We start from the raw sequence: 111,097 nt of genomic DNA on the forward strand, positions 1-111,097 counted from the left end.
TAAAAAAATCCCGGCAAATTGCCCCAGGAATCCACACGGGGGTGCGGACCCTGAAACCATTCACCAATAAAATAAATAAATTGGTATCAACAAATTTGGCACACTATTGAGTTCTCAAACAACAGACAGCTCCCGGTTCGGCATCCGTGCGATCAAACGATCTGTCGGTGTTTCTTCCGGGGTGATGTGTAATAATTTAATACATGTTCTTCGCGGTGTCAAATCGGCTTTTCGCTGATTTTCATTTGCGATAAACACATAATTTCTTTCAACGAATCAACGTTGTTAGAAGAATGTTTGTCATTCGCGGCCGGAAGCTTTTCGCTTGCCTTGGCCGCGGCGACTTAGAAAACAATACACAGGTTTCCCGGGCACGGCAAATCGTAGGTTCCTGCACCCAACAGCCATGGAATCCCCCGTAATCAAGAGGATTTTGAACGATTCCGCACCCAAATAACGAAAAACCGGGACGAGGTCGTTGCCGTGATCCACAGCACTCCCCTCGCCCCGGTTTATTGCCTTCAAAAAAACCCGGTAATACGTCGCCTAATTACGCGACTTCAACAACGGCCAGGTTCTTCTTGCCGCGGCGAACCAAGAGGTAGCGGCCGTGCAAGAGATCGTCCCGGCTAACCACCGAATCGATGTCCGAGTACTTCACGTTGTTGATGTATGCACCGCCCTCGCTGACCGTTCGACGTGCGGCCGACTTGGATTCCGAAAGTCCCGATGCCATCAAGACGGAGATGATGTCCAGTTCTTCACCGTCGACGGTGGTGCTGTTCAGCTCCTGGGTCGCCGCACGCAACGTGGCCTCGTCCATGTCGCGCAACTCGCCCTGTCCGAAGAGAGCAGCCGAAGCGGCAATGACCTTGTCGGTGGCTTCGACGCCGTGAACCAATGAGGTTATGAGGTAAGCCAGCTCCTTCTGTCCCTTGCGTGCGAACGGACGGTCGGTGACTTCCTGCTCCAGGGCCTCGATCTCCGCACGTGTCAGGAACGTGAAGATCTTCAAACGCGCAGCAACATCGGCGTCGGCGGTGTTGAGCCAGAACTGGTAGAAGGTGTACGGGCTGCACATCTCCGCATCCAGCCAGATGGCGTTGCCTTCGGACTTGCCGAACTTGGTGCCGTCGGAATTGGTGATCAACGGCGTGCCGTAGGCGTAGGCGCTCTTGCCTTCAACCTTCCGGATCAGGTCCGTACCGCTGGTGAGGTTGCCCCACTGGTCCGAGCCGCCGGTCTGCAGGGAGCAGCCGTAGAGCTGGTGCAGCTTGAGGTAGTCGTAGCCCTGCAGGACCTGGTAGCTGAACTCCGTGTAGCTGATTCCCTCGTCGGAGTTCAGACGCGCGGCAACTGTTTCCTTCTTGATCATGGTGCCCACGCGGAAGTACTTGCCGACCTCGCGCAGGAAGTCGATGGCGCTCAGCTGCGCGGTCCAATCCAGGTTGTTGACCATGCGCGCGGCGTTGTCGCCCTCGAAGGACAGGAAGCGGGCGACCTGCGCCTGCAGCTTGCCGACCCACTCGGCCACGGTTTCCTTGGTGTTCAACACCCGCTCGGCGGTCTGGCGCGGATCACCGATCAAGCCGGTGGAGCCGCCGACCAGGCCCAGGGGCTTGTGGCCGGCCAGCTGCAGGCGGCGCATGTTCAGCAGCTGGACCAGATTGCCCAGGTGCAGCGACGGTGCGGTGGGGTCGAAACCGCAGTAATAGGTAATGGACTCCTCGGAGAGTACCTTTTCCAGCTCGGCCTCATCGGTGGACACGTGGACCAGGCCACGCCACTTCAGCTCCTGCCAGATGTTGGCAAACGACGGATCATTACTTTGTCCCACCAGTGCGGGATTCTGCTCAATTTCAGACACCCTACTAAATTAGCAGTCTCCGCGCCGGATTACGCGTCCGTGTCTATGCCCGCCGGGATCGCGCCCTCGGCCAGGATCCGCAGCCGCTGGGTGGTTCGGGTCATGGCAACGTACAGGTCGCCGACGCTTCCTTCCACTTCGTCGATCAGTTCCTGCGGTTCGATCACGAGCACCACATCGAATTCCAGGCCCTTGGCCTCGCGTGCGCCAAGCACCACGATGTCCTGGCTCAGTCCGCCGGAGCCGGTCCCCACGCGGCGGCCGAACTGCCCAACCACCGCGGCGCGCACCTGCGCCAGGCGCGGTTCGGGCACGATGACTGCCAACAGGCCGCCATCGGCGATGGCCACCTCGCCGGGCAGCACCTCGTGCAGCTTGGCCAGCAGCTGGCCGGGTGCCAGCCGGTCGACCAGAGGCGGCCACTGGCCCTCGCGCACGGCCTTGGGCGTGGAGATCTTCAGCCCCGCGGCGTGTGCGACCCGGGTTGCGGCTTCGGCGATCTGCATGGGGGTGCGGTAGTTGACCGTCAGTTCCTCGAGCATGAAGCGCTCGGCCACGAACGGCTTCATGGCCTGCGCCCAGCTGTTGGCGCCGGAGGCCGAGGAAGTCTGGGCGATGTCCCCGACCACGGTGAAGGACTTCAGCGGGCAGCGGCGCATCAGCAGGCGCCACTGCATCGGGGAAAGCTCCTGGGCCTCGTCGACCACCACGTGCCCGTAAGCCCAGTTCCGGTCGGCCACCGCGCGCTCGGCTGCGGTTTGGCGTGCCTCGGTCTCCTGGTTCATGGCGGCCAGGTCCTCGGCATCCACCAGACCGTCGATGCCGGCGTTGAAGAGCATCTCGTTGACGTTGCGCAGGGTCGCCTCGGCGTTTTCCACGTCGCGCTTCAGTTGTGCCTCGACCCCGGCGTCTTTGTTGCCCACGGCCTTGAAATCGCCCAGCAGGTCCGCGGCCTCGTCCAGCAGCGGCACGTCGGACTCGGTCCACGGCGCCCCGGGCTCCCGGTGCAGTGCCGCCAGTTCCCCGGCGTTCAGCTGCGGCGCGGCCGCCGCGAGCAGGTGCTCCTTGGCGAAGAGTTCCTCAAGCAGCGACTGCGGGGTCAACGGCATCCAGCAGAGGTTCAGCGCGATGCGGACATCGCGCGATTCGCGCACTTCCTGGACCAGGTAGCTGCGGTCCACGGCGTTGCCGGTGCCCGAGGAGTCCTCGAGGACCTGCTGCAGCTGGTCGGCCAGCTCGCGCACCAGGGTCTTGGTGAAGATCTCGCGGGCCTCGTTGTGCGGCTTGCGGGAGGCACGTGCCTTCTCGCGCGCATGGCGCACCGCACCGCGGGTGAGCACCAGCCGGGTGCCCTCGACCACGACGCGGCGATCCTCGGCCAGCAGCCGCTGGCGGTTTGACACGGCCCTGGCCACGACCTTGGCCATGAAGGCCTTGCCCTTGATGCGGGCGGCTTCGCGGCTGTGCTCGGGCACGGCGTGGATCCCGGGATACAGCTCCCCCACCGAGGACATGACCACGCCGGTCTCGCCCAGGGAGGGCAGGACGCGTTCGATGTAGCGCATGAAGGAGTTCGAGGGTCCGACCAGCAGCACGCCGGCGCTCTTGAGCCGTTCGCGGTGTTCGTAGAGCAGGAAGGCGGCGCGGTGCAGCGCCACGGCGGTCTTGCCGGTGCCCGGTCCGCCCTGGACCACCAGGACACCGGCCAGCGGGGAGCGGATGATCCGGTCCTGCTCGGCCTGGATGGTGCCCACGATGTCGCCCATGCGCCCGGTGCGCTTCTGGGTCAGGGCGGCCATCAGCGCGCCCTCGCCCTGCAGGCTGCCGGTTTCACTGAAGAGATCGGTGTCCAAGACCTCGTCGTCGATGCCCAGCACGGTGCGCCCGCGCAGCATCAGGTGCCGGCGGCGGCGCACGCCCTGGCGGTGCAGGGCGGTGGCCTGGTAGAAGGCCGCGGCCTCGGGGGCACGCCAGTCGACCATCAGCCGGGTGAGGTCCTCGTCGGTCATCCCGATGCGCCCGATGTAGCGCGGGGATCCTGCTTCCTCCCCGGCCCGGTTGGCGTCGTCGTCCAGGTCCAGCCGGCCGAAGACCAGGCGGTCCTCCACGGCGTTGAGCTGGGCCAGGCGGTCCTCGTAGAGTGCGGCGAAGGAGTCACGTTCGGACACGTTCTGGATGGAGCCCTGCGGGCCGGTGCGGCGGGTGCGGGTCAGCTGCTCGACCTTCTCGGCGCGCAGCTCGTCAAGGCGGCTGTAGAGCATCGAAACGTAGTTGCGTTCGGCTTCGAGCTCCGGTTGAACGGTCGTGGACTCTGGCATTCAGCACTCCGATGAGGTAACGAAATCGTGGACAGACCAGTTTACGCTCTGCGGCGCCGGCCAATTGACCGGGCCGGGCGGGGCCGGCTAGACGAGCTGGAGGGAATGGACCTTCAGGCCGGCGAGCTTCTCGCGCCCGCCCAGGCTTTCCAACTCCAGGACCACTCCGACACCGGCGACCTTGGCGCCGACCTTTTCCAGCAACCTGGCCGCTGATCCGACGGTGCCGCCGGTGGCCAGCACGTCGTCGAGGATCAGCACCCGGGTGCCCGGGGCGACGTCGTCGCGGTGCAGTTCCAGGGTGCCGGTGCCGTATTCGAGCGTGTATTCATCCCTGTGCACCGGCCTGGGCAGCTTGCCCGCCTTGCGGATGGTGATCATTCCGGTGCCGGTGGCGTAGGCGGCGGCCGCGGCCATCACGAATCCGCGGGCCTCGAGCCCGGCAATGACGTCGAATTGGCCGGCGAAAGGCGCGATGACCTCATCGACGATCCGGCGCAGCCCGGCGGGGTCGGCAAACACCGGGGTCAGGTCCTTGAACGAGATACCCGCCGCGGGGTAGTCGGGGACGATGGCGCTCAGGCGGTCAAGGAGGTCGCTAATGCTTTCAGGCTCTGGAATCACCCATCAAGTCTAGTCCCTGCGGGCCCGGGTCTTTGGCCCTGCCGCCCGGCGGTAGGGCGAGACACTCGGTTCGCCCGGCAGCCAGAAGCGCCACGGGTACTCCTCGGTGCCCCCGGCCCCGGCAACCCCGGTGCGCGGGCCTGCCAGGAACGGGAGCGGGGAGCCTGACACGTTCTCCAGTCCCAGCTCCGGTCCCGGGGGCCCGGCCACGCCGTTGCGGAAGCTGGATGTGTTGTTGTCCAGGGTCAGGCCCAGGCCCTGGGCCAGTCGCGCCGGGCCGCTGAGCAGCCTGGAGTCGGATCCCTTGGGGTGCCCGCGCCGGGCCAGGACCGTTTCGAGGCCCGAGACGACCGCGGCGGCACGCAGCAGCACCGCAGAGGCGGTGCCTTCCGCCCCGCAGACCACGTTGGCGCAATGGTGCATCCCGTAGGTGAAGTAGACATAGGCGGTGCCCGGCGGGCCGAAGAGCCCGGCGTTGCGGGCGGTCCGTCCGCGGTAGGCGTGGGATCCGGGGTCCCCGGACCCGTCGTAGGCCTCGACCTCCGTCAGCCGCACCACCACGAGCTGCCCGCCGATGTAGCTCGAGACGCGTGCGCCGAGCAGGTGCGGGGCCAATTGCAGCGATGGCAGTGCCAGCAGCTCGTCCCTCGTGCCCGTCCCCACAGCGTTTTCCTCCCTGGAACTCCCGGTTGGTTGCTTCCTGGTTACTGGTTCTTGGCCTTCGGCTTCACGACCCAGGGGCCGAGCTCGGGAAGGTCGGTGCCGTCCGCGTCGGCGGTGGCCTGCACGGGTCCCAGCGGCGTGCGGCCGGCCAGCCATGCGGCCAGGTCGAAGGCCGTGCCACTGAGCACCGTGGCGTCGTCGCCGTTGCCCAGGGTGATGCGCTGGGCACCATGTGGCTGGAGGATGTAGCGACGGGATTCGGGCACCCGGGCCTCGAGCGCTTCGAAGAGGTGCGCGCAGAATTCCGGCTCCCAGTCGGCGACCGAATTCGACAGGGCCAAATCCGAGGTGTGGATGACCAGCTCGCGCCAGATCGCGTGGAAGAGGTCCTCCACGGTGCCGTTGCGGAACCCGGTGGCCAGGTGCCACTCCCCCGCGCTGATCCCGCGGATGCTGGTTTCCAGCCCGTCGAGGGACTCGGTGGTGCGGGCCACCAGAGCGTCGGGGCGCATCAACGCCGTCATCTCGATGGCGTCGTGGCGCGCATCCATTCCCCCGTCATACATCTCGAAGGGTTCCTCGGTGCCGGCGGTGTCCAGCTGGCGTGCCGCGGCGCGGGAAAAGCCGTCGATGTGGGCCACGACGTGGGCGCGGTCCCAGCCGGGCAGCGCGCTGGGTCCGGACGCGGCGGCATCGTCCACGGTGGCGATGATCTGGCGGGCTGTGGACAAGGCGGCGAGGATCCGGGTTGTCAGGTCCTGTTGCGTGAGCTCGGTCATACCCCCAGCCTATCTCGCAGGTGCCTGCGGAAACCACGCTGGCGGGGCCCACCCTCCGGTGGGCCCCGCCAGGGGATCGCGGATCGGGGTGCGTCAGCCGGCGTAGGCGCGCACCGAAACAAGTGCGTCCTTCAACGCCGCCAGTTGCGAGGCGACGGCCGAGGGCGCGGTGCCGCCCTGGGCGCTGCGCGAGGCCAGCGACCCTTCGGTGGACAGCACGCTGCGGACCTCGGGGGTCAGGTGCCCGGAGATCGAAGCGTATTCGGCATCGGACAGGTCCCAGAGCTCGACGCCCTTGGACTCGGCCAGCTTCACCGCGGCACCGGAAAGCTCATGGGCGTCGCGGAACGGAACCCCCTGGCGGACCAGCCACTCGGCGATGTCGGTGGCCAGGGCGAAGCCCAGCGGTGCCAGTTCGGCCATGCGCGGCGTGTTGAATTTCAGGGTCGCGATCATGCCGGAGACCGCCGGGAGCAGCAGCTCGAGGGTGTCGGTGGCGTCAAAGACCGGTTCCTTGTCTTCCTGCAGGTCGCGGTTGTAGGCCAGCGGCAGCGCCTTGAGCGTGGCCAGCAGGCCGGTCAGGTTGCCGATCAGGCGCCCGGCCTTGCCGCGGGCCAGCTCGGCGACGTCCGGGTTCTTTTTCTGCGGCATGATCGAGGAGCCGGTGGAGAAGGCGTCGTCGAGGGTGACGAAGGAGAATTCCTTGGTGGCCCAGAGGATGACCTCCTCCGAGATGCGCGAGAGGTTCACCCCGATCATGGCGGCGACCCAGGCGTATTCGGCGAACACGTCGCGTGCGGCGGTGCCGTCGATGGAGTTCCACGCCGCGGAGTCGAAGCCGAGCTCGGCGGCCACGGCGTTCGGGTCAAGGCCCAGCGAGGACCCGGCCAGGGCGCCGGAGCCGTAGGGGGAAACGGCGGCACGGGTGTCCCAGTCCGCCAGGCGCTGGACGTCGCGCAGCATCGCCCAGGCGTGGGCCAGCAGGTGGTGGGAGAGCAGGATCGGCTGTGCGTGCTGCAGGTGGGTGCGCCCGGGCATCGCGGCGTTGGGGTGTGCCTCGGCCTGTTCGATGAGTGCGTCGATGGTGGCCAGCACGCCGCGGGCGATGATGCGGGCGTGGTCGCGCAGGAACATGCGGCCCAGGGTCGCGATCTGGTCGTTGCGCGAGCGGCCGGCGCGCAGCTTGCCGCCCAGCGCGGTCCCGGCACGTTCGATCAGTCCGCGCTCGAGGGAACCGTGGACGTCCTCGTCGGAGTCGGAAGCGACGTAGGCACCCGAGACCACATCGGCCTCGAGGGTGTCCAGCGCCGCGATCATGCCGGCGAGTTCGGCGTCGTCAAGCAGCCCGGCGGTGTGCAGCACGCGGGCGTGGGCGCGGGAGCCCGCGATGTCGTAGCGGGCCAGGCGCCAGTCGAAGTGCGTGGACTTGCTCAGTGCCGCCAGCGCGTCGGCCGGGCCGCCGGCAAAGCGTCCGCCCCAGAGTGCACCTTCGTTTGTTGCCGATCCCATGTTCATCCTTCCGTGCGCCTTGTGTCGGCGCCGGGTCGCGAGGTGTCCAAATCCATTGCCCATCCTAATGCAGGGCCGTGCGCCGGCCCCGGATGAAACACCACTGATCTAATACTTATTCATAAGTCTACATAAGTATTCACAACCCGTTCTCACGGACCAATCCACCCCATGCCAGCCGGTACGATTTGGATATGACTGATTCGAGCGCCCCCGACTCCTTGAACGACGAAGAGATCGCGTTCCTGCACTCCATATTCGACCTGGCCCGCGAAGGCAGCACCGCGAAGCTGATGATCCTGCTTGACCAGGGAATTCCCGCCGACCTGACTGACCCCAAGGGCGACACGCTGATGATCCTGGCCGCCTACAACGGCCACAACGACATCGTTTCAGGCCTGCTCGAGCGCGGCGCGGACATCAACCGGCTCAACGACAAGGGCCAGGGCGCGCTGACCTGTGCGGTGTTCCGCAAGAACGAACCGCTCGCCCGGCTGTTGCTGTCCAAGGGCGCCGATCCGCGCCTCGGGGCGCAGAACGCGATCGCCGTTGCCAAGATGTTCGACCTGCCCGAGTTCGAGGCAGTGATCACGGAGTACCTGTAGGCCTCCTCCGCCGCCGCGGCCCGCACCGCGGGCACTATACGGCCACGGGTTGCAGCTGGACAGTGGGCCTGCGCGCATCGGCATGCAACCGTGACCGGCCCGCCGCCGCCCCCGGCCCAACCCCTGTCACACAAGCCCCCCAGGGCCCGGCTTTCGGCACCCTTTTCGGCTTTGCGCTAGTCACACCTGAGAATCCCCTGTGTGACCCTCCCCAAGGGCAGGGCTGACGCGTATCGTGGTGCTTATCAGGTGTATTGGATCACTGACAGGAGCGAACAAATGCATATCGACATCGTGCGAGGGGACATCACCGAACAAAAGGTCGATGCGATCGTCAATGCTGCAAATCCCTCCCTGCTTGGTGGCGGTGGCGTTGACGATGCCATTCGCGCGGCGGCGGGCCCGGCCCTGCTGGCCGAATGCCGGAAGCTCAGGGCCACGACCCACCCGGACGGGCTGGCCTCCGGGCTCGCCCTGGCCACTGGCGCCGGCAATCTTCCCGCGCGTTGGGTCATCCACACCCCGGGGCCCAACCGCCATGTGGGGCAGACGAACCCCAAGACGCTGGACAAGTGCTTCACCAATTCCCTATACGTCGCCTCGCGACTGGGAGCCACCAGCATTGCATTTCCGGCCATCGGCGCCGGGGCCTACGGCTGGGCCCCGGAAGACGTCGCCTCGATCGCCGCCCACGCCATCCGCGCGTGGTTTGAGCTGTACGTGCACTCGACATCGATCCACCGGGTCGTGCTGGTTGCGTACAACGACGAGGTCGAAGCCGCCTTCCGCAAGGCCTTTGACACACCGCGCACCGAGAGCCAGCTCGTCCACGGGCTGTAGGGCTCCACGGCGCACCGACCGGGAGTGCATGGCTCCTTGAGGGGCTGCCCGCGCGTCGCGCGGGCAGCCCCCAGGCATTTCGTGGGCGTCGGGTCCATTCACCATTCGCGGGCCGGCGCATTCCGATGCCTGGTCCTACCGGGAATCGGTGCTGCTCGCGTCCGTTCCCCCGGCCCCGGTCCCCAAGGCATTGATGTAGCCGGTCGCCGGCCCCAGCCCGTCCACGACCAGCTCGAAGACAATCTCCCGTCCTTCCCTGCGCCTGCGGGCCAGGCCGGCCTCCACGAGGATCCTCAGGTGCTTGGCCACGGCCTGCCTGCTGATCCCCAGCGGCGCACTCAATCGGGACGCACTGGCCGCCTTCTCTCCTAGTCGCGCAAGCACCTGCCGCCGGGTCTCATCCGACAACGCCGCAAAGATCAGCTGAGTCGAGTCGGTGCCCGGCAGCCCATTCATTTACCGCTCAAATAACGTTGCGCCGCGAGCATCTCGGCATTCCAGCCCCGGGTGTTGGCGCTGATGACACGGGCATGTTCGTCCTGGTCGAAGGCGCCGAATCCACTCTCCATGACCCGGAGCCTCACCGCACCGGAGTTGGTGCTTTCCACCCAGAACTCAACGAGCGTGTTGGGGACCGGATCGTCCCATTCGTCCCCGCCCAGCGAACGGAAGGCCGCGTAGCGCGGAGCCTCGAGGGTGACCGTCTCGAATTCGAATTGGCCGTAGATGGCGTCATTGACGGTGGAGAATGCGCCGTTGGTCTCGATGCGGTGGGGCGTGATCGCCCCGCCGTTGATGAACCAGCCAGGTTCGCTGACCAGCGCCCAGACGGATTCCGCGGTGGCGGTGATGTCGATGGTTGCCTCGATGGCATCCTGTCGTTCGGTGTCCATGTGTTTCCCCTCAAGATGCAAAGCCCTTGTGCAACAAAATGGTTGCACAAGGGCCTACGTTGCACAAGGGCCTACGGACCGGTGGCAGCCCTGGATTCGACGGCCTGCCATCCATTGGAAGGATCCGGGCCGACGGCACCTGAAGCCAGGATGCCGGTGGACCCGATGATGATGCCGACCAGGATCACCAGCAGCACCAGGGCAAGCAGGATCGACCCGAGCACCGCTGCTCTCTTGCGTGGTTCCATGCTTGCCTCCTGGAGCCCGGAAGCCGGCGTGCCGGCTACTGCGGGTCGGCCAGTGCCAGGAACCGGGCGGCAACCTCTGCGCCGCCGTCGACCTCGCGGGTCACCAGCATGACGGTGTCGTCCCCGGCAATGCAGCCCAGGACCTGCGGCATCGTGGAGTGGTCGATGGACAGGGCCAGGAAATTTGCGGCCCCCGGCGGGGTGCGCAGCACCACGATGTTCCCCGAGGCCTCGGCGGTGATCAGCAGTTCAGCGCATTGCTTGGCGAGCTTGGCGTCATGGATTTCCTGGCTGACCCCTGCCTGCGGGCTGCGGTCACCACCCTCCTGGCGCACCGCATAGACCAGCCCGCCGTCGACCCCGCGCACACGCACCGCGCCAAGTTCCACCAGGTCCCGGGACAGCGTGGCCTGGGTGACGGCCATTCCGTCCTCGGCCAGCAGGGCCACGAGCTCGGCCTGCGAACGGACGGTTTGGGTGGACAGGATCGAGCTCACCCGCGCCTGGCGGGCAATCTTCGTTGTTGGCTGGAACGATGCGGGGGTGCTCATCGGCCGGTGTCCACTCCGGCGACGTCTGCCAGGCCCGACTTGGCCAGCAGCCAGGCCATGATGGCCTTCTGCGCGTGGACGCGGTTCTCGGCCTCGTCAAAGACGACCGACTGCGGGCCGTCAATGACGTCGGCGGAGATCTCGTAGCCGCGGTAGGCCGGCAGGCAGTGCAGCACCACGGCGTCCGGATCCGCGTGGGCCATGGCCGCAGCATCCACGGCATAGTCGCGGAACAGCTCCATGCGCTGGGCCTTCTCGTCTTCCTGTCCCATGGAGACCCAGGTGTCGGTGGCCACCACGTCGGCGCCGGCCAGGGCGGCGGCGGCATCGGTGGTCACCAGCACCGACCCTCCGGTTTCGGCGGCGCGGGCCTCGGCCGCGGCGACGATCTCCGCGGCCGGCAGGTAACCCTCGGGTCCGGCAATGCGCACGTGCATGCCCGCCGTGACCCCGGCCAGCAGGTAGGAGTTGGCCATGTTGTTGGCCGAGTCCCCCAGGTAGGCCATGGACAGCCCGGCCAGCGCGCCCTTGTGCTCTCGCACGGTGAGCAGGTCGGCCAGCAGCTGGCACGGGTGGTAGTCGTCGGACAGGGCGTTGATGACCGGGACGTGTGAGTTCTGCGCCATTTCCTCCAGGCCGGCCTGGGCGTAGGTGCGCCACACGATGGTGGAGACCATGCGCTCGAGGACCTTGGCCGAATCGGAGATCGATTCCTTGTGGCCCAGCTGCGATTCGGCGGAGTTGATGATCAGCGGGGAACCGCCGAGCTCGGCGATGCCGGCGGCGAAGGAGACGCGGGTGCGGGTGGAGGTCTTGTCGAAAAAGACCGCCACGGTCTGCGGGCCGGCGTACGGCTTGTATCCGTACTTGTCTTTCTTCATGGCCACGGCAAGGTCAAGGACCTCCCCCTGCTCGGCCTGGGTCAGGTCCAGGTCGGTCAGGAAATGGCGAACGGTGTTGGTCATGGTCGCGGGTCCTATTCCTTGGTGGCGGCAACGGCGGCGGCGTAAAGCGCCGGCAGTGCCGCAACGAATGTGTCGAGTTGCTCGGTGGTGATGATCAGCGGGGGTGCCAGGCGCAGCGTGTTGGGGCCCGGGGCGTTGATGATGAATCCGGCATCCAGTGCCGCGGTCACCACGGCCGGTGCGACCGCCGTTTCCAGGTCCAGCCCGATGAGCAGGCCGCGGCCGCGGACGGCGGTGACGAAGTCCAGCGCGGCAAGCTTGGAGCGCAGCTGGGCCCCCACGGACTTCACCTGGGCCAGGAGGTCCTGGGTTTCGATGACGTGCAGGGTCGCCAGCGCCGCGGCGGTGGCCACGGGGTTGCCCCCGAAGGTGGTCCCGTGCTGCCCGGGGGCCAGCAGGCCGGTGGCCTGCGTGCCGAAGACGATCATGGCCCCGATGGGGAAGCCGCCGCCCAGGCCCTTGGCCAGGGTCATGGCGTCGGGCGTGACCCCGGCGGAGGCGAACCATTCCCCGGTGCGGCCGATGCCCGTCTGGACCTCGTCGAAGACCAGCAGTGCGCCGGCCTCCGCGGTGATCGTCCGTGCCGCCTGCAGGTAGCCGGGGGCGAATTCGATGACGCCGGCCTCGCCCTGGATGGGCTCGATGAACACCGCTGCGGTGGTCTCATCCACCGCCGCGCGCAGCGCCTCGATATCTCCGGCCGGGATCCATTCCACGCCCCCGGGCAGCGGTTCGAACGGTTCGCGGTAGGCCTGCTTCCAGGTCAGTGCGAGTGCTCCCATGGTGCGGCCGTGGAAGGCTTGCTCCAGGGCAATGATCTTGGAGCGGGGCGCCTGCCGGGTGCCGGCGTTGCGGCGGGCGAGCTTGAACGCCGCCTCGTTGGCCTCGGTTCCGGAGTTGGTGAAAAAGACCTTGGAACCGGCCGGTGCCTGGCTGATTTCCAGCAGTTTTTCGGCCAGGGCGATCTGCGTGGGGCTGGTGAAGAAGTTGGAGATGTGTCCCAGCGTTGCCAGCTGGGAGGAGATCACCGAGGTGACCAGCGGGTGGGCGTGGCCCAGGGCGTTCACGGCGATCCCGGAGAGCAGGTCGAGGTATTCCTTGCCGTCCGCGTCCCACACGTGGCAGCCGGCCCCGCGCACCAGCACCCGCTGCGGGGTGCCGAAGACACCGAGCAGCGAGTGGTTGTAGCGGGCCAGCAATTCGCTGCCGGCCAGGGCGTTCAGGTCGCCGGTTTCCTGTTCAATGATCTCGTTCATGCCTTGTCCTTGGGAATGACTTGGGTTCCGACGCCGGCGGAGGTGAAGACCTCCAGCAGCATGGAGTGCGGTTGGCGGCCATCGACGATGTGGGCCTGGCCCACGCCCCCGTCCACGGCCTTGAGGCAGGCTGCCATCTTGGGGATCATGCCCGATTCCAGCGAGGGCATCAGGGCGCGCAGCGTCTCGGTGTCCAGCGAGGAGATCAGCGATGACTTGTCGGGCCAGGCGGCGTAGAGCCCCTCGACGTCGGTGAGGATCACCAGCTTGGAGGCGCCCAGTGCGCTTGCCAGCGCCGCGGCGGCGGTGTCGGCGTTGACGTTGAGCACCTGCCCGGTGGGGTTGTCCTTGTCGTCGACCTCCGGGGCCACGGTGGAGACGACCGGGATCTTGCCGGCGGCCAGCAGGTCCAGGATCTGGTCGGGCTTGACACCGGTCACTTCGCCGACGAGTCCGAGGTCCACGTGCTGGCCGGCGATGTAGGTCCCGGTCCGCACGGCGCGCAGCAGGGCGCCGTCCTCGCCGGAGAGCCCCACCGCGTAGGGGCCGTGCGAGTTGATCAATCCGATCAGTTCGCGCTGCACCTGCCCGGTGAGCACCATGCGCACCACGTCCATGGCTTCGGGGGTGGTGACGCGCAGCCCGCCCTTGAACTCGGATTCGATGCCCAGGCGGCTGAGCATGGAATTGATCTGCGGGCCTCCCCCGTGCACGACCACGGGGTTGATGCCCACATGGCGCAGGAAGACGATGTCCTCGGCGAAGGCGCGGCGCAATTCCTCGTTGACCATGGCGTTGCCGCCGTACTTGATCACCATGGTGGTGCCGGCGAAACGCTGGATCCAGGGAAGCGCCTCGATCAGGGCCTCGGCCTTGCGTTGGGCCACGTCCATGGCCGTGGGTGTTTTCTCAGACATGCTCTTGGGTGATCCTCACTGGAACGTTTGGGTCGAAGGGGCGAAAAGCGCCATCTAGCTGCTGTAGGCGGAGTTCTCGTGGACGTAGTCGTGGGTCAGGTCGTTGGTCCACAGGCTGGCCTCGGCCGTCCCGGCGTTCAGGTCGATTTCCACGAGCACCTGGCGGCCGCTGAGGTCCACCAGGTTCCTGTCGTCGCCCACCCCGCCGTTGCGGCAGACCTGCACGCCGTTGATGGACACGTTCAGCTCGTCGGGCTCGAAGGCCGCCTGGGTGGTCCCGACCGCGGAGAGCACCCGTCCCCAATTGGGGTCCTGGCCGAAGATCGCGGTCTTGAACAGGTTGGAGCGCGCCACGGTGCGCGAGACCTCCACGGCCTCGTCCTCGGTGGCCGCGTTGAAGGTGCGGATGGTGATCTCGTGGGCCGCGCCCTCGGCGTCGGAGATCAGCGTCTTGGCCAGCTCCACGCAGGTTGCCCCAAGTCCGGCGGAGAACTCCGCGAGGTCGGGGACGGTGCCGGAAGCGCCGGAAGACATCAGGATGACGGTGTCGTTGGTGGACATGCAGCCGTCTGAATCGGCGCGGTCGAAGCTCACCCGGGTGGCCTCGCGCAGCGCGGCGTCCAGCTGGGAGGGATCCAGCACGGCGTCGGTGGTGATGACCACGAGCATGGTGGCCAGCCCGGGGGCGAGCATGCCAGCGCCCTTGGCCATGGCACCGATCGAGTAGCCTGTGCCGGTGAATCCGGCCTGCTTGGACACGGTGTCGGTGGTCATGATGGCGGTGGCTGCGACGGAGCCGCCGTCGAACTCGTTGCCGGTGCCCAGTGCGGCGGCCGCGGCGTCGACGCCGGGCAGGATCTTGTCCATCGGCAGCTGCTCGCCGATCAGCCCGGTGGAGCACACCAGCACGTCACCGCTGGAAACGCCCAACACCGTGGCGACATGCTCGGCGGTGGCGTGGGTGTTGGCGAAGCCCTCGGGGCCGGTGCAGGCGTTGGCGCCGCCGGAGTTCAGCACCACGGCGTCGGCGCGTCCGTCGGTGATGACCTGGCGGGACCAGTGCACCGGGGCGGCTGCCACGCGGTTGGAGGTGAACACGGCCGCGGCGTCGAAGCGCGGGCCGTTGTTGCGCACCAGGGCCAGGTCCGGGTTTCCCGAGGCCTTGAGCCCGGCGGTGATGCCCGAGGCATCGAAGCCTGCCGGGGTGGTGATTCCCATCGGTGCGGTGCTCACGGTGCTACTCCTTCAAATGCCAGGCCGGCGGTTTCGTTCAGGCCCAGGGCGATGTTCATGGATTGGACGGCGCCGCCGGCGGTGCCCTTGGTCAGGTTGTCGATGACGGTGGAGACGATCACGCGGCCCGCGTGCGGGTCGAAGGCCAACTGGATCTGGGCGTGGTTCGAGCCCATGACCGAGGAGGTCGCGGGCCATTGGCCCTCGGGCAGCACGTGCACGAACGGTTCGTCGGCGTAGGCTGCCACCCAGGCGGCGCGCAGCGTTGCCTCGTCCACGCCGGGCTTGACCTTCGCGGTGGCGGTGGTGAGGATGCCGCGGGGCATCGGGGCCAGGGTCGGGGTGAAGGAGACCGTCACCGGGACCCCTGCCGCATTGGACAGGCCCTGTTCCATTTCCGGGGTGTGGCGGTGGGACCCGCCCACGCCGTAGGGGTTCATCGATCCCATGACCTCGGCGCCGATGAGGTTGACCTTGGCGCTCTTGCCGGCGCCGGAGGTTCCGGAGGCGGAGACCACCACGACGTCGTCGGGCTCGAGCAGGTCCGCGGCGAAGCCCGGCACGAGGGCCAGTTGGACCGAGGTCGGGTAGCAGCCTGGCACCGCGATGCGCTTGGCGCCCACGAGCTTGGCGCGGGCCCCGGGCAGCTCGGGCAGTCCGTAGGGCCAGGTTCCGGCGTGTGCCGAACCGTAGAACTTTTCCCAGGCCTCGGGCGATTCGAGGCGGTGGTCCGCTCCGGCGTCGATGACCAGGGTCTCGGCCGGGAGCTGGGAGGCGATTTCGGCGCTGTGCCCGTGCGGCAGGGCCAGGAACACGACGTCGTGTCCGCTCAGTTGCTCGACGGTGGTTTCCACCAGGATGCGGTCGGCCAGGGAATGCAGGTGCGGGGCGAGTTCGCCCAGTCGCTGCCCGGCATTCGAGTGGGCGGTAATGGCCCCGATGGTTACGTCCGGGTGATTGGACAGCAAGCGCAAGACCTCGCCGCCGGCATACCCACTGGCTCCGGATACAGCTACTGAAATCGTCATGAACCAACCCTACTACGCATTTATGCATGATTGCTAATAAATATTCACAATGGGGTGTCCCATCACGCAACATCCCCGCCACCTGGCCTGGAGGTTACGAGGTCGAACGCTAGGGTTGTGTCAAAACCAAGAGCTGACCAAGGAGTTGCGCACGTGAGTCCCCATGCAATTATCGCCCGCCAGGCCGGCGGGCCCGAAGTATTCGACTATGTTTCCTCGGAAACCCCCTCTCCGCATGCCGGGCAGCTGCTGGTAAAGGTCGCCGCCGTGGGCGTGAACTTCATCGAAACCTACCAGCGCTCGGGGGTCTACAAGGTCAAGTACCCCTTCATCCCGGGCAGCGAATACGCGGGCATTGTCGAGGCCGTCGGGGACGGCGTCACCGGCTTCGCCGTCGGCGACCGGGTGGCCACCACCGAGGGGTCCAAGGCGTACGCCAACTACACCCTGCTGGATGCCGAGAAGGCGTTGCCGGTTCCCGCAAACGTCGCGCTGGATGTCGCCGGCGCGCTTCCCCTGCAGGGCATCACCGCCCACTACCTCGTGAATTCCAGCTACGACGTGCAGCCCGGGGACACCGTGCTGACCTATGCCGGGGCCGGCGGGGTGGGCCTGCTGCTGATCCAGCTGCTCAAACTGCGCGGGGCCACCGTCATCACCACCACCTCGACCCCGGAAAAGGCGGCATTGGCGCGCGGCGCAGGTGCCGACCATGTCTTGGGCTACGACGAGGTCCCTTCACGCGTCCGCGAAATCACCGGGGGTCGCGGCGTGGATGTCGTGTACGACGGCATCGGCAAGGACACCTTCGACGGGTCCCTCGAGTCCCTGAAAATACGCGGCACCCTGGTGCTCTTTGGCGGGGCGTCGGGCCAGGTCCCGCCCTTTGACCTGCAACGCCTGAATGCACACGGCTCACTCACCGTGACCCGACCCAAGATCGGCGACTTCCTGCTCGACGCCGAGGAGCGCCGCTGGCGCTCGGGAGAGATCTTCGGCCTGGTCGCCGACGGCAAGCTCAATGTCAGGATCGGCGCCCGCTTCCCGCTGGCCGAGGCCGGTGCCGCGCACACGGCCCTCGAATCCCGCGCCACCACCGGCAAGGTCATCCTGGTTCCGTAACCGCAAACCAGCACTTGCCGCACGCCGTCGGGCCACGTACGGCGTACGGCGTACGGCGCTAAGGAAACCACATCGGCAGACTTTCCCATGGGCAAACTGCCACTCCAAGTCGGATGCCAAGGACCTGAAGAAAGAGGCAGTCGTCCGGGACCTGCTGCGCCCCGTTACCCATGAAGGACCTGTCCCAAGGTCGGCCGATGGTAGCGGAGTTGACCGGGCGGGGAGCTATTGGCGCGGTGGTCGAACGGAATCGACTGAGACATTCGGCGCCTAAGCGCCCGGGGCGACCTGCCGCCCTGGGACCCGGATGCGAAAGCGGCTAACGCAAGGCACGAAGATACCTCCGGCGAACGATGCCCTGCACGATCAGGAGCAAGGGGAACAGTGCCCGCCAAGGCTGCTGCGGTGCAGCACGAGTGAGGGATCGCACCGTGAGGCGCACTTCGTCTCCGTGCCGGCTGACCATGAACGCTTCCTCGCCACTGACCGGGTGCCCGGGCAGGGTGCGGTAGGAGAATCCGACCCGATCAGGCTCATCCACGACGGCCACCACCTCCACCGGCTCAATGATGCCAACGCCGAATAGGCGCGCCGTGACTTCCACGCGGTCGCCCGCTCTCACCGTAGCGGAGGAGCCCACAGTGAAGCCGCTGGCCGTCTTGACTCCCCAGCGCAACACCTCCGCAATGGACCGTTCCCACACCTGGTCCCCGGTCCCAATGACCGACGAGGCTTCCGAGCGACGGTACTTCCCATCACTCGGTGGCCAAAGCCCAAGATCCGGATTCGTCATGCGCCATCCTCTTCGTGGTGCCCGCGGGCACCGACCGGATGCCCCTGGAACATTCTTACTACAGTCCGCTGCCGTGCGGAATCGGCGTCGCCTGCAGAGCCGTCCCCCGCCACCCTGCGGTGCGCATCCCGTGCCGACCATTCATCCGCATCTCCCGCCCGCGGTCCATGAACGCAAGAAATCAAGGCCATGCATTCAAGAAAAACGCTTCAACCGAATATTTTGTGTTAACCTCTTGACTGCAATCGATATGTGACGCAAGCTTCATTGCATGACCGACGCCCCACGCGCCAAACCCGGACGAGCAAACCCTGGTTCCCAATCAGCCCTGCGCAAGCTCAACGAGCAGCGCATCCTGGACACCCTGGCCTCCCACGGAACACTGACCCAGGCAGGCTTGGCGCGCGTCACCGGGCTGTCCACCGCAACGGTCTCAAACATCGTCAAGACCCTGGCCGCGCAGAACCGCGTGGAAACAGCCACCGTCACCAGCTCGGGCCGCCGGGCCCTGGGCGTGAGCCTCCTGGACGTGGCGGACGTGGCCGCCGGCATCGACTTCGGGCGCAGCCACGTACGCGTGGTCCTGGCCCGGCCCGGATTCCGCCTGCTCGACGAATCCTCCGCCGCGCTGCCCATCGGGCACCGGGTTGAGGACAGCATCGCCATTGCCGCCCGGATGCTCACCGAGGCCTGCGAGCGCACCGGCACCAACCCCCGGCAGCTGCTGGGTGCCGGGATCGGGGTTCCCGGGCCCATCGACCACCGGACCAATCGGGTGATCCATGGAGCCATACTGCCCGACTGGGTGGGCATCGACATCGCAGGACAGCTGCGCGGCGCACTGGGGATCCCCGTCATCATTGACAACGACTCGAACCTTGGGGCGCTGGCCCAGGTCACCTGGGGCGAGCACCAGGCCTGCGCCAACCTGTGCTTCCTGAAGATCGGCAGCGGGATCGGCTCGGGCCTGATCCTGAACGGGTCGCTGTACTACGGGCATCTGGGGATCACCGGCGAGATCGGGCATTCGACCATTTTCGACCAGGGCCTGATCTGCCGCTGCGGCAACCGGGGCTGCCTGGAAACCGTGGCCTCGACCTACACCATGACCGAAATGCTCGGCCACGCCGAGGGCCGGACAATCACGGTGGACGACATCATCAAGCGCGCCCTGGCCGGCGACTCGGCCACGCTGCGGGTCATCGACGACGCGGGGGTCGCCGTCGGGCACGCGCTGGCGAACGTTGCGAACCTGATCAATCCCGAGGCCATGGTCATCGGCGGACCGCTGGCGCCCCTGGGCGAGCTGCTCCTGGACCCCATCCGCCGTGGCCTGAACCGCCACGCAATTCCGGTGGTCGGCGAAAACACGTCCCTGCACATGTCCATGCTCGGCGACCGCGCCGAGGCACTCGGCGCGGTCGCGCTGGTGCTTCGCCAGGGCGCGACAGGGCATTCCCCAGACCCGCGGAAGGCAACAAGTCGGTGAAGATTGCGTTCAGTAGTTGACGCCAAGGTGTGATGCGGGTAACCATTAGGTAGCACTGAGACACTTTTAGACAATTTCACACATTTTCAAACAACTCTTGGAGGCAGACATGCGCCGTAGTCTTACATTGATTGCAGCGGCCGCGACATTGGGACTCACTCTCGCTGGGTGTGGCGGCTCCGGACAGGCCCCCGCCGACTCGGCGGCACCGGCCAGCGAGGCCACCGGCGAGGTCGGCGTGTTCACCTGGTGGGCCGACGGCTCCGAAAAGGCCGGGCTTGACGCCCTGGTTGACGTCTTCAAGGCCGATTACCCCGGCCTGACCTTCGACAACCTCGCGGTTGCCGGCGGCGCCGGATCCCAGGCCAAGAGCGTGCTTGCCGCACAGCTCAAGGCCGGAACCCCGCCGGATTCTTTCCAGGCACACGCCGGTGCCGAGTTGCAGGACTACATCGACGCCGACCAGCTCGAGGACCTCACCGGCTTCTACGCCGAGAACAAGCTCACCGACCAGTTCCCCAAGGACCTGGTCGACAGGCTCACCGTTGACGGCAAGATCTACTCGGTCCCTTCCAACATCCACCGCTCCAACGTGGTGTGGGCCAACGTCGAGGTGTTGAAGAAGGCAGGGGTCGACCCGAACAAGCCGGCAGACAGCCTCGAGGGCTGGTTCGCCGACATGGACAAGATCAAGGCCAGCGGCAAGACCCCGCTGGCGGTTGCCGGCACCTGGACCCAGACCCAGCTGTTCGAAAACGTCCTGCTCTCTTCCCTGGGCGTCGACGGCTACAACGGGCTGTGGGACGGGCAGACCGATTGGAAGGGCGCGGACGTCACCAAGGCCATCGAGGCCTACAAGAAGACGCTGAGCTACACCAACTCCGACCGCGACTCCCTCAGCGACTGGGCCCCGGCCACGCAGCTGGTCGAGGACGGGGCTGCCGCCTACAACCTCATGGGCGACTGGGCCGAGGCCAAGTTCGCTCAGGACGGCAAGAAGGCCGGCTCCGACTACTCCTACTTCCCGATGCCGGGAACCGCGGGGGTCTTCAACTTCCTCGCAGACTCCTTCACTCTGCCGGTGGGCGCGCCCAACCCGGCCGGTGCCAAGGCCTGGCTGAGCACCATCGGCTCGGCCGAGGGCCAGACGGCATTCAACAAGGTCAAGGGATCGATCCCGGCGAACACCACCGCCAAGACCGATGACTTCTCCGACTACCAGAAGAGCGCCATCAAGGACTTCTCCCAGGACAAGATCGTTTCTTCCCTTGCCCACGGCGCTGCGGTTCCGGTGGCCTGGCTCAACGAGCTGAGCACCGCGGTCAGCAAGTTCGGCGGCGACGGCAACGTCGCGGCCCTTCAGGACGCGGCGGCAGCCACTGCCGAGAAGTTCGCCAAGTAACAACACCACCATGGATGTGGGGGCGGTCGCAGCCGATCCGGCAGCAACCGCCCCCGTCTCCATGCGGCGCCCATTTCCCCAGGGAGGAAACCATGCTTAGGCGCGTAAAACATTGGGGACCGGGACTCTTGCTCCTGGCACCCACCATCATCCTGGTTGGCGTGTTCGTCTACTGGCTGATCATCGAAAACTTCCGGGTCAGCCTGACCAACCAGCACACGGCCAAGCCCAGCAACAAGTACGTCGGCTTCGAGAACTACACCAACCTGCTGGCCGACCCAAACTTCCAGCACTCCTTGTGGAACCTGCTGATCCTGACCATCGTCTTCCTGGGCGGAACGCTGATCTTCGGCTTCCTCTGGGCCTGGATGCTGGACAAGCCCGCCAAGGGCGAGGGCTTCTTCCGCGCCGTGTACCTCTTCCCCATGTCGGTCTCCTTCATCGCCTCCGGCGTGGTGTGGCGCTGGCTGCTCTCTTCCCTGCAGACCGACCAGCCCGGCGGCGAGCGCACCACCGGCCTGAACCGGCTGCTCGACTCCGTGGGACTGGGCTTCATGCAGAACGACTGGTGGTCCAACCCCACCTGGGGCATCGCCGCCATCGCGGTCCCGGCGATCTGGCAGCTTTCCGGCTACGTCATGGCCCTGTTCCTGGCCGGATTCCGCGGCATCCCCGAGGAACTGCGCGAGGCCGCGCGCATTGACGGCTGCAGCGAGTGGAAGCTGTACCGCCACGTGATCTTCCCGCAGCTGAACCCCGTGATGCTCTCGGCAGTGATCATCATCGGCCACATGTCGCTGAAGCTCTTCGACCTCATCCGCGCCATCGTCCCGGATGCCAACACCTACGACGTCCAGGTCCCGGCGACCATGATGTGGGTCAAATACATCGGCAGCGACTACGCCGACGCCGCGGCCATCGGCATGATCCTGTTGGTGCTGGTCGCCCTCGTGGTGGTCCCCTACCTCATGTACACCTCGCGAGCGGAGAAGCGCTAATGGCCACCTCGATCCTTGACCGCACCGCGGCCCCGGCCGCCAAGACGGCCCTGGGCGCCCCGAACCCGGGCCGCCGCCGGATCAACCGCACCCTGAAGTACGCGCTGCTGATGCTCTTCGTGGTGATCGTGCTGATCCCCGCCTACGTCCTGTTCATCACCAGCTTCAAGGGCAGCGCCGACGCCGACCCCTCGCGGGCCTGGTTCCTGCCGACCACCTGGGAAACCGGCGGCTGGGCCAAGGCCTGGACCACGCTGGCCCCGGCCCTGGGGCGCACCTTCGCCCTGGTGGTCCCCGCGGCCATCATTTCCGCCACGCTGGGCTCGATCAACGGCTATGTGCTGTCCAAGTGGCGGTTCCCCGGCGCCAACGTGGTGTTCACGCTGATCCTCTTTGGCATGTTCATCCCCTACCAGGCGGTCATGATCCCGCTGACCCAGCTGATGAGCAACCTCGGGGTGCCCCAGGGCGTTCCGTCGCTGATGCTGTTGCACATCGTCTACGGGCTGCCGATCTGTACGCTGATCTTCCGCAACTACTACGAGTCGGTGCCCTCCGAACTCATCGAGGCCGCCCGCATGGACGGAGCCGGGATCCTGCGCACCTACGCCTCGGTGATCTTCCCGATCTCCGCCCCGGGCTTCGTGGTCGTGCTCATCTGGCAGTTTACCTCCGCCTGGAACGACTACCTGTTCGCCGCGTTCTTCTCCTCGGGACGCAACGGGCCGGTGACCATCGCGCTGAGCTTCCTGGCAGGCGGCCAGCTCACCGACTACGGGGCCTCCATGGCCGGCGCACTGATCGCCTCGGTGCCCACGCTTCTCGTCTACATCCTGCTGGGCAAGTACTTCGTCGGCGGGCTGATGAGCGGTTCGGTCAAGGGCTGAGACCCGCCGCCATTCGATATCCTGCGTGGGTGCGTTCGCCGTTGGGGCGGGCGCACCCACGTTTTTTGTGTCCGGCGCAATGCTCAGGGCACCCAGACGATGCCGGCCACCAGGGTGCCGGGAAGCGTGCGTCCCAGGGAATCGGGGGTTCCCGGCAACGGCTCGAGCACGCGCGTGCCCGCGGCCCGCAGCAACGGATGCCGGTGCTCCCCGGCAACCACCGGGATTCCGCCCTCACCCGCCAGGCCCTCCCCGGCGGCCTTGGCCACCGCTTCCTTCAGCGCCCACCACCGGGCCCGCAGTTGCTGCCGTGCCGGGCCCGGCAGCGCCCGAAGCCGGGTGCGTTCCCCCGGTGCGTAGGCGTAGTCCTCGAGCAGGTTCCCGTCCCCCGGGCCGAACGCGGCATCGGCCGAATCGGCCAGGTCCACGCCCAGCCGCCCGCGCCCGGGGGCCAGGCCCAGCAGCAGCCAACCCGCGGTGCGGGCGTAGGACAGCGCGTAGCGGTCCCCGCGGTGCGGCAGGCACAGCCGCGGGGCCCCATGCGCGGTGGAGGCGCATTGCGGACACCACTGGGCGAGCTGGAGATCGCCCGGAAGGACATCCCGGCCCTGCACCCCGGCGAGGCCCAGGAGTTCGGCCGCCAGCACCCTGGCCAGGATCCGCCCGGCCACGAAGTCCTCGCGCGGGCGCCCGGCGGCGTAGCCCCGGGCGCGGGCGAGTTCTTCCGGGAGCAGCTTGACCCCGGGGTGCGCCGCGGCGGCGGACAACGGGGCAATGGCCCACCACGGGGCACCGGGGCCAATGCCCGCTCCGGGCGCTGCTTGCACATCCATGCATGTCCCCTTCTTGTGCTGGCCCGGTGGCCGGTTCCGGCTGCCTCGAGTATGGCGCATCGGGCAGCGGATTCCGGAATCACGTCCGCCTTCGCGGCACATGATCCGCGGCACATTTCGCCCACAACCCCATGTCGTTCACCCTCTGTACGCCTGGCGTTAACCTTCCCTGCATACGGTTGCCGCGTACGTGCCGGCCGGGCGGTGGCGGGCGCCCCGGCGGCGCCGCGGGTCCCGGCAGGGCCCCCGCGTCTTGGGTCTCCCCGCACGGGGAAGTCCGGGCACCACTTTTCAAGAAAGCCGCAGTGGATACGACACCCAGCACTTCAGACCCGGCAACCACCGCCACCGTCTTGTCTCCGCAATACCCCGGCAGCGGGCTGGCCCCGGCGCCCCGCACCCTCATGGACATCCTAGCGGCCAGTGCGTCCGCCCACCCCGAGGCCCCCGCACTGGATGACGGCGAGCGCTCGCTGACCTACGCGGATCTGCTGGCGGCCATCGACGAGATGGCCCAGCGCCTGCGGGCCGCCGGACTCGGTGCCGGAGACCGCATCGGAATTCGCATCCCCTCCGGCACCCGCGAGCTCTACATCGGCATCCTGGCCACGATGGAGATCGGCGCCGCCTACGTCCCCGTCGATGCCGATGATCCCGAGGAACGTGCCCGGCTGGTCTTTTCCGAGGCCGGGGTTGCAGCTGTCATCGGCGAAAAGGGGACGATCACCTCCCTGCGCGCAGCGCCCAACCCGGAGCCCGCCCGCGACGCCGGGCCGGGCGATGACGCCTGGATCATCTTCACTTCCGGATCCACCGGAACACCCAAGGGCGTGGCCATCACCCAGCGCTCGGCGGCCGCCTTCGTCGACGCCGAGGCCCGGATCTTCCTGGCGGGTGATCCGCTGGGCGCCGAGGACCGCGTGCTGGCCGGGCTGTCGGTGGCCTTCGACGCCTCCTGCGAGGAAATGTGGCTGGCCTGGCGCCATGGCGCCTGCCTGGTGCCCGCACCGCGCGCGCTGGTGCGTTCGGGCATGGACCTGGGACCCTGGCTGGTGACCCGAGGGGTCACCGTCGTCTCCACCGTCCCCACCCTCGCCGCACTCTGGCCCGCGGAGGCCCTGGAAAATGTGCGGCTGCTGATCTTCGGCGGCGAGGCCTGCCCGCCCGAGCTCGCCGCCCGGCTGGCCGTTCCGGGACGAGAGGTCTGGAACACCTACGGCCCGACCGAGGCGACCGTCGTGGCCTGTGCCGCGCAAATGGACGGCACCGACCCGGTCCGCATCGGCCTGCCGCTTCAGGGCTGGGACCTTGCGGTCGTCGACGCTTCGGGCTTGCCCGTGGCCCCGGGCCAGAGCGGGGAACTGATCATCGGAGGCGTCGGGCTGGGCCGCTACCTGGACCCGGCCAAGGACAAGGAGAAATACGCGCCCTTCGAGACCCTGGGCTGGGAGCGCGCCTACCGCTCCGGGGACCTCGTGCAGGCCGACCCGGCCGGGCTCATTTTCCTGGGCCGCATGGACGAACAGGTCAAGCTCGGCGGCCGGCGCATCGAACTCGGCGAAATCGACGCGGCGCTGCAATCCCTGCCCGGGGTTTCCGGGGCCGCGGCCGCGGTAAAGACCACGGCGGCCGGCAACCAGATCCTCGTCGGCTACCTGGCCGCCGCCCCGGGCTACGACACCGCTGCCGCGCGCGGCCGGCTTTCCGATGTGCTTCCGGCGCCGCTGATCCCGCTGCTGGCCGTGGTGCAGATCCTGCCCACCAAGACCAGCGGCAAGGTCGACCGCCACGCGCTGCCCTGGCCGTTGCCCGGCGCCACCGGAACGGGCCCCGCCGGGGTGCTGCCGGAGCTGGACGGCGATGCGGCCTGGGTCCTCGAGCAGTGGACCCGGGTACTGGGAACCGAGGTCGGCTCCCTGGAGGCCGACTTCTTCGCCTCCGGCGGCGGCTCGCTTTCCGCCGCACAGCTGGTCTCCGCCCTGCGCGTGCGCTACCGCACCGTCACGGTGGCCGAGATCTACTCCCATCCGCGCATCGGGTCGCTGCTCGAGGCCCTTGGTGCCCGAAGCGGCGAGGCACCCGAGACCCGCACCGTTCAACGCACCACCAGGCGCGCCCAGGTCTTCCAGACGCTGATGGGCATCCCCACCTTCATCCTGGTGGGCATGCGCTGGCTCGTGTACCTGGCCGCCGGCAACAACGTGCTCGCGGCCCTGGGCGTGTTTTCCGACGCTCCGCGGCTGTCCTGGTGGGCCGTGGCCGCGCTCTGGCTCGTCTTCGTCTCCTCCCCCGGGTGCATGGCGCTGTCCGTCGTGGCGGCCCGCACGCTGCTGCGCGGCCTGAAGCCCGGGAACTACCCGCGTTCGGGCAAGGTGCACCTGCGGCTGTGGATGGCCCAGCAGATCGCCGACCTCGCCGATCCCGTCTCGCTGGGCAGCGCCCACTGGATCCAGTTCTACGCCCGCGCCCTGGGCGCGAAGATCGGCAGCGATGTGCAGCTGCACTCGATCCCGCCGGTCACCGGCCTGCTCGCCGTGGGCCGCGGCGCCAGCATCGAACCCGAGGTCGACCTCACCGGCTACTGGATCGATGGTGACCGACTGATCGTGGGCGCCGTCGAGATCGGCGCCGAGGCCAGCATCGGGGCACGCAGCACGCTGATGCCCGGCTCCGTGGTCGCCGACGGCGTGGAGCTTGCCGCCGGCTCCGCCCTGGCCGGAACCACCCGCGCTTTCTCCGCCTACTCCGGCTCGCCGGCCGAACGCAGCGGCAAGGCCAAGCCGGCCTGGCCGCAGGCCCCGCTCCGCACCCGCAAGGTGCGCAACTCCCTGCTCGCCGCCGCGTCCTCGGCCCTGGGCGCCATCCCCCTGCTCTCCATCCTCGGCGCCGTGTTCGTCTCCGCGCTGCTGCTGCGCGGCCAGGCCTCGCTGCACGACGCCCCGCTCCGGCTCACGCTGGTGGTTCCCGCGGCCGCACTGGTGTGGTTCGGACTGAACATGCTGCTGGTGCTTGTCGCCACCCGCCTGCTGGGCCTTGGCCTGCGCGAGGGCTGGCACCGGGTCGACAGCCGCATCGGCTGGCAGGTCTGGGCCACCGAGCGCCTGCTGGACATGGCCCGCGACCTGCTCTTCCCGCTTTACGCCTCGCTCTTCACCCCGGTGTGGCTGCGCCTGCTCGGCGCCAAGGTCGGACGCAACGTCGAGGCCTCCACGGTGCTGCTGATCCCCAAGATGACCACCATCGGCAGCGGCTCCTTCCTGGCCGACGACACCATGGTCGCCACCTACGAGCTCGGCGGCGGCTGGCTGAAGGTCGGACGCACCAAGATCGGCAAGCGCGCCTTCCTGGGCAACTCCGGCATCGCCGGTGCCGGGCGCCGCGTGCCGCGCAACGGCCTGGTCGCCGTGCTCTCGGCCACCCCCGCCAAGGCCAAGTCCGGGACCTCCTGGCTGGGCAGCCCGCCGGTGCGCCTGCGCCGCACCGCGGTGGCCTCCGACGACTCGCTCACCTACGCCCCGCCGACGCGGTTGAAGGTCGCCCGCGCGCTGTGGGAACTGTGCCGCTTCGTGCCGGTCGTCGTGACCGTGGGCGTCGCGGCCCTGGTGCTGGTGCTGCTTGACCTGCTGGCCGCGCACTACGGCTACCAGGTTGCCGCGTTGCTCAGCGGCGCGGTGATGCTGGCGGCAGGCGCCGTCGCGGCCACCTCCGCCGTCGTTGCCAAGTGGCTGTTGGTCGGCCCCATCCGCCCGGGCGAACACGCCCTGTGGAGCTCGTTCATCTGGCGCAACGAGGTCGTTGACACGTTCATCGAGATGGTCTGCGCCCCGTGGTTCGCCCACTCCGCCGCCGGGTCCCCGGCCCTGGTCTGGTGGCTTCGCGCCCTGGGCGCGAAGATCGGCCACGGCGTCTGGTGCGAAAGCTACTGGCTGCCCGAGGCCGACCTGGTCACCCTCGGGGATTCGGCGACGGTCAACCGCGGCACCGTGGTCCAGACCCACCTCTTCCACGACCGGGTCATGGCCATTGATACGGTGGAACTCTCCGCGGGATCCACGATGGGCCCGCACGGGGTCATCCTGCCCGCCGCCTCCCTGGCCGCGGGCGCCACGGTGGGCCCGGGCTCGCTGGTGATGCGCGGGGAAACCGTTCCCCCGTCGAGCTACTGGATGGGCAACCCCGTCCAACCCTGGAGCCAGCCGCACGCATGAGCCACACCCCACCACACGACACGGGCGCCACGGCCCCCTTCATCCCGGATACCTATGTGCCGCGCTCCGGAAGCGCCGACTACCGCGTCACGCACTACGACCTGGACCTGGACTGCAGGCTCGGGGGCAACCGGCTCGACGGACGGGCCACCATCACCGCCGTGGCCCTCACCGAGCTGCTGCGCATCGGCCTGGACCTCTCCGGGCTGCGCGCCTCGCGCTGCCAGGTCAACGGCTCCAAGATCGCCAGGTCCACGCAGAAGGCCGGAAGGCTGGAACTGCACCTGCACTCCCCGGTGCCGGCCGGGGAGGAATTCACCGTGGAGATCCGCTACGGCGGGGTCCCGAACGTGCGCCGGGGAACCTGGGGCGAGGTCGGCTGGGAGGAGCTCCAGGACGGGGTGCTTGTGGCCGGCCAACCCAACGGGGCCCCCACCTGGTTCCCCTGCAACGACCACCCCAGCCAAAAGGCGACCTACCGCATCCGCGTCAACACCGATGCCGGTTACCGCCCGGTGAGCAACGGGAAGCTGGTGGACCGCCAACGGCGCTCCAGCCGCGAACGCTGGACCTATGAGGTCAACGAGCCGATGGCCACCTACCTGGCGACGCTGCAGATCGGCCGCTATGATTTGTGTTCCCTGGCCGGGACCTCCGCCGCGGCAGCCGGGCGGCACGCCGGCGCCCCGGCGCCGGTGCCCCAACTGGTGGCCGCCAACTCCGCGGCACTGCACCGGGTCGCGGCCGCACTGGCCGACCAGCCGCGGATGATGGAAACCTTCATCGAGGCCTTCGGCCCCTACCCGTTTGCGGACTACACCGTCGTGGTCACCGAGGACGAGCTGGAAATCCCGCTGGAGGCGCACGGGATTTCCATCCTGGGCGACAACCACCTGGCCCCGGGCTGGGAGCAGCAGCGGCTGATCGCCCACGAGCTCTCCCACCAGTGGTTCGGCAACTCGTTGACCGTCGGGTCGTGGAAAGACATCTGGTTGCACGAGGGCTTCGCCTGCTACGCCGAATGGATCTGGTCCGAAGCCGCCGGCGGCCCCGGCGCCGACGCGCGTGCCAGGGATGCCTGGGATTTGCTCGCTTCCCTGGAGCAGGACATCGCCGTCGGGGACCCCGGACCGGCGGACATGTTCGACGACCGGGTCTACAAGCGCGGCGCCCTGACGCTGCACGCCCTGCGGCTGGCCGCCGGAGACCGCGCCTTCTTCGCGATGCTGCGGGCCTGGACCGGGTCCCGGCGCCACGGGACCGTCACCTACGCCCTGTTCCGCGACCACGTCGACGCGCATCTGCCCCTCTTCCCCTCGGCCGAGGCGTTCCTGGAACCCTGGCTCTTCGGGAAGACGCTGCCAGCACTGCCCGCTCCCGCTGCGCCCTGACACCGGGGGCCAATGGACCTGGTCACATTCCCCTTTCCGGCCCCCCGATGTTCATCTTCCGTTCACCGGACCCGCATACGGTCAAGACATGCAATTGCTTGATTTGGCCGCCCACGGCTATTCCATCCGAGACGATGACGATGACGACCCGGTGCTGTTGACCGCAGCCGGGGAAGTCGTGGACACCTGGCGCGAGGGTTACCCGTATTCCTCGCGCATGGACCGCTCCCGGTACGACCTGGAGAAGCGGCTGCTGCAGATCGAGCTGCTCAAGCTCCAGGTCTGGGTCAAGGCCACCGGGAGGCGCCTCGTGGTGCTCTTCGAGGGACGCGACGCCGCCGGCAAGGGCGGGACCATCAAGCGCTTCACCGAGCACCTGAACCCCCGCGGCGCCCGTGTCGTGGCGCTGGAGAAGCCCAGCAAGCGCGAATCCACCCAGTGGTTCTTCCAGCGCTACATCGCGCATCTTCCGGCTGCCGGCGAGATGGTCCTCTTCGACCGTTCCTGGTACAACCGCTCGGGAGTGGAGCGGGTCATGCGTTTCTGCACCCGCGAGGAGTTCGACCGCTTCATGCACCAGACCCCGGCCTTCGAGAAGCAGCTCGTCGACGACGGGATCACGCTGGTGAAGTTCTGGTTCTCGGTCACCCGCAGCGAGCAACTCACCCGCTTCACGATCCGGCAGATCGACCCGGTGCGGCAGTGGAAGCTCTCCCCCACCGACCTGGCGTCGCTGGACAAGTGGGATTCCTACACCGAGGCCAAGGAGGAGACCTTCCGGTCCACCGACACCGACTGGGCGCCGTGGACCGTGGTGAAGTCCAATGACAAGAAGCGTGCCCGGCTCGGGGCGATGCGCCACGTGCTGAGCTTGTTCGACTACGACGGCAAGGACCACGAACTGGTCGGGACGCCGGATCCGCTCATCGTCGGTCCGGCCGCCGCGGTCATCGCCGCCGGGGAGGAATTCTAGGGGCGGGTCGGCAGACCCTCCCGTGACGCCTCAAGAAGACCCGGATGGGCCGCTGCCGGCCCGGGTCTTTTCGATGTGGGCGCCCCGCGGTGCCGGCCACAATACAGGCGGGACCCGCCCCTGCGGCCGCGGCCTCCGGTTCATCGGCGTTCCGGGGGCAGCACCTCGGACTCGGGCAGCAGCTCAAACTCCGCCCGTGCCGATTCGACGCCGTTGACCTGCAGGCTGATTGCGTGCATGCCCGGGTGGTAGCGCCTGGTGGTGATCGCCCGGAAGGAATGTTCGCGTCCGACCTTGAATTCTTCGTCCGGCTCGAGGGTGCGTGTGGCAAGCTTGAAGGTCTTGCCGGTCTGCCCGCCGTTGGCCTTGCGGTGGTAGACCGTGTAGTCGATCGCCACGCGGGCTGGTTCGTCGCCGCGGTTGTGCAGCACCGCACTGAATCCGATGCCGTGGCCGAACCCGATGCTTGCACTGCCGAGCACCGGGCCCGCGACGTCGACCGTCACCGGACCGAAACCCAGCAGTTCCAGTGCCTGCACATCCCCCTTCTTGACCAGCGTCCGCAGGGCGTGGCGCACCAGGCGGGCCGTGTTCACATCCGGCTCGGCCAGCCAGCGCCGGGCGGTGTCCACCACCAGGGCCGGGGCATCGCGGCTGAGGTCGTTGAGGTGGTTTGCCACGGAGCGGCGCACATACTCCGCGTCGTCGCGATACAGCGCTTCGAGCACGGGGATCGTTGCCCCCGGCCGTGCGGTGATCTCCGGGACCCGCATTGACCAGGGAAGATAGGGGCGGGTCCCCTCCGAGGCGAGTCGTCGCACATCCACGTCGTCCGAGGCTGTCCAGCCCAGGACGAGCTCGAGGGCACGGTCCAGGTCGTGGCGCAGCAGGGTGCGGATGGCGAATTCGGCGCTGAGCCGTCCGGTGAGCTCGGCCAGCAGTGCCATCGCGTCGTCGAAGGCCCCATGCGTGCCCTCCGCGACGGCCTTGACGGCGATGGCCGAGGTGACCGGCCAGATCAGCCAGCCGCGGAAGGCCGCATCTTCGCCCGCCGCGCGGATCGTGCCGGCCAGGGAGGCGTAGTCCACCGGCAGGTCGTTGAGCAGTGCATCGCGCAGCATATCGGCCCGCTCACGCAAACCCAGTGTTTCGATCAGCGGCGCGGCACGGTGCAGCGCGGGCAGGCCCAAGTCCGGTACTACGGTGCCCAGCGACCCGATGAGGTCCTGGACCGTCGACTCGTTGATCAATTGGTCGGCAAATGGCATGCGTTGGCCTTCCGGTGTGTTGTTCGATGGTCTCCCGCGGCCCGGGACGAGAACCGATGTCGCTGATCCGTCGGCCGATGCCGGCGTTTCCCCTGCCCGGTCGGTGGATCCCGGCAGCGGAGGATTCCGGGTGCTTCGGGGCAACTCGGTCAGGTCTTGCCCGTTGTTGGAATCCGGAGCACCCGGTGCCTCTCCATCATGGACCATCCTGGCTCGCCGTGGAAAGGCCATCGGCAGCTCTGGGCGTTGGACGCAAGGGCAGATCGAGGGACGCATCTCCGGTTGCTTCGGTAGGTTCGGGGATGGAAAAGACATCAGGATTTGTATGATGTTCCCATGGCTGCTCCCCAGATCTACGTCAATTTTCCCGGCACCGCGCGTGAAGCCCTCGGTTTCTACGCGGAAGTCTTCGGCGGAAAACTCTCCTTGTACACCTACAAGGAGTTTGGCCGCACCGACGGTCCCCCGGATGCCATTGCCCATGGACAGCTCGAAGGAATCGTTGCCGTGGCCGGATCGGATACGCCCAAGGGCGGCAAAAGCGTCCGGTTCGAAGGCATCATGCTTTCGCTGCTGGGAACCGCCGCCCCGTCCACCCTCCACGAATGGTTCGACAAGCTCGCGGTGAACGGCACCGTGCTGGATCCGCTTTCCCCCAAACCCTGGGGAGCCTCCGATGGCCAGGTCGTGGATCGCCATGGCCTGCACTGGCTCATCGGCTACGAACCGGAGTCCTAAGTCCCCCCATTGCCGCCATCGCCGCTCGAGCGGATCCGCACATCGATACCCCCGCTGCTCGAGATCGTGGTGCCGAGTGCCGCACATCCGGTCCGCGGAATCGCAACGTAGCGCCCGCCGCCCCGACGGGTGCACACTTGTCCCAGATGGCAAGTCCGCAGGGGGCGCCGGGTAAGGAGATCCGCGGCATGGACAGTGAAACGTTGCGCGACAGACAACGGCCGCTCAAGCAGCTTTACCGGGAGCGGCCCGGAGCCGGAACCATCAGGCTCAGCGCCAGCGGTGTCGTCGGCGGCGAAGGGGTTTCGTGCTCCGTGCAGACCGGCCAGGCGCTTGTTGCCGCCGGCCTGCATCCGGCCACCGGCGGCGACGGAACGATGGCGTGCTCGGGCGACCTGCTGCTCCAAGCCCTGGTGGCATGTGCCGGGGTCACCCTGGCCGCGGTCGCAACCAACCGCGGGCTTGCGGTGGCCGGGATCATCCGGGCCGAGGGAGAACTGGATGTGCGCGGCACCCTGGGCGTGGATCCCAAGGCCCCGGTGGGCTTCCGGTCCATCCGGCTGGCCTTCGCGCTGGACACCGACGCGGACCCGGTGACGGTTGCAGGGCTGATCGCCACCACGGAAAAGTACTGTGTGGTGCTCCAGACGCTGCGCTCCGCGCTGCACGTCGAGACCGTCCTCGAGCAGAAGGCAGCCGGCTCCTAGTGTTGCTCCCCCGCTGCGGTGCCGAGCACCAAGGACACGACCGCCCGGGAGGTGTCGGCGCCCGGCAGCTGGGCCGGCTCAATCTCGATGATCGCCATCGCATGCCGTGCGTAGCCGTGGAGCCGCCCGGGCCCCATGGGCATCCCGGCGGCCTCGGCGGCGGCGAGCCAGCCCATGCCGCGGTCCGGCTGGTCCTGTCCCTGACGATCCCCGCCTTCGCCGATCCAGCTCGAGGTCCCGGGCTGGGTCGGCTGGATCGCCCGCTCTGGCGTCCCGGTGGCAGCGATCCAGATGCCCGCGGGGTTCTTCCCCCCGGTGCTCGGTAAAACCTCGAGAAGCCCAACCGGATTTCCGTGCTGATCGACCTCGGTGTCGCCTATCCCACCCCCGGCTTGCTGGCCGCTGGGATCGGGGCCATCACCACCGGTGCCGGCAGCGCCTGAGGAAACGCCAAAGGCCGGCTGCTCCCCCGTTTCCCGGGGGTGCGGCCGGCCGTCATGGCTCTGGTGGAACCTAGCGCTGCACGGCACCGAACCGCTCGGCCGCCAGGGCCACCGCGGCGGCACGCGCTTCCGAGGCCTCGTCGGCCGTCAGCGTGCGGTCGTTGGCGCGGAAGCGCAGGCCGAAGGCCAGCGACTTCTTGCCGTCCTCGATGCCGGTCCCGGAGTACACGTCGAACAGCGCAATGTCCTCGAGCAGCTCCCCGGCGCCTTCGCGCAGGGTTTCAAGCACGTCCGAGGCCACAACGGCCGAGTCAACGACCAGCGCGACGTCCTGGGTGGAAATCGGGAAGGTGGAGATTTCCTTGGCCACGATCACGTCGGCGGCGGCCTCGAAGAGCTCGTCCGCGTTGATTTCCATGGCCACGGTGCGCTCTGGCAAATCCAGCTCGGCCAGCAGCTTCGGGTGCAGCTCGCCGGCGTAGCCGATGTGCGTGCCGTTGCGCAGCGCCAGGGCTGCGGTGCGGCCCGGGTGGAACGCCTGGTGCGCACCCTGCGAGACCACGATCTCCACGCCCAGCACGTCGCCGACGAGCTTGGCCACGTCCAGTGCGTCGGCCCAGTCGTAGGCACGCGGGACGTGTGCGGCGGCCACCGGCGAATCGTGCCCGGTCAGAACCGCGGCAAGGTGCGTCGGCTGGTGCGGCAGCCCGTTGTACAGTGCGTCCAGTTCCGCATCCGAGGGCCTGGCCCCCAGTGGAGGAATGGTTGCGGTGCCCAGGGTCTCGCCCGGCAGGAACACCTGTCCGGTCTCGTAGAGGGCCAGGTCGCGGAAGCCGCGGCCGTGGTTGCGCCGTGCGATGCCCAGCAGGCCCGGCAGGATCGAGGTGCGCATGAAGCCGAATTCGCTGGACATCGGGTTGTTCAGCTTCACCGCCGGAACCTCGCCGGCTTCCGCGGCACCGAAGGTGTTGTTCTGCGCCTTGGTGACGAACGGGTAGGACAACACCTCGGTCAGCCCGGCGTCGGCCAGGGACTGCACCACGCGACGGCGCTGGGACTGCACGCGGGAGTAGCCGCGGCCCGGAGGGGCCGTGGGCAGCGTGGCCGGGATCAGGTCGTAGCCGACCAGGCGGGCGATTTCCTCGACCAGGTCCTGCTTGGTGGCCAGGTCCGGACGCCAGGACGGCGCGGTGACGCGGTAGCCGCCCTCGGTCTCCTCGAGCTGCGCCCCGATCTCGCCCAGGGCCCAGGTGACCTGGTCCTTGGTGTAGTCGATGCCGATCAGCGCCGAGGCGAACCCGGCCGGCAGCTCGATCACGACGGGTTCCGGGGCGGTGCCCTCGTCGGTGACCAGGGTGGTGGCGGTGCCGCCGGCCAGCTGGACCAGCAGGTCCACGGCGCGCTGGGCCGCCACGTCGGCGATCTTCCAGTCCACGCCGCGTTCGAAACGCTTCGAGGCCTCGGAGGGCAGCTTGTGGCGGCGGCGCGAACGGGCGATGGTGATCGGTTCGAAGTGCGCGGCCTCGATGAGCACGGTGGAGGTCGCGGCGGACACCTCGGTGGACGCCCCGCCCATGACCCCGGCAATGCCGATGGCACCGGACTCGTCGGTGATCAGCAGGTCTTCGACGTGCAGCTTGCGTTCCTTGGCGTCCAGCGTCACCAGGGTTTCCCCGGCGTTGGCGCGGCGCACCGTGATGGCCCCGGTCAGCTTGTCGGCGTCGTAGAAGTGCAGCGGCTGGCCGAGTTCGAGCATCACGTAGTTGGAGATGTCCACGACCAGGGAGATCGAGCGCATGCCGGCCAGGGACAGGCGGCTGGCCATCCACGGCGGGGTCGGCAGTGCCGGGTTCACGTTGGTGACGGTTCGGGTGACAAACCTGTCGCAGCCGTCCTTGCCGTAGATGCCCGCGGCGTCCTTGAGCCTGACCGGGTGGCCGGGGCCGGTGGCCGCGTCCACGGTGACCAGCGAGGCCGGATCCGTGAAGGGGGTGTTGGTGGCGTGGGCGAATTCGCGGGCAACGCCGCGGATCGAGAACGCGTAGGAGCGGTCCGGGGTGACGTTGATTTCCGCGGCCTGGTCGTAGAGTCCCAGCAGTTCCATCGCGTCGGCGCCCAGTTCGGGGTCAAGACCGATGCGGGAGAGAACCAAGATGCCGTCGTGGTCATCGCCAATGCCAAGTTCGCGCACGGAGGCGATCATGCCGGCAGAGAGGTGGCCGTAGGTCTTCCGGGCGCTGATGGCGAAGTTTCCGGGCAGCACGGCGCCGGGAAGCGTGACGACGACCTTGTCACCCTCCACAAAGTTGTGCGCGCCGCAGATGATGCCCTGCACGCCCGAGGGATCGATGCCCTCATTGGTCAGGGTCTGGGCGGCGCCCTCGGGCACGACGCGGACCTGGCACCAGTTGATGGTCTTGCCGTTGGTCTGCTCCTCCTTGACGATGGAGAGCACCTGACCCACGACGATCGGGCCGGAGATCTCGTCGGTGGGACGGTGCACGTCCTCTTCCTCGAGGCCCACCTTGACCAGTTCGGCCATGACGTCTTCGGCCGAGGCATCGGCCGGTACCTGCGCGTATTCGCGCAGCCATGAAAGGGGAATACGCATGTCTTAGATCTCCATCCCGAAGTGCTCGCTGAAGCGGATATCGCCCTCGATCATGTCGTGCATGTCGGGGACCTCGTTGCGGAACATCAGGGTCCGCTCCACGCCCATGCCGAAGGCGAACCCGGAGTATTCCTCCGGGTCGATGCCCGCGGCACGCAGCACGTTGGGGTTGACCATGCCGCAGCCGCCCCACTCGATCCATTGCGCCCCGCCCTTGGCACCCGGGTGCCAGATGTCCAGCTCGGCGGAAGGCTCGGTGAACGGGAAGAAGTTCGGGCGCAGGCGGATGGAGGCGTCCTCGCCGAACATCTGCCGGGCGAAGTGCTCCAGGGTTCCGCGCAAATCGGCCATGGTCAGGTTCTTGTCGATGGCCAGCCCCTCGAACTGGTGGAAGACCGGGGTGTGGGTGGCGTCAAGCTCGTCGGTGCGGTAGACCCGTCCCGGGCACAGCACGTAGATCGGCACCTCGCGCTCGAGCATCGAGCGGACCTGCACCGGTGAGGTGTGGGTGCGCAGCAGCAGGTGCGATTCGACGGGGTCGATGAAGAAGGTGTCCTGCATTTCGCGGGCCGGGTGGTCCGGGGCGAAGTTCAGGGCGTCGAAGTTGAACCACTCCGACTCGACCTCGGGGCCCTCGGCGATTTCCCAGCCCATGCCCACGAAGATGTCCGAGACGCGGTCCTGCAGCGTGGACAGCGGGTGGCGTGCCCCGGCGCGGCGGCGGCGCGGGGCCGCGGTGACGTCGACGGTTTCCTCCACCAGGATGCGGGCGGCGTCCTCGGCCTCCAGCACCACGGTGCGCTCGGCCAGGGCCTTGTTGACCCGGCCTCGGGAGGCCCCCATGAGCTTGCCGGCTGCGGCCTTTTCGGATTTGTCGAGGCGGCCGATTTCGCGGTTGGCCAGCGACAGCGGAGCCTTCTCCCCGGTGTGGGCCAGGCGTGCGGCCTTGAGCCCATCCAGGTTGCTTGCCGCGGCAAAGGCGGCCAGCGCCGCCTGCACCACAAGATTGATGCCGGCCTCGTCGGTGGGGTGCGGGACGTCCGGGCTGTGGGCGTCGTTGACGTCCTTTTCCGGATTCGTGGGTTCAGACATGGGGTTCTACGGCCCTTTTCACTGTTGATTGTGTATCTGGTTCTTTCCCCCCATTCTAGGTGCTCGGCCCGGCCACCCTTGAATCACGGCGCGCACCGTCTTTGGGCTGCCCGCATGTGGACAGCCACCAGTGCTTAGGCAATAGTTGAACCCATGTCGCGAGTTCTTCGAACCTTTGCCCTGCCTGCCGCTGCCCTGTTGATGATCGGCTCGCTGGGCGCCTGCTCCGCCCCTCCGTCGCCGAACGCCACCGCCGAGTCGCTGGCCGCCTCCCTGCAGTCCCTGGACCTGGGCGCCGTCCCGCTGGCCGGGACCGACGCGGCCACGGCCACCGCGGAGCTGGACGGGGCCTTGAAGCCGCTGGGGTCCATCGACCACAAGGTCACCCTGGAGTCGGTCACCGAGGACGAGGGCTCGGCCGACCCGAAGACCGCCACCGCCACCTTCAACACGGTGTGGGACGTCGATTCCTCCGACACCGACTGGACCTACCAGAGCACCGCCACCTTGGAACTCGACGCGGAGACCAAGACCTGGCTGGTGCGCTACGACCCGTCCATCGCCGTGCCCGGGCTCGAGGCCGGCCAATACGTGGCCAGGGCTTCCACCCCGGCGGCACGCGGGGAGATCCTGGGCAACAAGGACCAGACCCTGGTGACCGACCGCCCGGTGCTGCGCATCGGGATCAACAAGGAATCCATCGACGAGGCGCAGTGGGAGGGCTCGGCGAAGAAGCTCGCGAAGCTGCTGGAACTCGACGCCGATCCCTATGCCAAGCGCGTGGCCGCCGCCGGGCCGCGGGCCTTCGTCGTGGCCATCACGTTGCGTGACGATGCGGACCGCACCGTCACCGATGCGCAGCTCGACGCCATCCCCGGGGTCCTGGCGCAACCCGATTCGCTGCCGCTGGCACCGAGCCGGAACTTTGCCCGGGCCATTCTGGGCTCGGTGGGCGAAGCCACGGCGGACATCGTGGCCGATTCCAAGGGCTCCATCGGCGCCGGGGAACAGGTCGGGCTCTCCGGATTGCAGAAGGCCTACCAGGACACGCTGGCCGGAACCAAGGGCTACAGCATCCACATCTACGACAAGGACAAGCGCGAGGTCTCCACCCTGGTGTCCCGCGAGGCGGTGGACGGCAAGGACCTGAAAACCACGCTCGACCGCGACCTGCAGAAATCGGCCGAGTCGCTGCTTGCAGATTCGGCCTCCGACAGCGCCCTGGTCGCGGTGCGGCCCTCCGACGGGGCCATCCTGGCAGCGGCTTCCGGTCCCGCGTCCAACGCCCAGAACACCGCGTTGCTGGGCAAGTACGCTCCCGGTTCCACGTTCAAGGTCATCACCGCGCTGGCCATGCTGCGCTCCGGGGACACCCCCAAGACCACCGTCCAGTGCCCCGCCACCATGACCGTGGACGGCAAGGCATTCAAGAACTATGACGGCTACCCCTCCAGCGCGCTGGGCGGCATCCCGCTGTCCGAAGCGCTGGCGCAATCCTGCAACACCGTTTTCCTGCAAGGCGCCTCGAAGGTCAAGTCTCCGGCGCTGGCCGACGCCGCTGCCTCCCTGGGACTGGACCTGAGCCCCTCGACCGGCGCCGCGTCCTTCCTGGGCTCGGTGCCGGATGACTCGACCGGAACGGAGCTGGCGGCCAACGGCATCGGCCAGGGCATCGTCGAGGCCTCGGCGCTGGGCATGGCCACGGTTGCCGCCTCGGTCCAGAACGCTGCCACCGTCTCACCCCGCCTGGTCACCAGCCCCGCGCCCGAGGCCGCACCCAAGCCCAAGAATCCGTTGACGGCGGCCGAGGCCGAGGAGCTGGCCGGCATGATGGCCCAGGTCGTGGACCACGGAACCCTGAAGGACCTCAAGCTCGGATCCAAGACCATCGGCAAGAGCGGCACCGCGGAATACGATGCCGAGCGCAATGCCCACGCCTGGGCCATCGCGGCCCGGGGGGACCTGGCGGTAGCGGTCTTCGTGGGCGACGGCAGCGGAGGCGCGCAAACGGCCGGCCCGATCCTTGCCAGTTTCCTTTCGGCGATCCAATAGACCGGCTGCACCCCCCCTAAAGGCCCTTAAACACCAAAGGGACCAACAATCCTTGGGTTTCCTCCGGATTGTTGGTCCCTTTGGTGTTCGACGGCCGGTTCGGTTGGTTCGGCCGCGTGCGTGATTAGGCGTTCTCCTGCGCGGTTTCCTCGGTGCGGCGCATCGTTGCCACGGCAACGACGGCACCCAGCAAGGCCAGGACGCCAAAGCCCAGCGACAGGTACAGCGGGGTGTTGTCCTTCGCCTTGGCCACCGCGGTCAGCGCGCCGGCGGAGTTGCGCATGTCGAAGCTGACGGTATTGCCGTCGATCTGCGCGCCGCTGCTGGCACTGACGATCTCGCCCGGGAAGGTCACTGTCATCGTGGATTCGGTCAGCGTCGAGGTGTCGCCGCCTGCCAGACCCTCGGCGGAGAAGTAGTACTGGCCGCCGCGGAATTCGATGTCGACCTTCGGGCCGAGCTGGCCGGAAAGATCGCCCATCTCGGTCAGGGACTTGTCATTGATCGTGAAGAGGTAGCCCTTGAAGCCGTCCTGGTCGTACGGGGTCTTCGTGGCTTCCTCGGGGAAGTTCTTGAAGATCTCTTCCTCGGTGGTCCCCATCTGGCCCAAGACCTCGCCGACGCTGGCGTCGCCGACAACCTTCTTGTCGAAGGCCATCACCATGTTCAGCGATGCCTTCTCCGGGCTCGAAACCACCAGATCCACATCCATCTTCATGCAACCGGTCAGGCTCAACACCAGTGCCACCATCACACCAATGACGGATACGATCTTCTTCATCAAATCTCCTCAGCATTCGGGGCATTGTTCGGCAATGATGCTCCCGGTTCAACAAACAACTCTAGTGGCTGGGGTGCTTGGGCCAAGAATTGCCCGGTGGCTTCGGGACCCGGGCCCGAGGTCGGTGACTACACTTGGGCAGCATGAACACCTGGGTGCGCACACGCGAGGTGGCCAACTGGCTGAACCTCAGCACGATCAGTGGACTGGCGCTGGCGTGGGCCACCCGCTGCCCCGTCGCACGCGGTGAACGCGGAATCCTTCATGCCAGGAACTACACACCCGCATTGCCACGGGCCGGGGCCTTCACGGTGGGCAACGTCGTCTTCTTCCGCACCCCGCCCCGCGGCCCGGAGCCCGACCCCCGGTTGCTGGCACATGAGGAAGCACACAGCACCCAATACGCCCTGTGCCTGGGCCTGCCGTTCCTTCCGCTGTACTTCGCGGCGGCCGGATACTCGTGGTTGCGCACCTCGGATCCGGCCTCGAGGAACTTCTTTGAACGCGCCGCCGGCCTGCAGGCCGGCGGCTACCACGAGGTCCCGGTACGCAGGCTGGCACCTGTGCTCGCCGCGCAGCTGCGCAAGGTCCTTCGAACGGGCCCGCAATCACCCCCGGCCGCATCCACAGGAGGAACCGCTGCATGAGTACCGCACCCTCGATCACCGTCACGGGAACCGCATCCGCCCCGGCCGTGCCCGACATCATGGCCATCTCCCTATCCGTCACCTCGCACCATCCACAGGCGGCCGAGGCCTTCGCGCTGGCCTCGGTTTCCGCAGGCGCGGTCATCGCAGCGGTGGGATCCGCGGACCCGGCGGCGGAGCTGTCGACCACGGGGATCACGCTTTCGGCGCGCACCACCTGGCGCAACGAGGAAGCCGTGCTTCTGGGCTACGATGCCGAAACCACCATCGAGGCCACGAATCTGGCGGTGGAAGAGGTGGCCAAGGTGCTTTCCGCCGCTGTCGGGGCCGGAGGGGACGCGCTGCGGATCCATTCCCTGCGTGCGGAGGTCTCCGACCCAACAGCTGCCCTGGAAACGGCCCGTGAGTTGGCCTTCGCCGATGCCCGTGCCAAGGCCGAACACCTGTCGCTGCTTGCCGGTGCTCGGCTCGGGGCCGCGCTGAAGGTGCGCGAATCGACCCACGAGCCGGCACTGCCGCTGCAGCGCGCCAAGGCCGTCGCCATGGCAGCGTCCTCGATGCCGGTGGTGGCCGGCCGGCGGGATCTTTCGGTGTCACTCGAGGTGACCTGGGAATTGCTCTCCGCCGGGCAGCCGGGGAGCGGGGTTTAGTACTCGGTTCCGGCGCTGAGCAGCGGTTCGGCCGCGTTGCCCAGTGCCAATTGGACCACGGCGGCCACCGCCTTGGCCATGTCTTCGAGGCCGGGGTGGGTGGCGTCCATCCATGGAACATGGATGAATCCGGCGTGGATGCCCGGCACCCCGGTGGTGTGGTGCATCAGCGCATAGAACACCTGGTTGCAGACAAAGCTTCCGGCCGAATACGAGATGCCCACCTCGATGGCGCCCCGTCCGGGGGCCGGCTCCCGCAATGCCTGAAGCGCGGCCTTCAGCGGAAGCGTGGCGAAGTAGGCAGCCGGGGCTCCGCTGATGACCGGCCGGTCGATGGGCTGGTCCCCGGCGTTGTCCGCGATCCGGGCGTCGATGTGGTTGATGGCGACCTTTTCCAGGCCCATGGTGGTTCGCCCGGCGGCCAGCCCCAGGCTGATTACGACGTTCGGCCTGTGCGACTCGAGCAGGCCACCGAGGACGGCCGGCGCGGTGGCAAAGGCGCAGGGAAGTTCCGCGGCGTGCGCCTGGAGTCCCTGCCCGCCCAGGATGCGCGCGGCCTGCCGGGCAATGGTGAAGGACGGGTTGAAGTCCTCTCCCCCGAACGGCTCGAAGCCGGTCAGCAGAATCACCGGGTTGCTCCGGCCAGCGTGTCGGCGAGCACCGCGTGCACGATCGGCAGGTCCGCCGGGATCCAATCAAGGGCCGCCAGAGCGGCCTCGTCCAGGTCGACCCAGGCCAGCTGGTCGTGGTCCTCGAGGGTGTCCGGGGTTCCGTCGGAGATCTCGGCGAACCACACGCGCATCGCCGCGGTCTCGTTCAGCACCCAGCCCTCGGAAACCGGCCCGAACACCTCGCTGCCCAGCACCACCTGGACGCCAAGCTCCTCGACCAATTCGCGCCGGACCCCCGCTTCACAGCTCTCCCCCGGTTCAAGCTTTCCGCCGGGAAATTCCCACAACCCGGCCAACATCGGCGGGGAGGTGCGCCGGGCGGCAAGCAGCTTGCTCGGGGCACTGAGCGAATCCAGGATCGCGGCTGCGACTATTTGCTTGTAGGCCATGGAATCTAGCCCTGCTCCGGAATCGTCTCGGGAACCGTCTCGGGAACCGCGTCGGTGGAAACCAGGATGTCAGGTTCGATGTAGATCACGCACTTGTGCTCCACCGCGGCGCGGATCCGTGTTTCGGCCGAATCGATCGCGGTGGCAATCTGTGCCCCGGTGGCGTTCGAGGGCACGGAGATCTTGGCCGCAACCAGGATTTCCTCGGGCCCCAGGTGCAGGGTCTTGAGGTGGATCAGGCGCGCGCCCTCGGCGGTGATGGCCGCCGCGATCAGGTTCACGTGCTCGGCGGTTGCCGATTCGCCCAGCAGCAGGGACTTGGTCTCCACCGCCAGCACGATGGCGATGGCCACCAGGAGCAGGCCGATGCAGGCGGTGCCTGCGGCATCAAAGATGCCGTTTCCGGTCAGCAGGGTGAGGCTGACTCCGCACAGCGCCAGGACCAGGCCGATGAGCGCCCCGAGGTCCTCGAGCAGGATCACCGGCAGTTCAGGCGCCTTGGCGGTACGCACGAACTTGGCCCAGGACTGCTTGCCGCGCACCAGGTTTGATTCCCTGATCGCGGTGCGGAAGGAGAAGCCCTCGGCAATGATCGCGCCGACCAGCACCGCCAGGGGCACCCACCACCATTTTCCTTCGATGCCGTGCGGGTCCTTGAACTTCTGCCACGCCTCATACAGGGCGAACAGGCCGCCGACGCTGAAGAGCACGATGGAGACGATGAAGGAGTAGACGTAGCGTTCCCGGCCGTAGCCGAAGGGGTGCTCCTTGTCCGCTTCCTTCCGGGCCTTCCTCCCGCCAACGAGCAAGAGGACCTGGTTGCCCGAGTCGGCCACCGAGTGGATGGCTTCGGCAAGCATTGAGGACGAGGCCGTTACGGCCCAGGCCACAAACTTGAACAGCGCAATGGTCAGGTTGGCCGCCAGCGCGGCGACCACCGCTTTCGTTCCGCCCGATGCTGCCATGGCGTCCCTACTCTCTATGGTTCTTGTGTTCCAGGTTCCCGCACGATGTTCCGTCCGGCAGCTCCTGCCACGGCAGGCAGGAGGTCTTGACATGGTGTTTCGGCATTCCTGCCCCATCCTATGCCACGGGCTTTGGCCGTGGCGGGGCGGGTTCAGCCGCGGCGCTGCGCGCGCGCGGAGGCGTACAGGCACATGGTGGCGGCCGTTCCAACGTTCAGCGATTCGGCGATCCCGTACAGCGGCACCGCCACGCGGTGGTCCGTTCCGGCCAGTTCGGTCTCGTCCAGTCCCTGGCCCTCGTTGCCGAAGATCCATACGGTGGGTTCCTCCAGCACCGGCTGGCCCTCCGGGGCCGGTTCGGTGCTGCCGGCCCGACGTGCGGCGCTGGCGTCCTGGAGGGCGTCCAGGTCCGCTGCCCCGTAGCCGTCGGCGGCGAGGATGGTGGAGCCCTGGCCCTTGAAGGCGGCCATGGTTGCACCGAAATCGGCGTTGGTGATGATGGGCAGGTGGAAGATGGAACCGACGGTGGAGCGCACGGCCTTGGGGTTGTAGATGTCCACGCTGCCACTGGTGAGCACCACGGCATCGGCGCCGGCGGCGTCAGCGGCGCGGATAATGGTTCCCGCGTTGCCCGGGTCCTGCACGCGGGTCAGCACCGCCACCAGGCGCGGCTTGGTGTCGGCCACGTCCTGCAGGCTGGTTTCGGGGATGACGCACACGGCCACGATGCCCTGCGGGGTCACGGTGTCGGCCATCGCCGCCAGGACTTCCTGGTTGACCAAGCGGGTGTGCACCCGCTCGGCCTTGTTCGACATGACCTCGAGTTCGGGGTGCTTGTCCAGGCAGTCCTCGGTTGCGTAGACAGCACGGACCACTTCGGCCCGGCCATGTTCGGCGTTCTCAAGATGCAGGCGCAGGGCCTCGCGGACGGCCTGCGGTCCCTCGGCCAGGAACTCGCCGCTGCGGGCACGCCCGGTACGGGTGGCCAGTCGGGCCACTTCGCGAACCTTTTCGGCACGGACGTTGGTCATGGTCAATTCATTGTCTCCGGCAAGATTCATGAGAACGACTTTACCGGGGATACGCCAAAGGGACGGAATCGCTAACGATTCCGTCCCTTTGGACATGAGCTTAGAAGCTCAAGGACTAGGCGTCCTTGATCTGCTGGCGGGATTCGCCACCTGCGGGCTCAAAGCCGGCAGCCTTGGCGGATTCGATGGTCTCGAACCAGACTTCGGCAACGGTCTGGTCGTACCAGGTCGAGCCCGGTACGTGGTACTTGTTCGACTGGGCGTTGCCCTTGATGACGAAGCCGGCCGGAGCCTCTGCAGCGTCGGCAGCCGGAGCGGCAGTCTTCTTGGCAGCGGCCTTCTTGGCAACCGGAGCAGCAACGACTGCGGCGGCGGCCTTCGGGGCGTTGACATCAGCCGGGAGTGCGTTCTTGGCAACGGCAACCAGGGTGGCGAATGCGTTGGCATCCGACACGGCCAGCTCGGCCAGCATGCGGCGGTCGACCTCGACCTCAGCGGCCTTCAGGCCCTGGATCAGGCGGTTGTAGGTCAGGCCGTTTGCGCGGGATGCAGCGTTGATGCGCTGGATCCACAGGCGACGGAAGTCACCCTTGCGCTTGCGGCGGTGGCCGAAGCTGTAGACGAACGAGTGGAGCAGCTGCTCCTTGGCCTTGCGGTACAAGCGCGAGCGCTGACCGCGGTAGCCCTTGGCGCGAGCCAAAATGACGCGACGCTTCTTATGGGCGTTGACTGCCCGCTTCACACGTGCCACGTGTGTACTCCTTTGTTTCTGTCCCGCCGAGCCGCAAGAAGGCGAACTGGCGAAAAATCTTTATGTGGTCGGAAACCCAGGATCGGGTTTCCAAGACGGATTGGTGTTAGATACCGAGCATCCGCTTGATGGTCTTGACATCCGCCTTGGCGACCAACTGGTCAGAAGCCAGGCGACGGGTGATGCGCGACGACTTGTGCTCCAGGTAGTGACGGCGGTTGGCCTGCTGGCGCATGATCTTGCCGCTACCGGTGAGCTTGAAGCGCTTCTTGGCGCCACTGTGGGTCTTGAACTTCGGCATATCCGCCGTTCTCCTTACTTGCTCCCGGGGTCCTGTCGGGCCGGGGTTCTTGCGGACTCCCGCGTTTGGGGGAATCCGTGGTTCTGGTGTTGCTCTTGCGAGCGTGCCCCGCTCGGGAAGACCTTACTTGGTCGTCCCGGGCTTGGCGGCGCGGGTTGCGGGCTTGGGACCCGGCTTGCCCGCAGGCTTTGGAGCCATGGCCATTGGCTTGGGAACGGCCATCGGCTTCGGTGCTGCAACCGGCTTGGCTGCAACGACCGGCTTGGCGGCCGGCGCCGGAGCGCTTGCCGGCTTGCTGGCTGCCGGACGAACCGGAGCCTTGGAGACTGCCGGACGGCTGGACGCTTCGCGCACCGGGGCTGCCTTGGCAGGGGCCTTGGCCACTGCCGGGGCCGCCTTGACCGGGGCGACCTTGGGTGCAAGCTTGGCGGCGGCCTCTTCGGCTGCTGCTTCCGCACGTACCTTGGCAAGCTTTTCCATGATGTCCGACTCGATGACATCGGCAACCGAACCGCCGATGTCGCCCTGGGGCTCCGAGGTGTCCATCTTTGCCTTGGGGTTCGCTGCCTTGGCCTTGTCCGCGTCGCGCTGTTCCAGGCGACGGGCTTCGGCCTTGGCCTCGGCCTTGTTCTTCAGCGGTCCAACAACCATGACCATGTTGCGGCCATCGATGCGGGGGCTGGATTCAATCAGACCGACCTCGGCAACTGCCTCGGCGAACTTGTTGAGCAGGCGAATGCCCATTTCCGGACGCTGCTGTTCGCGGCCACGGAACTGGATCATGGCCTTGACCTTGTCACCGGCACCGAGGAAGCGCAACGCGTGGCCGACCTTGGTTTCGTAGTCGTGCTTGTCGATCTTCAGACGGAAACGGATTTCCTTCAGCACGGTGTTCGTCTGGTTCTTGCGTGTTTCACGCGCCTTGACAGCGGCCTCGTACTTGTACTTTCCGAAGTCCATCAGCTTGCACACGGGAGGCTTGGCAGTGGGTGCCACCTCCACGAGATCAAGGTCGGACTCGACGGCAAGACGAAGAGCATCCTCAATACGGACAATGCCAACCTGTTCACCGGCAGGGCCGACAAGCCGCACCTCTGGGACGCGGATTCGATCATTAATGCGTGGATCGCTGATGTGTTGCTCCTGAGTAGTTCGTAGTTTCAGGCCACCGCAGCAAAAAGAAAGGCCCTCGGCTGCAGGTGCAGGCGAAGGCCCCAAATTCGATCGATGAAGAATCATCCAGCCAACGAACCCCGCGGGGTCATCGGCACCGAACTTACCCGGCCGCCTGATTCGGCTGCTGCGGGTGGGAGTGGCCTCCACTTGCATACTGAACCCAGGTGCTTTCGGTCGCATCCACCGAAGTGGACGACGCATCCAAATGCACGGATTCAGTCGGTCTATGGAAAGCTTAGCAGTATGAGCACTCCTGAAACCAATCCGGACTCCAACAACGCCACCAACGAGATTCGCGACATTGCCGAGGTGGCAGCCGTTGAAATCATCACCACCGCCGCCGTCCACCTCATGAGCGCCGCCGCGGTCAAATGCGGCCTGGCCGAGGGCCACGACGCCGAAGAGCTCAAGGACCTCGACGAGGCCCGCAAGCTCATCACCGCACTGGCCGGCCTGGTCACCTCCGCAGCCCCGGAAATCGGCTCCCAGCACGCCGGACCGTTGCGCGACGGCCTGCGTTCGCTGCAGCTGGCCTTCCGCGAGGCCTCCTCGTTCCCGGACGAGCCGGGCAAGGGCCCGGGTGAGAAGCTCACCGGCCCGGTGAACTAACACCCTCGAAACCCAGGTAACACTTCGACCCATGGACCGCTCGCGTCCGAGAGATTGGCCACACCGGAGTTTCGAGGTATTTCGATCCTCCCGGCCGGGCTCGGCCGCAAGGCAAAAAAGTCCCCCACCGTTCAGAATCTGAACTGCGGGGGACTTTTTTGTTGTCCTGCTTCGGTCCTAGCTTTCCGGCACCAGCACCCTTGCCCGGCCTCGGGCGCGCCGACGCCGGATCTGCTGGGCAACCAGGGCAACGGCGCAGATGACCGCCCCGATGACACCGACCATGATGAATCCGGCGTTGGCCCCGAAGCCGTCCACCGTCGCCCCGGTGATCGGGGAACCCAGCGCGGTGCCACCGGTCAGCGCCGATCCGTACCATCCCATGGCCTCGCCGCGGCGCTTTTCCGCCACCAGATCGGTCAGCCATTCCGAGGCCGCCGAGAGCACCGGGGCGCAGAGCATCCCGGGCGGGATCGACAGCAGGGCCAGGGACCAGGTGTCGGTGGCAAACGCCATCGGAACGGTCAGCACGGCCATGGCCAGCAGCAGCACGATCGGGGAGATGCGCCGGTTCAGGCTGCCGTAGAACAAGCCGCCCACCAGCGAGGCTCCACACCAGAACAGGAACACGATGCCCAGCTGGCCCTCGCTGCCGTTCTCGTCCAGCAGCGAGAGGATGCCGACCTCGGTGCCCGAAAGCACCAGCCCGGCCCCGGAGGCGGCGATGAACACCGCGACGACCGAGGCGCTGACCCAGCCGAACTTGTGCCGGAAGCTGCGCCCGCGCGCCACGACCCGGGCCTTGGTCGACTTCGCGCCGGCCACGATCAGCTCGGCCTCCACGTCGGCCAGGCCGCCGGGGCCCGCAGCGATCAGCGAGGCTTCGGCCCCGAGGCGCTCCTCATGCGGGTTGGCCTTGTGCGCGACGGCGCCGGGCTGGCCGGAGCGCGTGGGCGGGTTCAACAGCATCAGTGCCAGCCCGGAGACCGAGGAGGCGATGCCGATGCCGATCATCCCGACGGTGGTGTCCAGCGAGGTCGCCACGATGCCAGCGCCCGCGGGGCCGACGATGAAGACCAGTTCGGTGGCCATGGCGTCCAGCGCGAAGGCCGAACGCCGGGTGTCCCCGGTGGTCATCACGCCCAGCGCCGTGCGCACCACGGAGAAGACCGGCAGCGAGAAAAGCCCGCCGATGAACACCAGCGGCAGCACCCAGGTGAAGGAGACCTGCGGGACGATGCTCCAGACCACGACCTCGGCGATGACCGAGGGGATCAGGGCCCGGCGCAGCCCGTACATGTCAACGATGTGCCCGCGCCAGGGTGCGCCCAGCGCGATGCCGATGGTCATCAGGGCAACCACCAGTCCGGCCGATCCCCATTCCTGGTCCAGTTCATTGACCAGGTGCAGCAGCAGGAGCATGCCGACCGCGGCGTGCGGCAACCGTGCGACCATGCCGATGAGCAGCAGGGCGCCGACCCCGGGTTGCTTCAGCAGTTGGCCGTAGCGACCGAATTTCATGCGCCGGTGCCGGGTGCCGCCCGCAGGGCGACCTCGAGCGAGTCGACGTTCTCGGCGAAGTGCCGGTCGGCGGCCAGCCGCGTGTGCACGCGGGTGACGCAGTCGCGGGCGGCGGCCTCGTCGGTGCCGGGGCGGAAGAAGAATTCGAGGCGCAGTTCGGGGCCCGATCCCCCGCCGGGCACGGCGGTGCCCGCGGCGGTGCGCGTTCCCACGCCCTGGCCCGGTGCCATGTGGATCGCTGCCAGGGCATCTTCCGAGGCCACCTGCTCCTCGATGGCCACTGCCAGCTCCTCGTTGAGGTAGCTGGGCGTCCACGCGCGTTGTTGGGCCAGCGCCCACATGCCGGGGCGGCGCAGCACGAAGGTGAAGTCGGTTCCGGGATCGAGCACCAGCATCTGGGCTTCCTCGCTGACAGCGGAGAGCGCGGCGCGCGGTGCGAAGACCGCCACGGGGCGGGCCTCGGCGTGCCAGGCCTGGAGGTTGTCGACGCTGCTGAAAACGGGCAGGGCGGTGCGGCCGTCCGGGGCGGTGAGCGTGACCAGTGCCATGTCCGCTTCCTTGTCCTCGGTGAAGCCGTGTTCCCCCAGGCCTCCCTCGGCCAGCTGGGCCACCACGGCAATGTAGACGCGGGCCTCGGCCAGGGCTGCGTGGATCTGCTGCTCGCTGCCGGTTCCCGCGACCAGGGCGGCCAGGGCGGCCTCGAGCTTCGGGTCGATCAGGCCGTTGTCGTTGTCGAAGTTGTGCAGCGGGTTTCCCTCGCCGGACAGGTCCCGGCCTTCCCAGCTTTGGCCCGCCGAGTCGACGGCGCCGCCGGCGCGCTGCAGGGCCGCGGCAATGTGGCCGGGCAGGTGTCGTTCGGCACCCTGGCCGGCGTGGGAAGAAGGAGAATTCGCGCTCATACGCCCATGCTATCCCGCGCCCGTGCCGGGGCCTGATCGGCTGTTTACCCTGCCCACAGGTCCGCGGCCCACGTGCCACGGCGAATCCCTGCCGGTGGATGGTCTGCACCGTGTGGCGAACCTCGCGCGCAGCGACTGCGGCGCGACGCCGAGGAGCCTGGCTGGCCAAGGTCCCAGAGCATCCTGTAGTACCCGATGCGTTCGGCATCCGATTCGATCCCGTAGCCGGCATAGACGTGGCCTTCGTACCCGGGACCGTGGTTCCAGGCGGTGCTCCAGGCCGCAACGGCAAGGTCCGCCCAGCGATCGGCCACGCCCGGCCAGCCCAGATCCACGTGCGCGGCGAAGTTCCCGTGTTCATCCAGCAGCGTGTTCGGCGCACAGGCGTCGCCGTGGCACACCACCAGGTCCGGGGGTGTGGAGGAGCGGACAGCAGTTCCCGGGCCGCGGGAACACCCAGGTGCGCGTAGTCCCCTGCTCCGGTTTTCGGGTCCCGCCCCCGCCCCGACGCGTTTCTCGAAGGCCTGCAGGCGGTCGCCCACCGACCATTCGAAGGGGCAGCCTTGGAGCGGCAAGGCGTCGTGCAGCTTCCGGAGTCGCGCACCCAGGGCGCAGGCGGCCTGCCCGGGGCGTTTCATCCAGGTCTCGGACACCGCGGATTCACCCGGCAGGGCGGCGGTGGGCAGCCAGCTTCCCGATTCGTCGTTGCCGACCTCGATCACCGGCTGCACGCGGGCATGCCCGGACGCCCAGCGAAGCCGCAGGGCTTCTGCGGCGAAATCGGTGTCCTCGGTGTCGGTCGGGGCGCACTTGAGGTACCGGTCGGTGGCGGTGCCGGCCCCCATCCGGTAGGTCGTTCCCCCGCTTGGTTGACCCAGACCGCCTCGATGTCTTGGCCCCCGGCCATCCGGGAGACGGAGGCGGGAACGGTGCCGGTCCCTGCGGGGATGAAGGTAAGGGGAGATCGAATGCCCATCCTCCCGGCATGCCCGATCCCCGCCCGGCGTCGCGAGCCGAATCCGCCGAAACACCGGCGGGACAGGAAAAGGGTGAAGTCCGCTGGACTTCACCCTTTCCTTGTCAATGCCGTACGCCGGCCCATGTGGCCGGCACCGGGGACCTAGCGGCGGCCTGCCACGTCCAGGGCCTCGGCCATGGTGAACTTGCCCGCGTACAGGGCCTTGCCCACGATGGCGCCTTCGACGCCGGCCGGGACCAGCTCGCGCAGCACGCGCAGGTCCTCGAGGCTGGAGATGCCGCCGGAGGCGATGACCGGCTTGGAGGTGCGCGTGCACATCTCGGCGAGCAGTTCCACGTTCGGTCCGCGCAGCGTTCCGTCCTTGGTCACGTCGGTGACGACATAGCGGGCGCAGCCGGCGTCCTCCAGGCGGGCGAGCACGTCCCAGATGTCGCCGCCTTCCTTGGTCCAGCCGCGGCCCGAAAGCACGGTGCCGCGCACGTCCAGGCCGACGGCGATCTTGTCGCCGTGGCGGGCGATGGCGCGGGCGGTCCATTCCGGGTTTTCCAGGGCCGCGGTGCCCAGGTTCACGCGGGTGGCCCCGAATTCGAGGGCGCGCTCGAGGGATTCGTCGTCGCGGATGCCGCCGGAGAGCTCGACCTTGATGGTCAGCTCCCTGGCGATGCGGCCCAGCAGTTCGGTGTTGGCGCCACGGTCGAAGGCAGCATCCAGGTCAACCAGGTGCACCCATTCGGCGCCGGCTTCCTGCCAGGCCAAGGCGTTTTCGAGCGGGTCGCCGTAGCTGGTCTCGGAGCCGGCCTCACCCTGGACCAGGCGCACGGCCTGGCCGTTCACCACGTCGACGGCAGGCAGCAGCTCAAGGATGTTGTTTTGGTTCTCGGACATGATCGATCCTTAGGTTCGGTGTCGGCCGACGCCGGGGCAGGGGTGCGGTGCCGGCAGGCGGGCCGTTGGTTAAAGCAGGGTGAGGCGGTAGGCGGCGAAGAGCGAAACCCCGGCCAGCGCCCAGACGGCGATGATCCAGGAGAGGTGCGCACGTTGCTGGCGCAGGGAGAGCGCGCCGCCGGCTAGGATCCCGGCGACGCCCATGAGTACAACTGACCAGATGAGCATGGACTACAGGCTCTCCAACCAGTTGCGCAGCAACCTTGCCCCGGCTTCCCCGGACTTCTCCGGGTGGAATTGCAGGGCGCACAGCGGCCCGTTTTCGATGCCGGCGATGAAGGGGACCCCGTGTTCGGCCCAGGTGACCTGCGGCGGGGTCATCTTGGGCTGGGCGACCTCGAAGTTCCATTCCTGCACCGCGTAGGAGTGCACGAAGTAGAAGCGTTCGTTTTCAATCCCGGCGAACAGCTTGCTGCCGGCCGGAGGGGTGACGGTGTTCCATCCCATGTGCGGGATGACCGGGGCCTTGAGCAGCTCCACGGTGCCGGGCCATTCGCCCAATCCGGGGGTGCGGATACCGTGCTCCACACCCTCGTCGAAGAAGACCTGGTGTCCGACACAGACACCGAGCACCGGCCGTCCGCCGGCGATGCGGCGTCCGATCCAGCGGATCGCACCGACGTCCTTGAGCGCCTGCATGACCGCGGCAAACGCGCCGACGCCTGGAACGAAAAGCCCGTCGCATTCGAGGATGTCCTCGGGCTTGGCCGAGAGCTTGACCTGCGCGCCGGCAGCCTCAAGTGCCCGGACGGCGGAACGGACATTGCCCGATCCGTAGTCCAGGACCGTGACGGTCTTGGCCGCCATCTACAGCGCACCCTTGGTGGACGGGATGGCGTCGCCGATGCGGGGGTCGATTTCCACGGCTTCGCGCAACGCGCGGGCCAGTGCCTTGAACTGGGCCTCGACGATGTGGTGCGGGTCGCGGCCCGAGAGCACCTCGATGTGGGCGCAGATCTGCGCGTGGAAGGTCAGCGACTCGAACACGTGGCGGGTCATCGAACCGGTGAAGTGCCCGCCGATCAGGTGGTACTCCTGGCCGGCCGGCTCGCCACCGTGGACCAGGTAGGGGCGCCCGGAGATGTCGACCACGGCGCGGGCCAGGGCCTCGTCCAGCGGCGCGTAGGCGGTGCCGAAACGGCGGATGCCTGCCTTGTTGCCCAGCGCAGTGCGCAGCACCTCGCCGATGGTGATCGCGGTGTCCTCGACGGTGTGGTGCACATCGATGTCGATGTCGCCGGTGGCACGCACGGTGAGGTCGATGAGCGAATGCTTCGACAGTGCCGTCAGCATGTGGTCGTAGAACGGTACGCCGGTGCTGATTTCGGAGCGGCCGGTGCCGTCCAGATCTAGTTCGACAAAGACGGAGGACTCGCTGGTGATGCGTTCGAGGCGAGCGCGACGACCCGTGAGTTTTTCGGCAGACATGCACATTCCTTTAGATCAGGCGGTGAGACGAGGATGTGGGGCGGCGGAACACCGATGCACTATCGGAAGAAGGGCCACGGCCCGTCCTCCGGCACCATTGCCACCTACCCAAGTTTAGCTTGAGAGCGTGTGAGGACCCTGATCGAGCAGTTCCTCGAGGCGGACAAGGAACGCGGTGGTTTCGTCCTCGGTGCCCGCGGTGACCCGCAGGTGGCCGGGAATCCCCACGTCACGGATGATCACCCCGGCCTCGAGCAGCCCGTTCCAGATGGCCTTGGTGTCCTTGACTCCCCCGAAGAAGACGAAGTTGGAATCGCTGGAGGCAGGGTGCAGCCCCATCCGGGTGAGCTCGTTGACGATGCGGTCGCGCTGGACCTTGATGGCCTCGACGTTGGCCAGCAGGATGTCCGCGTGCTTGAGTGCGGCATTCGCCGTTGCCTGGGTGACTGCCGAGAGGTGGTACGGCAGCCGCACCAGGCGGATCGCGTCGGCGACCTCCGGAGCTGCGGCCAGGTAGCCGAGACGGGCGCCGGCCAGGGCGAACGCCTTGGACATGGTCCGCGAAACGATCAGGCGTTCGCGGCCCGGCAGCAGGGAAAGAGCCGAAAGCGTCCCGGTGTGGGCGAATTCCGCGTACGCCTCGTCGACGATCACGATGGCGTTGCTGGCTTTGCCCGCCTCGTAGACGGCCTCGACGACATCCAGGCCAAGCGCGGTGCCGGTCGGGTTGTTCGGCGAGCACAGGATGACAATGTTCGGCGCGGCCTCGCGGACCTGTGCCGCGGCGTCGATGGCCGAAAGCCCGTAGTCCGCCGAGCGGACGCCGGCCAGGTAGGTGGTGTCGGTCCCGGAGGCCAGCAGCGGGTACATCGAGTAGGTGGGAGGGAAACCCATCACCGTGCGCCCGGGCCCGCCGAAGGCCTGCATGATCTGCTGGAGGACCTCGTTGGATCCGTTGGCAGCCCAGACGTTGTCGGCTTCCAGTCCGTGGCCCAGGTAGGCGGCGAGACGTTCGCGCAATTCGGTGAACTCGCGGTCCGGGTAGCGGTTCAGTCCCACGGCTGCTGCGGAGACTTCTTCGACGATGGCCCGGTGCACTTCCGCGGGAAGCGGATGGGTGTTTTCGTTGACGTTCAACTGAATGGGTACGTCGATTTGGGGTGCGCCGTAAGGTTCAAGACCTTGAAGATTCTCTCGCAGGGGCAGATTTGCCAGGCGATTTAGCCGTTCATTCACGGTGCAAGTCTACGGCGGCGGTGTGGCGACCTTGGAATCTTCACCGGTACCACGGGTAATAAACGGTTAGCAATGATTGGGCGCGGCAGCGATCGGCGCGCCCCAGCGGTGCTGGCCCTAGCTTCCGGTGGGGACGAAGATTTCCGCCCCGGGGTGCAGCACGGAGCTGTTGAGGTTGTTCATGTCGCCGATCCGCCGAACGGCTTCGCGGGGCTCGAGTTGCGGGGCGAACTCGCGGGCAATCCCCCACAAGGTGTCGCCCTCGATGACGGTGACGCTGACGGCCTCGACGCCCAGCGGGGTGTCGTCCGAGGCGTTGGCCGGGGACTGGAACAGGCCAAGGAGCATGAGCACCGCCGCGCTGACCAGGAAGATGGGCAGTGCAATCAACACGAATTTTCCGCGGCGCGTGAGTCGCAGGGGCGCCAGCGCGGGCTGCGAACCCAGTGCGGATTGTGGCGCCGGGGTGTAGTCGTCGGATGTTACAAGGTGGAGCGGGGCCGAGAAAGCAGTGTTTGCCATGTCTTTGCCTTTCCTCTGTATTCATTTGCCGGACGGGCCTGGTGGCCCATTCGAACAGATGACGGTTATTCGAACGCATCTTTCGAACGTGTGTTCGTAGTGCGCATCTTATTTCTAGCACCTTTGGACGACACGTGTCCAGATCTGTTCGAACAAATCTTTGAAAGTAGTGTCTTTGTCTACTAAGATGGAGGTTGTGGAGCGATGTATTGACTACATCAGTCCACACCGACAATTTGCGGCACGCGCGGGCAACCGGCGACGATCGGGATGAGGCACTGACAATGACTACCGAACAAAGAACCCCTCGACGCGACGCGAAGAGCCTGACCATCCGTCAGAAGAAGGTTCTTGAGACCATCCAGCGCTCCGTGAGCACCAATGGCTACCCGCCATCGATGCGGGAAATCGGGGACGCCGTGGGACTGGCGAGCCTCTCAAGCGTGACCCACCAGCTGAGCCAGCTCGAGAAGCTCGGCTACATCCGCCGCGACCCGCGCCGTCCGCGGGCCATGGAGATCCTGCTTCCCCTGCAGCTCAAAAGCGAGAGCAAGCTCGAAGTGGTGGAGGGCCAGGCAGACCTGAAGGCTGCCAACGGGATGAGCGTCTCGGAGCTGACGACCTCCGCGGACACCGTCATGGTTCCCCTGGTGGGGCGCATTGCCGCCGGCGGTCCGATCCTGGCCGACCAGGCGGTCGAGGACGTCTTCGCCCTGCCGCGCCAACTGGTGGGACACGGCGAGCTCTTCATGCTGAAGGTCAGTGGAGACTCGATGATCGACGCCGCCATTTGCGACGGCGACTGGGTGGTGGTGCGCCGCCAGCAGACCGCAAACAACGGCGATATCGTTGCTGCGCTGCTCGAGGACGAAGCCACGGTGAAGACCTTCCGGCAGCGCGACGGGCACACCTGGCTGCTGCCGCAGAACTCCCGCTACGAACCCATCCTCGGTGACGCCGCAACCGTCATGGGCAAGGTCGTTTCGGTCATGCGTTCGGTCTAGGCCCGCACCAACACACATCCCCCGCAAACACGTGAGGACCGGTCGAATGACCGGTCCTCACGTGTTTCCCGTGAACCCACGGGCCTGGGAATTTCTAGCCTTCGCTCAGGCGCTCAAGTGCGGAAATCACTGTCGCCTTGTCGGGCGTGGCCCACAGCGGTGGCAGCGAGGCACGCAGGAACGTGCCGTAGCGCTCGGTGGCCAGGCGCGAATCCAGCACTGCCACAACGCCCTTGTCGTTGACCGAACGGATCAGTCGACCCGCACCCTGCGCCAGGCGCACCGCGGCGTGGCTCGCTGCCACGGCCATGAAGCCGTTGCCGCCGTGCTTGGCCACGTCTCGGCTGCGGGCCGAGGAGAGCGGGTCGTCGGGCCGCGGGAACGGGATCTTGTCGATGATCACCAGCCGGCAGGCGTTGCCCGGCACGTCAACGCCCTGCCAGAGCGTCATCGTGCCAAAGAGGCAGGTGTCGGGTTCGACGGAGAACTGGTCCACCAGGGCCTTCATGCTGGATTCGCCCTGGCACAGGATCGGGATGTCCAAGCGTGCCCGCAGGATCTCCGCGGCTTCCTCCGCGGCGCGGCGCGAGGTGAACAGCGCCAGAGCCCCGCCGCCGGAGGCCTTGATCAGGTCCTCGATCTCGGACAGGGTTTCCTGGGACATCTGGCGCCCGGGCTTGGGCAGGTGCTTGGCAACGTACAAGATGCCTTGCTTGGGATAGTCGAAGGGGCTTCCCACGTCCACACCGTTCCAGGTGGGCGCCCCCTCGCCCACGAGCCCCAGCGTGCCCGCCACGGGCTCGAAGGCCGCTCCGATGGCCAGGGTTGCGCTGGTAAGGATCACCGTGCGCCCGTCAAAGAGCCCCTCGCGCAACTTGCCGGCGACCGAGAGCGGGGCGACATTCAGCGTCGGCTGGCTGGACTCGTCGGGCTGGACGTAGCCCTCCCCCGGGCTGAAGTGCCCGGGGCGCGAGGCCCAGATGACTTCTCGTTCATCGGTCATTTCAAGCATCTTGCTGCACTGCTCCACCAGGTACATGACCTGCGAGCGGGCCATCTGGCGTCCGCCGTCGGCGGGGGCGTTGGCCTCGGGCTTTGAATCGGACAGCACCACGCGTGCGGCCTCGGCGATCTGGTTGATCGCCGCCTGCTGGTCCTCGTTCAAGCCGCGGGCCATGAGTCCGGTGGGGACGCCCTCCAGGGAGCGCTGCAGCGCCTTGGCACCCTGGTTCAGCGAGTCAACGCTGACCGAGCAGTGCTTGCGTGCCGCCGAGGCGGCGGTTTGGACCATGGCCACCGACAGGGGCCGGGTCACCGAGGACGTCACACGGTCCTGCAGCTCGTGGGCCTCGTCAATGATGACGGTGTCGAAGTCAGGCAGCACGGCCAGTCCCTCGAAGGCCGAGACGGCCAGCATCGCATGGTTGGTGATCACAACGTCGGCGTTGGCCGCGCGGGCGCGGGCCAGTTCACTGAAGCATTCGGAGGCCATGGGGCATTTTTGGGCTCCAAGGCAGTCCATCGCGCTGACCGAGACCTGTCGCCAGGCCTTGTCGCTGACACCCGGGGTGATGTCGTCGCGGTCCCCGGTGTCGGTCTGTTCGGCCCACTGCCGCAGGCGCACCACTTCCTTGCCCAGCACCGAGCCGGGCCCGTCCGCGGAACCGCCCAGTGCGGGGGTTCCGGAGTCCATCGAAAACAGGGCACCCTCGTCGTCATCCGGGTAGCCGCCGCCGAGCTTGTACTGGCACACGTAGTTGGAGCGTCCCTTGACCAGGGCCACGTCCATCTCGCGCGGCAGCTTGTCCTTCAGCGAGGACAGCAGGCGCGGGACGTCCCGGCCGACGATCTGGGCCTGGAGCGCCAGGGTTGCGGTGGAAATCACCACCGGCTTTTCCGATTCGAGCGCGTGGGCCAGCGCGGGGACCAGATAGGCCATGGACTTGCCGGTTCCGGTTCCGGCCTGCACCAGCAGGTGCTCGCCGGTTTCCATGGCCCGCACGACCTGGCGGGTCATTTCGTGTTGGCCCGGTCGGCTTTGTCCGCCCATCGTGGACACCGCAGCGTCCAATAGGGCGATGACATCTGATTCCTCAGCCATGAATACTAAATTGCTCCACTTCTGCGGCCATGCCTTCGCGGACCTTGACCATCATGCGTGTTCCCGTTTCGGTGTGTTCGACGGCCAGGATCTCGGCCTCGGCGCCGTGGAGCTTGTTGACCACGTCGCCTCGATCATAGGGAATCATCAATTCTAGTTGGACATCGGGGCGGGGAATTGCCGCACTGATTTTTGCCAGCAGTTCCTCGATGCCCTCGCCGGTGCGTGCCGAGACGATGACGTGGTTCGGTTCGCGCTGGCGCAAGCGCTCGACGACGAACGGGTCTGCCACATCCGCCTTGTTCAGCACGATGATTTCCGGGATGCCGCGCGCGTTCACGTCGTTGAACACCTCGCGCACCGCCTGGATCTGTCCTTCCGGATCCGGGTGCGCGGCGTCGACCACATGCAGGATCAAGTTGGCGTCGGCCACTTCCTCCAGCGTGGAGCGGAAAGCCTCGACCAGTTGGGTGGGCAGCGACTTCACGAAGCCGACGGTGTCCACCAGCGTGTAGGTCAGCCCGTCGCTGGTTTCTGCCTGTCGGACCGTGGGATCCAGTGTCGCGAACAGCGCGTTTTCAACCAGGACGCCGGCGTGGGTGAGCCGGTTGAGCAGCGAGGATTTTCCGGCGTTGGTGTAGCCGGCGATGGCCACCGAGGGCACCGCATTGCGCTTGCGGTTGGCGCGCTTGGCCTCGCGGGCCGGGAGCATCCCCTTGATTTCCTTGCGGAGCTTGGCCATGCGGTCGCGAATGCGTCGGCGGTCCAATTCGATCTTGGTTTCGCCAGGGCCGCGGGAGCCGATGCCGCCGCCGGCGGTGCCGACCCGGCCACCGGCCTGGCGGGACATCGATTCGCCCCAGCCGCGCAGGCGCGGCAGCAGGTATTCGAGCTGGGCCAGTTCCACCTGGGCGCGACCCTCGTGGCTCTTGGCGTGCTGCGCGAAGATGTCCAGGATCAGCGCCGTGCGGTCGATGACCTTGACCTTGACGACGTCCTCGAGGGCGCGTCGCTGGGAGGGCGCGAGCTCGGAGTCGATGATGACGGTGTCAGCCCCGGTTGCCGCGACGATTTCACGCAGTTCCACGGCCTTGCCCGACCCGAGGTAGGTCGCGGCGTCGGGTTTTGCGCGGCGCTGGACCATGCCGTCGAGCACCTCCGAGCCGGCGGTTTCGGCCAGGGCGGCCAGCTCCCGCAGGGAGTTCTCCGCGTCTTCCGCGGTGCCTTCGTTCCAGATGCCGGCCAGGACCACGCGTTCAAGGCGCAGCTGCCGGTTTTCGACCTCGGTGACGTCCTCGAGCTCGGTGGACAGGCTTGCCGCCCGGCGCAGGCCGCGGCGTGCGGCGAGTTCTTCCTGGTCGCCGTCGAACACGGAGTGTTCGCCGGCTTGCTTGCTCAGTGCCTGGGCGCGTCCGGCGAGGATGTTCTCTTCCTCCGGGGCACCGAAGTGCGTGCTTTTGCTGGCTGTGGCGGCGTCACTGGCAAGGATCCGTTCGATGGCAGCTTGGAGCTGGGCCTCGTCCATGTCGTTGTCCTGCGGGCCGGAAGGCTGTGGATTGGTCATGTTCCCCTTTGCTTGCTGTATTCCAGAATAGTGCCCCGCACCGACAGAAGCGCCTTCGTGCGTGGATTGGTTGTCTTGGGTGTGGCGATTGTCGGACGTATGCATGGTGGCTCCTTGGATGGGCACCGTGTGCAACGGTTTGCCCTGGATGCTGGGACCGGGCCGCTTCGCGAGGCGCGGTCCCCGGGTTGCTTCGATGGTGGTGGTGGTTCCGGTGTCGCGGGGGCACCTGTGGCCATGGTTCATCCGGTGCGGCCTGGGTGGGTTCGCGGGGCCGGCGACGAAAACGATGCGAGTTTTCTCGGACTGGATGCCGTGAAATGACTTTTGGGCGCTCCGCCGAACGGTCCGGCCTGATCGACTTCCCTGGATCGGGCCCGGGGAAGGATGCGGGGACTGAAGTGCGTTCGGTCGCGTCTTACAAGTAAGTCATAGGGAAAACTCTATCACTTTGTTCCCCGATGCACCTTGAGGCATCTCACACTGAACCCGGGCCGCGTTTGGGGCCTTGGGTTTGGGTTTGTCACCCGTGGCCGGTTAACCTGCAAACATGAGCCCGGAACACTATTTCAGCGCCCAACCGTCCACTCCAGAGAAGCGGCGCACCATCAGCGTCGAATTGGGCGGTGCCACGCGCAAGCTGCAGTCGTCCGGCGGCGTGTTCAGCCCCGACCGGATTGACAAGGGAACCGCGGTGCTTTTGCGCGGTGTTCCGGCCCCGGCGACCGAGGGGAACCTCCTGGACATCGGCTGCGGCTGGGGACCGATCGCGCTCTCCATGGCCTTGGCCTCACCGGGGGCAACCATCCACGCGGTCGATGTCAATGAGCGAAGCCTCTCGCTGACCCGGGACAACGCAGCGGCCCTGGGCCTGAAGAACGTGGTGGTCGCCCTTCCGGATGACGTCGATCCGGCCCAGACCTACAACACCATCTGGTCCAACCCGCCGATCCGGATCGGCAAGGAGGCGCTGCACGAGCTGCTGTTGCTGTGGCTGCCGCGCCTGTCCCCGGGCGGGGAGGCCTGGCTGGTGGTGCAAAAGAACCTGGGTGCGGACTCGCTGCAGAAATGGCTGGGCACGGTCCTGCCGCAAGACTGGAGCATCGGCCGGGTCTCGACGGACAAGGCATTCCGGATCTTGAAGGTCGTACGCCCGAAGGGATCCTAGGATTCCTTCGGGGCAAGGGCCTTAGGCTGCCGAGACCTCGCCCCGGGACACCAGCACCGCGGGGCCGCTGAGCACCACGTGCTCGAGCCCGTCGGGGCCATCGACGAAACCGACGCCCAGCTCTCCTCCGGGAACCTGGACCGACCACTGCCGGATGTTGTGGGTCTGGGCCCAGTGCCGGGTGGCGATGGCCGCCGCGCAGGCGCCGGTGCCGCAGGAGAGCGTCTCGCCGACGCCGCGTTCGTGCACGCGCATGCGCACCGAGCCGCGGCCCCCGCTCACCAGCGGGTCGGCGGCCAGCACGTATTCGACGTTCGTCCCGTGCGGGGGCAGCGGATCGACCCCGGGGGTCGTGGTGAGTTCGATGCCCTCCAGCTCGCCGGCGTCGGCGATCGCCACGACGGTGTGCGGGTTGCCCATGGACACGCTCAAGGCCCCGCGGGCGTTGGCGAGCCCGGTGGTTTCCACCCGGGAGTCCAGGCCGTTGGTCGCCGCGGCCTGCGCATGGATGAATTCCCAGGTGCCCATGTCCACGGCGTAGCCGTCTTCCAGACGCGTGACGATTTTCAGGCCCCCGCGCGTGCCAATCGGAAGCGTTGCGCCCACCGGCATCTCCACGAGGTTTTCGCAGACCAAAAAGTGCACGAACACCCGCACGCCGTTGCCGCACATTTCCGACAGGGATCCGTCGGCGTTGCGGTAGTCCATGAACCAATAGGCGTCGGGGCGGGTTTCCAGGATCGCCCGGCCCTCGGGCAGGGCGCTGGAGGGGACTGCGCGAATCAGCCCGTCCCCGCCGATCCCCCGGTGCCTGTCGCACATCCGGGCGACCTGCCCGGGCTCGATGCTGTGCACATCCAGCGGGTCGGCAACGAGGATGAAGTCGTTTCCCGTGCCATGCCCCTTGGCATAGGGAAGCCTGCCCACCGCCGCTTGGAGGGTGTGGGCGGTGCTGGTGGCGGGTTCGGTCGATCTCATGGTTTCAAGAATACGTGCAGCAAAACCCCGCGGCCTATTTTTACCCCTACCGGGGCCGTGCCCCGGATCAGGATGCGCGGATGCGGGCCAGGACCCCGGGAACCAGGGAGGGTGCCAGCGGGTCGAACCAGGCGACCCGATCATCGGCGCCGAACCAGGTGACCTGGCGCCTTGCGAATTGGCGCGTGGCGATGACGGTCTTTTCCGCGGCGTCCTTCAGGGACATCGTTCCATCGAGCACCGCCAGGAACTGGGCGTAGCCGATGGCCCGCGAGGCGGTTTTGCCCTCCCGCAGCCCCTGCGAATCAAGTCTGCGGACCTCCTCGAGCAGGCCCTGCTCGACCATCCGCGCCACCCGGGTCTCCAGCCGCGCATGCAGCAGCGAGCGGTCGATGTTCAGTCCGATCTGGATGGCCGGGGCATGGTATTGCCGTTGCGGCATGAAGGAGCTGAAGGGCTTGCCGCTGATTTCGTGGACTTCCAAGGCACGGATCAGGCGCCTGTCATCCAGGTTGCGGGCCGCCGAGTCCGGGTCGACGGCGGCCAGCCGCTGGGCCAGCGCTTCGATACCGCCTGCCGCGGCCTCGGCCTCCAGGCGTTGGCGAACCACCGGGTCGGTGGGCGGGAAATCGATCTCGTCCAGGGCCGCGCGCACATACAGGCCGGACCCGCCGACCAGGATGGGCACGTGCCCGCGGGCACGGATCTGGGCAAAGGCCCCCCGGGCCTCGGCTTGGAAGCGTGCCACGCTGGCTTCCTGGCGCACCTCCATGATGTCGAGCAGGTGGTGGGCGATGCCCCCGCGCTCATCCTCGGGGAGCTTGGCCGTGCCGATGTCCATGCCGCGGTAGAACTGCAGGGCGTCGGCATTGACAATTTCCCCGCCCAGTTCCTGGGCCAGGGCGATCGACAGGTCGGATTTGCCCGTTCCGGTTGGTCCCAGGACGGCAATGACCGGCAATGTCATGGTCGGCGACCTACTTGCGTGCCGGCAGGGCGGGCATGCCCAGCGAGACGCCGGTGGTGCCGGTGGTGCCGGTGCCGCAGGATTCGGCCTGCGAGCGGTCCCAGGCGTCGCCGGCCCGCGAGCGGCGCACCGAGTATTCGGCCAGCGTGGCGGGGTCCGAGACCAGGTGGAAGGCAGCCGATCCTGTCACCGGAACGGTGACCAGGTCGCCGGGGCGCGGGGTTTCCCCTCCGGCGGGGACGGAGAAGTGCACGAGACGCTGGTCGGTGGAACGGCCGCTGAGCCGGTGGGTTTCGGTGGACTTCCGCCCGGCGTGCTCGGTGACCAGCACCTCGACGGTGCGCCCGACCTGCTTGGCGTTTTCCTCGGCACAGATCCGGTCCTGCAGGGCCGTGAGGCGCTCAAAGCGTTCCTGCACCACGGCCTTGGGCAGCTGGTCGGGCAATTCGGCCGCGGGGGTGCCGGGTCGCTTGGAGTACTGGAAGGTGAAAGCGCTGGCGAAGCGCGAGGCCTCGACCACATCCAGGGTTCCCTGGAAGTCCTCCTCGGTTTCCCCGGGGAAACCGACGATGATGTCGGTGGTGATGGCGGCGTGCGGGATCAGGGTCCGGACCTTCTCCAGGATGCCAAGGAACTTCTTGGACCGGTAGGAGCGGCGCATGTCCTTGAGGACCTTGTCCGAGCCGGATTGCAACGGCATGTGCAGCTGCGGCATGACGTTGGGGGTTTCGGCCATGGCCTCGATGACGTCGTCGGTGAACGCGGCGGGGTGCGGGCTGGTGAAGCGCACGCGTTCGAGTCCCTCGATCTGCCCGCAGGCGCGCAACAGCTTCCCGAAGGCCAGTCGGTCCCCGAATTCCACGCCGTAGGAGTTGACGTTCTGCCCCAGCAAGGTCACCTCGATGACGCCGTCGGCGACCAGTGCCTCGATCTCGGCCAGGATTTCCCCGGGGCGGCGGTCGCGTTCCTTGCCGCGCAGGGCGGGGACGATGCAGAAGGTGCAGGTGTTGTTGCAGCCCACGGAGATCGATACCCAGCCCGAGTGCACCGAGTCCCGCTTGGTGGGAAGCGTGGAGGGGAAGACCTCCAGGGATTCGAGGATCTCCAGTTGGGCTTCGTTGTTGTGGCGGGCGCGTTCCAGCAATGCCGGCAGGGAGCCGACGTTGTGGGTTCCGAAGACCACATCCACCCAGGGGGCCTTCTTCAGGATCGTTTCGCGGTCCTTCTGGGCCAGGCAACCGCCGACGGCGATTTGCATCTCGGGGCGCTTTTCCTTGACGTGGGAGAGCATCCCAAGGTTTCCGTAGAGCTTGTTGTCGGCGTTTTCCCGAACGGCGCAGGTGTTGAAGACCACGACATCGGCGATCCCGTCGCCGGTTTCCTGTCTGGACAGGCCGCTGGCCTCCAGCAGGCCGGCCAGCCGTTCGGAATCGTGGACATTCATCTGGCATCCGTAGGTCCGCACCTCGTACGTGCGTGTCGATACGGCTGAATCTTGCTCATGGGAAATTGAAATGCTCGCAGTCACCCCTCAAGGGTACCCAATCGCCCCTGCCGGGGGCCGAACAAGTCGGCTCCCGGTGCTATTGCTCCGCGTCGGGACCGAAGCGTTCATCCCAGGCGGTGTTGACGATGCGGAACGCGACGGAGGGCGAGTAGCCTTTCCGGGCCAGCATGCCCACGAGCCGACGCACGCTTTTCTCCCGGTCCACCCCCGTCGACGGGGCCCGCATCTTGCGTTCCACGAGGTCGCGGGCGGTTTCTTCCTCGGATTCGTCGTCGATCTGTTCCAGCGCGCTTTCGGCCAGCTCGCCTTCGATGCCCTTTTCCCGCAGCTCGCGCTTGATCGCCGAGCGTGCCAGGCCGCGGCTGCGGGCACGGGAACGGACCCAGCCCTCGGCGAAGGCCTCGTCGTCGACGAGTTCGATCTCCTCGAAGCGCTCCAGCAGTTCCTCGGCGATGTGCTCGGGGATCTCCTTTTCCAGGAGCTTGGTCTTCAGCTGGGCGCGGCTCTTGGCAGAGGCCGTGAGCTGGCGCAGCACGATGGAGCGCCCCTTGGACGCGTACTGCTCGTCGGTCAGCTCGATCGGTTCCTTGGCTTCCCGCGGCGTCCGCTCGCGGGTCCGCGGTGCCTTCGGGGTGCTGCGCTTGGCGCCGGCCCGGGCGGAGCGGCCGCCGCTGCCCCACGCACCGGTGCCCCCGGCACCGCGCGAGGTGCGCGAGGAGCCGCGTCCGGCGTATCCGGCCCGTTCGCCGAAGGCGGGTTTGGTTTCGGGTGGCCCGGGGGCCTGCTCGGCTAGCGGGGCCGCAGCGGCCGCCTGGCTGTGCGCCCAGGCGGGAATCTGGGTCGGGTCTCCCCAGTCCGAATTGCCGTCTGCCGGGAACGACCAAAGCGGCCGTTCGGCTCCCTGCGGGGAGCCGGACGAACCGCCCTGGTTTTTGGTGGTGCCCACGGAGTTAGGACCCCTTGACCACGCGCAACGTATCTTCGCCCTTGTCCTCGGGTGCTTGGCCAATGCCGAGCTTCTCGAGGATCTGGCGTTCGAGTTCGTTGGCGAGATCCGGGTTGTCACGCAGGAACTTCCGCGCGTTTTCCTTGCCCTGGCCCAGCTGGTCGCCGTCGTAGGTGAACCAGGCGCCGGACTTCTTGACGAAGCCCTGGTCCACGCCGATGTCGATGAGGCTGCCTTCGCGCGAGATGCCCAGGCCGTAGATGATGTCGAATTCGGCCTGCTTGAACGGCGGGGCCATCTTGTTCTTCACGATCTTGGCGCGCGTGCGGTTGCCGACCGGGACGGTGCCTTCCTTCAAGGTTTCGATGCGGCGTACGTCGATGCGGATCGAGGCGTAGAACTTCAGTGCCTTGCCACCGGTGGTGGTTTCCGGGCTGCCGAACATCACGCCGATCTTCTCGCGCAGCTGGTTGATGAAGATCGCGGTCGTCTGTGTCTGGGACAGGCGTCCGGTGATCTTGCGCAGCGCCTGACTCATCAGGCGGGCCTGCAGGCCAACGTGGCTGTCGCCCATTTCGCCTTCGATTTCGGCGCGCGGCACCAGTGCTGCCACGGAGTCGATCACGACGATGTCCACGGAGCCGGAGCCCACGAGCATGTCCATGATTTCCAGGGCCTGCTCGCCGGTGTCCGGCTGCGAGACCAGCAACGCATCGGTGTCGACACCCAGCTTCTTCGCGTATTCCGGGTCCAGTGCGTGCTCGGCATCGATGAACGCGGCAATGCCGCCCAGTCGCTGGGCGCTGGCCACCGCGTGCAGGGCGACCGTGGTCTTGCCGGAGGATTCCGGGCCGTAGATCTCCACCACGCGGCCACGCGGAAGCCCTCCGATGCCCAGCGCGATGTCGAGTGCCACCGAGCCGGTGGGGATGGCTGCAATGGGCGCTACGGTCTTGTCGCCCAGTCGCATGACCGAGCCCTTGCCGTACTGCTTGTCGATCTGTGCGAGAGCGGCTTCGAGAGCCTTCTCGCGATCTTTACCAATGGCCATTGTCCACCTCGGTTGTTGGGGCCCCGTGGGACCGTTGCTCTATGTCTGTTCCTGAGCGTACGACCCGGGGCCGACACTTTGGATTTCGGGCGTTCGCACTGTGCATAACCCACGACAGACGCCGAACGAATCTTCATTATGAACAATACACTCTTCCGAACAGATATTCGAACGGATTCGGTGCGCGTGGCGATTATTCCCTAGGATTCCTTGGGATCGACGTCGCGTCCCAGCCAGCGCTCGGGCGGGACGTCCTGGATCCTGCACACGGCCTGCCAGACCTTCCTGGGGGCGACCCCCTTGCCCAGCGCATCGGCGGCGGTGACGCCGCCCACCTCGGCCAGCACCAGGGAAGTGGCCAATGTGCGGGAATAGCCCGCACCGAACTCGTCGTCCATCAGACGCCAGAAATCACTCAATCGCACCCTCGCAATTGTGCCACGGGTTCCTGGGGGCTTTAAGCAAAAGGCCCCCGCCCGGCTTCGAAGATCGCAAGACCTTGAATGCCGGCGCGGGGGCCGATGATGCGGATGCCAGGTGAAACACTGGCTCCGGATGTCGTGGGGCTAGTGGCTCGGTGCCAGGCGCTTGCCGAGTTCAACCGGATAGTCACCAGCGAATTCGCTGGTCAGGTCCACGGGGACCGTATCCGGAATGGTGATGCCTTCGGCGATGGCCACGCGGTCGCTGACCTCGCGAAGCATCAGTGAAAGCGGCACCTCGAGGGCGCCACAGATCGAGGAGAGAAGCTCGGATGAGGCTTCCTTCTGTCCACGTTCGACCTCGGAAAGGTATCCAAGGGAGACGCGGGCGCTGTGGGAGACTTCGCGCAAGGTGCGGCCCTGGCGTTGACGAACGTCACGAAGGACGTCACCGATTTCATGTCGAAGGACTACCATCTTGCGCTCCTCTTTGTCTCGGCGGACCTCGCTCTGTAGGCCCACATCACGCCAACGGACCACACCGTTTACCGATACTGGTTGCTTGACCATGTGCATTGCCTTTTGTTCTCCGGTCCTAATGCCTTGTGGGGCGATCGGTGCGGGCCACTTTTTTGTGCCCGTCATGGGTTACAACTGCCGGGGGTCGTTTTTTGTTCCCACGCCCCCACCTTAGCCATTGCTGCGGGTGTTTTTCCACAACAACCGTGAATCGTTCCGTAATCGAGTCATAAAACGATTCATTGCAACCATCCCCCATCAAGCTGTGTGGCTGCTGGGCGCAAGGTGGGAAGAAAGCAGTTCAAGAGCGGAGACCGTGCTCAAGGTTCGGATCCGGGCCCTGTCCCCGGTGAAGTGGTGCTCGGTGAATCCGCTGCCGCTCCCGGAAGCCCACCCCAGGAAGACCGTGCCCACGGGCTTGCCGTCGTGGGCGTCGGGGCCCGCGACTCCCGTGGCCGAGACCGCCACGTCCGCCCCGCATACCCGGCGTGCGCCCTGGGCCATTTGCCGGGCCACTTCCCCGTCCACCGAACCCCGCTCCGCCAGCAGCTTCGCCTCCACGCCCAGGACGTTGGCCTTCACTGCACTGGAGTAGCTGACCACGCCGCCGGCCAGCGCGGCAGAGGCCCCCGGAACCTCGGCGAGGGTGGCGGCAATCATGCCGGCGGTCAGCGACTCGGCGGTGGCCAGGGTCACTCCCTGGGCCTTGGCCGTGGCAACCACGGTGCGGGCCAGCGCCTGGAGTTCCAGCGGTTCCGGCGGGGGTGTCATGTCAAGCTCCTTTGCGCATGATGGAGTGGTGAATTGGCAGGGGCAAGAAGCGTTACTGCTTCTGCGTCCGGCCGACGGAGGCTGAACGCAGCTGCCAGGCCTTGAAGAGGTAGTCGATGCCGGTGATGATTGTGGCGGCAAGGGCCAGCAGCATCACGATGAACGCCGCGGTCCCGACCCAGCCGATGGTGTGTGCCCAGGGCAGCAGGTAGAGCAGGATCGCCGCCGCCTGCAGCACGGTCTTGAGCTTGCCGCCGCGCGAGGCGGCCATGACTCCGTAGCGGATGACGATGAAACGCACAGCCGTGATGCCCCATTCGCGCACCAGGATCGCCCCGGTGATCCACCAGGACAGCTCGCCCAGGATCGAGAACATCACCAGCGCGGAGCCGGTGAGCAGCTTGTCGGCGATCGGGTCGGCGATCTTGCCGAAGTTGGTGATCAACCCGCGGCTGCGGGCCAGGTCCCCGTCCAGCTTGTCGGTGTAGATGGCCACGGCAAAGATCACCAGGGCCACCCAGCGCATGAGGCCGTATTCCTTGTCGTCGGCCACCACGGCCCAGATGAAGAACGGGACCATGATGATGCGCAGGGTGGTGAGCACATTGGCGATGTTCAGGGTCGGCACGTGGGCCGGTGTCGGGTTCGCTGGGGTTTCAGTCACGCTTCAAGGCTACCTGAGCGTAGGAAGACGTCGAGCCCGTAGAAGCTCGATGATGGGAGCGCCACCAGCTGACCCGATTGCTGATGTGGGCGGCGGAAGCAGCCGTGTCGGCGTAGCCGAGCGGTGAGGTGAAGTAACCGCCGGACCCGCTCCGGAATCTAGGACCCCGGCAGTGCTGGTCAAGGACTGTGGGTTCAGCCTCCCAGGGCTTGTGGGTGCTGAGCAATTTCGCACACCGCGTGACCCGTTTCAAGGAAAGTGCCGATTTCAAGGTGATGAGCAGGTCGACATTCCCACCCAGATCCCCGCCCATCCTCAGGATCTTGGAATCGGATTCCTTCCGGGGTTCCCGCAAGCAGTCGTAGACGCCTCCCTCTACCCGGCCAGGACCTTGCGACGGGACTTGGTGGAGAACACCAGACGGTACAGCAGGCGGGTGCCGGCATTCGAATGAGATTCGAAGACCACCCCATTCATGTCTTTCATTCGGATCTTACTTCGGGTATGAGGTGGGCAAGATTCCCATTGGATCGGTGGTGGGAAACAACGTGACCACGAACAAAGCCGGCACGGCCCCCGGGTCAGCGACCAAGCCCGGCTGACGAAGGACGCCGCCATGGCCGCCACGCGGAAAACCACCCTCACCAAGCGCGCCACACAGGTCTGCCGCGTGTACGACCTGAAAATCGTGGCCAACAAACCCACCTCCACCCAGCGCAAGGCCCTGAAGATGGTGTTCGTCGAGGCCAAATGGATCCGCAACGCCGCACTGGGCCACCCGGTCGGGCCCCTGGCCTACGAGCGGGGTTCCACCCTCACCGTCCTGCCCAAGGACCGCACCCCGGTGGAGCGCGCCTTTCGGTTCCTGGACTCGCAGATGAAGCAGTCCACCCTGACCCAGGTGCGCTAAGACCTCAAGGCCTTGGCCGCCGCCAAGAAACGCGGGCGCAAGGTCGGCCGGCTGGGCTTCTGCACCGAGGTCACTTCCCTGGATTTGAAAGCAGCACGGGATCACCTACCGCTTCGATGCCAAGAAACCCGGCCGGGTCAAGATCCAGAACATCCCCCGCCGGCTCAGGATACGCGGACAATCCCAATTCACCGATGACCACGAATGCGCCAACGCCAAGCTTGTTGACCACGACCGGGTCACTGTCCTGCCCCGGCGCATGGCCACCACGGCCACATGCGTCTGCGGGCGCAAGACCAAGACCCCGGTCGACCGACGGACCTTCACGTGCAGATTCTGCGGCTACACCGCGGACCGCGACACCCACGCCTCCGGGCACATGATCCGGATGGGCGCAACACTACCCGTGGAACGCAGGGAAGCAACGCGCGCGCAGACCGATACACACCGTGAGGCACAGATGGACTTCGGATTCATCCGGGCCGAGCGGCGGTCGTTGAAACACGAAGCGCCGGGTTCTTCAGACCCGACGTGGTTCACCTTCCGGTAAGGTTCCAGGCGTCGTCCGACCCCTCCTCGTCCGCGCCGTCGTGGTAGTCGACCGCCTGTTCGAAGCCGTCGAGGTCCTCGGCGACCAGGTCGGTGCCGTAGTGGTTGGCGTTGGCGTTCTCCGCCAGGGCGGCCTCGGTCGCGGTCGGGACCACGTCGCCGGCGCCGGTTTCGTCCCCGCGCATCGCGGCCAGGACCTCGGGCAGGTCGTCGGGCTTGACCAGCACATCGCGGGCCTTGGAACCCTCGGAGGGTCCCACGACGCCGCGGGATTCGAGCAGGTCCATGAGCCGTCCGGCCTTGGCGAAGCCCACGCGCAGCTTGCGCTGGAGCATCGAAGTGGAGCCGAACTGCGTGGTGACCACCAGCTCGGTGGCCTGCAGCAGCAGCTCCAAGTCGTCCCCGATGTCGTCGTCGATCTGCTTCTTTTGCACCTCGGGGGCCACGTCGTGGCGGTATTCGGCCTTCAGCTGCCCCTTGACGTGCTCAACAACGGATTGGATCTCTGATTCGGTGACCCAGGCACCCTGCACGCGCATGGGCTTGGAGGTGCCCATGGGCAGGAACAGGGCGTCGCCCTGGCCCAGCAGCTTCTCCGCGCCCGGCTGGTCCAGGACCACGCGGGAGTCGGTGACCGAGGAAGTGGCAAAGGCCATCCGCGAGGGCACGTTGGCCTTGATCAACCCGGTGACCACGTCCACGGACGGGCGCTGGGTGGCCAGCACCAGGTGGATGCCGGCGGCACGGGCCAGCTGGGTGATGCGCACGATCGAGTCTTCGACGTCGCGCGGGGCGACCATCATCAAATCGGCGAGCTCGTCGACGATGACCAACAGGTACGGGTAGGGCTTCATGATCCGCTTGGAGCCCTCGGGCGGGACGGCCTTGCCGTTGCGCACGGCCTTGTTGAAGTCGTCGATGTGCTTGTACCCGAAGTTCGCCAGGTCGTCGTAGCGGGTGTCCATCTCCTTGACCACCCACTGCAGGGCCTCGGCGGCCTTCTTCGGGTTGGTGATGATGGGGGTGATCAGGTGCGGGACGCCCTCGTAGGCGGTCAGTTCCACGCGCTTGGGGTCGACCATGACCATGCGGACCTCATCGGGGGTCGCGCGCATCAGGATCGAGGTGATCATCGAGTTCACGAACGAGGACTTGCCGGCACCGGTGGCACCCGCCACCAAGAGGTGCGGCATCTTGGCCAGGTTGGCGACCACGAAGCCGCCCTCGACGTCCTTGCCCACGCCCATGACCATCGGGTGGTCGGTCTTGCGGGCGTTGTGGCTGCGCAAAACGTCGCCCAGCACGACAATTTCCTTGTCCGCGTTGGGGATCTCGATGCCGATCGCCGACTTGCCGGGGATCGGCGAAAGGATGCGCACGTCCGAGGAAGCGACGGCGTAGGAGATGTTCTTGGACAGGGCGGTGACGCGCTCGACCTTGGTGCCCGGGGCGAGCTCGATCTCGTAGCGGGTGACCGTCGGGCCGCGGGAGAACCCGGTGACCTTCGCGTCGACCTTGAACTGGTCCAGGGTGTCGGTCAGCGCCGCGACGACCGCGTCGTTGGCCTCGGAGCGTTCCTTGGACGGCGGGCCGGCGGGCAGGAAGTCGGAGGCCGGCAGCGTGTAGGTGACGTCCCCCGAGAGCTGGAGCTGTTCGGTGCGCGCCGGGATCGGCGGCAGCGGGGCCGCCGCGGGGCGCGAGGGGACCTGCTCCATTGCGCCGGTGGCATCGTTGTCGTAGCTGGTCAGGTCGATGGCGCTCATGGCCTGGGTGTCGGCCTCGGGCTCGGTGCCCAGGCCCACGGATTCCATGATGGCTGCGCGTTCGCGTTCGTCCTTGGTGGGGCGGCGCACCCCGGGGCGGATGGCCGGTTCGGAGTCGGTGTCGGCGTCGTCGGCGTAGAAGTCCATCGGGTCCACTGGTGCGCCGTGCTTGTCGGTGATGACCGCGGTGTCGTAGGCGCCCTCGCCGGTGTTGCCCAGGAGGTCCTCGGCGGCGATGGCCGCCTCGTCGCGGTCCTTGCCGAAGAGCCGCATCTTCTTGCGCGGCTTCTTCGCCGCGGCCTGTTCCTCGTAGAGGTAGGACTGGTCGTGGTCCTCGGCGCCCAGGTCCACGCCCGTGTTGGCGCCGGCCTCGGGGGCCTGGCCCATGAGTTTCTCGTAGCCCTCGCGGAAGCGTGCGGGGATGTGCCGGAAGGGGGTGGCGGTGAGGATCATCAGGCTCAACAGGGCCAGGGCGATCATCACGGTCATTGCGCCGGGGGCGGAGATCAGCCCGGCCAACGGGACGGTGGCCAGCGCCCCGAGCACTCCCCCGGCGCCCCAGAGGACATCGAAGGGTGCGGAGACCGGAGGAAGTCCCCCGACCACGTGGGAGATCCCGGACCCGGCCAGGGAACCGAGGGCCAGGCCGATGCCCACGCGGTTGTTGGCGCGGTGTTCCTCGGGCCAGCGGAAGAGCCGGATGGCGCCGATGATCAGGATCGGCGGCATGAGCGCGGCCATGAACCCGAAGGTCCCCCCGGCCACGGCGTGCACGAAGCCGCCGTACCAGCCGACCCCGCGCAGCCCCCACCACTCCACGGAGGCAATGACGATGGCGATGATGACCAGGAAGAGCCCGGTTCCGTCGCGGCGCACCTCGTAGTCCGGGTGCACGTCGCGGCCGATCTTGCGGAAGGCCCCGCCGGTGACACGCGCGATGCCCATCCAGGCAGAACGCACCATGCGCACCGGCAGCGGGAAGTCGTGTTCGATCGCTGCGGGGGTGCTCTTGGAGTTTCTGGTCGTCTTGGCGGAGGAGTTCGAGGCACGCGGTTTGCGCGTGGTCGTTTTCCCCTCGCCTTGCGAGGAAGTACGTGGGGCCATGGCTCTAGGGTATCGCCCACGGGTGCCCGAACCCCGAATTTACACGGTTCGACGGGGAACCGGGGCGCTGGAGAATCGTCACAGCCCGGGTGCGGGCAGCTTCCCGAGCGAGCCGGGCGGACTGGTTCCCGATTCCCGTAGCGCGGGGCGCGATTCGGTGTCCGGGGTCAGCGGCCATGGGCGTCGATGAGGATGTCAAGCTCGTGCCGGTTGGCGATGGCGTCGGCGAGCAGCCCTCGCATCACCACCAGCAGCAGCGCCAGGGCGCTGCCGCCGAGCAGCACGGCCCCGAGTGCCAGCAGCACTCCCGGTCCGCCCAGGCCGACGATGAACAGCAGGTGGAACATCACCAGGGCAGGGATGGCGGTTGCCGTGGCCAGGCAGGCGATGACCGCATTGACCCATCCCACGGCACCGTCGGTGAAGATGTTCCCGGTCGCCACGAGCGAGACCAGGCGCCAGACCGGCACCAGTCCGAGCTCGAGCACGACCAGGGAAAGGATGCCCGCCACCGAGTACGGCAGCACCAGGTGCGCGACCACGGGGAACTCGACGCCCGTTTCCGAGGCGATGACCGGAACCAGGAATTGGCCCAGCAGCAGGCAGAGCCCGACCAGGACCAGCGTGAAGCGCAAAAGATCGTTCGAGAACCTGTCCATGCCCCGGGTCTTGGACGGAACCGGGCCCGAAGCAATGGTCCGGAGGTACCGCCTTGCGTACCCGGGTGCTCCCGTGGGTGGCTCCAGGTCAGTCGGGGCGCACTGCAAGGTCCCGGAGCGCCAGCCCGGTTCCGAGCGCCTTGGCGACAGCCGGCAGCTCGAAGCGCCGCAATTCCTCCCCGGTGGTCCTGTCGTATTGGACGAACGAAACGGTCCTTCCGTCGGGGCCCGTGGTCATCACGGCAATCGACGTGGGTGTGAATTCAACCGAATTTTGCGAGGAACGGTCGGCGTAGCCGTCCGCCGCAAGGGCAAAGAGGACCACGGTGCGGCCGGTTCCAAGACTGGTGGACATCACCCGCCCGTCAATGGCGACCCAGTCAAGGTTGCCCTCCCGCACCGATTCCCTGGAATATCCCTGGTTTTGGAACCCGAGGTCGCCGTGTTCGAGGGCAGGTGTGCCCGGGGAAAGGACGATGTCATGCTGCGTGAAGGAAGCCGTAGCAACATCCCAGGAGCGAATGACCGGCTTCGGGATGCCGGCTGTGTCGTATGTGGTCGCCAGGTGGTGCAGCTTCCCCTCGACGCATGGTGCATCCGTTGCGTCCTGGGAGCTTTCGTCGACTTCCCGGATGCCGACGACGTCCTCGGCCCCGTCCGGGGTTCCGCTCAAGCGGCTGAGCATCAGGCTGCGGTACGAGTACTCCCCCATGGGTGTGTGGCCGAGCCGTGCGGCTTCCTGGGCGTATGGCCCCGTGGGCTCCGCCAACCCAACGAGCGTCCCGTCGCAGTACCCGGTGACCTGGTAGAAGCCTTTCACGTCCCGAAGCGTCGACCCGTCGGCGGAGGATGCGACGGCCTGTTCGGTGTATCCGTTCTCGCTGGATCCTTCGTTGTAGAGTCCAAGCGACTTTCCGGCGCCCAGGCCCGACATCGCCTGCTGGAAGTCTGTCTTGGTGCTGGGCACGGCGCGGAGCGTGTCTTGCAGGTGGTAGTCGTTGGCGGTGTCGGCGAACACCAGCCCGTGTTCCGACCAGTCGACCTGGGCATTGTCCATGCCGGAGGTCTCCAACGCCCGCAGTTCCCCGTCCCCGTCGACGAGAACGAGGTAGCCGTTGGGCCCGCTCCGGCGGAATTCACGTGACTGGCGGCTGAGGTAGAAGGCGGCGACGCTGCCCTCAAGGTTCATTTCCTGGCCGTCAACGACGGCTTTCTTCAACGGTTCGGTACCCGGTAGGCCGCATCCGGTCGTGGCGAGCACCAGCATCAGCGGAAGGAACAGTCGGGCTTTTCTGCGTGCAAACATCCGGGCTCGTTTCGTTCAGGCGTCGGGCCCTCCCACTGGGCATTCCACCAAGGGCGCGGGATCTTGCCAGGCACCCCGTCTTGGTCCTCCGGCAAGGATTTCATGAAAGGACGCCAAACCCGTCGCCACATGGGGTGTTTCGCCTGAAAGATCCCTGGCATGATCCTGGGAAAAGCCTCCTTGCGCTGCCTGCACCCTCCGGCTCAGCCGGCCACGGGCCCGGCCTGCACCTGCTCGCGCAACGCTTCGTAGTCGGCCAGGGATTACTTGGCGTGGGCAATCGACCAGGCGGCAATCGCCGTGTCGAACGCGTCGCCTGCACCCAGGTAGCCGGCGATGAACGCCGCGTTGGGGCTTTGGGGGTGCGCGCGGCCCAGGGTGACGGCACAGGGTGGCGGCCCAGGCGTCCACGTAGTCGGTGAACAAGCCGGCATCGAGGGCCTCGAGGTCGAAGAAGATGTTGCGGTCGTGGAACTGGCGAAGGTGGTAGGCACGCTCGTCACGGGTGACGAAGCCGGGGAACGGGTCGGACACTGCCTGCAGGATCCGTTGGCTGGTGCACACGCGGAACCCGGGACCGTCGGTGCCCGCCCGTTCCCCGATCGCGGGGGGGGGCCGATGCCGCCGTACTCGTTGACCACCGACCTGCCTGCCTGCTTCATCTGGAGCACCAGGGGGTTCCTGGTTCGGCCCCTCGAAGATCGCGATGTGTCACCGGATGCCGACGCTGCCGACCCCGAGCACCCGCCGCGCCACGTCGGCGATGCGGCAGTGCGAGTGCAGCAGAAAGATGTCGGGCGGCACGCTCTGCCGGTAGCACTCGAGAATGCGGGCGACCAGGTCTTCGGTGGCCGCGGGATCGTGCATGGGGGTTGGCGGGTCCTCAACGACCGAGAGCCTGCCGGCCGCGTCCCGGATCGTTGATTTTCCACGACGCGGCGTGCCGTGCGCTTATGCCCGGCTTTGAGTGCCTTGTCGGTGGTCTGCTGCGAACACCGGCAACGCCTGCCCCTGGACAGGTTCACGTCCCCGCTGAGGTGGAACCGTTCAAGGACATCGAGTTTGAGGAACTCTCGGGTCCCCCTCCGGCAGGACGCGGCGGCCTCGGTGGCCGCGTCCAGGACCTTCCTGGGTGAATAGCCGTGGTGTTCCCCGGCGACCACGACGCTTGCCACAAGGCGCTTCACCTCCCATTCCCAGGGCCCGGGCGCTGTTTCGCCAGAATCATTGGGGTCGAACACCATGTTGCGCTGCGGCGAGGCAAACAGGGCGAAGTTGGCCAGGTCGGCGGTCTGGAGCGCTGCCGTTCCGCGGTGGAACCCGAACGGGCTGGCAAGCATCCGCCCCATCCGCAGGGGAACCAACCCGGGGATGCGCTGCCGGTTTGGTTCGGCGATGAGCCCGAGCGGATCCCGGTCGGGCGGTGGCCTGAATTGCGCGTGGGTGCCGCGCGGAAGGAGTTTTCGGGCGGCGCGGCCGGCATCCATTTCCCCCTCGAGGGTGCGTGCCCCCGCATCCCGGAACCTGCCGGGTCCGGGCAACTCGTTCCGCGGTTCTCCTGGGGCTGCCGTTGCCAACGCATCGCGGGGTCCAGTCCTCGCTGCGGCGGCGGGTTGCCCGCCGGCAGGGACCGGGCCAGTGGTCCAAAGACCGTGGCCACGGTCCCGCCCCCAAAAGGCAGGACCGTGGCCACGGTCCGGTTGTCGTGCTTCGGGCCTACGCCTCGAGCACGACCGGAACGATCATGGGCTTGCGGCGCAGCTTGCGCGACACCCACGAGCCGATGACCCGGCGGACGATCTGCTGCAGCTGGGCCGTGGTGTGCGTCGGGTTGTTGCGCACCGCGTCCTCGATGGCTTCGGCGATCTTCGGCTTGATCTCGTCAAAGACGTTGTCGTCCTCGGCCACGCCGCGGGCGTGGATCTCGGGTCCGGAGATCAGCTTGCCGGTCTGGCGGTTGATCACCGAGATGATCGAGATGAAGCCCTCTTCGGCCAGCGTGACGCGGTCCTTGAGGTCGTCGTCCGTGATGGTGCCGACCTTGGAGCCGTCCACGTAGACGAACCCGCAGTCGACCTGGCCCACGAGCTTGGCCACGCCGTCCTTGAGGTCCACGACCGAGCCGTCCTCGGTGAGCAGCACGTTCTCCGCCGGCACGCCGGACTGGGCGGCCAGGCGGGCGTTGGCGATCAGGTGGCGGGTTTCGCCGTGGATCGGCATCACGTTCAGCGGCTGCAGGATGTTGTAGCAGTACAGCAGCTCGCCGGCCGAGGCGTGGCCCGAGACGTGGATCTTGGCCATGCCCTTGTGGATGACGTCCGCGCCCAGGCGCATCAGGCCGTTGATCACGCGGAACACCGAGTTCTCGTTGCCCGGGATCAGCGAGGAGGCCAGGATGACGGTGTCGCCCGGGCCGACCTGGATGCGGTGGTCGCCGGTGGCCATGCGCGAGAGCGCGGCCATCGGTTCGCCCTGCGAACCGGTGGACATCAGCACGACCTTGTTGTCCGGCAGCTTGTCCACGTTCTTCATGTCCACCAGGATCCCGGCGGGGATGTGCAGGTAGCCAAGCTTCTCGGCGATGGTCATGTTGCGCACCATGGAACGGCCGATGAAGGCGACCTTGCGCCCGTGCACCTGGGCGGCGTCGATGACCTGCTGCACGCGGTGCATGTGCGAGGAGAACGAGGCGACGATGATGCGCTTGCGCGCCCGGCCGAAGAGGGCCTCGAGCACCGGGCCGATTTCCTTCTCGGCAGTGGTGAAGCCGGGAACGTCCGCGTTGGTGGAGTCGGGCATGAACAGGTCGACGCCCTCGTCTGCCAGGCGGGCGAAGTGGCGCAGGTCGGTGATGCGGCCGTCCAGCGGCAGCTGGTCCATCTTGAAGTCGCCGGTGTGCAGCACGTTGCCTGCATCCGTGCGGATGAACACGGCAAGCGCGTCCGGGATCGAGTGGTTGACGGCAATGAACTCGGTCTCGAACGGGCCGAAGGTCTCCACATCGCCCTCGACAACCTGGCGCAGCACCGGCTTGATGCGGTGCTCCTCCAGCTTGGCCGAGATCAGCGCGAGGGTCAGGCGCGAGCCGATCAGCGGGATGTCCCCGCGCAGGCGCAAAAGGTACGGTACGGCACCGATGTGGTCCTCGTGCCCGTGGGTGAGCACGAGGCCGACGACGTCATCGAGGCGGTCCTTGATGTAGCTGAAATCGGGCAGGATGACGTCCACGCCCGGCTGGTGCTCCTCGGGGAAGAGCAGTCCGCAGTCGACGATCAGCAGCTTGCCGTCGATTTCGAAGACGGCCATGTTCCGCCCGATCTCGCCCAGGCCACCGAGCGGCACGATGCGCAAGGTGCCCGGCTTGAGCTTGGGCGGAAGGTTGTGGAGCACCGTATCGGTGACCACTGAAGTGGAATCGGTCATGAATGAATTACCTTTCTAGATCTCCCATCCGCCCTCGCGCAAATCGGTGCGGATGGATTCGAGTTCCGTTTCCGACGGTGCCACAAGCGGCAGCCGGACCACGGTGTTCGGCAGGACTCCCTGCCAGTTAAGAATGTGTTTTGCCGCGACGGCGCCCTGGACGTGGCTCATCACCGCGCGCTGGATCGGGTCCAGCTCGAAGTGGGCCGCACGTGCGGTGGCCAGGTCCCCGGCGAGCATCGCGTCAACCAGGATGCGGTACTTGGCCGCTGCCACGTGCGCGGTCACCGAGACCACGCCGACGGCGCCTGCAGCCATGAGCGGCAGGGTCAGTCCGTCGTCGCCCGAGTACACGTCCAGGTCGGTGTTCGCCAGGACGGTGGTGGTGGACTGGTAGTCGGCCTTCGCGTCCTTCAGCGCCACGATCTTCGGGTGCTTGGACAGCGCAATGATGGTTTCGGGGGTGATGGCCACCCCGGCGCGGCCGGGGATGTCGTAGAGCATCACCGGCAGCTCGGTGGCCGAGGCGATGGCCTCGAAGTGGGCCTGGATGCCGGCTTGCGAGGGCTTGTTGTAGTACGGGGTGACGATCAAAAGTCCGTCGACGCCGATTTCGGCGGCGCGCTTGGACAGCGCAATCGAGTGGGCGGTGTCGTTGGTGCCGGTCCCGGCAATGACCTTGCAGCGGTCCCCGACGGCGTCCTTCACGGCCTTGAACATGCCGAGGTTTTCCTCGTCGGTCAGCGTGGAGGTTTCCCCGGTGGTGCCCGTGACGACCAGTCCGTCGCAGCCGTCGTCGACAAGCTTGGTGGCCAGCTTAGCGGCCGACTCGTAGTCGACCTCCCCGTTTTCCTTGAAGGGAGTCACCATGGCGGTGAGCACCGTTCCGAAGGTGTAGTTCTTGCCCGGGGTATGCAACGCAGTTTCAGCCATGACTCCAAGGTTACCCTTTGCGCGCGGCAAGGCTTGATTCGGCACATGCGTTTAGGCTGTAAACATGACGCAATTCTCCACCCCGGGCGCCTCCGCACGTACTGCCGCCGGCTCCGGGCGCGGTGCCCGCACCCGGATTGCCGGTGTCGACGCGGCGCGCGGCCTGGCGCTGCTGGGGATGGTTGCGGTGCACATCATGCCGCTGCGGATCATCACGGCCGAGGGCGCCGCGGCGCCCTCGTGGGCCGCCACGCTGTTTTCCGGGCGGGCCTCGGCCCTCTTTGTGGTGCTGGCCGGGGTCGGGCTCGCGCTGCTGTCCGGCGGGTCGGCGAAGATCGGTGCGCCGAAGCTGGCCGGGGTCAGGAGGAGCGTGGCCGTGCGGGGGGTGCTGATCTTCGTGATCGGCCTGGGCCTGGGGATCCTGGACACCAACGTGGCGGTGATCCTGGTGCATTACGGGGTCCTCTTCGCCTGCGCGATCCCGTTCCTGAACATGCGCGCCAGGACCCTGGGGCTCTGGGCCGCCGGCTGGCTGCTGTTCTCCCCCCTCGCGCTGTACCTGCTGCGCCCCTGGCTTTCCGGGGTGCTCGATCCCTACCGGCTGGGCGCCTCGCCCCTGCCGGAAGACCTGCTCACCCCCGCGGTGTTCGCCGCCGATGTGCTGGTCACCGGCTACTTCCCGGTGCTCGTGTGGTTCGGCTTCATCCTGGCCGGGCTGTGCGTGGGGCGCCTGGGATTGGCCCGCCCGCCGGTGGCGCTGGCCATCGGGGCCGCCGGGGCCGTGCTGGCGGTGGGTGCCAAGGCGCTTTCCGCGTGGCTGCTGGCCCAGCCCGGGGCCATGGCCTCGCTGGCCAAGGCCACCGACCTGGGACGAAATGATCTCTCGGTGGCGATGGCGACGGGCCAGCGGCTGGGCGGGGCCATGGACACGCCCTGGTTCCTGGCCGTGTCCGCACCGCACACCGGCGCACCGTTGGACGTGCTGCATGTGGCCGGCTGCGCCCTGGCGGTGCTGGGAGCGGTGCAATTGGTGTGCCTGGCATTCGCCGCGCTGCTTGGCTCGGTCGGCGAGATGCTGTTGTGGCCGCTGACCGGGGCGGGGGCGGCAACGCTCACGCTGTATTCGGCGCACCTGGTGGGCCTGGATTTGTTCAGCGATGTCTCCGCCCCGCTGCCGCGCACCAGCCTGTTCATCATCTACGCGGTCGCGTGCCTGCTCGCCGGGCTGGTCTTGAAGTTCCTGGGCAGGCGCGGTCCGCTCGAGGCGCTGGTGCACTCGGTGTCGCGGACGCTGGGACGCAGCGAGTAAGCCCGATTCGCGGGCCGCTGCGTGCCATGACTCCAATATCACCTCTGGGTGTGTAGGCATAGCGCTTGAGCACTTCAACATCTGCTGCGCGATGGGCCTATCGCTGCATGAAAGGCTCTGCAGGAAACCACGTGGGGCTCCGCAGATCCAGACAACGCCGGAACCACGGAGCCTCACAACTCTTCGATCCACCGCCCCCTTCCCTGGTTCCTACTTCTTGTTCAACTGCAATCCCACGAGCACCGGATCGTGGTCCGAGGAGCGGAACTGGTCCGGGGAGAACAGCTGGGCCACGTTGTAGTTGTAGCGGCTGTATTCGTACGCCACGGACTCGGTGGCGTTGATGTTCCAGATGGTTTTCCCCGTGACGTGCTGTGCCACCTCGCTTGAACCAAGAATGTGGTCCAGGGAACCGGTGCGGCCGCCGAAGAGGTAGCTGCGGGTGGGAGCGCTGGCACCGAGGTCCACGTATCCGGCCTGGGCCAGCACCTGGATCGGTTCCTCGGCGGAGTACGAGTTGAAGTCCCCGGCCAGCAGCACCTTGTTGGTGTTGCGTTCCTTCTTCAGCCCTTCCGCGAATTTCACCAGCGCCTTGGCCTGCTCAACGCGCGCGGCATTCCAGGCTCCCGCACCGTCGCCCTGATCGGCGTTCGCCGAACCGTCCTTCGGATCCGAGCCCTTGGACTTGAAGTGGTTGGCCACGACCAGGAAGCGGGTCTTGGAATTTCCCCCAACGCGCTGGAAGGCCTGCGCCAAGGGTTCGCGTGCGTTGTCGAATGCCGCGTCATCCAGAATGACCGATTCATCGATGGGCTTCACGGCTGCGTTCTTGTAGATCATCGCGGTGCGGATGACGTCCTCGTCGGCCGGAACCGCAACGGGGCTTGGCACGTACGTCCACCGCTGTGCACCCGCTGCCCGGTTCAGCGCACCCACCAGGGTGGACAGCGCTTCATCGCGGTCCAGCCCAAAGCGGGCGGAATTCTCGATCTCTTCCAGGACCACGACGTCGGCGTCGAACTTGTTCAGCGCCGAGACGATCTTGGCCTGCTGCCGCTGAAGGTTTGCGTCGTTGGCGGCGCCGCGTGCATCGCACCCGCCGCGCACGGTGACCGGCTCGCCCGCACGGTCGGTGTAGTAGGTGCAGCCCGAAAGCTGGTCCCCGGTGGTGGTGAAGTAGTTCAGCACGTTGAAGCTGCCGACGCTGAGGTTGCCGCCGACATCCGCGGGCTCCGCGTCGCTGGCTTGGGCAAAGGCTGCCGGGATGTCCGCATCCTCGGCACCGACAATCTGGCCCTGGGGCTGGAACCGCCACAGGTCGTAGCGGTAGTCCATGATGACCGGCCCGGTGAAGGTTGCCTCGGCACCGACACTGACATGCCGGTCGGCCGAGATGTACGGAAGCGGAACGGACTTGTTGGAGCTCGAGCCGAGGAAGTTCAAGGTGGCGCCGTCATCCAGCAGCAGCGCGCGCTGCTCGTTCTCGGCTTCCAGGGCCAGGGCCTGGGCGCTGCCCGGGGCAAAGGCATCGGTGGCCTGGCGCAGGGTGCGCTCCCCGGGGAGGATCGAGCTTGTTCCCTGGGCGAGGGTGAGTTCGCCGAACTGGTTCAGCGAGTAGTTGTCGGCGACCGTCCACTGTCCCTGCGGATCAATGAGCATTGATTCCACGCGCTCGCGCTCGCTGTCCGTCGAGGGGATCTCGATGGCCAGCGGCTTGATCGCGTCGGCCGGCTCGGTGAGCACTGTGACGCCGGAGGCCGAGGCACTGATCTGGGTCAGCCCGAAGTATTCGCTGACCGTGCCGGAGACCTGGACGTGGTCGCCCACGGCAACCTTGGCCACGCCGCTTGGCGAGAAGACGAAGATGCCCGAGCTGCCCTCGGGGGAAATCTCGGTGCCGCTGCCGGCGGTCTGGACGTAGAAGCCGCGGATGCCGCCCTCGGCGTAGGCGCCGGTGACCACGGCGCGAACCGTCACCTGCTGTCCGGCCAATTCGCTTGCGGAACCCGTCCCCTGGATTGCCTCGATGGAGGTTGGCTGGTTATCGGCCGCCATGGCCGGGGCCATGGACCCCATCGCCATCGAGGCCGCCAAGGTCGCGGTGGCCAACGCATTTGTTGCGCGGTTCTTCATGGATTTCCCCTAGCTCGTCGTTGTCTCCGTGGCGCGGTGGCGCACGGTGTGTAGCCCGAACAGATTCGATCATCCGCAGGTGAACCGGACATGAATGGGGATTGAACCCCGCCGGCCCCACCGCTTGATGGACATTGAACCATCCAAGTCCATGAGGTGCGCCACGTCCAGGTGTTTGGTCCCCGAAATGGGGGAAACGGAGGCCGTCATCCGCGTGCCCAAGACTTCAACGCCACGAACGGCCTGCACCGTGCGTACTGCCGCCTTCCGTTACTTGCCGGGCCAGGTGCATTGCATGGAGCCCCGGCAAAGAAAAATGTCCCCTCGAGCGGTTCTTGCGAACCGTTCGAGGGGACATCACTCAGGCCTTGGCCGTTACTGCTTGCCCGCGGCCAGATACAACCCGATGGCCTTGCGCATGGACTCGCGGGCCCGGCGGCGGTCCCCGGCGGCGTCGTAGGCCAGTGCCAGGCGGTGCCAGGACTTCCACGACTCGGGGTTTGCCTCGACCTCTTCTTTGTACTGCACGAAGTCCTCGTCGGCCGCGGCCTTGACGATGCGCCCCGAAGGCGTGCGGGGCAGGTTGTCCTCGGGCAGCAGGCCCTCGGAAGCCAGGATCGAGGCCATCTTTTGGGTGCGTGAACCGAAGAGCACCTCGCGGATCAGGATCCACACCCCGACCAGCGGAATGACCAGGGCGGCAACGCCGATGACCTTGGCGATCGGCTCCTCGGCGGTGATGAAGCGGACCGCCGAACCGAATGCGGCGACCAGGTAGAACACGAAGAGCAGCAGGATGGCGCCGACCCAGATCTTGGTTTTCATGCGCGTCTAGCGTCCCAACTCGAGGTAGCCGTCAAGGCCGTAGGTCAGCCCCGGGCGCGAGGCCACGGTGCGCAGGCCCAGCAGCACCCCGGGCATGAAGGAGGCGCGGTCGTAGGAATCGTGGCGCAGCGTGAGCTGCTCGCCCTCCCCGCCGAGCAGGACCTCCTGGTGGGCGACCAGGCCGCGCAGGCGCACCGAGTGCACGTGGATCCCGTCGACCACCGCGCCGCGGGCGCCGTCGATCTGCGTCTCGGTGGCGTCCGGGCCCGCCGGCACGCCGGCGGCTGCGCGCTCTGCGGCAATCAGCTCGGCGGTGCGCACGGCGGTGCCCGAGGGGGCATCGACCTTGTTCGGGTGGTGCAGTTCGATGATTTCCACCGACTCGAAGTAGCGTGCCGCGGTGGCGGCAAAGGCGCTGGCCAGCACCGAACCCAGGGCGAAGTTCGGGGCGATGAGCACACCGGTTTCGGGGTGTTCGGCCAGCAGCGTGGTGAGGGACTCGCGCTTGGCGTCGTCCCAGCCGGTGGTTCCCACCACGGCGTGGATGCCGTGCTCGACGGCGAAGCGCACGTTGGCCTCGGTGCTTGCCGGGACGGACAGGTCCACCACGTGGGTGGCCCCGGAATCCAACAGGGTCTCCAGGGAATCCCCGCGACCCAGCGCGGCCACCAGTTCCATGTCCGCGGCCGCATTGACGGCCTTGACGGCCTCGGCCCCCATTCGTCCCGCTGCGCCGATTACGGCGACTTTCAGTGGTGCACTCATGGGTTCAAGCCTATCGGGAATTTTCGCCGGCTCGGCGTCGGTGACGGGTGGCCCGCGTCGGGTTCCGATGGGACCCCGGCTGCTGCCCGGGCTCGTCGAAATATCCGCTGGCCTGCGGCAGCGTTGCCGCATCCCGCCATCGGCGGCGGCCGAGGAATAAAAGGGGCAGCAAAAAGGCCGCCGGAAAATACCGATTCCGGCGGCCCATCGGTGGTTCTAGCTGGCGTCGATGATGTACCAGCAGCGTTCCTCGCGGTTCCACCCCACCGAGGCATCACGCAATTTGCGCAAGGACTTCAGGACGTCGCGGTTGATGGCCGGGTGCCCGTTTTCGTGGGTGTAGACCCACTCGTCGCCGAAGGCCTCCGCAATGCGTGGCACGAGGGCTTCCTGGTGGACGGTCTTCTCTTCGTGAATCGCATCAAGGATCCACTGGGCAATTTCTGGTGCATTGGTCATCTACCAAGGGTACTGGTGCGCAGGGCGCACCAAACAACGCGCCCCGTGGGGAACCGTCTTCACCGCCCCCACCCATCGGGAATTCCCAGGGCTCGGAAGACGACAGGCGGGTCCATCCACTGCGGTGTCGGTGACACGCCGTGCCGGAGACCGGCGCCGGGCGATAGGTTGGCTTGTTCTTGCCGGTGGCCAGGCTGCTTGCCCCTGCAAGCTTTAGGCGCTGCCTACCCATTCGACCTCGCCGTCGGCGAAGAACTGTTCCTTCCACACCGGCACGTGGGCCTTGACGGTCTCCACCAGGTCCCGGCAGGCCTCGAACGCCGGGCCGCGGTGGGCCGAGGCAGCCGCGGCCACCAGGGCCGAGTCGCCGATGTGCAGCTCCCCCACCCGGTGGGCGGCCCAGAGCCGGGTGCCGGGGTGCCGGGCGGCGACCTCGGCCACCAGTTCGGCCATGCGCGCCGGTGCGCTGGGGTGTGCGCTGTAGGTCAGCCGCAGCACCTCGCGCCCGGAATCGTGGTTCCGCACGATCCCGCCGAAGCCCACCACCGCGCCGGTGTGCGCCGATTCCACCGCGTCCCAGGCTGTCGCCGAATCGATCGGGGTGTCGCTGATCCCGGCAAAGACGACCTCGCCGGGAGCCGGCGTGCTGCTAGTGGTGGGCATGGCTTCCCTCGAGCTGCTCGCAGATGTGGGCCAGGATGGGGCCAAGGACGGTAAGCCCGTCCATGACACCGGACGGGGACCCGGGCAGGTTCACGATGAAGGTCTCCCCCGCGATGCCCGCATGCCCGCGACTGAGCGAAGCCATCGGCGTCTTCTGCAGCCCGGCGGCGCGCAACGCCTCCATGATCCCGGGCACTGTGCGGTCCAGCAGCGGCTCGGTCTGTTCCGGGGTCACGTCGTCGGCGCTCAGCCCGGTCCCGCCGGAGGTGATGATGACACTGGGCTTGGCCATCAGCAGGCCCTGCAGGGCCGCGCCCACGGCCGGGCCGTCGGGCACGATGACCGCGGGGATGACGTCGAAGTTCTGTTCCTGCAGCCAGTCGGCGATGACCGGGGCGCTGGCATCCTCGTAGATGCCCAGCGCGGCACGGGTGGAAGAGATCAAGATGGCAGCCTTGCGGGGGGCTCCCAGTGGTTCACAGGCGCTCATGCGCGTATTTCTCCTTCGGGGTTCGGGTGTTGTTGCGGGGCGATGTTCCAGGAACCGGACTTGCCGCCCGATTTGGACAGCACGCGCATGTCGGTGATGCAAGCGTGCTTGTCGACGGCCTTGATCATGTCATACAGGGCCAGTGCGGCGGTGGACACGGCGGTCAGCGCCTCCATTTCCACCCCGGTGACCCCGCGGGTCTTCACGGTGGCCAGGATGCGCACGGAATCCGCGGTGTCCAGCTCGAAATCGACGGTGACCTTGGAGATCGGCAGCGGGTGGCACAGCGGGATCAGCTCACTGGTCTTCTTGGCCCCCATGATCCCGGCGATGCGGGCCACGGCGAGCGCATCCCCCTTGGGCATCCCGGAGGAGGCAACCAGGGCCATGACCTCTTCCGTGGTGCGGACCCAGGCCTCGGCTGTGGCCTCGCGGCTGGTTTCGGCTTTGGCGCTGACATCGACCATGTGGGCGCTCCCGTCTGCGCGCACGTGCGAGAGTTTGCCGGGTTCGGAACCGGATTCCGGTGTGGTGTCTGGGCTCATGAGCCATCTCCAATGATCAATACCTGCACCGGGCTTCCGGCGGGCAGGACGGTGGTGTCCTCATCGATGAGGATGAACGAGTTGCTGGCTGCCAGGGCCGCGAGCAGGTGCGAGGAGGCCCCTCCCAACGGGGTGAAGACGCCGCCGGAATAACTGCCGCGGCGGACCTGGACCTTGTGGGGCATGGAGGTCACCTCTTCGGTGAGCGTTGCCAGGAGTTGCTGGCGCGCGGGCAGCCCCAGGAGTTCGGCGAGCGCGGGGCGCAGGAACATCTCGTAGCTGACAAACGCGCTGACCGGGTTGCCGGGGAAGGCAATGAATGGCACAGGTGCGTGTCCGGGCAGCCCCAGGGTTCCTGCTCCCTGCGGCCCTCCCGGTTGCATGGCCACCGAGCCGAATTCGATGCCGTGGGTTCCCAGCACTTCCTTGACCACGTCAAAGGCGCCCATGGAGATCCCCCCGCTGCTGAGCACCAACCCGTAGGAGCGCTCGCCGGCGTCCAGCGCCTGGCCCAACGAGGCCATGAAGCTTTCGGGGGAATCGTCAAGGACCCCCACGGTGGTCACGGCGCATCCCGCGGCTTCCAGTGCGGTGGCCAGCATCGTGGTGTTGGCGTCGTGGATCTGCCCGGGTGCAAGCTCCCCTCCCGGTGCCACCAGTTCGTCCCCGGTGGAAAGCAGCAGCACCTCCGGGCGCCGGAGCACCGCAACCTCGCTGATCCCCAGGCCTGCAAGCAGCCCCATGGACGTGGGCCCCAGCAGGGTGCCGGCGGCAAGCACCGGGTCCCCGGCGGCGATGTCGCTGCCGGTGGTGCGGATGTAGCTGCCGGGCTCGGCGATGGCCGGCAGCCGGACGCGGAAGCCGGAGGCCGTCTCTGCTTCGGTGGGGAACCTGTGGGGATCGGCAGCCTCGATGGGGATTACGGTGTTGGCTCCGGCCGGGACCGGGGCACCTGTCATGATCGGTGCTGCAGTGCCGGGTTCCAGTGCCGGTGCCGCGATTCCCGCGGCAATAGGTGCCACCACGCGCAGTGGCTCGGCTCCGAGGTCCGCGGTGCTCACCGCGTACCCGTCCATCTGCGAGTTGTCCCAGGGCGGCAGCGAGCGCGGGGCCGTGACCGGGGCGGCCAGCGTCCGGCCCAGGGCACGGTCCAGGACAAGGGTCTCGGTGCCCGGGTCGCCGAAGGCCTTGTCGACAAGGTCCTTGATGCCGGCCCGGTGCTCGGTGACACTGCGGCGGAAGGGAGAGGTCATGGCATCCATCCTAGGCCGCAACCTGCATAGGGCGCCTGTTGGCGGCCGGGACGCGTTGGCGGACTATGCGTCGCTGCCCGGGGGTTGCTTCAGGCACTTGTAGCGCACCAGCATGACCGCTGTGCCAGAACTTCGCGGTGCTTCCACCATCTCGAAGCGGCTGGCTTCCACACCGTGGGGGGAAGAGCTTCTTCCCCGTGCCCAGCACCACCGGATAGACCCACAGGTTCAGCTGGTCCACCAGTCTTGCCTTGAACAGCGACTGCAACAGGTCCGCGCTTCCCCAGGTATGGATCTGCCGGTGGGCCGCCAGCAGGGCCGGCAGTGCTGCGGCGGCATCCACGAGCTGAGTGGTGTTTTCCCACGTGGGCTCCGGCGTGCCGCGGGAAGCCAGGTATTTGGGCACCGCATCAAAGGCGACCCCGATCTCGTCGGTCTTCCCCGGCCAATAGCCGGCAAAGAACCCATAGGTGGTCCGGCCCAGCAATAGGGCATCGGATTCCTGCACGTCGGCAATGATCTGGGCACCGGCCGCAGCCGTCCGGTAGGGGTTTCCCATCCCGGGTACTCGAATCCCCCGTCCTGGTCGCTTGGACCGCCATTGGCCTGGATCACCCCGTCCATCGTGATGTGCATGTTCACGTGCAGCTCACCCATGAGGCGATTCTTCCCACCCGTTGGATTCACCGGCGACGTACGCGCCGGCCGTTTGATGCAGCCAGTGTAGGCCCCATCCCGACCTCGGGAAACGGTTATCGAGGCAGCCCCACCTCGCACCGGGAGTGCCGATGTCGCCATACGGACGCTGCGGGCCGATTCACACTTCCGTCAACCATTTCCTGGGCCGCCCGGAGGAGTTCGGGCCTCGTCCGCGCGGCCGGCTCGCTCGACATTCTCATCGCCGGCCACGCGATCGTGAACGCGGCAGGCCGCGACCTTCCGGACCAGTCGACGGGAACGCCCGGTCAGGCATCCTTCAACGGCGTGACTGCTGCGACAGTGTCGCGCAGGGTCCGGCGCTTGAGCCGCAGCTCGTAGTTGGACTGCAGATTCATCCAGAATTCTTCCGAAGCACCAAGATACCGTGCGAGACGGAGTGCTGTATCGGCCGTGGTGCCGCGCTTGCCGCGCACGATCTCGCTGACACGATCTCGTTGATTCGACGCCGGGGGCACACCAACGGACACCGCAAGCTTGTTCCGGGTGATCCCGAACCCCTGGATGAAGTCCGCTGCAGGGACCTCCCCCGGGTGGATCGTGGGTAAAGTTTCTCGACCATCATCTTCCCCAGTGCCAGCCCACGAACTGCACGTCGTCGGTTCCGCACGATTCCCCCGCGGTACGCGCAACGTATCCAGTGTTGTCGCAGCATCCAACTGACAGAGCTTGCGGTTCGCCATCTGCTGAATTCGCGGATCAAACCGCTTCACCGGTCCACCACGTCAGACGCACTCGGCCTCATGGCCGGCGAGGAATCCAAGCACACCCCCAGTGTGTAACGCCGTGCTCCAATGGGCCAGACGTCGCGTTGCACCGGAACCCCACAGAATCCCGGCCCACTCCCAACGAGTTCAAGTCCAATCCCTTCTCACCGGATCAGTGGCCGGCAGCCGCCTGCGGCGAGACCCTGGGCCTCAGCTGGGCTGCGCGCCTTCCTCCTCGGGGTCAAAGAGTTCGTCGATCCTGCACGCAAAAACCCCGGCCAAACGGAATGCCAGCGGCAAGGACGGGTCGAACCGGCCGCGCTCGATGGAGATGACTGTTTGCCGGGAGACGCCGAGCTCATCGGCGAGGCGCTGCTGGGACCAGCCACGCTCCTGCCGGCGTTCGGGAAGCGAGTTTTTCACCCTCAGCCACGCTTCTTCGCCATGAGGTAGCGCACGAAGGTGCTGAAGAAGCCGACCACGATGACCCCGATGAGTGCCCAGAGAACGTCGAGCTCGAACCCCGTGATGGAGAGGATCGCCAGGACCAGGCCGGTCAGCATGATGGTGTCGCGGAATGCGCCGGCCATGGCGGCGTCCAGCCATGTTGACTCGATCGATTCGTCCGGTTTGTCGATCGCTCCCCGGAGGCTCGACCGGTCGACAACGATCGCCCAGACCAGGCCCACCAGCCCCCAGGACATCACCAGGGCGAACACTCCGGCGACGGGCAGGGCATGCTCGCCTTGAGCTACTCCTGTCCAGAGGGTGATTGCACCGACGCCGACGGCCAGCAGCAACCCGATCGGGATGGCGACGCCCATGGCTGGAAGGCGGCCGCCGGCGAAGCGGATGCGGCCCCAACGCGTGCGGCTGTCGGTTCTGGGTTCAACGCCCATGGACACTCCTTGTGTAAAGCGTGCTTGACTTGTAAAACAAGCTTGACATGTAAAGCTTGTTTTACGCAACCCCTCGTCCCCGTCGCATTCTGCGGGCGTCGATGAACGTGCCCCGGGCAGTGGGCTCAGGTCACCGGCGACTTCCATGACGGCGGACCCGCGAAAACGTTGAACAGCGAGGACTGATCCCGCGGTGTCCGCGCAGAACCGATGCCACCAACCCTTCCCCGGCCCATGCCCCCGTGCCTACCATGGGGCCATCACGGTTGGCGTCAACCGGGCGCACCGCTGAAAGCAGGAGAAGAGCCATGACGGTTCAATCTGTTCTGTCCGCAACGGACAAACTCGATCTATTGCGCATGATGGTGCTGATCCGCACCTTCGAGGAAGCGATCTTGCGCGAATACCATGCCGACAAGTCGCCGGGCTTCGACATCGGGGCCGGGCTGGTGCCCGGCGAGATGCACCTGGCGGCCGGCCAGGAACCTGTCGCGGCTGGGATCGGCGCACATCTGTCCCTTGGTGACGCAATGACCGCAACCCACCGCCCGCACCACCTGGCCATCGCCCACGGCGTGGACATGCGCAAGATGGCCGCGGAAATCTTCGGACGGGAGACCGGGCTGGGCCGGGGCCGCGGCGGGCACATGCACCTCTTTGATCCCAAGGTCCATTTCTCCTGCTCCGGGATCGTCGCCGAGGGGTTGCCGCCGGCGCTCGGGCAGGCCTTTGCCTTCCAGCGCGCCGGAACCGACCGGGTTGCTGTCGCCGTGGCCGGGGAGGGAGCCGCGAACCAGGGCGCGTTCCACGAGGCGCTGAACCTCGCGGCTTTATGGAAGTTGCCGGTCATCTTCGTGATCGAGGACAACGACTGGGGAATCTCGGTCCCGCGTTCGGCCTCGACCTCGGTGCCCTCCAACGCGGTCCGCGCCGCCGCCTACGGGATCCCGGGAACCCGCGTGGAGGACAACGCCGTCGAGGATATCTGGGCTGCGGTTGGCGAGGCGGTCCGCCGGGCCCGGGCCGGCGAGGGACCAAGCCTGATCGAGGTGCACACCCTGCGCTTGTGGGGCCACTTCGAGGGCGATGCCCAGGGCTACCGCGGCGACCTGGAGGGCGTGCCGGGGCGCGACCCGATCCCCACCTACCAAAAGCACCTCACCGACGCCGGAATCCTCGACGGCGCCGCCTTCACCGAGATGGGGGCCGCGGCCTCCACCAAGGTCGAAGACGCGATCGCCTTCGCGAAGTCATCTCCCCTGCCCGATCCCGCCGACGCCTTGAAGTACGTATTCACCGAAGGAGCACAGTCATGAGCACCGCGCCCACGACACAAATTCAGTTGCCGCTCGAGCCCGAGGCGGGCCGCCGCAAGCTCTCCACCGCGAAGGCCATCACCGAGGCCATCACCCAACAGATGCATATCGACGAGAAGGTCTTCGTGATGGGCGAGGACGTCGGGCCCTACGGCGGCATCTTCTCCTCGACCACCGGGCTGCTCGACGAGTTCGGCCCCGAACGGGTGATCGACACCCCGATCTCGGAAACCGCCTTCATCGGCCTGGGCATCGGTGCCGCGGTCGAGGGCATGCGGCCGGTGGTCGAGCTGATGTTCGTCGATTTCTTCGGGGTCTGCATGGACCAGATCTACAACCACATGGCCAAGATCCACTACGAATCCGGCGGCAATGTGAGGGTGCCGATGGTGTTGATGTCCGCGGCCGGCGGCGGGTATTCCGACGGGGCCCAGCACTCGCAGTGCCTCTGGGGTACCTTCGCCCACCTGCCCGGCATGAAGGTCGTCGTCCCGTCGAATCCCTACGATGCCAAGGGGCTGATGACCGCAGCCATCCGCTCGGATGACCCGGTGATCTACCTGTTCCACAAGGGAATCATGGGACTGGGATGGATGAAGAAGAACCCGCGCTCGATCGGCGCGGTGCCCACCGACGCCTACGAGGTGCCGATCGGCAAGGCCCGGGTGGCCCGGGAGGGAACCGACGTGAGCATCGTGACGCTCTCGCTCTCGGTCCACCATTCCCTGGACGTCGCCGAGAAGCTCGCCAGCGAGGGGATCGATGTGGAGGTCATCGACCTGCGCTCCGTGGTGCCGCTGGACCGCGAGGCGATCGTGGCCTCCGTCGGCAAGACGGGGCGGCTGGTCGTGGTGGACGAGGACTACCAGTCCTTCGGCCTCAGCGGCGAGGTCATCGCCACGGTGGCCGAGGCGCTGCCCGGCGGGCTCAAGCACGTCTCGCGCGTCGCGGTCCCCGACGTCCCGATCCCGTACGCCTCGGGCCTTGAGTATGCGGTGCTGCCCACCCCGGCCCGCATCGAGGCGGCAGTGCGCAAGGCGGTGGCGGGATGAGCCAGATCCTGTTCCCCGTGATGACCGAGGATGCCGAGGCCAAGGGCGTCATTGTCACCTGGTTCTTCGAGGACGGCGAGCAGGTGGAGGTCGGGGACCTGATCGCCGAGATTGCGATGGACAAGGTGGACAGGGAAATCAAGGCCGAAGACGCCGGTGTGCTCAGGGTGCTGGTGCCCGAGGAGGAAGCGGTCATGCAGGGCGCGGTGATCGGGCGGATCGAATAGCCCGGAGCGGGAACAGGCAAAGGCCGCCGGTTCAAGCGATCGGCCGGAGCGGGGCCACCACTGGCTTCCGCTCCGGCTGCCACTCCCCCGATGCCACGATGTCCGCCAAGGGCCAAGCCACAAAGGGCGCATTGCCCGGCAAGGTGAACTACCCTCGATATATGGCGACGAACACAGACACACCCCGGAACACCGTCAGCCTGCCCATGCCCACTATCCTGACCCCGGCCCCGGCGGACGCCCCCGGGCTCAGCGACAAGTTCGGCCGGCAGGCCACGGACCTGCGCATCTCGCTGATCGACAAATGCAACCTGCGCTGCACCTACTGCATGCCCGCCGACGGACTGGCCTGGCTGCCCAAGTCCAAGCTGCTCACCCTGGAAGAGATCAGCCGGATCGTGCGCATCGGCGTGCGCGATTTGGGTATCCGCGAGCTGCGCCTCACCGGCGGCGAACCCCTGGTCCGCGTGGACCTGGCCCAGATCATTGCCGCGGTCCGCAAGGAGCACCCGGAGCTGCCCGTCTCCCTGACCACCAACGGGGTCGGGCTGGCCAAGAAGGCCGACGCGCTCGCCGAGGCCGGGCTGACCCGCATCAACGTCTCCCTGGACACCCTGCACGCCGAGACCTTTGCCAAGCTCACCCGCCGCGACCACATCGATTCGGTGTTCGCCGGGATCGACGCCGCGCTTGCCGCCAACCTGGCACCGGTGAAAATCAACGCGGTGCTGATGCGCGGGATCAACGACGAACAGGCCCCCGAGCTCTTGGCCTGGGCGCTGGAGCGCGGACTGGAACTGCGCTTCATCGAGCAGATGCCCCTGGATGCCGACCACGTGTGGCGCAAGGACAACATGGTCACTGCCGCGGATTTGCGCGCCTACCTGGATACCCGCTTCCATCTCTCCCCGGACACCAAGCCCCGCGACGGGGCCCCGGCCGAACGCTTCCTGGTCTCCACCCGCGAGGACCCGGACACCGTCCTGGGCGCGGTGGGCATCATCGCCTCGGTCTCCGAACCCTTCTGCGCCGACTGCAAGCGCACCCGCATCACCGCCGAGGGCAAGGTCATGAGCTGCCTGTTCTCCAAGGAGGAAACCGACCTGTCCGCCCTGCTGCGCGACGGCTCGGACGACGCGGCGATCGCCGAACGCTGGCGCGCGGCAATGTGGGGCAAGCCCCGGGCCCACGGCATGGACCACGCCGGGCTCGGCTCGAAGGACTTTGTACAATCGGAGCGCTCCATGAGCGCCATTGGAGGATAATTGCGCATTCGCTACTTCGCCGCCGCCGCCCAGGCCGCTGGCATCACCGAGGAACGGCTCAACCTGGTTCAGCTGCCCGAGGCCACCCTGGGCTCGGTGCTCGAGCATCTGGCCGCCCGCACCCCCGCATCCGCCCCGGTGGCCGACGGGCCGTTGCTGCGCCGCACCACCTCGCTGGGCACGGTGTTGGCCCGCTGCAGCTTCCTGGTCAACGGCACCAGCGAACAGGACCGCAAACGCGTGCTGCACCCCGGCGACGAGCTCGACGTGCTCCCGCCCTTCGCCGGCGGATAGGGTGCACTCGGGCCCGGATTCGCGGATTGCCCGCTCGACGGAGGCTCGAAGGGCCCCAGCAGGTGCCTGGATTCGCCGCGACGAGTGCAGCGTGGCGGTTCGCCGGGAATTCGTGCCCGAACGTCCTGACGGGCAGCGCACCTGAGGGCTGGGACATTGTTTGGTGCACCTCGAGATAGGTTCGTGTGCTACCCCCGCACCCGCCAAAGGGAATATGATGAGGACCGGACGGGGTGTGTAGTCAGGGCGAGAGCCCTAACCCAAAATTAACTTTTTGGGGGGATTCATTGGACGCACACCCCGTCCACCCGATTGCGCTACACATAGCCGCAACCGTTCCGCATCAAAGATAGGTGAAAGCCGGCCGCGCGGCCGCGAGATCCCTCAAACGGCTGGCCGAGTAGAGATCCAGTGCCTCGCGCAGGCAGTCCAGGTGATCCTCACCAGGTTTCCCGATGTAGGCTCCATCACGATCGTCCACTGCCCAATACCGCGTGTGGGCAAAGCCCATGAAGCCGGCTTTTCGCGCTTGGACCGGCCGGTCCACGATCCAGTCACCAAAATTCTCCTTCAGCGGCCCGCCCACCGGATCGCCGCCAATAATCCCATGGAAGGGGAAGTACAAGTTGGTCCAGCGGGTCAGGGCGAAGAGGGCACCATGGTTCGGGACCAGAAACCCGCCCCTGAAGGACCCGTCCATTGAGCGGTCCGGCAGGGCATAGCTGATGCGGGGGTGCCCGGTCGCTGTGAATTCTGCCTGCGGCGGGCAGGTGGGGAGTATCCTGTCCTTCTTCATGGACGAAAATGAGTCCTTGCTGCGGGCCATGAGGAGATGTGCGTGGGTCAGCGGCGAGCCCATCGTCACCAGGTCAGTCACCAGCCATGGCTGGCTGTTCGTCCTGTGTTCCTGCCACGCCGCGTATTGAAGGTCCCGAGGCGCGAGGGCAGCAGCCGCTTCGGCGCGCTTTGGCATCAGGGCCGACTCCACGGCACCGAGAGCGCCAAAGCTCGCATGGTCTGGGTCGCCGTGCTGTTGACGGAGGCGGTTCCAGGCGAAAGTGAGCATGTCATAGGCGATGGCGCTGCCCAGGCTGTGCGCCGCCACGACGATCCGTTGGTATTCGCCCGATTCATGCATTCTTTCGAGCAGTCGAACACCGGCTTCGCGGATTTCCTGGCGACGGGCGACGTTGTCCGGCTTGGGTTCGAAGTATCTTGCGGCATCCCCCAGATGCCCTGTCAGGAGCTTGGTTCCGGGTTTTATCAGCCGTTTCAAGACCACCCCAAGCAATGCCATGGCCGCTGCAACCACCCCGCCAGCAGCCAGGATCCCGGCAGGGCGCCCGGGGTGCAAGGCGGCGACAAAGGAGAACCAACCGACGGCCAGGAAGGCTCCGACCATCAGCGTTCGTACGACGAGTATGTGGGGCCTCAGATGCTCTGGCACTTCCGCGAGCTTGCGTGACAAGATGTTCCTCATCCACCCCAGCACTTGTCCGGGGGTCGTGTCTCGGACAAGGTGTGCCCAGTAGAGCTCATAGACATCGGTCGTAGGCCTTCCCCCGCCGGCTGCACCTGGTGGCGAGGCGGCAGCCTTGATCGTGACCTTTCGCGTTTCGAAGGAGTCCGACAGGACATCGGGTTTCACCCAGCGAGGTGTCTGGCTCGATTCGGCGCCGAAGACCGCCCGGACGAATTCCATGAGGGTCTGCCCGGGCTGCTGCTCGCCTATGCCGTGGATGACGATCAGGGCTTGCTTGGGTGAATTGCGCCGGCGCCGGATGGCCTGGACGATCATACCGAGCCTGTTCAAGGCCGACTGCCAGAACGCCAGACTAGACCGGACGCCCGTTGCCCCGCGGATGTGCCCGACCGTCACCCTCACGACGCTCCTTTCGGCGGCCGTGGCGGGGTCCGGCGCGGGGGCTATCCGGATCGTCAGGCTCGTTCCGCTGGCCTCGCAATCGGCGGTCAGGGTGAATGCGCCCTCGGCATAGGTCGCCTGGGTGACCAAGTACTGGGCCAGGGGACTGTCGGGAGCGGGCGCTGTGGCCAATGCGCCCTGCCTGAAGGGCAACACCACCCCGGGACCGATCCATTTCTCGATCATCTCTGGACGGAAGAGCAGGGCACCGAGCTCGGCGGAGCCCATTCGAACGTAGGTTGAAACGCGCATCCTGAGTCCAGATGTTCGAACTGCAGCCAGGTGGTTCACGATGCCCCCGATGCCGATGGACCTGCCGAAACACCAGCATAGGACCGACCACGGCTTCGGGCCAAGGCTTTCCGGGGCTGCTGGCGCTCGGGGTCCAGCCAGGGCCTAGCGATGTTGCCCCGATCCTCGGCGGCTGTTGCCCCGTTTCCCGGCTATCGTGCGTTGTCACCCGGCCTGCTGCTCAGCGCCCGCGGCGCCCGGCCCACCATCCGTGCAGCAGCGGAAGCACCGAACCGATCATCAGCACGTTGCCCAGCACCGCATCATCGGGCCGCAGGATCGCCCCGGCGATGAGCAGTGCGCCGAAGAGGACCGCATGGACCGCCCTGCGTCCGGTGCGCTCCAACCGCGCCACCCGGCGTTCGAGGCGCGGGTTGGCCACCGACAGCGAGCCGTCCTCGATCCGGGCGGCGAGCCGGTCCAGGCGGCCGGGCAGTCGCAGGGCAAGTCCTGCCGCTTCCAGTGCCTGCCGGGCGGCGTCCTGGACGAGGTTTCCGCGCTCGTCGCGCACCAGCTGCGCGGCATAGGGCTCCACCGAGTCCCACAGGTTGAAGGCCGGATCCAGCGAGCTGCACACCCCTGAGGTCAGCGACATCGCGCGGATGATCAGCAAGAAGTCCTCCGGCAGCTGGAAGGGCAGGGACCGGATGACGTCCCCGAATTCCTCTGCGAACGCGCGGAACTCCCGCGGGTCGACCTCGCGCAGCTCGGCAAATCCCATCCCGCCAAAGCGCGCGAAGAGCTGCATCATGGCCCGTTCCAGCCCGGCGGTGTCCGCGGAGGCGACCAGCACCCCCACGTCGCTGATCGCACCGACCAGTCCCTTGCCGTCGCGGGAGGCGGCGGAAATCAGTGCCTTGCGCAGCCCGCTGCGCGTGCCCGGGGGCACTTCCCCCATCATTCCGAAGTCGATGAACGTCAGCTTCCACGGGTGTTCCGCTTCCCCGTCGGTGACCGGGGTGATGAAGATGTTGCCCGGGTGCGGGTCGGCATGGAAGTAGCCGTTGGTGAACAGCTGGTCGAACATCACCGAGGCGAACACCGGGGCCACCAGCACCGGGTCGATGCCGGCGGCAGCAAGCGCACGCGCGTCGGTGACTTTGATGGCCGTGACATCCTGCAGGGTCAGCACGCGGCGGGTGGTCCGCTCCCAGGCGACCAAGGGCACGGCGACTCGTGAATCGTCGCCGAAATCCACGGCAAAACGCTCGGCGTTGGCAGCCTCGTTCAGGTAGTCGATTTCCTGGAGGCTGGTCCGGGCGAATTCCCCGACCAGCGCCGGCGCGTCCGCGCGCTCGGACACGATGCGCACGCGGCTGAGCCAGCCGGCGACCTTGCGCAACGCCGCCAGATCCGCCTCGACGATCTCCTCGATGCCCGGGCGCTGGACCTTGATGACCACCTGGTCCAGTCCGCTGTCCGCCGCATCCGCCGGCAGCAGCATGGCCCGGTGCGCCTGCCCCAGGGATGCTGCGGCGAGCGGCTCCTCGTCCACCCAGGCGAAGCGCTCCTCGAGAACAGCCCCCAGCTCCTTCTCGGCCAGGGCACGGATCTGGGGAAACGGCACGGGCGGGACCTCGTCCTGCAACCCCTCGAGCTCCTCGGTGATTTCCGGCGGCAGCACGTCCAGCCGGGAGGACATGAACTGCCCCACCTTGATCATCAGCCCGCCGAGTTCCAGCGCCAGGGCGTGGAAGCGCCGGGCGAAGGAGCGCATCCGCTTGGCGCGGGTGCGCTCGGAGACACGGTCCAGCCCGATCCTTGGCAGGAAGATCTCAAAGAACCAGATCCCTGCCAAGTGCCGCGCGGCGAAGCGCAGGATGCGGCGGTACCTGGCGCGGGTGTCCCCGGCCCCGCCCGCCTTGCCGGCACGGTCCCGGGGAACCACTCTCACCGCGCCTCAGCCCTGGGCGAGGATCGAGTACAGCTTGCGGCGGGCCTCGTCGAGCACCGCCACGGCCTCCTGCACCTGCTCCGCGGAGCCGGTGCGCCCCACCTGGGCCGCCGCCTGGGCGAGCTCGACCCCTGCCTTGGGCAGGGCGGCGAACCCGGAGCCGGAGGCCGATCCGCCCTGCTCCCAGGGGACAGATCCCTTGGCTTCGGCCACTTCCTCGCGGCCGGCCTCGGTCAGCGAGTAGATCTTGCGTCCGTTGGACTCCTCGGTGTTCACGATGCCCTCGTCCGCCAGCAGTTGGAGCGTGGGGTAGACCGATCCGGCGCTGGGCTTCCAGCTGCCGTGGCTGCGTTCCTCGATTTCCCTGATGATCTGGTAGCCGTGCATCGGTTGCTCGGCGAGCAGGGCCAGGACCGCGGCGCGGACCTCGCCGCGCCCGGCACGGGTGCCCGTGCGCTTTTCAAAGCGCGAGCGCAGCTCGTCCATGGCCTGCCACACGCCATCGAAGTTGTTGCCGGGAAACCCTCCGGCCGAGTGTTGATTGTGCATCACGAACTCCTTCGGAAAAACTCGAACGATATATAGCGATACTCAACGATACGTCCGGGAAACCTTGGATGGCAATGGCCTTCAAGGGAAAATAGAACGGCCCGATTCCCAGGAAATCCTGGAAACCGGGCCGCCTCTTTGGTGTTCGCGATTCGTTTCCGCTAGACGCGGTTGGACTCGCTTTCCATGGCCAGGCGGGCCTTGCGGGACATGTGGCTGGAGCCGCGCACGTCGCCGGACTTCCACTCGGCCCATCCCTCGCGGTCCTTCATGAACGCCTCGATCTCGTCCTTGCTGGCTTCGAGCTTCGGGTCGTGCTTGAGGTACCAGCGGGTTTCGCGCACGATCAGGCCGGAGAGCAGCAGCAAGCCGATGAGGTTCGGCAGCGCCATCAGGCCGTTCATCATGTCGGAGAAGTTCCACACGGCGGTCAGCTCGGTGGTGCAACCCACGTACACCACCAGCGAGAAGACCACGCGGAACGGCATGACCGCCTTGCGTCCGACCAGGCGCTCGATGTTTCGCTCACCGTAGTAGCACCAGCCCAGGATGGTGGAGAAGGCGAACATGACCAGGCCGATGGTCACAATCCAGTGCCCCCACTCGCCGGGCAGGCCGAAGGTGAAGGCGTGGCCGGTCATCAGCGAGGCCTTGATCTGCTCGCCGGTGTCCGGGTCGATGTAGTTCCAGGCGCCGGTGGTGATGATGACCAGGCCGGTGCAGGTGACCACGATGATGGTGTCGATGAAGGTCTGGGTCATGGAGACCAGGCCCTGGCGCACCGGGTGGGAGGTCTGTGCCGCGGCGGCAGCGATGGCAGCCGAGCCCATTCCCGATTCGTTGGAGAAGATGCCGCGGGCCACGCCGAACTGCACGGCGATGATGATGGCCGAGCCGGCGAAGCCGCCGACCGCGGAGGTGCCGGTGAAGGCCTCGGTGAAGATCTGGCCCAGGGCGGCCGGGACCTGGCCGACGTTGGCAATCAGGATGTAGATGGCAGCGCCGACGTAGAAGACGATCATGACCGGCACGAAGCCGGCAGTGACCTTGCCGATGGACTTGATGCCGCCCACCAGGACGATCATCGCAAGCACGGTCAGCACGGCGCCGGTTCCCCAGGTCGGGACGCTGAAGGAATTCTCCAGGTTCGCGGCAATCGAGTTGCCCTGTGTCATGTTGCCGATGCCGAAGCAGGCGATGGTTGCGGCAATGGCGAAGAACAGCGCCAGGAACTTGCCGAACGGGCCCTTGATGCCGCGTTCGAGGTAGTACTGCGGACCGCCGGACTTCTCCCCCGCGGTGTCGGTGCCGCGGAAGCGGACACCCAGGTAGGCCTCCGAGTACTTGGCGGCCATGCCGACCAGACCGGTGACCCACATCCAGAACAGGGCGCCCGGGCCGCCGATGCCGATGGCCGTGGCCACGCCGACGATGTTGCCGGTGCCGACAGTAGCGGCCAACGCGGTGGTCAGGGCCTGGAACTGCGAGATGTCGCCTTCGGAGCCGGCGTCCTTGCGCTTGAGCAGGCCCAGTCGCAGGGCAACGCCCAGCTTGAAGAACTGGAGTCCGCCCAGGCGGATGGTCAGGTAAAGCCCGGTGCCCAGCAGCAGCGGGATAAGCATGAACGGTCCCCAGATGACACTACTGATGTCTCCGAAGAATGTTGCAAGGTCTTCCATAGGTATGGTTCCCATATCTTCTCGTGCGAGTGATGTATTGTGCCGGTGATCAGCGTCACAAAGCACCTATCCTACTCGAATCGGCCGCCGGTCGGTGAGCAGGAGCACAACGCGGACGGCCCACCCACGACAACCGGTATGGTTTGTGCGATTAACGGTGCAAAAGGTCTTTGGTGCAACGAAAAGACCGCCCTTTTCCCCTCTGAAAAGGGAAAAGGACGGTCTTTTACAGACAAAGCGTCTTGACGGTGGCTACATCCCGAAGTCGGCCGGGGAATCGAACGGGCCAACCACGGTGATGGTGCGCGGGCGGGACGCCAGCAGCGCCGCCAGTTCCTGCACCTGTGCCGGGGTGACGGCCTTGACGCGGTCCAGGGACTCGTCGATGTCGTGGAAGACCCCGGTGACCAGCTCGGCCCGGCCCAGGCGCGACATGCGCGACCCCGGGTCTTCCAGTGCCAGCACCATGCCGCCGGAGAGCTGGCCGACGGCCTTGCGCAGTTCCTCGTCGGTGATGCCGTGCTCGGCGAGCTTCTCCAGCTCGGATGCCAGCAACTTGATGACCCGCTCGGTCTTGGCCGGGGCGCACCCGGCATACATGCCGAAGTAACCGGCATCGGAGTATGCGGCGGAGAACGAGTAGGTGGAGTACACCAGCCCGCGCTTCTCGCGGATCTCCTGGAACAGGCGGGAGGACATGCCCCCGCCCAGGATCGCGTTGAGCACGCTCATCACGTGCCGGCGCTCGTCGGTGGCCACGATGCCGGGGCAACCCATGATGATGTTGACCTGCTCGACGGGTCGGCGGATCACGTCGATGCGCTCGGAGCCGGTGATTTCCACCGGGACCGTGGAGCGGCGCGGCACCGGGGAGGCACCTTCTTCCAGGTTCCAGCCGGCGGTGCGCAGCGCGGCGAGCACCTGCTCGCACACCTCGTCGTGGTCCAGGGATCCGGCCACGGTGATGACCAGCTCGTCGGGGGTGTAGAAGCGCTGGTAGTGCTCCCAGACCGCCTCCCGGCCAATGCCGGTGATGGCCTCGGGGGTTCCGCCGATCGGGCGGCCCAGTGCGTGTTCGCCGAGCACGGCCTCGACGAAGCGCTCGTGCGCCACATCCCCTGCATCGTCGGCATCCATCGCGATCTCTTCGAGGATCACGTCGCGTTCCTGCTCGAGTTCATGGGGATCGATGACCGCGGAGGTGACCATGTCGGCAATGACGTCGATGGCCATGGGCAGGTCGGTGTCCAGCACGCGGGCGAAGTAGCAGGTGCTTTCCTTTGCCGTGGCGGCGTTCGACTCGCCTCCCACCTCGTCAAAGGCGGAAGCGATCTCCAGCGCCGTGCGGCGCTTGGTGCCCTTGAACAAAAGGTGTTCAAGGAAGTGGGTCGAGCCGTGTTGCCCGTCCTGCTCGTCGCGGGAACCCACGGCCACCCAGAAGCCGATGGTGGCCGAACGCTGGCCCGGCATGGCCTCGGTCAGCACACGAACACCACCTGGAAGCACGGAACGGCGCACCAGGGCGCCACCGGCTTCCCCATGGATGATGGTGGGGTCTCCCGCCTCGATGGGGGCTGCAGTGCCGGCGGCACCGCGCTCCCCCGCCTTGGCAGGGGATACTCCAACGCCGTTGAGCGGGAGGGGAATCATGACCACTGAGAATGTCCTTTGCTTTGCACAGAAAATTTAGGGGCGGATCGCGCCTTCAAAAACGCGAAACACATTCATCCATTCTTCCACAGTGCCACCGTTAAGCCGCAGGACTATGAGCGGACTCCCAATTGGGCATCCGCCTTGACCGTCGCTCCCCCATGGCCTTGGTCGTTAACAGGAAAATCCCGGCCCACCGTGAAGGTGGGCCGGGATTCTTGTCCTAGAAGACCAGGGACTGGTTACTCAGCAGTCTCGACGAGGTCATCCTCGGCTACAACCGGGGCAAGCGAGAGCTTGCCGCGATCGTCGACCTTGGTGATCTCGACCTGGAGCTTCTGGCCAACGGAGACGACGTCTTCGACATCGTCGACGCGCTTGCCACCGGCGAGCTTGCGCAGCTCGGAGATGTGCAGCAGGCCGTCCTTGCCCGGGGTCAGCGAAACGAACGCACCGAAGGTGGTCAGCTTCACGATGGTGCCCAGGTAGCGTTCGCCAACCTCGGGAACCATCGGGTTGGCGATGGCGTTCACTGCGGAGCGTGCGGCTTCTGCCGACTCCCCGTTGGTGGCGCCGATGAGGACGGTTCCGTCGTCCTCGATGGAGATATCCGCTCCGGTATCTTCCTGGATCTGGTTGATCATCTTGCCCTTCGGGCCGATGACCTCGCCGATCTTGTCAACCGGGATCTTCACCGAGATGATGCGCGGAGCGTAGGTGGAGAGCTCGTCCGGGGTGTCAATGGCCTGGTTCAGGACATTGAGGATGTGCAGACGGGCTTCGCGTGCCTGGGTCAGCGCAGCTGCCAGGACCGATGCCGGGATGCCGTCAAGCTTGGTGTCAAGCTGGATGGCGGTGATGAACTCGGCGGTACCTGCAACCTTGAAGTCCATGTCGCCCATGGCGTCTTCGGCGCCGAGGATGTCGGTCAGGGCCGCGTAGCGGGTCTGGCCGTCAACTTCGTCGGAGACCAGGCCCATGGCGATGCCGGCAACGGCAGCGCGCAGCGGAACACCGGCGTTGAGCAGCGACAGGGTCGCGGCGCAAACCGAGCCCATCGAGGTCGAGCCGTTGGAGCTCAATGCCTCGGAGACCTGGCGGATGGCGTACGGGAATTCCTCGCGCGACGGCAGCACCGGCTGGATGGCGCGTTCTGCCAGGGCACCGTGGCCGATTTCGCGGCGCTTGGGGGAACCCACGCGGCCGGTTTCACCGGTCGAGTACGGCGGGAAGTTGTAGTTGTGCATGAAGCGCTTGCGCGTCACCGGCGACAACGAGTCGATCTGCTGTTCCATCTTGAGCATGTTCAAGGTGGTGACGCCCATGATCTGGGTTTCGCCACGCTCGAAGATCGCCGAACCGTGGACGCGGGGAAGAACCTCGACCTCGGCGGTGAGCTTGCGGATGTCGGACAGGCCGCGGCCGTCCATGCGGATCTGGTCGGTCAGGATGCGCTGGCGCACAACCTGCTTGGTGACTGCACCGAAGGCCTTGGAGATCTCGCCTGCGCGCTTCTCGAACTCGGTGCCCTCTGCGGTGAGCTCGGCAACGATCTCGTCCTTGAAGGTCGAGGCTGCGGTGTCGCGCTCCTGCTTGCCGGAGATCTGGTAGATCTTGGCGAGCTTGGCGCCGGCCTTGGCTTCGACGGCTGCGAAGGCATCGTCTTCGAAGTCGCGGAAGATCGGGAACTCGACGGTCGGCTTGGCGGCGCGTGCTGCCAGGTCCGACTGTGCCTCGCACAGTGCCTTGATGAACGGCTTTGCAGCCTCAAGGCCCTGGGCGACAACCTCTTCGGTCGGGGCCGTGTGGCCCTGTTCCTTGATGAGGGTCCAAGCGTTGTCGGTTGCTTCGGCTTCAACCATCATGATGGCGACGTCGTCGCCGGCGATGCGGCCGGCAACGACCATGTTGAAGACGGAGTTTTCCAGCTGGCTGTGCTTCGGGAAGGCAACCCACTGGGCACCGTTTCCGTCGTCAACCAGGGCAACGCGGACGCCGCCGATCGGGCCGGAGAACGGCAGGCCCGAGAGCTGGGTCGACATCGAGGAGGCGTTGATGGCCACCACGTCGTAGAGCTCGTCCGGGTTGATCGCCAAAACGGTGACCACGATCTGGACCTCGTTGCGCAGGCCCTTGACGAAGGTCGGGCGCAGCGGGCGGTCCATCAGGCGGCAAGCCAGGATGGCTTCGGTCGACGGGCGACCTTCGCGGCGGAAGAAGCTGCCCGGGATGCGGCCGGCAGCGTACATGCGCTCCTCGACGTCCACGGTCAGCGGGAAGAAGTCGAAGCCTTCACGCGGGTGCTTGCCGGCAGTGGTTGCCGAGAGCAGTGCGGTCTCTTCGTCGATGTAGACCATGGCTGCACCTGCAGCCTGCTGGGCCAAACGGCCGGTTTCGAAGCGGATAACGCGCTTGCCGTACCGACCGTTGTCGATCACGGCCTCTGCGAACTGAATTTCGGGACCCTCCATGGGGCGTGTCCTTTCGATCAATATCCGCAGCACACGGCGAACCAGCCACACATTCGGTGCAATTTGGTCTTCGATCGAGACTCGCGCTCTTCTCATGGAAGAGCGAAAGCCACTACCGAGGACCGCAATTGTCTTCCGGTGGGTCGAGTGCGCGAGGTGCGCGGATATTTCGTCTTGTTTCTGTGCTGATCATGCGAAATTGCAAACCAGACATGTATCAGCCTACCGGGTTAACTGAATCGGCGCAGTGAGGACCGGCACTGGACGATTCCCCGGATCCGTCGCCCCGCGCCGGGTTCGCCCCGGCAGCGCATGCAATGACAGTTTGGGCTTCAAGGAAGTGGACCCGCGCGGAGCCCTACGACGCCGAGTACTGCGTGGTTACCGCTTGTTCGGCGCACGGGGTACGACTCCGCACGCAATCCGCATGCGGTGTTTGGCATCCACGGGGCTCCACTTCCTGGTTGCCAGGATTTCGCCGCGACGAGCCGCCTCCGCTGCATACGGCGTACGTTGTCCAAGCAACCGGAGGAAGCGGTGGGTCTTCGGAGCAGCCCGCGAAAGGTTATGGGAATCCACTCGCCGAACGTTTCGGCGTTCGCGTTTCTGTCTCCAACGAGGAGCAGGATGCCTCCGTAAGGGTGGTTTTCTCTTCCGGGCGAGAGTCACCGGGACTGGGCTGCTTAGGAGCTTTCGGACAGCTCCTGGTTCTCGCGTTCAAGCTCCCTGAGCCGGGCAGGCTCCGAGACGTTGGTTTTCGAATCCGACTCGGTACCGCCGTCGGCTTCCTTGTATTTCTTCAGATCAGTTGCGCAGCGTCTCGGACCCGCGCCGCATTCCGTCGCAACGGACTTGATGGGTCTGGACGATTCGTTGACTTCGCGGCACAGTTCATCCTTCAATTCGTGGCTGATCCTGCGTCGTGCTGATGACATTTAGGTGCGTCCTCATTCCGGTAAACCCCACCAGTTCATGGCGTCCCACTGTCCGAAATATGCGGAGGAGCCCCGGGCACGGAACACTCCTGGGACGAAGGGATGATGGTGCCCACGCGTCTTGCGGCTATCGAGCCGGTGGCAGCGGGGAATCGCCGGCGGATTCAGGCTTAAGTCCTTAACGGAGCGCCGGATCCGCTTCGTCCCCAGGGGCCGAGTTCTCTCCCGGATCCAGTTCCTGCTCCGTGTCGCCTTCCCGTCGATCCTCCAGCAGCACGAGCCGCTCGCCGTCCTGCCCCGTTTCGGTCTCGGGCTCATCCACCGCCCTTACATCATCCGGACTGGTCACCTCTTCGGCAAGGGCCTCGGCATCCACGGGGTCCAGTGGATCGAAAACATCACCCATGATCGTCCTCCTACGTGGCGCGATTCCAACGCTTGATGGGATACCAACATAGAACCTGCAGGGCCCATACTCAAGGGGGCTAGGGGCATCCGGCACGGCGGTGGGACAGCACCCACCGCAAGGATTCGTTGTCCGTCTCCAAATCCAAGACCAGTCCGATGCCCGCAACGTTCACTGCCTTGCAAGGCGTTCTGCAATCCGCCTCAACATCGCCGCATCCTCATCGCGGTGGAACCGGGTGCTGCCCTCGATGCGCCCCGGTTCCAACAACTCCTTGGCTTCATGCACCCAGGCATCTTGCCGGCTCATCCCCACCGCGTCAGCTGCCACCAAAATCGAAGAAACTTCCCGGGGCGTTACCCGGGCCGCCATGACACGTCCCTCCAAGAGTTCTCATCAAATTATTCTTGCCCCATCTACTTGTCTGTGTTATAAAAATCTACCTCCATCGATACAGACATCGAGGGGTAGGCAACAACCAGAGATGGCTCCAAATAACACTGAGAAGGAGTGCGATAGCCATGTTGATGCGTACAGACCCGTTCCGCGACCTCGACCGGCTTGCCGAGCAGGTTTTCGGGACCCCAACCCGGCCGGCGGCCATGGCCATGGATGCCTGGCGCGACGGTGATACGTTCGAGGTGGAATTCGATTTGCCCGGCGTAGACCCTGAGACGATCGATCTGGATGTCGAACGCAACGTCGTGACCATCAAAGCCGAACGCCCGGCCCTGGACAAGGACCTGGACATGCTGGCCTCCGAGCGACCCCGCGGCGTATTCAGCCGCCAGCTCGTCTTGGGCGAAAACCTCGACACCGAACACATCGAGGCCGGCTACGACGGCGGGGTGCTTCGCCTGCACATCCCGGTGGCCGAGAAGGCCAAGCCGCGCAAGATTGAAATCACGTCCACAAACTCCGATCGTCACGCGCTTAACACCTAGACGACCGGATAGCGGGAGTTGGCCTTTGACAGCTCCCGCAACGCCGGAAGTGTCCGGCGGCCGCCAACCTATTGGGAAATGGGCGTGAGCCGTTACGGCCCGCCACTGCGCCCGATGGCGCAAGCAAGGGCGGCCCCACGGAAACGTTTTCGGCGCCGTTGGTCCCGGGCCCTGGCGCCCGGGACCAACGGACTTCACCAAGGGCCACCCGGGGCGTTGCCCGGCTTGGCCGAAGCCTGAAGAGCCGGCAAAGGAAGTACGGTGTTCGGTTGTGAACGGTGTTCCTGATTTCTACTCGATGCTGGGCTTGGAACCCCATGCCTCCCCCGCGGACATTGCCCGCGCCTACCGGAGCATGTTGCGCCGCCACCACCCCGATACCCGCCAACCACCGGCATCGCTGGAGGAAGCGAGGCAACATGGCGAGCGACTGCAACAGGCCATGGAGGCCCATGCGGTGCTGGCCGATCCAACCCGGCGGGCCCGCTACGACCGAGAACGCCACTGGCACCCAGCTCCACCCCCGATCCCGGAGCCCTTCGGTGCCACGCTTCTTTCGGCTTCCGCACCCGGGCTGAGGCCGGGTGGCCGAGATTCCTTGAGGGTTTCCACGCTTCGGTGGGATCCCCCGACCCAGACAGGGAGGCGCATCTAAATGAGTGCATGGCGACGCTACGATTCGCCGCTGCTACCTGCGTTCCACGAACGCTTCGAGGAACGCTGGGGCAAGGGCAGCGCCCCGTTTCTGGACCCGGAAGTCTTGGATCAACCCATGCCGCGGGCCCAGTGGATCAACATCGATACCGGGGCCGCGCTGGCGGTGGTCCCCATCTGGGCACAGGACGACGCCCACCGAGTCTTCGCTTTGTTTTACTTGCCGCCAGCCGGGGACATCTGGCTGCTGCGCCCGGGCCTCAACGGATACGTCGAGTCCCACCGCCTGCAGGACATCACCTTGCGCAACGACGCGTTCACCAAGGCCGTCAAGCATGCCGAATCCTTCCTCACGGGCACCACCGATCTTTAAGCTCCCCACAGCCAATGCCCCGGTAGCGCACGAAGGAAACCAGATAGGGGCGCGGCGAAACTAGCCCCTGACGCGCGGCCACGGACGTGCACCGGCGGTATATTGACACCGATGACACGGGTTCAATATAGAAAGCAACAAAGGCGCTCCTTCGATTAGAATCGGCGCTGCCTTGGGCTTGTACTTAGTTTGATGAGACACCGCTTCTTCCATTCCGTGGGGCCCTTATGGAAATGCCAGATCCAGACTCAGCCACGTCCCTCATGGGAGGAACAAAAACCACTATCGGTAGAAATCGTGCGCGGTCATTCCGCAAGGATTCCTGCAAATTGGTTTGCCCTTACTTGGTGTAGGGCGTGATTGCTCCCAAGGAACTTTCGCGCGCATGGAACGCCGGGTCCCTTCGCCGGAAATATAGCCCAGCCAATAGGTATTGTCAGTCTGGTTCGGGGCGGGGTCTGTAATTGCCAACCACGGTCGTGCCTCTCATCACTACTCGAATGCTCGGAACGACGCTGCTGCCTAATTGCCCGTAATCCGATCTCCCCACGTACTGTTTGGTGACGGCCCCGGGCACAGTTCCCACATCGCTATCGGGCACCAATTCCTGTGCGGATTTCCGTGCGGGGCCAGTTGCCTCAGGAATCGTCCCTTAGGCCATGAATCGACCGTCGCCCAGGCTCCGGACGCTGGTGAGGACATCACATGCGCCGGCCACCATCCACCAAGTCAGCAAACGGCGATGCGCGTTGCGGCCACGGACAACAGCTGTTAGTGAGCGGTCAAGCCGGTAAACCGTCCTCTTGAAAACCTAAAGTAAGACATCCAAACGCAACCATTTCGTTCAGGACCCCTCATCCCGCTTCCACGAGGCGGATAGTGTCAGAACTGCGGGCCGGTTCAGCATGGCCGTGTGCCGGGTTACCCCCGAGGGATCCCTCCCGAGGTGAAGTGGATTTGGACCAGCCCCACGCCGTCCGTTCTCGGACGACCACGGAAATCCATGAGGAATTGATCGTCTAGAGCAAGGATTTGAGGAAGGCGGCGTCTTGCGGGTCTAGCATGCCGGCGAAGCGGGTGAGGCAGCGCCGGCGGTCGTTGGTCTCTCCCAGTGTTCGCACCATGTGCGCGGCGGAGAACTGGCATCCGGTGAGCGTGGCGCGGTAGGACCATACGCCGCCGATGAGTTCGCGCTCCGCCAGCGCTTTGTCCACCAGGTGGCCCAGGACGGTGGCGACGGTCGTATATGCCGGCTGCTGGCCACCAATGGCCACGAGCGCCTGCACCATGCCGCGCGTGGTGTGTGCCTGGCGGGTCTTCCAAAGCACGTCCATAACACGCCGTTCCAGTGCCCCTACGGGGGGCGCCTCCCGGGGGGCGAAGGGCAGTTCGCCGCTGTCTTCGATGGAGGTGGTCATGAACTCTTCCTTTCCCACGCAGTGGCCCGGCGACCGGGTACCGCGCATTGCTGCTGCCCGGACAGGCGGAACACCAGTGCAAGAACCGTCAGCACCATGGCCAGTGCCGCCAGCCAGGGCTGCAGCGGCGCAAAATAGGTTATGGCTCCGGAATATCCCAGCGTCAACAGGGCGATCTTGTTGCAGACCGGGCAGCCGATCGCGAACCAGGCCAGCAGGCCGCCGGTCATCCCCCAGCGGGAGGTGTGGTCGGTTGGTTCCGGGATCCCCGGGGTCCCCGGGGTTGCCGGGAGCACTGGCCGGATGTAGCTGGCAGCCAGCATGCCGGTCAGGACGGAAGTCGCCAACCAGACGGGGTAGTTCCACGGCACCGACGGGATGTCCCGGCTGAAGACGTCGTTGGGGATTAGCACCGTGGCGAAACCCAGCAGCAGCGCCATGGCCAGTGCCGAAGCCGCTGCCACGGTCCATTGCCGGGGCCCCCACCAGCGCAACGCAGCGCCGGCCAGCGGCAGTCGACGGCGGAAATCTGCCAGTATCCGTTGCGTGCGGCTCATTGTTCCCTCGTGTGCTTGATGTGTGATTCGTCCCGAGCGTGTCCCCGTGTTTGCCCTTCGGACCGCTTGTCTACTATAAAGGATAGTAGTCATACTATGCAGCATAGTAGTGAATCGAGCCGAAGGCAGCGAAACCGTGCAGCAGATCCCCGAGAACAACAACGCAGGAACCGAGAACCGCAAGCCCGCACCGGAGCGCGGGGGCAAGCCTGGAACACGCCGCAAGTTTCCGTGGCTGTGGGTCGCCCCCATTCCCGTGGCCCTGGCCATCGGCCTGCTCATTGGCGCTCAATTGCCGGTCGGCGACCGGGATCCGGGCCCGGCCGCGCCGGCCGCCGCCACCCAGAACCCCGGCTCACAGGCCCCCGGGCAGAACGCCAACGCACCGGCACCCGCATTTCCCGATGTGGCGCGATTGGAAGTGCAGGATCCCACTGCGCTGGGGGATGTCAATGCTCCGGTGGTCATGGTCGCCTTTACCGACTTCCAGTGTCCGTACTGCGCGAAGTGGACGGAGAGCACCTTGCCCGAATTGATTGGTACGTACATCGACCAGGGGAAGTTGCGCATTGAATGGCGTGACCTTGACTTGTTCGGCGACGCCTCCCTGACCGCCGCTCACGCCGCACAGGCCGCGGCCATGCAGGGAAGCTACGTGGCATTCCATGCCCGCATGGCCGAAGGCGGCACCATCGCCCCCAAATCCGCCTACAGCGCGACGAGCCTCAAGGCCACCGCCGAGGACCTGGGCCTGGACGGAGAGCAGTTCCTGGTCGACATGGACAGCAAGCAGGCCAAGGATGCGGTGAAGCGCAACCTGGACGAGGCCCAGGAGCTGGCCGTCATGAGCACCCCGGTGTTCCTAATCAACCAAATGCCCTTCGTCGGCGCCCAGCCCCTGGAGAACTTCGTGGCCGCCATTGACGCCGAATTGCAGCAGGCAGAAGCAGGCCGACAGTAGTGGAAGCGGGCCTGGTCTTCGCCTTTGCCGGCGGCGTGCTCGGACTCTTCAGCCCGTGCAATGCCATGCTGCTGCCCGCGTTCTTCGCCCATGCCGCGACCTCCGGGCGCCGGCTGCGGGTACTGGGGCTCGCGTTCCTGGTCGGCATGCTGGCCACGCTCGTCCCGTTGGGTCTGGGTATCGGATGGCTCGGCGGCGTCCTGTCCATCGACCGCCGGCTCCTGCTGGTCGCTGCCGCCTGGGTCATCATCGCCCTGGGACTCATCCAGATCTTGGGCGGTGGATTTGACCTGACCCGCCTGCTGCCCGCGCGCACCCGGATCCGCCGCGCCGGGGCAGCCTCCCCATGGGGAGCGGTG

Annotated in this window: 108 protein-coding genes and 2 pseudogenes (1 of these 110 cut by a window edge); 31 read left to right on the forward strand and 79 right to left on the reverse strand. The window is 66.7% G+C overall.

Annotation, left to right across the window (positions count from 1 at the left end):
* Nucleotides 1–550 precede the first annotated feature (550 nt).
* The 6 genes from tyrS to argH form a co-directional block, all read right to left on the reverse strand.
* Nucleotides 551–1,867: a tyrosine--tRNA ligase gene (gene tyrS, locus DQ353_RS11635; protein WP_181578354.1), complete on the reverse strand. Its 1,317-nt coding sequence runs from the start codon at nt 1,865–1,867 to the stop codon at nt 551–553.
* A 29-nt stretch (nt 1,868–1,896) separates the two neighbouring features.
* Nucleotides 1,897–4,185: a HelD family protein gene (locus DQ353_RS11640; protein ID WP_113762921.1), complete on the reverse strand. Its 2,289-nt coding sequence runs from the start codon at nt 4,183–4,185 to the stop codon at nt 1,897–1,899.
* 87 nt (nt 4,186–4,272) lie between these two features.
* Nucleotides 4,273–4,809: an adenine phosphoribosyltransferase gene (locus DQ353_RS11645; protein WP_113762922.1), complete on the reverse strand. Its 537-nt coding sequence runs from the start codon at nt 4,807–4,809 to the stop codon at nt 4,273–4,275.
* 9 nt (nt 4,810–4,818) lie between these two features.
* Nucleotides 4,819–5,472 carry a DNA-3-methyladenine glycosylase gene (locus DQ353_RS11650; protein WP_286166779.1) on the reverse strand — a complete coding sequence of 218 codons (654 nt, stop codon included), beginning with the start codon at nt 5,470–5,472 and terminating at the stop codon, nt 4,819–4,821.
* Between the two features lie 41 nt (nt 5,473–5,513).
* Nucleotides 5,514–6,251: a maleylpyruvate isomerase family mycothiol-dependent enzyme gene (locus DQ353_RS11655; protein ID WP_113762924.1), complete on the reverse strand. Its 738-nt coding sequence runs from the start codon at nt 6,249–6,251 to the stop codon at nt 5,514–5,516.
* 93 nt (nt 6,252–6,344) lie between these two features.
* Nucleotides 6,345–7,760, reverse strand: coding sequence for an argininosuccinate lyase (gene argH, locus DQ353_RS11660; RefSeq protein WP_113763030.1), 1,416 nt, complete (start codon nt 7,758–7,760; stop codon nt 6,345–6,347).
* Between the two features lie 194 nt (nt 7,761–7,954).
* Here argH and DQ353_RS11665 point away from each other — a divergent pair, with 194 nt between their 5' ends.
* Both DQ353_RS11665 and DQ353_RS11670 read left to right on the forward strand, forming a co-directional pair.
* Nucleotides 7,955–8,365, forward strand: coding sequence for an ankyrin repeat domain-containing protein (locus DQ353_RS11665; RefSeq protein ID WP_113762925.1), 411 nt, complete (start codon nt 7,955–7,957; stop codon nt 8,363–8,365).
* 279 nt (nt 8,366–8,644) lie between these two features.
* The gene (locus tag DQ353_RS11670) at nt 8,645–9,205 is read left to right on the forward strand and encodes an O-acetyl-ADP-ribose deacetylase (protein ID WP_113762926.1); all 561 of its coding nucleotides are present in this window, start codon (nt 8,645–8,647) and stop codon (nt 9,203–9,205) included.
* Nucleotides 9,206–9,340: 135 nt separating this feature from the next.
* On the opposite strand, the gene DQ353_RS11675 is transcribed toward DQ353_RS11670, so the two are convergent.
* From DQ353_RS11675 to argC, 9 genes are all read right to left on the reverse strand, one after another.
* Nucleotides 9,341–9,661, reverse strand: coding sequence for an ArsR/SmtB family transcription factor (locus DQ353_RS11675; RefSeq protein WP_113762927.1), 321 nt, complete (start codon nt 9,659–9,661; stop codon nt 9,341–9,343).
* Nucleotides 9,658–10,098: an SRPBCC family protein gene (locus tag DQ353_RS11680; protein ID WP_113762928.1), complete on the reverse strand. Its 441-nt coding sequence runs from the start codon at nt 10,096–10,098 to the stop codon at nt 9,658–9,660. The genes DQ353_RS11675 and DQ353_RS11680 overlap by 4 nt, the downstream gene beginning before the upstream one ends.
* A 71-nt stretch (nt 10,099–10,169) precedes the next feature.
* Nucleotides 10,170–10,346, reverse strand: a complete 177-nt coding sequence (locus tag DQ353_RS21670) for a hypothetical protein (protein ID WP_181578355.1) — start codon at nt 10,344–10,346, stop codon at nt 10,170–10,172.
* 35 nt (nt 10,347–10,381) lie between these two features.
* Entirely contained in the window at nt 10,382–10,897 is a 516-nt protein-coding gene (locus DQ353_RS11685) for an arginine repressor (protein ID WP_113762929.1), read from the reverse strand.
* The gene (gene argF / locus DQ353_RS11690) at nt 10,894–11,862 is read right to left on the reverse strand and encodes an ornithine carbamoyltransferase (RefSeq protein ID WP_113762930.1); all 969 of its coding nucleotides are present in this window, start codon (nt 11,860–11,862) and stop codon (nt 10,894–10,896) included. The genes DQ353_RS11685 and argF overlap by 4 nt, the downstream gene beginning before the upstream one ends.
* Before the next feature lie 11 nt (nt 11,863–11,873).
* Nucleotides 11,874–13,118: an acetylornithine transaminase gene (locus DQ353_RS11695; RefSeq protein WP_113762931.1), complete on the reverse strand. Its 1,245-nt coding sequence runs from the start codon at nt 13,116–13,118 to the stop codon at nt 11,874–11,876.
* Nucleotides 13,115–14,035, reverse strand: a complete 921-nt coding sequence (gene argB / locus DQ353_RS11700) for an acetylglutamate kinase (protein ID WP_113762932.1) — start codon at nt 14,033–14,035, stop codon at nt 13,115–13,117. Before argB ends, DQ353_RS11695 begins: the two co-directional genes overlap by 4 nt.
* A gap of 54 nt (nt 14,036–14,089) precedes the next feature.
* Nucleotides 14,090–15,253 carry a bifunctional glutamate N-acetyltransferase/amino-acid acetyltransferase ArgJ gene (argJ, locus tag DQ353_RS11705; RefSeq protein ID WP_113763031.1) on the reverse strand — a complete coding sequence of 388 codons (1,164 nt, stop codon included), beginning with the start codon at nt 15,251–15,253 and terminating at the stop codon, nt 14,090–14,092.
* A gap of 11 nt (nt 15,254–15,264) precedes the next feature.
* The gene (gene argC / locus DQ353_RS11710) at nt 15,265–16,296 is read right to left on the reverse strand and encodes an N-acetyl-gamma-glutamyl-phosphate reductase (protein ID WP_113762933.1); all 1,032 of its coding nucleotides are present in this window, start codon (nt 16,294–16,296) and stop codon (nt 15,265–15,267) included.
* 153 nt (nt 16,297–16,449) lie between these two features.
* Here argC and DQ353_RS11715 point away from each other — a divergent pair, with 153 nt between their 5' ends.
* Nucleotides 16,450–17,418 carry a quinone oxidoreductase family protein gene (locus DQ353_RS11715; protein ID WP_113762934.1) on the forward strand — a complete coding sequence of 323 codons (969 nt, stop codon included), beginning with the start codon at nt 16,450–16,452 and terminating at the stop codon, nt 17,416–17,418.
* A gap of 319 nt (nt 17,419–17,737) precedes the next feature.
* On the opposite strand, the gene DQ353_RS11720 is transcribed toward DQ353_RS11715, so the two are convergent.
* Nucleotides 17,738–18,211, reverse strand: a complete 474-nt coding sequence (locus DQ353_RS11720; protein ID WP_113762935.1) for a DUF1990 domain-containing protein — start codon at nt 18,209–18,211, stop codon at nt 17,738–17,740.
* A 271-nt stretch (nt 18,212–18,482) separates the two neighbouring features.
* Between DQ353_RS11720 and DQ353_RS11725 the strand changes: the two genes are divergently transcribed.
* The 4 genes from DQ353_RS11725 to DQ353_RS11740 all read left to right on the forward strand — a co-directional run bounded on the left by DQ353_RS11725 (nt 18,483) and on the right by DQ353_RS11740 (nt 22,987).
* Nucleotides 18,483–19,700, forward strand: coding sequence for an ROK family transcriptional regulator (locus DQ353_RS11725; protein WP_113762936.1), 1,218 nt, complete (start codon nt 18,483–18,485; stop codon nt 19,698–19,700).
* 109 nt (nt 19,701–19,809) lie between these two features.
* Nucleotides 19,810–21,102: an ABC transporter substrate-binding protein gene (locus DQ353_RS11730; protein WP_113762937.1), complete on the forward strand. Its 1,293-nt coding sequence runs from the start codon at nt 19,810–19,812 to the stop codon at nt 21,100–21,102.
* 92 nt (nt 21,103–21,194) lie between these two features.
* Nucleotides 21,195–22,100, forward strand: coding sequence for a carbohydrate ABC transporter permease (locus DQ353_RS11735; protein ID WP_113762938.1), 906 nt, complete (start codon nt 21,195–21,197; stop codon nt 22,098–22,100).
* Nucleotides 22,100–22,987, forward strand: coding sequence for a carbohydrate ABC transporter permease (locus tag DQ353_RS11740; protein ID WP_113762939.1), 888 nt, complete (start codon nt 22,100–22,102; stop codon nt 22,985–22,987). Before DQ353_RS11735 ends, DQ353_RS11740 begins: the two co-directional genes overlap by 1 nt.
* An 83-nt stretch (nt 22,988–23,070) precedes the next feature.
* On the opposite strand, the gene DQ353_RS11745 is transcribed toward DQ353_RS11740, so the two are convergent.
* A complete protein-coding gene (locus DQ353_RS11745) occupies nt 23,071–23,820 on the reverse strand; it encodes a 4'-phosphopantetheinyl transferase family protein (protein ID WP_181578356.1) in 750 nt (249 codons plus the stop codon).
* 404 nt (nt 23,821–24,224) lie between these two features.
* Here DQ353_RS11745 and DQ353_RS11750 point away from each other — a divergent pair, with 404 nt between their 5' ends.
* The 3 genes from DQ353_RS11750 (at nt 24,225) to ppk2 (ending at nt 30,392) form a co-directional block, all read left to right on the forward strand.
* Complete coding sequence (locus DQ353_RS11750; protein ID WP_113763032.1) at nt 24,225–28,028, forward strand: Pls/PosA family non-ribosomal peptide synthetase; 3,804 nt, start codon at nt 24,225–24,227, stop codon at nt 28,026–28,028.
* The gene (locus DQ353_RS11755; protein ID WP_113762941.1) at nt 28,025–29,419 is read left to right on the forward strand and encodes a M1 family metallopeptidase; all 1,395 of its coding nucleotides are present in this window, start codon (nt 28,025–28,027) and stop codon (nt 29,417–29,419) included. Before DQ353_RS11750 ends, DQ353_RS11755 begins: the two co-directional genes overlap by 4 nt.
* A gap of 88 nt (nt 29,420–29,507) precedes the next feature.
* Complete coding sequence (gene ppk2 / locus DQ353_RS11760; protein WP_113762942.1) at nt 29,508–30,392, forward strand: polyphosphate kinase 2; 885 nt, start codon at nt 29,508–29,510, stop codon at nt 30,390–30,392.
* A 140-nt stretch (nt 30,393–30,532) separates the two neighbouring features.
* On the opposite strand, the gene DQ353_RS11765 is transcribed toward ppk2, so the two are convergent.
* Nucleotides 30,533–31,660: a DNA alkylation repair protein gene (locus DQ353_RS11765; RefSeq protein WP_113762943.1), complete on the reverse strand. Its 1,128-nt coding sequence runs from the start codon at nt 31,658–31,660 to the stop codon at nt 30,533–30,535.
* Between the two features lie 336 nt (nt 31,661–31,996).
* Here DQ353_RS11765 and DQ353_RS11770 point away from each other — a divergent pair, with 336 nt between their 5' ends.
* Together DQ353_RS11770 and DQ353_RS11775 are read left to right on the forward strand one after the other, a co-directional pair.
* Complete coding sequence (locus tag DQ353_RS11770; RefSeq protein ID WP_113762944.1) at nt 31,997–32,398, forward strand: VOC family protein; 402 nt, start codon at nt 31,997–31,999, stop codon at nt 32,396–32,398.
* A 188-nt stretch (nt 32,399–32,586) separates the two neighbouring features.
* The gene (locus DQ353_RS11775) at nt 32,587–33,105 is read left to right on the forward strand and encodes an OsmC family protein (protein WP_113762945.1); all 519 of its coding nucleotides are present in this window, start codon (nt 32,587–32,589) and stop codon (nt 33,103–33,105) included.
* Here DQ353_RS11775 and DQ353_RS21305 read toward each other — a convergent pair.
* The 3 genes from DQ353_RS21305 to pheS all read right to left on the reverse strand — a co-directional run bounded on the left by DQ353_RS21305 (nt 33,102) and on the right by pheS (nt 37,251).
* A complete protein-coding gene (locus tag DQ353_RS21305) occupies nt 33,102–33,281 on the reverse strand; it encodes a hypothetical protein (RefSeq protein WP_146755239.1) in 180 nt (59 codons plus the stop codon). The two genes, DQ353_RS11775 and DQ353_RS21305, sit on opposite strands and share 4 nt — an antisense overlap.
* A gap of 337 nt (nt 33,282–33,618) precedes the next feature.
* Nucleotides 33,619–36,159: a phenylalanine--tRNA ligase subunit beta gene (gene pheT / locus DQ353_RS11785; RefSeq protein ID WP_113762947.1), complete on the reverse strand. Its 2,541-nt coding sequence runs from the start codon at nt 36,157–36,159 to the stop codon at nt 33,619–33,621.
* Nucleotides 36,160–36,162: 3 nt separating this feature from the next.
* A complete protein-coding gene (gene pheS, locus DQ353_RS11790) occupies nt 36,163–37,251 on the reverse strand; it encodes a phenylalanine--tRNA ligase subunit alpha (RefSeq protein WP_113762948.1) in 1,089 nt (362 codons plus the stop codon).
* Nucleotides 37,252–37,404: 153 nt separating this feature from the next.
* On the opposite strand from pheS, the gene DQ353_RS11795 reads away from it, so the two are divergent.
* Nucleotides 37,405–39,303, forward strand: coding sequence for a penicillin-binding transpeptidase domain-containing protein (locus DQ353_RS11795; protein WP_113762949.1), 1,899 nt, complete (start codon nt 37,405–37,407; stop codon nt 39,301–39,303).
* Nucleotides 39,304–39,427: 124 nt separating this feature from the next.
* Here DQ353_RS11795 and DQ353_RS11800 read toward each other — a convergent pair whose 3' ends face one another.
* Nucleotides 39,428–40,084, reverse strand: coding sequence for an LppM family (lipo)protein (locus DQ353_RS11800; RefSeq protein ID WP_113762950.1), 657 nt, complete (start codon nt 40,082–40,084; stop codon nt 39,428–39,430).
* Nucleotides 40,085–40,227: 143 nt separating this feature from the next.
* Here DQ353_RS11800 and DQ353_RS11805 point away from each other — a divergent pair, with 143 nt between their 5' ends.
* Both DQ353_RS11805 and DQ353_RS11810 read left to right on the forward strand, forming a co-directional pair.
* Nucleotides 40,228–40,731 carry an eCIS core domain-containing protein gene (locus DQ353_RS11805; protein ID WP_113762951.1) on the forward strand — a complete coding sequence of 168 codons (504 nt, stop codon included), beginning with the start codon at nt 40,228–40,230 and terminating at the stop codon, nt 40,729–40,731.
* The gene (locus tag DQ353_RS11810; protein ID WP_113762952.1) at nt 40,728–41,381 is read left to right on the forward strand and encodes an SIMPL domain-containing protein; all 654 of its coding nucleotides are present in this window, start codon (nt 40,728–40,730) and stop codon (nt 41,379–41,381) included. The genes DQ353_RS11805 and DQ353_RS11810 overlap by 4 nt, the downstream gene beginning before the upstream one ends.
* On the opposite strand, the gene DQ353_RS11815 is transcribed toward DQ353_RS11810, so the two are convergent.
* From DQ353_RS11815 to infC, 7 genes are all read right to left on the reverse strand, one after another.
* Nucleotides 41,378–42,010, reverse strand: coding sequence for a pyroglutamyl-peptidase I (locus tag DQ353_RS11815; protein WP_113762953.1), 633 nt, complete (start codon nt 42,008–42,010; stop codon nt 41,378–41,380). The genes DQ353_RS11810 and DQ353_RS11815 overlap by 4 nt on opposite strands.
* Nucleotides 42,007–42,441, reverse strand: coding sequence for a (deoxy)nucleoside triphosphate pyrophosphohydrolase (locus DQ353_RS11820; protein ID WP_113762954.1), 435 nt, complete (start codon nt 42,439–42,441; stop codon nt 42,007–42,009). Before DQ353_RS11820 ends, DQ353_RS11815 begins: the two co-directional genes overlap by 4 nt.
* 5 nt (nt 42,442–42,446) lie before the next feature.
* Nucleotides 42,447–43,406: a cation diffusion facilitator family transporter gene (locus DQ353_RS11825; RefSeq protein ID WP_113762955.1), complete on the reverse strand. Its 960-nt coding sequence runs from the start codon at nt 43,404–43,406 to the stop codon at nt 42,447–42,449.
* 152 nt (nt 43,407–43,558) lie between these two features.
* Entirely contained in the window at nt 43,559–44,467 is a 909-nt protein-coding gene (locus DQ353_RS11830) for a TrmH family RNA methyltransferase (RefSeq protein ID WP_113762956.1), read from the reverse strand.
* An 85-nt stretch (nt 44,468–44,552) separates the two neighbouring features.
* Nucleotides 44,553–45,188 (reverse strand): 50S ribosomal protein L20, sunset domain variant, encoded by a 636-nt coding sequence (gene rplT, locus DQ353_RS11835; RefSeq protein ID WP_113762957.1) that lies wholly within the window; start codon nt 45,186–45,188, stop codon nt 44,553–44,555.
* 106 nt (nt 45,189–45,294) lie between these two features.
* Nucleotides 45,295–45,489, reverse strand: a complete 195-nt coding sequence (rpmI, locus tag DQ353_RS11840) for a 50S ribosomal protein L35 (protein WP_007272446.1) — start codon at nt 45,487–45,489, stop codon at nt 45,295–45,297.
* 123 nt (nt 45,490–45,612) lie between these two features.
* Nucleotides 45,613–46,581, reverse strand: coding sequence for a translation initiation factor IF-3 (infC, locus tag DQ353_RS11845; RefSeq protein WP_502696397.1), 969 nt, complete (start codon nt 46,579–46,581; stop codon nt 45,613–45,615).
* Nucleotides 46,582–46,908: 327 nt separating this feature from the next.
* On the opposite strand from infC, the gene DQ353_RS11850 reads away from it, so the two are divergent.
* A complete protein-coding gene (locus DQ353_RS11850; protein WP_113762958.1) occupies nt 46,909–47,274 on the forward strand; it encodes a DUF1844 domain-containing protein in 366 nt (121 codons plus the stop codon).
* Between the two features lie 177 nt (nt 47,275–47,451).
* On the opposite strand, the gene DQ353_RS11855 is transcribed toward DQ353_RS11850, so the two are convergent.
* The 9 genes from DQ353_RS11855 to DQ353_RS11890 form a co-directional block, all read right to left on the reverse strand.
* Nucleotides 47,452–48,795: an MFS transporter gene (locus DQ353_RS11855; RefSeq protein ID WP_113762959.1), complete on the reverse strand. Its 1,344-nt coding sequence runs from the start codon at nt 48,793–48,795 to the stop codon at nt 47,452–47,454.
* The gene (locus DQ353_RS11860) at nt 48,792–49,694 is read right to left on the reverse strand and encodes an SseB family protein (RefSeq protein ID WP_113762960.1); all 903 of its coding nucleotides are present in this window, start codon (nt 49,692–49,694) and stop codon (nt 48,792–48,794) included. The genes DQ353_RS11855 and DQ353_RS11860 overlap by 4 nt, the downstream gene beginning before the upstream one ends.
* Nucleotides 49,695–49,738: 44 nt before the next feature.
* Complete coding sequence (locus DQ353_RS11865) at nt 49,739–50,539, reverse strand: aminoglycoside 3'-phosphotransferase (protein ID WP_181578357.1); 801 nt, start codon at nt 50,537–50,539, stop codon at nt 49,739–49,741.
* Between the two features lie 275 nt (nt 50,540–50,814).
* A complete protein-coding gene (gene priA, locus DQ353_RS11870; RefSeq protein ID WP_113762961.1) occupies nt 50,815–51,558 on the reverse strand; it encodes a bifunctional 1-(5-phosphoribosyl)-5-((5-phosphoribosylamino)methylideneamino)imidazole-4-carboxamide isomerase/phosphoribosylanthranilate isomerase PriA in 744 nt (247 codons plus the stop codon).
* A gap of 69 nt (nt 51,559–51,627) precedes the next feature.
* The gene (locus DQ353_RS21675; protein ID WP_181578363.1) at nt 51,628–51,786 is read right to left on the reverse strand and encodes a CG2302 family histidine operon protein; all 159 of its coding nucleotides are present in this window, start codon (nt 51,784–51,786) and stop codon (nt 51,628–51,630) included.
* A gap of 3 nt (nt 51,787–51,789) precedes the next feature.
* A complete protein-coding gene (gene hisH, locus DQ353_RS11875; protein ID WP_113762962.1) occupies nt 51,790–52,425 on the reverse strand; it encodes an imidazole glycerol phosphate synthase subunit HisH in 636 nt (211 codons plus the stop codon).
* Nucleotides 52,426–53,046 carry an imidazoleglycerol-phosphate dehydratase HisB gene (gene hisB, locus DQ353_RS11880; protein WP_113762963.1) on the reverse strand — a complete coding sequence of 207 codons (621 nt, stop codon included), beginning with the start codon at nt 53,044–53,046 and terminating at the stop codon, nt 52,426–52,428.
* A gap of 114 nt (nt 53,047–53,160) precedes the next feature.
* Nucleotides 53,161–54,282 carry a histidinol-phosphate transaminase gene (locus DQ353_RS11885; protein ID WP_113762964.1) on the reverse strand — a complete coding sequence of 374 codons (1,122 nt, stop codon included), beginning with the start codon at nt 54,280–54,282 and terminating at the stop codon, nt 53,161–53,163.
* 117 nt (nt 54,283–54,399) lie between these two features.
* Complete coding sequence (locus DQ353_RS11890) at nt 54,400–54,804, reverse strand: LysM peptidoglycan-binding domain-containing protein (protein ID WP_113762965.1); 405 nt, start codon at nt 54,802–54,804, stop codon at nt 54,400–54,402.
* 284 nt (nt 54,805–55,088) lie between these two features.
* Here DQ353_RS11890 and lexA point away from each other — a divergent pair, with 284 nt between their 5' ends.
* Nucleotides 55,089–55,808 carry a transcriptional repressor LexA gene (gene lexA / locus DQ353_RS11895; RefSeq protein ID WP_113762966.1) on the forward strand — a complete coding sequence of 240 codons (720 nt, stop codon included), beginning with the start codon at nt 55,089–55,091 and terminating at the stop codon, nt 55,806–55,808.
* A gap of 94 nt (nt 55,809–55,902) precedes the next feature.
* Here the strand turns inward: lexA and DQ353_RS11900 are convergent, their stop codons facing one another.
* Entirely contained in the window at nt 55,903–57,909 is a 2,007-nt protein-coding gene (locus tag DQ353_RS11900; RefSeq protein WP_113762967.1) for an ATP-dependent DNA helicase, read from the reverse strand.
* Nucleotides 57,902–59,473, reverse strand: coding sequence for a GTPase HflX (gene hflX, locus DQ353_RS11905; protein WP_113762968.1), 1,572 nt, complete (start codon nt 59,471–59,473; stop codon nt 57,902–57,904). Before hflX ends, DQ353_RS11900 begins: the two co-directional genes overlap by 8 nt.
* 550 nt (nt 59,474–60,023) lie before the next feature.
* On the opposite strand from hflX, the gene DQ353_RS11910 reads away from it, so the two are divergent.
* Nucleotides 60,024–60,641 carry a class I SAM-dependent methyltransferase gene (locus tag DQ353_RS11910; protein WP_113762969.1) on the forward strand — a complete coding sequence of 206 codons (618 nt, stop codon included), beginning with the start codon at nt 60,024–60,026 and terminating at the stop codon, nt 60,639–60,641.
* A gap of 21 nt (nt 60,642–60,662) precedes the next feature.
* Here DQ353_RS11910 and dapF read toward each other — a convergent pair whose 3' ends face one another.
* From dapF to pgsA, 9 genes are all read right to left on the reverse strand, one after another.
* Nucleotides 60,663–61,619 (reverse strand): diaminopimelate epimerase, encoded by a 957-nt coding sequence (gene dapF / locus DQ353_RS11915; protein WP_113762970.1) that lies wholly within the window; start codon nt 61,617–61,619, stop codon nt 60,663–60,665.
* A 67-nt stretch (nt 61,620–61,686) separates the two neighbouring features.
* Nucleotides 61,687–62,586 carry a tRNA (adenosine(37)-N6)-dimethylallyltransferase MiaA gene (gene miaA / locus DQ353_RS11920; protein WP_113762971.1) on the reverse strand — a complete coding sequence of 300 codons (900 nt, stop codon included), beginning with the start codon at nt 62,584–62,586 and terminating at the stop codon, nt 61,687–61,689.
* Nucleotides 62,587–62,596: 10 nt separating this feature from the next.
* Nucleotides 62,597–64,114 carry a tRNA (N6-isopentenyl adenosine(37)-C2)-methylthiotransferase MiaB gene (gene miaB / locus DQ353_RS11925; protein ID WP_113762972.1) on the reverse strand — a complete coding sequence of 506 codons (1,518 nt, stop codon included), beginning with the start codon at nt 64,112–64,114 and terminating at the stop codon, nt 62,597–62,599.
* 55 nt (nt 64,115–64,169) lie between these two features.
* Entirely contained in the window at nt 64,170–65,039 is an 870-nt protein-coding gene (locus tag DQ353_RS22590) for a regulatory protein RecX (RefSeq protein WP_353616692.1), read from the reverse strand.
* A gap of 4 nt (nt 65,040–65,043) precedes the next feature.
* Nucleotides 65,044–66,090 (reverse strand): recombinase RecA, encoded by a 1,047-nt coding sequence (gene recA / locus DQ353_RS11935; protein WP_071215826.1) that lies wholly within the window; start codon nt 66,088–66,090, stop codon nt 65,044–65,046.
* A gap of 200 nt (nt 66,091–66,290) precedes the next feature.
* Nucleotides 66,291–66,515: a DUF3046 domain-containing protein gene (locus DQ353_RS11940; protein WP_113762973.1), complete on the reverse strand. Its 225-nt coding sequence runs from the start codon at nt 66,513–66,515 to the stop codon at nt 66,291–66,293.
* 141 nt (nt 66,516–66,656) lie between these two features.
* Nucleotides 66,657–67,082 (reverse strand): helix-turn-helix domain-containing protein, encoded by a 426-nt coding sequence (locus tag DQ353_RS11945; protein WP_071215828.1) that lies wholly within the window; start codon nt 67,080–67,082, stop codon nt 66,657–66,659.
* Nucleotides 67,083–67,289: 207 nt separating this feature from the next.
* Nucleotides 67,290–67,802, reverse strand: coding sequence for a CinA family protein (locus DQ353_RS11950; RefSeq protein WP_113762974.1), 513 nt, complete (start codon nt 67,800–67,802; stop codon nt 67,290–67,292).
* Between the two features lie 52 nt (nt 67,803–67,854).
* Nucleotides 67,855–68,466 (reverse strand): CDP-diacylglycerol--glycerol-3-phosphate 3-phosphatidyltransferase, encoded by a 612-nt coding sequence (gene pgsA, locus DQ353_RS11955; RefSeq protein WP_113762975.1) that lies wholly within the window; start codon nt 68,464–68,466, stop codon nt 67,855–67,857.
* Between the two features lie 616 nt (nt 68,467–69,082).
* Between pgsA and DQ353_RS11960 the strand changes: the two genes are divergently transcribed.
* Nucleotides 69,083–69,376, forward strand: a complete 294-nt coding sequence (locus tag DQ353_RS11960) for a hypothetical protein (protein ID WP_113762976.1) — start codon at nt 69,083–69,085, stop codon at nt 69,374–69,376.
* 70 nt (nt 69,377–69,446) lie between these two features.
* On the opposite strand, the gene DQ353_RS21680 is transcribed toward DQ353_RS11960, so the two are convergent.
* Nucleotides 69,447–69,608: a hypothetical protein gene (locus DQ353_RS21680; protein ID WP_181578358.1), complete on the reverse strand. Its 162-nt coding sequence runs from the start codon at nt 69,606–69,608 to the stop codon at nt 69,447–69,449.
* Between the two features lie 15 nt (nt 69,609–69,623).
* Between DQ353_RS21680 and DQ353_RS22595 the strand changes: the two genes are divergently transcribed.
* Nucleotides 69,624–69,926 carry a zinc ribbon domain-containing protein gene (locus DQ353_RS22595; protein WP_502696398.1) on the forward strand — a complete coding sequence of 101 codons (303 nt, stop codon included), beginning with the start codon at nt 69,624–69,626 and terminating at the stop codon, nt 69,924–69,926.
* Here the strand turns inward: DQ353_RS22595 and DQ353_RS11970 are convergent.
* The 6 genes and pseudogenes from DQ353_RS11970 to dapA all read right to left on the reverse strand — a co-directional run bounded on the left by DQ353_RS11970 (nt 69,913) and on the right by dapA (nt 79,113).
* Nucleotides 69,913–72,792 carry an FtsK/SpoIIIE family DNA translocase gene (locus tag DQ353_RS11970; RefSeq protein WP_113762978.1) on the reverse strand — a complete coding sequence of 960 codons (2,880 nt, stop codon included), beginning with the start codon at nt 72,790–72,792 and terminating at the stop codon, nt 69,913–69,915. The genes DQ353_RS22595 and DQ353_RS11970 overlap by 14 nt on opposite strands.
* 167 nt (nt 72,793–72,959) lie before the next feature.
* A complete protein-coding gene (locus tag DQ353_RS11975) occupies nt 72,960–73,451 on the reverse strand; it encodes a DUF2975 domain-containing protein (RefSeq protein ID WP_113762979.1) in 492 nt (163 codons plus the stop codon).
* 88 nt (nt 73,452–73,539) lie between these two features.
* Entirely contained in the window at nt 73,540–74,757 is a 1,218-nt protein-coding gene (locus DQ353_RS11980; RefSeq protein WP_113762980.1) for a YycP family beta-propeller protein, read from the reverse strand.
* Nucleotides 74,758–74,772: 15 nt separating this feature from the next.
* Nucleotides 74,773–76,244, reverse strand: a pseudogene (locus DQ353_RS22600) (DUF2252 family protein).
* Nucleotides 76,245–76,473: 229 nt separating this feature from the next.
* The gene (locus tag DQ353_RS12000) at nt 76,474–78,180 is read right to left on the reverse strand and encodes a ribonuclease J (RefSeq protein ID WP_113762983.1); all 1,707 of its coding nucleotides are present in this window, start codon (nt 78,178–78,180) and stop codon (nt 76,474–76,476) included.
* A 15-nt stretch (nt 78,181–78,195) separates the two neighbouring features.
* A complete protein-coding gene (gene dapA / locus DQ353_RS12005) occupies nt 78,196–79,113 on the reverse strand; it encodes a 4-hydroxy-tetrahydrodipicolinate synthase (protein WP_113762984.1) in 918 nt (305 codons plus the stop codon).
* Between the two features lie 64 nt (nt 79,114–79,177).
* Between dapA and DQ353_RS12010 the strand changes: the two genes are divergently transcribed.
* Nucleotides 79,178–80,422 (forward strand): heparan-alpha-glucosaminide N-acetyltransferase domain-containing protein, encoded by a 1,245-nt coding sequence (locus DQ353_RS12010; RefSeq protein WP_113762985.1) that lies wholly within the window; start codon nt 79,178–79,180, stop codon nt 80,420–80,422.
* A gap of 210 nt (nt 80,423–80,632) precedes the next feature.
* On the opposite strand, the gene DQ353_RS12015 is transcribed toward DQ353_RS12010, so the two are convergent.
* The 12 genes from DQ353_RS12015 to DQ353_RS12075 all read right to left on the reverse strand — a co-directional run bounded on the left by DQ353_RS12015 (nt 80,633) and on the right by DQ353_RS12075 (nt 89,878).
* Nucleotides 80,633–82,555, reverse strand: a complete 1,923-nt coding sequence (locus DQ353_RS12015) for an ExeM/NucH family extracellular endonuclease (RefSeq protein WP_113762986.1) — start codon at nt 82,553–82,555, stop codon at nt 80,633–80,635.
* 375 nt (nt 82,556–82,930) lie between these two features.
* Nucleotides 82,931–83,380 carry a tetratricopeptide repeat protein gene (locus DQ353_RS12020; RefSeq protein WP_113762987.1) on the reverse strand — a complete coding sequence of 150 codons (450 nt, stop codon included), beginning with the start codon at nt 83,378–83,380 and terminating at the stop codon, nt 82,931–82,933.
* A 6-nt stretch (nt 83,381–83,386) separates the two neighbouring features.
* Entirely contained in the window at nt 83,387–84,145 is a 759-nt protein-coding gene (dapB, locus tag DQ353_RS12025; RefSeq protein WP_113762988.1) for a 4-hydroxy-tetrahydrodipicolinate reductase, read from the reverse strand.
* Nucleotides 84,146–84,361: 216 nt separating this feature from the next.
* Nucleotides 84,362–84,604 (reverse strand): DUF6953 family protein, encoded by a 243-nt coding sequence (locus tag DQ353_RS12030; RefSeq protein WP_113762989.1) that lies wholly within the window; start codon nt 84,602–84,604, stop codon nt 84,362–84,364.
* Nucleotides 84,605–84,817: 213 nt separating this feature from the next.
* Nucleotides 84,818–85,267: a molybdenum cofactor biosynthesis protein MoaE gene (locus DQ353_RS12035; protein ID WP_113762990.1), complete on the reverse strand. Its 450-nt coding sequence runs from the start codon at nt 85,265–85,267 to the stop codon at nt 84,818–84,820.
* Nucleotides 85,254–85,757 carry a MogA/MoaB family molybdenum cofactor biosynthesis protein gene (locus DQ353_RS12040; protein WP_113762991.1) on the reverse strand — a complete coding sequence of 168 codons (504 nt, stop codon included), beginning with the start codon at nt 85,755–85,757 and terminating at the stop codon, nt 85,254–85,256. The genes DQ353_RS12035 and DQ353_RS12040 overlap by 14 nt, the downstream gene beginning before the upstream one ends.
* The gene (moaC, locus tag DQ353_RS12045; RefSeq protein ID WP_113762992.1) at nt 85,754–86,302 is read right to left on the reverse strand and encodes a cyclic pyranopterin monophosphate synthase MoaC; all 549 of its coding nucleotides are present in this window, start codon (nt 86,300–86,302) and stop codon (nt 85,754–85,756) included. Before moaC ends, DQ353_RS12040 begins: the two co-directional genes overlap by 4 nt.
* A complete protein-coding gene (locus DQ353_RS12050; RefSeq protein WP_113763035.1) occupies nt 86,299–87,555 on the reverse strand; it encodes a molybdopterin molybdotransferase MoeA in 1,257 nt (418 codons plus the stop codon). Before DQ353_RS12050 ends, moaC begins: the two co-directional genes overlap by 4 nt.
* Nucleotides 87,556–87,565: 10 nt before the next feature.
* Nucleotides 87,566–88,114, reverse strand: coding sequence for a dihydrofolate reductase family protein (locus DQ353_RS12055; RefSeq protein ID WP_113762993.1), 549 nt, complete (start codon nt 88,112–88,114; stop codon nt 87,566–87,568).
* Between the two features lie 406 nt (nt 88,115–88,520).
* The gene (locus DQ353_RS12065; RefSeq protein WP_286166793.1) at nt 88,521–88,811 is read right to left on the reverse strand and encodes a HigA family addiction module antitoxin; all 291 of its coding nucleotides are present in this window, start codon (nt 88,809–88,811) and stop codon (nt 88,521–88,523) included.
* Between the two features lie 378 nt (nt 88,812–89,189).
* Nucleotides 89,190–89,402: a helix-turn-helix transcriptional regulator gene (locus DQ353_RS12070; RefSeq protein ID WP_113762995.1), complete on the reverse strand. Its 213-nt coding sequence runs from the start codon at nt 89,400–89,402 to the stop codon at nt 89,190–89,192.
* Nucleotides 89,403–89,404: 2 nt separating this feature from the next.
* Nucleotides 89,405–89,878, reverse strand: coding sequence for a hypothetical protein (locus DQ353_RS12075; protein WP_113762996.1), 474 nt, complete (start codon nt 89,876–89,878; stop codon nt 89,405–89,407).
* Between the two features lie 308 nt (nt 89,879–90,186).
* Here DQ353_RS12075 and DQ353_RS12080 point away from each other — a divergent pair, with 308 nt between their 5' ends.
* The 5 genes from DQ353_RS12080 (at nt 90,187) to DQ353_RS12100 (ending at nt 94,032) form a co-directional block, all read left to right on the forward strand.
* Nucleotides 90,187–91,194: a thiamine pyrophosphate-dependent dehydrogenase E1 component subunit alpha gene (locus DQ353_RS12080; protein ID WP_113762997.1), complete on the forward strand. Its 1,008-nt coding sequence runs from the start codon at nt 90,187–90,189 to the stop codon at nt 91,192–91,194.
* Nucleotides 91,191–92,246 carry an alpha-ketoacid dehydrogenase subunit beta gene (locus DQ353_RS12085; protein WP_113762998.1) on the forward strand — a complete coding sequence of 352 codons (1,056 nt, stop codon included), beginning with the start codon at nt 91,191–91,193 and terminating at the stop codon, nt 92,244–92,246. The genes DQ353_RS12080 and DQ353_RS12085 overlap by 4 nt, the downstream gene beginning before the upstream one ends.
* Complete coding sequence (locus tag DQ353_RS12090) at nt 92,243–92,473, forward strand: lipoyl domain-containing protein (protein WP_113762999.1); 231 nt, start codon at nt 92,243–92,245, stop codon at nt 92,471–92,473. Before DQ353_RS12085 ends, DQ353_RS12090 begins: the two co-directional genes overlap by 4 nt.
* A gap of 206 nt (nt 92,474–92,679) precedes the next feature.
* Nucleotides 92,680–93,738, forward strand: a complete 1,059-nt coding sequence (gene moaA / locus DQ353_RS12095) for a GTP 3',8-cyclase MoaA (RefSeq protein WP_113763000.1) — start codon at nt 92,680–92,682, stop codon at nt 93,736–93,738.
* Nucleotides 93,739–94,032 carry a MoaD/ThiS family protein gene (locus DQ353_RS12100; RefSeq protein WP_113763001.1) on the forward strand — a complete coding sequence of 98 codons (294 nt, stop codon included), beginning with the start codon at nt 93,739–93,741 and terminating at the stop codon, nt 94,030–94,032.
* Between the two features lie 343 nt (nt 94,033–94,375).
* Here the strand turns inward: DQ353_RS12100 and DQ353_RS12105 are convergent, their stop codons facing one another.
* The 9 genes and pseudogenes from DQ353_RS12105 to DQ353_RS12145 all read right to left on the reverse strand — a co-directional run bounded on the left by DQ353_RS12105 (nt 94,376) and on the right by DQ353_RS12145 (nt 106,203).
* A complete protein-coding gene (locus DQ353_RS12105) occupies nt 94,376–96,184 on the reverse strand; it encodes a hypothetical protein (RefSeq protein ID WP_113763002.1) in 1,809 nt (602 codons plus the stop codon).
* A gap of 244 nt (nt 96,185–96,428) precedes the next feature.
* Nucleotides 96,429–98,141, reverse strand: coding sequence for an ABC1 kinase family protein (locus DQ353_RS12110; protein ID WP_113763003.1), 1,713 nt, complete (start codon nt 98,139–98,141; stop codon nt 96,429–96,431).
* Between the two features lie 6 nt (nt 98,142–98,147).
* Nucleotides 98,148–98,690 (reverse strand): PadR family transcriptional regulator, encoded by a 543-nt coding sequence (locus DQ353_RS12115; protein WP_113763004.1) that lies wholly within the window; start codon nt 98,688–98,690, stop codon nt 98,148–98,150.
* Between the two features lie 161 nt (nt 98,691–98,851).
* Nucleotides 98,852–100,369, reverse strand: coding sequence for an alanine/glycine:cation symporter family protein (locus tag DQ353_RS12120; protein ID WP_113763005.1), 1,518 nt, complete (start codon nt 100,367–100,369; stop codon nt 98,852–98,854).
* A 252-nt stretch (nt 100,370–100,621) separates the two neighbouring features.
* Complete coding sequence (locus DQ353_RS12125; RefSeq protein WP_286166786.1) at nt 100,622–102,025, reverse strand: M16 family metallopeptidase; 1,404 nt, start codon at nt 102,023–102,025, stop codon at nt 100,622–100,624.
* A 236-nt stretch (nt 102,026–102,261) separates the two neighbouring features.
* Nucleotides 102,262–104,490 (reverse strand): polyribonucleotide nucleotidyltransferase, encoded by a 2,229-nt coding sequence (locus tag DQ353_RS12130; RefSeq protein WP_113763006.1) that lies wholly within the window; start codon nt 104,488–104,490, stop codon nt 102,262–102,264.
* Nucleotides 104,491–105,188: 698 nt separating this feature from the next.
* Nucleotides 105,189–105,425: pseudogene (locus DQ353_RS12135) on the reverse strand (transposase); the annotation flags it as partial.
* Between the two features lie 178 nt (nt 105,426–105,603).
* Nucleotides 105,604–105,831 (reverse strand): hypothetical protein, encoded by a 228-nt coding sequence (locus tag DQ353_RS12140; protein ID WP_113763008.1) that lies wholly within the window; start codon nt 105,829–105,831, stop codon nt 105,604–105,606.
* Nucleotides 105,832–106,002: 171 nt separating this feature from the next.
* The gene (locus DQ353_RS12145; protein ID WP_113763009.1) at nt 106,003–106,203 is read right to left on the reverse strand and encodes a MerR family transcriptional regulator; all 201 of its coding nucleotides are present in this window, start codon (nt 106,201–106,203) and stop codon (nt 106,003–106,005) included.
* A gap of 149 nt (nt 106,204–106,352) precedes the next feature.
* Between DQ353_RS12145 and DQ353_RS12150 the strand changes: the two genes are divergently transcribed.
* From DQ353_RS12150 to DQ353_RS12160, 3 genes are all read left to right on the forward strand, one after another.
* Complete coding sequence (locus DQ353_RS12150; RefSeq protein ID WP_113763010.1) at nt 106,353–106,775, forward strand: Hsp20/alpha crystallin family protein; 423 nt, start codon at nt 106,353–106,355, stop codon at nt 106,773–106,775.
* A 298-nt stretch (nt 106,776–107,073) separates the two neighbouring features.
* On the forward strand, nt 107,074–107,430 hold the full coding sequence (locus DQ353_RS22605) for a J domain-containing protein (protein ID WP_113763037.1): 357 nt from the start codon (nt 107,074–107,076) through the stop codon (nt 107,428–107,430).
* Nucleotides 107,431–107,802: a hypothetical protein gene (locus tag DQ353_RS12160; RefSeq protein ID WP_113763011.1), complete on the forward strand. Its 372-nt coding sequence runs from the start codon at nt 107,431–107,433 to the stop codon at nt 107,800–107,802.
* Nucleotides 107,803–108,821: 1,019 nt separating this feature from the next.
* On the opposite strand, the gene DQ353_RS12165 is transcribed toward DQ353_RS12160, so the two are convergent.
* Together DQ353_RS12165 and DQ353_RS12170 are read right to left on the reverse strand one after the other, a co-directional pair.
* Complete coding sequence (locus tag DQ353_RS12165) at nt 108,822–109,220, reverse strand: BlaI/MecI/CopY family transcriptional regulator (protein WP_181578361.1); 399 nt, start codon at nt 109,218–109,220, stop codon at nt 108,822–108,824.
* Entirely contained in the window at nt 109,217–109,777 is a 561-nt protein-coding gene (locus DQ353_RS12170; RefSeq protein WP_113763013.1) for a hypothetical protein, read from the reverse strand. Before DQ353_RS12170 ends, DQ353_RS12165 begins: the two co-directional genes overlap by 4 nt.
* Nucleotides 109,778–109,886: 109 nt before the next feature.
* Here DQ353_RS12170 and DQ353_RS12175 point away from each other — a divergent pair, with 109 nt between their 5' ends.
* Together DQ353_RS12175 and DQ353_RS12180 are read left to right on the forward strand one after the other, a co-directional pair.
* A complete protein-coding gene (locus DQ353_RS12175) occupies nt 109,887–110,738 on the forward strand; it encodes a DsbA family protein (protein WP_113763014.1) in 852 nt (283 codons plus the stop codon).
* Nucleotides 110,738–111,097 carry the 5' portion of a cytochrome c biogenesis CcdA family protein gene (locus DQ353_RS12180; protein ID WP_113763015.1) on the forward strand. 549 nt of this gene lie beyond the right edge of the window, so 360 of the gene's 909 nt are visible here — the first part of the coding sequence; the start codon lies at nt 110,738–110,740; the stop codon falls past the right edge of the window. The genes DQ353_RS12175 and DQ353_RS12180 overlap by 1 nt, the downstream gene beginning before the upstream one ends.

This window comes from Arthrobacter sp. AQ5-05, assembly GCF_003287975.1.
Lineage (GTDB): Bacteria > Actinomycetota > Actinomycetes > Actinomycetales > Micrococcaceae > Paeniglutamicibacter.

What these genes read in the sequence shown, in the direction of transcription:
- DQ353_RS11675 (WP_113762927.1), bottom strand. Translation starts at nt 9,661, where the DNA reads ATGAATGGGCTGCCGGGCACCGACTCGACTCAGCTGATCTTTGCGGCG.
- DQ353_RS11830 (WP_113762956.1), bottom strand. Translation starts at nt 44,467, where the DNA reads ATGAATCTTGCCGGAGACAATGAATTGACCATGACCAACGTCCGTGCC.
- DQ353_RS11950 (WP_113762974.1), bottom strand. Translation starts at nt 67,802, where the DNA reads ATGACACCCCCGCCGGAACCGCTGGAACTCCAGGCGCTGGCCCGCACC.
- DQ353_RS12000 (WP_113762983.1), bottom strand. Translation starts at nt 78,180, where the DNA reads ATGACCGATTCCACTTCAGTGGTCACCGATACGGTGCTCCACAACCTT.
- DQ353_RS21305 (WP_146755239.1), bottom strand. Translation starts at nt 33,281, where the DNA reads ATGGGCTGGCTCGCCGCCGCCGAGGCCGCCGGGATGCCCATGGGGCCC.
- priA (WP_113762961.1), bottom strand. Translation starts at nt 51,558, where the DNA reads ATGTCCGAGAACCAAAACAACATCCTTGAGCTGCTGCCTGCCGTCGAC.
- rpmI (WP_007272446.1), bottom strand. Translation starts at nt 45,489, where the DNA reads ATGCCGAAGTTCAAGACCCACAGTGGCGCCAAGAAGCGCTTCAAGCTC.
- DQ353_RS12035 (WP_113762990.1), bottom strand. Translation starts at nt 85,267, where the DNA reads ATGCCCACCACTAGCAGCACGCCGGCTCCCGGCGAGGTCGTCTTTGCC.
- dapF (WP_113762970.1), bottom strand. Translation starts at nt 61,619, where the DNA reads ATGAGATCGACCGAACCCGCCACCAGCACCGCCCACACCCTCCAAGCG.
- DQ353_RS21670 (WP_181578355.1), bottom strand. Translation starts at nt 10,346, where the DNA reads ATGGAACCACGCAAGAGAGCAGCGGTGCTCGGGTCGATCCTGCTTGCC.
- miaA (WP_113762971.1), bottom strand. Translation starts at nt 62,586, where the DNA reads ATGACATTGCCGGTCATTGCCGTCCTGGGACCAACCGGAACGGGCAAA.
- dapA (WP_113762984.1), bottom strand. Translation starts at nt 79,113, where the DNA reads ATGGCTGAAACTGCGTTGCATACCCCGGGCAAGAACTACACCTTCGGA.
- moaA (WP_113763000.1), top strand. Translation starts at nt 92,680, where the DNA reads ATGCCCACTATCCTGACCCCGGCCCCGGCGGACGCCCCCGGGCTCAGC.
- DQ353_RS12130 (WP_113763006.1), bottom strand. Translation starts at nt 104,490, where the DNA reads ATGGAGGGTCCCGAAATTCAGTTCGCAGAGGCCGTGATCGACAACGGT.
- DQ353_RS11655 (WP_113762924.1), bottom strand. Translation starts at nt 6,251, where the DNA reads ATGACCGAGCTCACGCAACAGGACCTGACAACCCGGATCCTCGCCGCC.
- DQ353_RS12165 (WP_181578361.1), bottom strand. Translation starts at nt 109,220, where the DNA reads ATGACCACCTCCATCGAAGACAGCGGCGAACTGCCCTTCGCCCCCCGG.
- DQ353_RS11825 (WP_113762955.1), bottom strand. Translation starts at nt 43,406, where the DNA reads ATGGCAGCATCGGGCGGAACGAAAGCGGTGGTCGCCGCGCTGGCGGCC.
- DQ353_RS11960 (WP_113762976.1), top strand. Translation starts at nt 69,083, where the DNA reads ATGGCCGCCACGCGGAAAACCACCCTCACCAAGCGCGCCACACAGGTC.
- argB (WP_113762932.1), bottom strand. Translation starts at nt 14,035, where the DNA reads ATGTCTGAGAAAACACCCACGGCCATGGACGTGGCCCAACGCAAGGCC.
- DQ353_RS12010 (WP_113762985.1), top strand. Translation starts at nt 79,178, where the DNA reads ATGACGCAATTCTCCACCCCGGGCGCCTCCGCACGTACTGCCGCCGGC.
- hisB (WP_113762963.1), bottom strand. Translation starts at nt 53,046, where the DNA reads ATGTCTGCCGAAAAACTCACGGGTCGTCGCGCTCGCCTCGAACGCATC.
- DQ353_RS12105 (WP_113763002.1), bottom strand. Translation starts at nt 96,184, where the DNA reads ATGGGCTCCGCCGAGCTCGGTGCCCTGCTCTTCCGTCCAGAGATGATC.
- DQ353_RS11680 (WP_113762928.1), bottom strand. Translation starts at nt 10,098, where the DNA reads ATGGACACCGAACGACAGGATGCCATCGAGGCAACCATCGACATCACC.
- pheT (WP_113762947.1), bottom strand. Translation starts at nt 36,159, where the DNA reads ATGCGTATTCCCCTTTCATGGCTGCGCGAATACGCGCAGGTACCGGCC.
- DQ353_RS21675 (WP_181578363.1), bottom strand. Translation starts at nt 51,786, where the DNA reads ATGCTCATCTGGTCAGTTGTACTCATGGGCGTCGCCGGGATCCTAGCC.
- DQ353_RS12150 (WP_113763010.1), top strand. Translation starts at nt 106,353, where the DNA reads ATGTTGATGCGTACAGACCCGTTCCGCGACCTCGACCGGCTTGCCGAG.
- DQ353_RS11695 (WP_113762931.1), bottom strand. Translation starts at nt 13,118, where the DNA reads ATGAACGAGATCATTGAACAGGAAACCGGCGACCTGAACGCCCTGGCC.
- DQ353_RS11810 (WP_113762952.1), top strand. Translation starts at nt 40,728, where the DNA reads ATGAGTACCGCACCCTCGATCACCGTCACGGGAACCGCATCCGCCCCG.
- DQ353_RS12115 (WP_113763004.1), bottom strand. Translation starts at nt 98,690, where the DNA reads ATGCACAATCAACACTCGGCCGGAGGGTTTCCCGGCAACAACTTCGAT.
- DQ353_RS12055 (WP_113762993.1), bottom strand. Translation starts at nt 88,114, where the DNA reads ATGGGAAACCCCTACCGGACGGCTGCGGCCGGTGCCCAGATCATTGCC.
- hisH (WP_113762962.1), bottom strand. Translation starts at nt 52,425, where the DNA reads ATGGCGGCCAAGACCGTCACGGTCCTGGACTACGGATCGGGCAATGTC.
- DQ353_RS11865 (WP_181578357.1), bottom strand. Translation starts at nt 50,539, where the DNA reads ATGGGGGCCGGCACCGCCACCGACCGGTACCTCAAGTGCGCCCCGACC.
- hflX (WP_113762968.1), bottom strand. Translation starts at nt 59,473, where the DNA reads ATGACCAATCCACAGCCTTCCGGCCCGCAGGACAACGACATGGACGAG.
- DQ353_RS11685 (WP_113762929.1), bottom strand. Translation starts at nt 10,897, where the DNA reads ATGAGCACCCCCGCATCGTTCCAGCCAACAACGAAGATTGCCCGCCAG.
- DQ353_RS11945 (WP_071215828.1), bottom strand. Translation starts at nt 67,082, where the DNA reads ATGGTCAAGCAACCAGTATCGGTAAACGGTGTGGTCCGTTGGCGTGAT.
- DQ353_RS12160 (WP_113763011.1), top strand. Translation starts at nt 107,431, where the DNA reads ATGAGTGCATGGCGACGCTACGATTCGCCGCTGCTACCTGCGTTCCAC.
- DQ353_RS22605 (WP_113763037.1), top strand. Translation starts at nt 107,074, where the DNA reads ATGCTGGGCTTGGAACCCCATGCCTCCCCCGCGGACATTGCCCGCGCC.
- DQ353_RS12015 (WP_113762986.1), bottom strand. Translation starts at nt 82,555, where the DNA reads ATGAAGAACCGCGCAACAAATGCGTTGGCCACCGCGACCTTGGCGGCC.
- argF (WP_113762930.1), bottom strand. Translation starts at nt 11,862, where the DNA reads ATGACCAACACCGTTCGCCATTTCCTGACCGACCTGGACCTGACCCAG.
- DQ353_RS11975 (WP_113762979.1), bottom strand. Translation starts at nt 73,451, where the DNA reads ATGGACAGGTTCTCGAACGATCTTTTGCGCTTCACGCTGGTCCTGGTC.
- DQ353_RS12020 (WP_113762987.1), bottom strand. Translation starts at nt 83,380, where the DNA reads ATGAAAACCAAGATCTGGGTCGGCGCCATCCTGCTGCTCTTCGTGTTC.
- DQ353_RS11855 (WP_113762959.1), bottom strand. Translation starts at nt 48,795, where the DNA reads ATGAAATTCGGTCGCTACGGCCAACTGCTGAAGCAACCCGGGGTCGGC.
- DQ353_RS12075 (WP_113762996.1), bottom strand. Translation starts at nt 89,878, where the DNA reads ATGGGCGTTGAACCCAGAACCGACAGCCGCACGCGTTGGGGCCGCATC.
- DQ353_RS11850 (WP_113762958.1), top strand. Translation starts at nt 46,909, where the DNA reads ATGAGCACTCCTGAAACCAATCCGGACTCCAACAACGCCACCAACGAG.
- DQ353_RS11665 (WP_113762925.1), top strand. Translation starts at nt 7,955, where the DNA reads ATGACTGATTCGAGCGCCCCCGACTCCTTGAACGACGAAGAGATCGCG.
- DQ353_RS11750 (WP_113763032.1), top strand. Translation starts at nt 24,225, where the DNA reads ATGGACATCCTAGCGGCCAGTGCGTCCGCCCACCCCGAGGCCCCCGCA.
- DQ353_RS11740 (WP_113762939.1), top strand. Translation starts at nt 22,100, where the DNA reads ATGGCCACCTCGATCCTTGACCGCACCGCGGCCCCGGCCGCCAAGACG.
- DQ353_RS12090 (WP_113762999.1), top strand. Translation starts at nt 92,243, where the DNA reads ATGAGCCAGATCCTGTTCCCCGTGATGACCGAGGATGCCGAGGCCAAG.
- DQ353_RS11775 (WP_113762945.1), top strand. Translation starts at nt 32,587, where the DNA reads ATGGACAGTGAAACGTTGCGCGACAGACAACGGCCGCTCAAGCAGCTT.
- DQ353_RS11820 (WP_113762954.1), bottom strand. Translation starts at nt 42,441, where the DNA reads ATGGCCTACAAGCAAATAGTCGCAGCCGCGATCCTGGATTCGCTCAGT.
- DQ353_RS12080 (WP_113762997.1), top strand. Translation starts at nt 90,187, where the DNA reads ATGACGGTTCAATCTGTTCTGTCCGCAACGGACAAACTCGATCTATTG.
- DQ353_RS12085 (WP_113762998.1), top strand. Translation starts at nt 91,191, where the DNA reads ATGAGCACCGCGCCCACGACACAAATTCAGTTGCCGCTCGAGCCCGAG.
- DQ353_RS11980 (WP_113762980.1), bottom strand. Translation starts at nt 74,757, where the DNA reads ATGTTTGCACGCAGAAAAGCCCGACTGTTCCTTCCGCTGATGCTGGTG.
- argJ (WP_113763031.1), bottom strand. Translation starts at nt 15,253, where the DNA reads ATGGGAATCACCACCCCGGCAGGCTTCGATGCCTCGGGCATCACCGCC.
- DQ353_RS11765 (WP_113762943.1), bottom strand. Translation starts at nt 31,660, where the DNA reads ATGCCATTTGCCGACCAATTGATCAACGAGTCGACGGTCCAGGACCTC.
- DQ353_RS11795 (WP_113762949.1), top strand. Translation starts at nt 37,405, where the DNA reads ATGTCGCGAGTTCTTCGAACCTTTGCCCTGCCTGCCGCTGCCCTGTTG.
- DQ353_RS11640 (WP_113762921.1), bottom strand. Translation starts at nt 4,185, where the DNA reads ATGCCAGAGTCCACGACCGTTCAACCGGAGCTCGAAGCCGAACGCAAC.
- DQ353_RS12120 (WP_113763005.1), bottom strand. Translation starts at nt 100,369, where the DNA reads ATGGAAGACCTTGCAACATTCTTCGGAGACATCAGTAGTGTCATCTGG.
- argC (WP_113762933.1), bottom strand. Translation starts at nt 16,296, where the DNA reads ATGACGATTTCAGTAGCTGTATCCGGAGCCAGTGGGTATGCCGGCGGC.
- DQ353_RS12145 (WP_113763009.1), bottom strand. Translation starts at nt 106,203, where the DNA reads ATGGCGGCCCGGGTAACGCCCCGGGAAGTTTCTTCGATTTTGGTGGCA.
- DQ353_RS12170 (WP_113763013.1), bottom strand. Translation starts at nt 109,777, where the DNA reads ATGAGCCGCACGCAACGGATACTGGCAGATTTCCGCCGTCGACTGCCG.
- DQ353_RS11910 (WP_113762969.1), top strand. Translation starts at nt 60,024, where the DNA reads ATGAGCCCGGAACACTATTTCAGCGCCCAACCGTCCACTCCAGAGAAG.
- DQ353_RS11745 (WP_181578356.1), bottom strand. Translation starts at nt 23,820, where the DNA reads ATGGATGTGCAAGCAGCGCCCGGAGCGGGCATTGGCCCCGGTGCCCCG.
- dapB (WP_113762988.1), bottom strand. Translation starts at nt 84,145, where the DNA reads ATGAGTGCACCACTGAAAGTCGCCGTAATCGGCGCAGCGGGACGAATG.
- recA (WP_071215826.1), bottom strand. Translation starts at nt 66,090, where the DNA reads ATGGCCATTGGTAAAGATCGCGAGAAGGCTCTCGAAGCCGCTCTCGCA.
- DQ353_RS11720 (WP_113762935.1), bottom strand. Translation starts at nt 18,211, where the DNA reads ATGACGAATCCGGATCTTGGGCTTTGGCCACCGAGTGATGGGAAGTAC.
- DQ353_RS11735 (WP_113762938.1), top strand. Translation starts at nt 21,195, where the DNA reads ATGCTTAGGCGCGTAAAACATTGGGGACCGGGACTCTTGCTCCTGGCA.
- DQ353_RS11725 (WP_113762936.1), top strand. Translation starts at nt 18,483, where the DNA reads ATGACCGACGCCCCACGCGCCAAACCCGGACGAGCAAACCCTGGTTCC.
- pheS (WP_113762948.1), bottom strand. Translation starts at nt 37,251, where the DNA reads ATGTCTGAACCCACGAATCCGGAAAAGGACGTCAACGACGCCCACAGC.
- moaC (WP_113762992.1), bottom strand. Translation starts at nt 86,302, where the DNA reads ATGAGCCCAGACACCACACCGGAATCCGGTTCCGAACCCGGCAAACTC.
- DQ353_RS11970 (WP_113762978.1), bottom strand. Translation starts at nt 72,792, where the DNA reads ATGGCCCCACGTACTTCCTCGCAAGGCGAGGGGAAAACGACCACGCGC.
- ppk2 (WP_113762942.1), top strand. Translation starts at nt 29,508, where the DNA reads ATGCAATTGCTTGATTTGGCCGCCCACGGCTATTCCATCCGAGACGAT.
- DQ353_RS11770 (WP_113762944.1), top strand. Translation starts at nt 31,997, where the DNA reads ATGGCTGCTCCCCAGATCTACGTCAATTTTCCCGGCACCGCGCGTGAA.
- DQ353_RS11890 (WP_113762965.1), bottom strand. Translation starts at nt 54,804, where the DNA reads ATGGCAAACACTGCTTTCTCGGCCCCGCTCCACCTTGTAACATCCGAC.
- lexA (WP_113762966.1), top strand. Translation starts at nt 55,089, where the DNA reads ATGACTACCGAACAAAGAACCCCTCGACGCGACGCGAAGAGCCTGACC.
- DQ353_RS12040 (WP_113762991.1), bottom strand. Translation starts at nt 85,757, where the DNA reads ATGAGCGCCTGTGAACCACTGGGAGCCCCCCGCAAGGCTGCCATCTTG.
- DQ353_RS11860 (WP_113762960.1), bottom strand. Translation starts at nt 49,694, where the DNA reads ATGAGCGCGAATTCTCCTTCTTCCCACGCCGGCCAGGGTGCCGAACGA.
- DQ353_RS11670 (WP_113762926.1), top strand. Translation starts at nt 8,645, where the DNA reads ATGCATATCGACATCGTGCGAGGGGACATCACCGAACAAAAGGTCGAT.
- DQ353_RS11805 (WP_113762951.1), top strand. Translation starts at nt 40,228, where the DNA reads ATGAACACCTGGGTGCGCACACGCGAGGTGGCCAACTGGCTGAACCTC.
- argH (WP_113763030.1), bottom strand. Translation starts at nt 7,760, where the DNA reads ATGGGATCGGCAACAAACGAAGGTGCACTCTGGGGCGGACGCTTTGCC.
- DQ353_RS11730 (WP_113762937.1), top strand. Translation starts at nt 19,810, where the DNA reads ATGCGCCGTAGTCTTACATTGATTGCAGCGGCCGCGACATTGGGACTC.
- DQ353_RS11900 (WP_113762967.1), bottom strand. Translation starts at nt 57,909, where the DNA reads ATGGCTGAGGAATCAGATGTCATCGCCCTATTGGACGCTGCGGTGTCC.
- DQ353_RS11755 (WP_113762941.1), top strand. Translation starts at nt 28,025, where the DNA reads ATGAGCCACACCCCACCACACGACACGGGCGCCACGGCCCCCTTCATC.
- DQ353_RS12030 (WP_113762989.1), bottom strand. Translation starts at nt 84,604, where the DNA reads ATGACCAATGCACCAGAAATTGCCCAGTGGATCCTTGATGCGATTCAC.
- DQ353_RS12140 (WP_113763008.1), bottom strand. Translation starts at nt 105,831, where the DNA reads ATGGGTGATGTTTTCGATCCACTGGACCCCGTGGATGCCGAGGCCCTT.
- DQ353_RS11800 (WP_113762950.1), bottom strand. Translation starts at nt 40,084, where the DNA reads ATGAAGAAGATCGTATCCGTCATTGGTGTGATGGTGGCACTGGTGTTG.
- DQ353_RS12050 (WP_113763035.1), bottom strand. Translation starts at nt 87,555, where the DNA reads ATGACCTCTCCCTTCCGCCGCAGTGTCACCGAGCACCGGGCCGGCATC.